This window comes from Micromonospora lupini str. Lupac 08, from assembly GCF_000297395.2.
In the GTDB taxonomy this organism is placed as follows: Bacteria; Actinomycetota; Actinomycetes; order Mycobacteriales; family Micromonosporaceae; genus Micromonospora; species Micromonospora lupini.
On sequence record NZ_HF570108.1, the window covers coordinates 3,814,575 to 3,925,575 of the forward strand.

Annotated in this window: 101 protein-coding genes, 4 pseudogenes and 1 riboswitch; of the genes and pseudogenes, 39 read left to right on the forward strand and 66 right to left on the reverse strand. The window is 72.9% G+C overall.

All coding sequences use genetic code 11. The annotated features are described in order from the left end of the window. The coding region (locus tag MILUP08_RS35975) for a hypothetical protein (RefSeq protein WP_039906260.1) at nt 1-187 on the reverse strand (187 nt) is incomplete at its 3' end. A 16-nt stretch (nt 188-203) separates the two neighbouring features. Continuing rightward, entirely contained in the window at nt 204-1,109 is a 906-nt protein-coding gene (locus tag MILUP08_RS37430) for an RNA polymerase sigma factor (protein ID WP_420329260.1), read from the reverse strand. Between the two features lie 472 nt (nt 1,110-1,581). Here MILUP08_RS37430 and MILUP08_RS18675 point away from each other — a divergent pair, with 472 nt between their 5' ends. After that, nucleotides 1,582-2,964: a serine/threonine-protein kinase gene (locus MILUP08_RS18675; RefSeq protein ID WP_007460439.1), complete on the forward strand. Its 1,383-nt coding sequence runs from the start codon at nt 1,582-1,584 to the stop codon at nt 2,962-2,964. Between the two features lie 104 nt (nt 2,965-3,068). Then, complete coding sequence (locus MILUP08_RS18680; protein ID WP_007460441.1) at nt 3,069-4,331, forward strand: nucleotide sugar dehydrogenase; 1,263 nt, start codon at nt 3,069-3,071, stop codon at nt 4,329-4,331. A gap of 91 nt (nt 4,332-4,422) precedes the next feature. On the opposite strand, the gene MILUP08_RS18685 is transcribed toward MILUP08_RS18680, so the two are convergent. The 4 genes from MILUP08_RS18685 to MILUP08_RS18700 all read right to left on the reverse strand — a co-directional run bounded on the left by MILUP08_RS18685 (nt 4,423) and on the right by MILUP08_RS18700 (nt 9,669). Beyond that, on the reverse strand, nt 4,423-6,909 hold the full coding sequence (locus MILUP08_RS18685) for an ABC transporter permease (protein ID WP_007460443.1): 2,487 nt from the start codon (nt 6,907-6,909) through the stop codon (nt 4,423-4,425). Between the two features lie 147 nt (nt 6,910-7,056). Further along, nucleotides 7,057-7,722, reverse strand: a complete 666-nt coding sequence (locus MILUP08_RS18690) for a response regulator (RefSeq protein WP_007460444.1) — start codon at nt 7,720-7,722, stop codon at nt 7,057-7,059. Continuing rightward, the gene (locus MILUP08_RS18695) at nt 7,719-8,924 is read right to left on the reverse strand and encodes a sensor histidine kinase (RefSeq protein WP_007460446.1); all 1,206 of its coding nucleotides are present in this window, start codon (nt 8,922-8,924) and stop codon (nt 7,719-7,721) included. Before MILUP08_RS18695 ends, MILUP08_RS18690 begins: the two co-directional genes overlap by 4 nt. A gap of 43 nt (nt 8,925-8,967) precedes the next feature. After that, nucleotides 8,968-9,669 (reverse strand): DUF305 domain-containing protein, encoded by a 702-nt coding sequence (locus MILUP08_RS18700; RefSeq protein ID WP_007460449.1) that lies wholly within the window; start codon nt 9,667-9,669, stop codon nt 8,968-8,970. A 139-nt stretch (nt 9,670-9,808) separates the two neighbouring features. On the opposite strand from MILUP08_RS18700, the gene MILUP08_RS18705 reads away from it, so the two are divergent. Beyond that, a complete protein-coding gene (locus tag MILUP08_RS18705) occupies nt 9,809-11,263 on the forward strand; it encodes an LVIVD repeat-containing protein (protein WP_007460451.1) in 1,455 nt (484 codons plus the stop codon). A 171-nt stretch (nt 11,264-11,434) separates the two neighbouring features. Then, nucleotides 11,435-12,661 (forward strand): ArsB/NhaD family transporter, encoded by a 1,227-nt coding sequence (locus MILUP08_RS18710; protein ID WP_007460453.1) that lies wholly within the window; start codon nt 11,435-11,437, stop codon nt 12,659-12,661. 6 nt (nt 12,662-12,667) lie between these two features. On the opposite strand, the gene MILUP08_RS18715 is transcribed toward MILUP08_RS18710, so the two are convergent. After that, nucleotides 12,668-13,144 (reverse strand): DUF1203 domain-containing protein, encoded by a 477-nt coding sequence (locus MILUP08_RS18715; protein ID WP_007460455.1) that lies wholly within the window; start codon nt 13,142-13,144, stop codon nt 12,668-12,670. Between the two features lie 149 nt (nt 13,145-13,293). Here MILUP08_RS18715 and MILUP08_RS35395 point away from each other — a divergent pair, with 149 nt between their 5' ends. Genes MILUP08_RS35395 through MILUP08_RS18730 form a run of 4 tightly spaced genes read left to right on the forward strand, consistent with a single transcriptional unit; the run spans nt 13,294 to nt 16,123 of the window. Beyond that, nucleotides 13,294-13,449 (forward strand): lasso RiPP family leader peptide-containing protein, encoded by a 156-nt coding sequence (locus MILUP08_RS35395; protein ID WP_007460456.1) that lies wholly within the window; start codon nt 13,294-13,296, stop codon nt 13,447-13,449. A 28-nt stretch (nt 13,450-13,477) separates the two neighbouring features. After that, a complete protein-coding gene (locus MILUP08_RS18720) occupies nt 13,478-14,092 on the forward strand; it encodes an ABC transporter ATP-binding protein (RefSeq protein ID WP_007460458.1) in 615 nt (204 codons plus the stop codon). After that, nucleotides 14,089-14,958, forward strand: coding sequence for an ABC transporter permease (locus tag MILUP08_RS18725; protein WP_007460460.1), 870 nt, complete (start codon nt 14,089-14,091; stop codon nt 14,956-14,958). The genes MILUP08_RS18720 and MILUP08_RS18725 overlap by 4 nt, the downstream gene beginning before the upstream one ends. A 1-nt stretch (nt 14,959) precedes the next feature. Next, nucleotides 14,960-16,123 carry an asparagine synthase-related protein gene (locus MILUP08_RS18730; protein WP_039906265.1) on the forward strand — a complete coding sequence of 388 codons (1,164 nt, stop codon included), beginning with the start codon at nt 14,960-14,962 and terminating at the stop codon, nt 16,121-16,123. Between the two features lie 39 nt (nt 16,124-16,162). Here the strand turns inward: MILUP08_RS18730 and MILUP08_RS18735 are convergent, their stop codons facing one another. The 9 genes from MILUP08_RS18735 to MILUP08_RS18775 all read right to left on the reverse strand — a co-directional run bounded on the left by MILUP08_RS18735 (nt 16,163) and on the right by MILUP08_RS18775 (nt 27,325). Beyond that, nucleotides 16,163-17,089 carry a nucleotidyltransferase family protein gene (locus tag MILUP08_RS18735; protein WP_007460463.1) on the reverse strand — a complete coding sequence of 309 codons (927 nt, stop codon included), beginning with the start codon at nt 17,087-17,089 and terminating at the stop codon, nt 16,163-16,165. Continuing rightward, on the reverse strand, nt 17,086-17,946 hold the full coding sequence (locus MILUP08_RS18740; RefSeq protein ID WP_144056961.1) for a hypothetical protein: 861 nt from the start codon (nt 17,944-17,946) through the stop codon (nt 17,086-17,088). The genes MILUP08_RS18735 and MILUP08_RS18740 overlap by 4 nt, the downstream gene beginning before the upstream one ends. Before the next feature lie 83 nt (nt 17,947-18,029). After that, nucleotides 18,030-20,726 carry a fibronectin type III domain-containing protein gene (locus tag MILUP08_RS18745; protein ID WP_007460467.1) on the reverse strand — a complete coding sequence of 899 codons (2,697 nt, stop codon included), beginning with the start codon at nt 20,724-20,726 and terminating at the stop codon, nt 18,030-18,032. 306 nt (nt 20,727-21,032) lie between these two features. Next, a complete protein-coding gene (locus tag MILUP08_RS18750) occupies nt 21,033-21,863 on the reverse strand; it encodes a MerR family transcriptional regulator (protein ID WP_007460468.1) in 831 nt (276 codons plus the stop codon). A gap of 58 nt (nt 21,864-21,921) precedes the next feature. Then, nucleotides 21,922-23,511: an asparagine synthetase B family protein gene (locus MILUP08_RS18755; RefSeq protein WP_007460470.1), complete on the reverse strand. Its 1,590-nt coding sequence runs from the start codon at nt 23,509-23,511 to the stop codon at nt 21,922-21,924. A gap of 4 nt (nt 23,512-23,515) precedes the next feature. Next, nucleotides 23,516-24,484 carry a DUF5715 family protein gene (locus tag MILUP08_RS18760; protein ID WP_007460472.1) on the reverse strand — a complete coding sequence of 323 codons (969 nt, stop codon included), beginning with the start codon at nt 24,482-24,484 and terminating at the stop codon, nt 23,516-23,518. A gap of 139 nt (nt 24,485-24,623) precedes the next feature. Continuing rightward, entirely contained in the window at nt 24,624-25,421 is a 798-nt protein-coding gene (locus tag MILUP08_RS18765) for an isocitrate lyase/PEP mutase family protein (protein ID WP_007460474.1), read from the reverse strand. Further along, nucleotides 25,418-26,443 carry a cytochrome P450 gene (locus MILUP08_RS18770; RefSeq protein ID WP_237747123.1) on the reverse strand — a complete coding sequence of 342 codons (1,026 nt, stop codon included), beginning with the start codon at nt 26,441-26,443 and terminating at the stop codon, nt 25,418-25,420. The genes MILUP08_RS18765 and MILUP08_RS18770 overlap by 4 nt, the downstream gene beginning before the upstream one ends. Before the next feature lie 144 nt (nt 26,444-26,587). Continuing rightward, nucleotides 26,588-27,325, reverse strand: a complete 738-nt coding sequence (locus MILUP08_RS18775) for an ArsR/SmtB family transcription factor (protein ID WP_007460478.1) — start codon at nt 27,323-27,325, stop codon at nt 26,588-26,590. Nucleotides 27,326-27,427: 102 nt separating this feature from the next. On the opposite strand from MILUP08_RS18775, the gene MILUP08_RS18780 reads away from it, so the two are divergent. Then, on the forward strand, nt 27,428-29,650 hold the full coding sequence (locus MILUP08_RS18780; RefSeq protein WP_007460480.1) for a glycoside hydrolase family 43 protein: 2,223 nt from the start codon (nt 27,428-27,430) through the stop codon (nt 29,648-29,650). A gap of 404 nt (nt 29,651-30,054) precedes the next feature. Here the strand turns inward: MILUP08_RS18780 and MILUP08_RS18785 are convergent, their stop codons facing one another. Both MILUP08_RS18785 and MILUP08_RS18790 read right to left on the reverse strand, forming a co-directional pair. Then, nucleotides 30,055-30,780, reverse strand: coding sequence for a hypothetical protein (locus tag MILUP08_RS18785; RefSeq protein WP_144056962.1), 726 nt, complete (start codon nt 30,778-30,780; stop codon nt 30,055-30,057). Between the two features lie 2 nt (nt 30,781-30,782). Continuing rightward, complete coding sequence (locus MILUP08_RS18790) at nt 30,783-31,184, reverse strand: hypothetical protein (RefSeq protein ID WP_051065750.1); 402 nt, start codon at nt 31,182-31,184, stop codon at nt 30,783-30,785. 182 nt (nt 31,185-31,366) lie between these two features. Here MILUP08_RS18790 and MILUP08_RS18795 point away from each other — a divergent pair, with 182 nt between their 5' ends. Then, nucleotides 31,367-32,032, forward strand: coding sequence for a glycine-rich domain-containing protein (locus MILUP08_RS18795; protein WP_007460489.1), 666 nt, complete (start codon nt 31,367-31,369; stop codon nt 32,030-32,032). 31 nt (nt 32,033-32,063) lie between these two features. Here the strand turns inward: MILUP08_RS18795 and MILUP08_RS18800 are convergent, their stop codons facing one another. Genes MILUP08_RS18800 through MILUP08_RS18810 form a run of 3 tightly spaced genes read right to left on the reverse strand, consistent with a single transcriptional unit; the run spans nt 32,064 to nt 34,273 of the window. Continuing rightward, nucleotides 32,064-32,501: a VOC family protein gene (locus MILUP08_RS18800; RefSeq protein ID WP_039908313.1), complete on the reverse strand. Its 438-nt coding sequence runs from the start codon at nt 32,499-32,501 to the stop codon at nt 32,064-32,066. Nucleotides 32,502-32,525: 24 nt separating this feature from the next. Beyond that, entirely contained in the window at nt 32,526-33,047 is a 522-nt protein-coding gene (locus MILUP08_RS18805) for a 2'-5' RNA ligase family protein (protein ID WP_007460492.1), read from the reverse strand. Between the two features lie 23 nt (nt 33,048-33,070). Then, complete coding sequence (locus tag MILUP08_RS18810) at nt 33,071-34,273, reverse strand: low temperature requirement protein A (protein ID WP_007460494.1); 1,203 nt, start codon at nt 34,271-34,273, stop codon at nt 33,071-33,073. 333 nt (nt 34,274-34,606) lie between these two features. Between MILUP08_RS18810 and MILUP08_RS18815 the strand changes: the two genes are divergently transcribed. Further along, nucleotides 34,607-35,191 carry a DinB family protein gene (locus MILUP08_RS18815; RefSeq protein WP_007460496.1) on the forward strand — a complete coding sequence of 195 codons (585 nt, stop codon included), beginning with the start codon at nt 34,607-34,609 and terminating at the stop codon, nt 35,189-35,191. 118 nt (nt 35,192-35,309) lie between these two features. On the opposite strand, the gene MILUP08_RS18820 is transcribed toward MILUP08_RS18815, so the two are convergent. Next, nucleotides 35,310-36,230, reverse strand: coding sequence for an RNA polymerase subunit sigma-70 (locus MILUP08_RS18820; protein WP_007460498.1), 921 nt, complete (start codon nt 36,228-36,230; stop codon nt 35,310-35,312). Between the two features lie 137 nt (nt 36,231-36,367). On the opposite strand from MILUP08_RS18820, the gene MILUP08_RS18825 reads away from it, so the two are divergent. Further along, nucleotides 36,368-37,084, forward strand: a complete 717-nt coding sequence (locus MILUP08_RS18825) for a DUF899 family protein (protein ID WP_007460500.1) — start codon at nt 36,368-36,370, stop codon at nt 37,082-37,084. On the opposite strand, the gene MILUP08_RS36785 is transcribed toward MILUP08_RS18825, so the two are convergent. Beyond that, nucleotides 37,062-37,199, reverse strand: a complete 138-nt coding sequence (locus MILUP08_RS36785; RefSeq protein ID WP_192580493.1) for a hypothetical protein — start codon at nt 37,197-37,199, stop codon at nt 37,062-37,064. The genes MILUP08_RS18825 and MILUP08_RS36785 overlap by 23 nt on opposite strands. On the opposite strand from MILUP08_RS36785, the gene MILUP08_RS18830 reads away from it, so the two are divergent. Further along, entirely contained in the window at nt 37,198-37,605 is a 408-nt protein-coding gene (locus MILUP08_RS18830; protein WP_144056964.1) for a hypothetical protein, read from the forward strand. The two genes, MILUP08_RS36785 and MILUP08_RS18830, sit on opposite strands and share 2 nt — an antisense overlap. Nucleotides 37,606-37,740: 135 nt before the next feature. Here the strand turns inward: MILUP08_RS18830 and MILUP08_RS18835 are convergent, their stop codons facing one another. Further along, nucleotides 37,741-37,947: a DUF397 domain-containing protein gene (locus tag MILUP08_RS18835; protein ID WP_007460505.1), complete on the reverse strand. Its 207-nt coding sequence runs from the start codon at nt 37,945-37,947 to the stop codon at nt 37,741-37,743. Beyond that, nucleotides 37,938-38,705, reverse strand: coding sequence for a DUF5753 domain-containing protein (locus MILUP08_RS18840; protein ID WP_007460506.1), 768 nt, complete (start codon nt 38,703-38,705; stop codon nt 37,938-37,940). Before MILUP08_RS18840 ends, MILUP08_RS18835 begins: the two co-directional genes overlap by 10 nt. Before the next feature lie 306 nt (nt 38,706-39,011). Between MILUP08_RS18840 and MILUP08_RS18845 the strand changes: the two genes are divergently transcribed. Continuing rightward, nucleotides 39,012-39,248, forward strand: a complete 237-nt coding sequence (locus tag MILUP08_RS18845) for a hypothetical protein (RefSeq protein WP_007460508.1) — start codon at nt 39,012-39,014, stop codon at nt 39,246-39,248. Nucleotides 39,249-39,310: 62 nt separating this feature from the next. Here MILUP08_RS18845 and MILUP08_RS18850 read toward each other — a convergent pair whose 3' ends face one another. Next, nucleotides 39,311-39,916 carry a response regulator transcription factor gene (locus tag MILUP08_RS18850; RefSeq protein WP_007460510.1) on the reverse strand — a complete coding sequence of 202 codons (606 nt, stop codon included), beginning with the start codon at nt 39,914-39,916 and terminating at the stop codon, nt 39,311-39,313. After that, entirely contained in the window at nt 39,913-41,067 is a 1,155-nt protein-coding gene (locus MILUP08_RS18855) for a histidine kinase (protein ID WP_007460512.1), read from the reverse strand. The genes MILUP08_RS18850 and MILUP08_RS18855 overlap by 4 nt, the downstream gene beginning before the upstream one ends. A gap of 132 nt (nt 41,068-41,199) precedes the next feature. Here MILUP08_RS18855 and MILUP08_RS18860 point away from each other — a divergent pair, with 132 nt between their 5' ends. Both MILUP08_RS18860 and MILUP08_RS18865 read left to right on the forward strand, forming a co-directional pair. After that, a complete protein-coding gene (locus MILUP08_RS18860; RefSeq protein ID WP_007460516.1) occupies nt 41,200-42,099 on the forward strand; it encodes a hypothetical protein in 900 nt (299 codons plus the stop codon). An 88-nt stretch (nt 42,100-42,187) separates the two neighbouring features. After that, on the forward strand, nt 42,188-43,933 hold the full coding sequence (locus tag MILUP08_RS18865) for a DEAD/DEAH box helicase (RefSeq protein ID WP_007460517.1): 1,746 nt from the start codon (nt 42,188-42,190) through the stop codon (nt 43,931-43,933). 48 nt (nt 43,934-43,981) lie between these two features. Here MILUP08_RS18865 and MILUP08_RS18870 read toward each other — a convergent pair whose 3' ends face one another. From MILUP08_RS18870 to MILUP08_RS18890, 5 genes are all read right to left on the reverse strand, one after another. Beyond that, entirely contained in the window at nt 43,982-44,386 is a 405-nt protein-coding gene (locus tag MILUP08_RS18870; protein ID WP_007460520.1) for a DoxX family protein, read from the reverse strand. A gap of 134 nt (nt 44,387-44,520) precedes the next feature. Beyond that, nucleotides 44,521-46,851, reverse strand: coding sequence for an endopeptidase La (gene lon / locus MILUP08_RS18875; protein WP_007460521.1), 2,331 nt, complete (start codon nt 46,849-46,851; stop codon nt 44,521-44,523). A 38-nt stretch (nt 46,852-46,889) separates the two neighbouring features. Then, a complete protein-coding gene (locus MILUP08_RS18880) occupies nt 46,890-47,147 on the reverse strand; it encodes a hypothetical protein (protein WP_007460523.1) in 258 nt (85 codons plus the stop codon). After that, on the reverse strand, nt 47,144-47,977 hold the full coding sequence (locus tag MILUP08_RS18885) for a manganese catalase (protein WP_007460525.1): 834 nt from the start codon (nt 47,975-47,977) through the stop codon (nt 47,144-47,146). The genes MILUP08_RS18880 and MILUP08_RS18885 overlap by 4 nt, the downstream gene beginning before the upstream one ends. Before the next feature lie 84 nt (nt 47,978-48,061). After that, nucleotides 48,062-48,796 (reverse strand): sensor histidine kinase, encoded by a 735-nt coding sequence (locus tag MILUP08_RS18890; protein WP_007460527.1) that lies wholly within the window; start codon nt 48,794-48,796, stop codon nt 48,062-48,064. 98 nt (nt 48,797-48,894) lie between these two features. On the opposite strand from MILUP08_RS18890, the gene MILUP08_RS18895 reads away from it, so the two are divergent. Both MILUP08_RS18895 and MILUP08_RS18900 read left to right on the forward strand, forming a co-directional pair. After that, nucleotides 48,895-49,503 (forward strand): response regulator, encoded by a 609-nt coding sequence (locus tag MILUP08_RS18895; protein ID WP_237747125.1) that lies wholly within the window; start codon nt 48,895-48,897, stop codon nt 49,501-49,503. A gap of 156 nt (nt 49,504-49,659) precedes the next feature. Further along, nucleotides 49,660-50,007, forward strand: coding sequence for a histone-like nucleoid-structuring protein Lsr2 (locus tag MILUP08_RS18900; RefSeq protein ID WP_007460530.1), 348 nt, complete (start codon nt 49,660-49,662; stop codon nt 50,005-50,007). A 109-nt stretch (nt 50,008-50,116) separates the two neighbouring features. Here the strand turns inward: MILUP08_RS18900 and MILUP08_RS18905 are convergent, their stop codons facing one another. Together MILUP08_RS18905 and MILUP08_RS18910 are read right to left on the reverse strand one after the other, a co-directional pair. After that, nucleotides 50,117-51,418: a hypothetical protein gene (locus MILUP08_RS18905; protein ID WP_007460532.1), complete on the reverse strand. Its 1,302-nt coding sequence runs from the start codon at nt 51,416-51,418 to the stop codon at nt 50,117-50,119. Nucleotides 51,419-51,707: 289 nt separating this feature from the next. Continuing rightward, entirely contained in the window at nt 51,708-52,586 is an 879-nt protein-coding gene (locus MILUP08_RS18910; protein WP_007460534.1) for a PDDEXK family nuclease, read from the reverse strand. Nucleotides 52,587-52,738: 152 nt separating this feature from the next. Between MILUP08_RS18910 and MILUP08_RS34705 the strand changes: the two are divergent. After that, nucleotides 52,739-53,589: pseudogene (locus MILUP08_RS34705) on the forward strand (IS5 family transposase). Nucleotides 53,590-53,606: 17 nt separating this feature from the next. Here the strand turns inward: MILUP08_RS34705 and MILUP08_RS33880 are convergent. Both MILUP08_RS33880 and MILUP08_RS18930 read right to left on the reverse strand, forming a co-directional pair. After that, nucleotides 53,607-55,223 (reverse strand): Ig-like domain-containing protein, encoded by a 1,617-nt coding sequence (locus MILUP08_RS33880; protein ID WP_007460539.1) that lies wholly within the window; start codon nt 55,221-55,223, stop codon nt 53,607-53,609. A 103-nt stretch (nt 55,224-55,326) separates the two neighbouring features. Continuing rightward, nucleotides 55,327-56,193 carry a phytanoyl-CoA dioxygenase family protein gene (locus tag MILUP08_RS18930; RefSeq protein WP_007460541.1) on the reverse strand — a complete coding sequence of 289 codons (867 nt, stop codon included), beginning with the start codon at nt 56,191-56,193 and terminating at the stop codon, nt 55,327-55,329. A gap of 185 nt (nt 56,194-56,378) precedes the next feature. On the opposite strand from MILUP08_RS18930, the gene MILUP08_RS33885 reads away from it, so the two are divergent. The 4 genes from MILUP08_RS33885 (at nt 56,379) to MILUP08_RS18950 (ending at nt 59,320) form a co-directional block, all read left to right on the forward strand. After that, complete coding sequence (locus tag MILUP08_RS33885) at nt 56,379-57,467, forward strand: Asp23/Gls24 family envelope stress response protein (protein WP_007460543.1); 1,089 nt, start codon at nt 56,379-56,381, stop codon at nt 57,465-57,467. Next, nucleotides 57,464-58,024, forward strand: coding sequence for an Asp23/Gls24 family envelope stress response protein (locus MILUP08_RS18940; RefSeq protein WP_007460544.1), 561 nt, complete (start codon nt 57,464-57,466; stop codon nt 58,022-58,024). The genes MILUP08_RS33885 and MILUP08_RS18940 overlap by 4 nt, the downstream gene beginning before the upstream one ends. A 152-nt stretch (nt 58,025-58,176) precedes the next feature. Further along, nucleotides 58,177-58,734 carry a DoxX family membrane protein gene (locus MILUP08_RS18945; RefSeq protein WP_039906272.1) on the forward strand — a complete coding sequence of 186 codons (558 nt, stop codon included), beginning with the start codon at nt 58,177-58,179 and terminating at the stop codon, nt 58,732-58,734. A gap of 193 nt (nt 58,735-58,927) precedes the next feature. Further along, the gene (locus MILUP08_RS18950) at nt 58,928-59,320 is read left to right on the forward strand and encodes an FKBP-type peptidyl-prolyl cis-trans isomerase (protein ID WP_007460549.1); all 393 of its coding nucleotides are present in this window, start codon (nt 58,928-58,930) and stop codon (nt 59,318-59,320) included. Between the two features lie 139 nt (nt 59,321-59,459). Here MILUP08_RS18950 and MILUP08_RS18955 read toward each other — a convergent pair whose 3' ends face one another. Then, nucleotides 59,460-59,882 carry an STAS domain-containing protein gene (locus MILUP08_RS18955; protein WP_007460551.1) on the reverse strand — a complete coding sequence of 141 codons (423 nt, stop codon included), beginning with the start codon at nt 59,880-59,882 and terminating at the stop codon, nt 59,460-59,462. Nucleotides 59,883-60,082: 200 nt separating this feature from the next. On the opposite strand from MILUP08_RS18955, the gene MILUP08_RS18960 reads away from it, so the two are divergent. After that, nucleotides 60,083-61,099, forward strand: a complete 1,017-nt coding sequence (locus MILUP08_RS18960; protein ID WP_007460553.1) for an SMP-30/gluconolactonase/LRE family protein — start codon at nt 60,083-60,085, stop codon at nt 61,097-61,099. 134 nt (nt 61,100-61,233) lie between these two features. Here MILUP08_RS18960 and MILUP08_RS18965 read toward each other — a convergent pair whose 3' ends face one another. After that, nucleotides 61,234-62,502, reverse strand: coding sequence for a L,D-transpeptidase (locus tag MILUP08_RS18965; protein ID WP_007460555.1), 1,269 nt, complete (start codon nt 62,500-62,502; stop codon nt 61,234-61,236). Nucleotides 62,503-63,371: 869 nt separating this feature from the next. On the opposite strand from MILUP08_RS18965, the gene MILUP08_RS18970 reads away from it, so the two are divergent. After that, the gene (locus MILUP08_RS18970; RefSeq protein WP_007460557.1) at nt 63,372-64,346 is read left to right on the forward strand and encodes a sugar phosphate isomerase/epimerase family protein; all 975 of its coding nucleotides are present in this window, start codon (nt 63,372-63,374) and stop codon (nt 64,344-64,346) included. Between the two features lie 22 nt (nt 64,347-64,368). Next, on the forward strand, nt 64,369-66,471 hold the full coding sequence (locus tag MILUP08_RS18975) for a PQQ-dependent sugar dehydrogenase (RefSeq protein ID WP_007460559.1): 2,103 nt from the start codon (nt 64,369-64,371) through the stop codon (nt 66,469-66,471). 189 nt (nt 66,472-66,660) lie between these two features. Here the strand turns inward: MILUP08_RS18975 and MILUP08_RS18980 are convergent, their stop codons facing one another. The 4 genes from MILUP08_RS18980 to pdhA all read right to left on the reverse strand — a co-directional run bounded on the left by MILUP08_RS18980 (nt 66,661) and on the right by pdhA (nt 72,129). Then, a complete protein-coding gene (locus tag MILUP08_RS18980; RefSeq protein ID WP_039908337.1) occupies nt 66,661-68,340 on the reverse strand; it encodes a right-handed parallel beta-helix repeat-containing protein in 1,680 nt (559 codons plus the stop codon). 134 nt (nt 68,341-68,474) lie between these two features. Beyond that, the gene (locus MILUP08_RS18985) at nt 68,475-69,977 is read right to left on the reverse strand and encodes a dihydrolipoamide acetyltransferase family protein (protein WP_420329273.1); all 1,503 of its coding nucleotides are present in this window, start codon (nt 69,975-69,977) and stop codon (nt 68,475-68,477) included. Continuing rightward, complete coding sequence (locus MILUP08_RS18990; RefSeq protein WP_193376632.1) at nt 69,962-70,966, reverse strand: alpha-ketoacid dehydrogenase subunit beta; 1,005 nt, start codon at nt 70,964-70,966, stop codon at nt 69,962-69,964. Before MILUP08_RS18990 ends, MILUP08_RS18985 begins: the two co-directional genes overlap by 16 nt. Beyond that, complete coding sequence (gene pdhA, locus MILUP08_RS18995; RefSeq protein WP_007460567.1) at nt 70,963-72,129, reverse strand: pyruvate dehydrogenase (acetyl-transferring) E1 component subunit alpha; 1,167 nt, start codon at nt 72,127-72,129, stop codon at nt 70,963-70,965. The genes MILUP08_RS18990 and pdhA overlap by 4 nt, the downstream gene beginning before the upstream one ends. Before the next feature lie 169 nt (nt 72,130-72,298). Here pdhA and MILUP08_RS19000 point away from each other — a divergent pair, with 169 nt between their 5' ends. After that, nucleotides 72,299-72,742 (forward strand): Lrp/AsnC family transcriptional regulator, encoded by a 444-nt coding sequence (locus MILUP08_RS19000; RefSeq protein WP_377556906.1) that lies wholly within the window; start codon nt 72,299-72,301, stop codon nt 72,740-72,742. A gap of 75 nt (nt 72,743-72,817) precedes the next feature. After that, nucleotides 72,818-74,977 carry an acyltransferase family protein gene (locus MILUP08_RS19005; protein WP_007460571.1) on the forward strand — a complete coding sequence of 720 codons (2,160 nt, stop codon included), beginning with the start codon at nt 72,818-72,820 and terminating at the stop codon, nt 74,975-74,977. A 22-nt stretch (nt 74,978-74,999) separates the two neighbouring features. Here MILUP08_RS19005 and MILUP08_RS19010 read toward each other — a convergent pair whose 3' ends face one another. From MILUP08_RS19010 to MILUP08_RS19025, 4 genes are read right to left on the reverse strand one after another with little or no spacing between them, the layout of a single operon-like run. Next, the gene (locus MILUP08_RS19010) at nt 75,000-75,971 is read right to left on the reverse strand and encodes a DNA polymerase domain-containing protein (protein ID WP_007460573.1); all 972 of its coding nucleotides are present in this window, start codon (nt 75,969-75,971) and stop codon (nt 75,000-75,002) included. A 37-nt stretch (nt 75,972-76,008) separates the two neighbouring features. Next, on the reverse strand, nt 76,009-77,313 hold the full coding sequence (locus MILUP08_RS19015; protein WP_007460576.1) for an acyltransferase family protein: 1,305 nt from the start codon (nt 77,311-77,313) through the stop codon (nt 76,009-76,011). A gap of 22 nt (nt 77,314-77,335) precedes the next feature. After that, a complete protein-coding gene (locus MILUP08_RS19020) occupies nt 77,336-78,310 on the reverse strand; it encodes an NAD-dependent epimerase/dehydratase family protein (RefSeq protein WP_063827263.1) in 975 nt (324 codons plus the stop codon). A gap of 29 nt (nt 78,311-78,339) precedes the next feature. Continuing rightward, on the reverse strand, nt 78,340-79,230 hold the full coding sequence (locus MILUP08_RS19025; RefSeq protein WP_007460580.1) for a glycosyltransferase family 2 protein: 891 nt from the start codon (nt 79,228-79,230) through the stop codon (nt 78,340-78,342). 207 nt (nt 79,231-79,437) lie between these two features. Here MILUP08_RS19025 and MILUP08_RS19030 point away from each other — a divergent pair, with 207 nt between their 5' ends. The 4 genes from MILUP08_RS19030 (at nt 79,438) to MILUP08_RS19045 (ending at nt 83,245) form a co-directional block, all read left to right on the forward strand. Continuing rightward, nucleotides 79,438-80,997 carry a glycosyltransferase family 39 protein gene (locus MILUP08_RS19030; RefSeq protein WP_007460582.1) on the forward strand — a complete coding sequence of 520 codons (1,560 nt, stop codon included), beginning with the start codon at nt 79,438-79,440 and terminating at the stop codon, nt 80,995-80,997. 71 nt (nt 80,998-81,068) lie between these two features. Next, entirely contained in the window at nt 81,069-81,800 is a 732-nt protein-coding gene (locus MILUP08_RS19035; RefSeq protein ID WP_007460584.1) for a histidine phosphatase family protein, read from the forward strand. Further along, nucleotides 81,784-82,653, forward strand: coding sequence for an NAD(P)H-hydrate dehydratase (locus MILUP08_RS19040; RefSeq protein WP_007460586.1), 870 nt, complete (start codon nt 81,784-81,786; stop codon nt 82,651-82,653). The genes MILUP08_RS19035 and MILUP08_RS19040 overlap by 17 nt, the downstream gene beginning before the upstream one ends. A gap of 91 nt (nt 82,654-82,744) precedes the next feature. Beyond that, on the forward strand, nt 82,745-83,245 hold the full coding sequence (locus MILUP08_RS19045) for a hemerythrin domain-containing protein (RefSeq protein WP_007460588.1): 501 nt from the start codon (nt 82,745-82,747) through the stop codon (nt 83,243-83,245). A 61-nt stretch (nt 83,246-83,306) separates the two neighbouring features. On the opposite strand, the gene MILUP08_RS19050 is transcribed toward MILUP08_RS19045, so the two are convergent. After that, nucleotides 83,307-84,113, reverse strand: a complete 807-nt coding sequence (locus MILUP08_RS19050; RefSeq protein ID WP_007460590.1) for an SDR family NAD(P)-dependent oxidoreductase — start codon at nt 84,111-84,113, stop codon at nt 83,307-83,309. Between the two features lie 149 nt (nt 84,114-84,262). Next, nucleotides 84,263-84,352: riboswitch (ZMP/ZTP riboswitch) on the forward strand. 19 nt (nt 84,353-84,371) lie between these two features. On the opposite strand from MILUP08_RS19050, the gene MILUP08_RS19055 reads away from it, so the two are divergent. Continuing rightward, complete coding sequence (locus MILUP08_RS19055; RefSeq protein WP_007460592.1) at nt 84,372-85,808, forward strand: glycine hydroxymethyltransferase; 1,437 nt, start codon at nt 84,372-84,374, stop codon at nt 85,806-85,808. A 131-nt stretch (nt 85,809-85,939) separates the two neighbouring features. Here MILUP08_RS19055 and MILUP08_RS19060 read toward each other — a convergent pair whose 3' ends face one another. From MILUP08_RS19060 to MILUP08_RS19080, 6 genes and pseudogenes are all read right to left on the reverse strand, one after another. Then, nucleotides 85,940-86,200 carry a hypothetical protein gene (locus MILUP08_RS19060; protein ID WP_007460594.1) on the reverse strand — a complete coding sequence of 87 codons (261 nt, stop codon included), beginning with the start codon at nt 86,198-86,200 and terminating at the stop codon, nt 85,940-85,942. After that, nucleotides 86,200-87,528 (reverse strand): aminotransferase-like domain-containing protein, encoded by a 1,329-nt coding sequence (locus MILUP08_RS19065; RefSeq protein ID WP_007460596.1) that lies wholly within the window; start codon nt 87,526-87,528, stop codon nt 86,200-86,202. Before MILUP08_RS19065 ends, MILUP08_RS19060 begins: the two co-directional genes overlap by 1 nt. 3 nt (nt 87,529-87,531) lie before the next feature. Then, nucleotides 87,532-88,647 (reverse strand): alpha-hydroxy acid oxidase, encoded by a 1,116-nt coding sequence (locus MILUP08_RS19070; RefSeq protein ID WP_007460598.1) that lies wholly within the window; start codon nt 88,645-88,647, stop codon nt 87,532-87,534. A gap of 235 nt (nt 88,648-88,882) precedes the next feature. Further along, nucleotides 88,883-89,803, reverse strand: a pseudogene (locus MILUP08_RS34710) (alpha/beta hydrolase); the annotation flags it as partial. A 9-nt stretch (nt 89,804-89,812) separates the two neighbouring features. Then, nucleotides 89,813-91,023: pseudogene (locus MILUP08_RS19075) on the reverse strand (cytochrome P450). Between the two features lie 67 nt (nt 91,024-91,090). Then, nucleotides 91,091-92,395, reverse strand: coding sequence for an SGNH/GDSL hydrolase family protein (locus MILUP08_RS19080; protein WP_007460604.1), 1,305 nt, complete (start codon nt 92,393-92,395; stop codon nt 91,091-91,093). Between the two features lie 262 nt (nt 92,396-92,657). Between MILUP08_RS19080 and MILUP08_RS19085 the strand changes: the two genes are divergently transcribed. The 3 genes from MILUP08_RS19085 to MILUP08_RS19095 all read left to right on the forward strand — a co-directional run bounded on the left by MILUP08_RS19085 (nt 92,658) and on the right by MILUP08_RS19095 (nt 96,669). Continuing rightward, nucleotides 92,658-94,217, forward strand: a complete 1,560-nt coding sequence (locus tag MILUP08_RS19085) for an AMP-binding protein (protein WP_007460606.1) — start codon at nt 92,658-92,660, stop codon at nt 94,215-94,217. Then, on the forward strand, nt 94,214-95,437 hold the full coding sequence (locus MILUP08_RS19090; protein ID WP_007460608.1) for an MFS transporter: 1,224 nt from the start codon (nt 94,214-94,216) through the stop codon (nt 95,435-95,437). Before MILUP08_RS19085 ends, MILUP08_RS19090 begins: the two co-directional genes overlap by 4 nt. Nucleotides 95,438-95,745: 308 nt before the next feature. Beyond that, entirely contained in the window at nt 95,746-96,669 is a 924-nt protein-coding gene (locus MILUP08_RS19095) for an aminoglycoside phosphotransferase family protein (RefSeq protein ID WP_051065752.1), read from the forward strand. A gap of 143 nt (nt 96,670-96,812) precedes the next feature. Here the strand turns inward: MILUP08_RS19095 and MILUP08_RS19100 are convergent, their stop codons facing one another. Next, nucleotides 96,813-97,382: a hypothetical protein gene (locus tag MILUP08_RS19100; RefSeq protein ID WP_007460610.1), complete on the reverse strand. Its 570-nt coding sequence runs from the start codon at nt 97,380-97,382 to the stop codon at nt 96,813-96,815. 224 nt (nt 97,383-97,606) lie between these two features. Between MILUP08_RS19100 and MILUP08_RS19105 the strand changes: the two genes are divergently transcribed. Further along, nucleotides 97,607-98,548: a hypothetical protein gene (locus tag MILUP08_RS19105; protein WP_007460611.1), complete on the forward strand. Its 942-nt coding sequence runs from the start codon at nt 97,607-97,609 to the stop codon at nt 98,546-98,548. A gap of 43 nt (nt 98,549-98,591) precedes the next feature. After that, entirely contained in the window at nt 98,592-99,281 is a 690-nt protein-coding gene (locus MILUP08_RS19110; RefSeq protein WP_007460612.1) for an SGNH/GDSL hydrolase family protein, read from the forward strand. Between the two features lie 74 nt (nt 99,282-99,355). On the opposite strand, the gene MILUP08_RS19115 is transcribed toward MILUP08_RS19110, so the two are convergent. The 12 genes and pseudogenes from MILUP08_RS19115 to MILUP08_RS19165 all read right to left on the reverse strand — a co-directional run bounded on the left by MILUP08_RS19115 (nt 99,356) and on the right by MILUP08_RS19165 (nt 110,593). Then, the gene (locus MILUP08_RS19115) at nt 99,356-100,714 is read right to left on the reverse strand and encodes a hypothetical protein (protein ID WP_007460613.1); all 1,359 of its coding nucleotides are present in this window, start codon (nt 100,712-100,714) and stop codon (nt 99,356-99,358) included. Then, entirely contained in the window at nt 100,711-101,679 is a 969-nt protein-coding gene (locus MILUP08_RS19120) for an alpha-ketoacid dehydrogenase subunit beta (RefSeq protein ID WP_007460614.1), read from the reverse strand. The genes MILUP08_RS19115 and MILUP08_RS19120 overlap by 4 nt, the downstream gene beginning before the upstream one ends. Nucleotides 101,680-101,707: 28 nt before the next feature. Then, nucleotides 101,708-102,679 carry a thiamine pyrophosphate-dependent dehydrogenase E1 component subunit alpha gene (locus tag MILUP08_RS19125; RefSeq protein WP_007460615.1) on the reverse strand — a complete coding sequence of 324 codons (972 nt, stop codon included), beginning with the start codon at nt 102,677-102,679 and terminating at the stop codon, nt 101,708-101,710. Next, nucleotides 102,676-103,467 carry a DUF3050 domain-containing protein gene (locus tag MILUP08_RS19130; RefSeq protein WP_007460616.1) on the reverse strand — a complete coding sequence of 264 codons (792 nt, stop codon included), beginning with the start codon at nt 103,465-103,467 and terminating at the stop codon, nt 102,676-102,678. The genes MILUP08_RS19125 and MILUP08_RS19130 overlap by 4 nt, the downstream gene beginning before the upstream one ends. Before the next feature lies 1 nt (nt 103,468). Continuing rightward, the gene (locus MILUP08_RS19135; RefSeq protein ID WP_039908349.1) at nt 103,469-104,377 is read right to left on the reverse strand and encodes a phytanoyl-CoA dioxygenase family protein; all 909 of its coding nucleotides are present in this window, start codon (nt 104,375-104,377) and stop codon (nt 103,469-103,471) included. Continuing rightward, nucleotides 104,374-105,466 (reverse strand): annotated as a pseudogene (hppD, locus tag MILUP08_RS34715) (4-hydroxyphenylpyruvate dioxygenase). Before hppD ends, MILUP08_RS19135 begins: the two are co-directional and overlap by 4 nt. A gap of 73 nt (nt 105,467-105,539) precedes the next feature. Continuing rightward, nucleotides 105,540-106,778, reverse strand: a complete 1,239-nt coding sequence (locus MILUP08_RS19140; RefSeq protein WP_007460618.1) for a beta-ketoacyl-[acyl-carrier-protein] synthase family protein — start codon at nt 106,776-106,778, stop codon at nt 105,540-105,542. A gap of 22 nt (nt 106,779-106,800) precedes the next feature. Beyond that, nucleotides 106,801-108,417: a class I adenylate-forming enzyme family protein gene (locus MILUP08_RS19145; protein WP_007460619.1), complete on the reverse strand. Its 1,617-nt coding sequence runs from the start codon at nt 108,415-108,417 to the stop codon at nt 106,801-106,803. Next, nucleotides 108,414-108,908, reverse strand: coding sequence for a beta-ketoacyl synthase chain length factor (locus tag MILUP08_RS19150; RefSeq protein WP_007460621.1), 495 nt, complete (start codon nt 108,906-108,908; stop codon nt 108,414-108,416). The genes MILUP08_RS19145 and MILUP08_RS19150 overlap by 4 nt, the downstream gene beginning before the upstream one ends. 68 nt (nt 108,909-108,976) lie before the next feature. Beyond that, entirely contained in the window at nt 108,977-110,089 is a 1,113-nt protein-coding gene (locus tag MILUP08_RS19155; RefSeq protein WP_007460623.1) for a beta-ketoacyl-[acyl-carrier-protein] synthase family protein, read from the reverse strand. Then, on the reverse strand, nt 110,082-110,327 hold the full coding sequence (locus tag MILUP08_RS19160) for a hypothetical protein (RefSeq protein ID WP_007460625.1): 246 nt from the start codon (nt 110,325-110,327) through the stop codon (nt 110,082-110,084). The genes MILUP08_RS19155 and MILUP08_RS19160 overlap by 8 nt, the downstream gene beginning before the upstream one ends. Further along, nucleotides 110,327-110,593 carry an acyl carrier protein gene (locus MILUP08_RS19165; RefSeq protein ID WP_007460627.1) on the reverse strand — a complete coding sequence of 89 codons (267 nt, stop codon included), beginning with the start codon at nt 110,591-110,593 and terminating at the stop codon, nt 110,327-110,329. Before MILUP08_RS19165 ends, MILUP08_RS19160 begins: the two co-directional genes overlap by 1 nt. 15 nt (nt 110,594-110,608) lie before the next feature. On the opposite strand from MILUP08_RS19165, the gene MILUP08_RS35980 reads away from it, so the two are divergent. Continuing rightward, a partial coding sequence (locus MILUP08_RS35980; RefSeq protein WP_420329261.1) for a 4'-phosphopantetheinyl transferase family protein occupies nt 110,609-111,001 on the forward strand: 393 nt, incomplete at its 3' end.

The following is a 111,001-nucleotide window of genomic DNA, read 5'->3' on the forward strand; positions in this document are numbered from 1 at the left end:
CCGTGTCGAGGTCGAGGGTCACCTCGGGGTCGACGGCCGTGCCGGGGTCGAGAGACGCGCCAGGGCTGGGAGACGTGTCCGGGCGGAGAGACGCCTCGGGGTGGACGGCCGCGTCGACGCGGGTGGCGTCGAGCAGCCGTTCGGTCTCGGCTCGGCCGGCGTGCCGGTCCGGCCGGTACGGGTTCATGCGGAATCCCCTCACGTCAGCCGTCCGCCTGCTCGGCGTGCGACGTCCGCCGGGATCGGCCGGTCCGCCCGCGAGGTGGTGGGACCACCTCGGCACTTACCGACGGTGCGACGCCGTCGGCGCCGAGAGCCGGCGCCGCGGTCGCGTCCTGCGCGTTCGGCGCGGACACCGCGCCCTGCACGCCGGGCGCAGGCGCAGGCCGCGTGGTCGACGCATTCGGCGCAGACAGCGAGCCCTGCGCGCCGGCAGCAGGCGCAGGCCGCGTGGTCGGCGCGGACAGCGAGCCCGGCACGCCGGGCACCCGGGTCGTCACCGTGTCGTCGGGTGGTGGTGCGGTCACCGCCTGCCGGTCCAGCAGGGTGGCCAGCCGCCGCAGGCCACGGTGGGCGGCCGTCCGGACCGCTCCGGCCCGACGCCCCAACACCCGACCGGCCGACTCCGCGTCCAACCCGATCACGGCGCGCAACAGCACCGCCTCGGCCTCGCGCGGCGGCAGCGTGGCGATGAGCGCCAGGGCCGCCTCGGTGCTGATCGTCTCGCCGGCCCGCTCCGCGGTGTCGCCGTCGCCGGCCAGTTCGGTGAGCGCCTGCACCGGGACCGGCAGCGACGGTCGTCGACGCAGCCGGCGCAGATGGTCCATGGCCCGGTTACGGGCGATGGTGACCGTCCAGGCGCGGAACTCACCGCCGGTGAAGTGGGGCAGGTCACGGGAGATCTGCAACCAGGTCTCCGACGCCACGTCCTCGGCGTCCGCGCCGACCAGGGCGGTCAGGTAGCGCAGCAGACCCGGCTGCAGGCTGCGGTACAGGAAGCGGAAGGCGTCCTCGTCGCCGGCCTGCGCGGCGGTGACCGCCTCGGACAGCTCGGCGGTCATCCGCGGCTCACGGGCCGCCCCGGGTGGCGGCCCGGTACGACGCGCCACGCCGGCCTCGTCCGCGCGCGAACCGTCGCCCCTCCCGGCTCCCGCACTCGCACCGCCTCCACCGAATCCGCTTCGCCCCCGCGTCCGGGCCGGCCGGGGCGTCCGCGCCGGCGCGATGGCTCGCGACGCGCGGTCCGCCGGGCGGCCCCGAGCCGGGCTAACGGTAGGAGGGGACCATCGGAGCGACAAGTCGGGATCGCGTCACGGAAGAGTGACAATTATCAAGCCGTCCGACCGGCGTGGCGCCGTAACAGCTGTCGACCAGCGGACGCTCCCCTGGCCGGGACGCGGCCCGGGGCGGTTATCCGAAAAGCGTACGCCGGGATGTGTCGGGTTTTGTCACGCGCCGTCGTCGATCCGTCACACAAAGGGCCGCGTCCACAGAGGTCAGCCCGGACGGACGACCGGGTGCGACCACCCGGCGGATCAACCGCGACGCGCCGATGCCGGGCGCTCTGGGTACGGTAATGCTGTGTTGTCATCGGAGGTCGTGCTCAGCGGGCGGTACCGCCTGGACGAACGTGTCGCCACCGGCGGCATGGGTGACGTCTGGCGTGCCTCGGACCTGGTCCTCGGCCGACAGGTCGCGGTCAAGGTCCTGCTGCCGGCGCTGGTCTCCGATCCGGACTTCATCGCCCGTTTCCGGGCCGAGGCACGGATCATGGCAGCTCTGCGGCACCCCGGCATCGTGCAGGTGTACGACTCCGGCGAGGACGACCTGCCCGACGGCGGTCGGGCGGACTACCTGGTCATGGAGTTCGTCGAGGGCGAGCCGCTGTCCAAGCGGATCGAGGCGGCCGGCCGGCTCGACGTGGCCGAGACGATGTCGATCGTGGCCCAGGCGGCGCACGCCCTGAGCGCGGCGCACCGCGGCGGCATCGTGCACCGCGACGTCAAGCCGAGCAACCTGCTGGTCCAGGAGGACGGCACTGTCGTCCTGGTCGACTTCGGCGTCGCCCGTTCCACGAACGTGACAAGCATCACCAGCACCAACGCGGTCCCCGGCACCGCTCTCTACATGGCGCCGGAGCAGGCCGCCGGTCGTCCGGTCAGCGGCGCCACCGACATCTACGCGCTCGGCGCGGTCGCGTACTGCTGCCTCACCGGCGGTCCGCCGTTCACCGGGGACAACCCCCTCCAGGTCGCCGTCCGACACCTGGACGACGAGCCGCCGGAGCTGCCGCACGAGATCCCGGAGGCGGTCCGCGCCCTGGTGTCGCGGGCCCTCGCGAAGGATCCGCTGGACCGCTTCACCAGCGGCTCGGCGATGGCCGAGGCCGCCCGCACCGCGGTCACCGGCGGCGAGCCGCCGACGGCGATGGCGATGGCGGCGTCGGTCCCGCTGCGCGAGGCCGGACCGGGGACCCGCACCGACGTGCCGGCCGGCGCGGCGGTGGCGAACACGACGGACGGCGGGCGTCAGCGACGCCGCGGGCCACTTGTCGGCGCGGCGGCCGCGATGCTTGTCGCCCTGATCGGCCTGGCGGCGGCACTGGGCGCGGCGCGCAACACCGGCGACGACGAGCCGGCCGTCAACCTGCCGACGACCTCCGCGACGCAGGGGCCGACCGAGCAGGCGGAGCTGCCGGCGGCGAACGAGCAGGTCACCGACGACCCGCAGCGCCCGAACCGGCCGACCGCTCCGGGCCCCACCGCGTCGGCGTCGGCCACCGCCACGCCGAGCGTGCAGCCCTCCCAGTCGTCCAGCCCGCCGTCGGCGTCGCCGAGCGCCACCACCGCGCCGCCGCCCAGCGACCCGCCGAAGTCCGACCCGCCGAAGACCGACCCGCCCCCGAGCGATCCGCCCCCCACGACAGCGCCGCCGACGGTCCCCGAGGACCCGGTGGGCGGCTGACCCGTCGGCCCCACCAGCACCGATATCCCCAAAACGGACTTACGCCGCCGAAGACCCCTCTAGGCTCTCAGCAGGTCATTTCACCATCTGCCGCAGGAGCCCGGGTGAGCGCTGAGAAGCTGGTCGTGATCGGTCAGGGGTACGTCGGACTGCCGCTGGCCATGCGTGCCGTCGAGGCGGGCCTGGACGTCGTCGGCCTGGACGTCGACGCCGACCGGGTGAAGCGGCTCGCGTCCGGTGAGTCCTTCGTGGAGGACATCCCCACCGACCGGCTGGGCCGCGCGCTGGGCAGCGGTCGCTACCGCCCCAGCACGGAGTACACCGACGCCGAGGGTTTCGACATCTGCGTCATCACCGTGCCCACCCCGCTGCGCGACGGCACTCCGGACCTGAGCTTCGTCGAGCAGGCAGGCGTCGGCATCGGACCGTACGTGCGGCCGGACTGCACGGTCATCCTGGAGTCGACCACCTATCCGGGCACCACCGAGGAGCTGCTCCGACCGCTGCTGGAGTCGGCGAGCGGGCTGACCAGCCCCGGCGACTTCCACCTCGGCTACAGCCCGGAGCGGATCGACCCGGGCAACCCGACCTGGCGACTGGAGAACACCCCGAAGGTGGTGTCCGGTGTCGACTCGGTGTCACTGGCCCGGGTGCAGGGGTTCTACCAGCGCCTCGTGGAGCGCACCGTCGCGGTGGACTCCACGAGGGTCGCCGAGCTGACCAAGCTGATCGAGAACACGTTCCGCCAGGTCAACATCGCGCTGATCAACGAGCTGACGATGCTCTCGCACCACCTGGACATCGACGTCTGGCAGGCGATCGACGCCGCCGAGACCAAGCCGTTCGGGTTCCTGCCGTTCCGGCCCGGCCCCGGCGTCGGCGGGCACTGCCTGCCGATCGACCCGTGCTACCTGTCCTGGCAGGTCAAACGACGGCTCGGCCGGCAGTTCCGGTTCATCGAGCTGGCCAACGACATCAACCACGAGATGCCCGAGCACGTGGCGCAGCGGATCATGGCGGGCCTGAACCGGGCCGGCCGGGCCGTGAGCGGCGCCCGACTGCTGCTGCTCGGGCTCGCGTACAAGAAGAACACCGGCGACATGCGGGACTCCCCCGCCGTCGACGTGGCCCGCCGTCTGCAGGCCCTCGGCGCCGAGGTCCACGCGGTCGAGCCGTACGCGGAGGCCCACCAGATTCCCGCCGGGGTCACCGTCGTCGGGCTCACCGAGCGGGAGGTCCGCGCCGCGGACGCGGTGGTGGTGGTCACCGACCACGACAGCTTCGACTACGACCTGGTGGTCCGGCACGCCCGCTACGTGTTCGACACCCGCAACCGGTGCGTCGGGGAGATGGTGGAGACCCTCTAGACCCGGCACCGCTGGCCGGTCCCGCCGCCGGGGTAGACGGCGGGACCGGCCGGCGATGTCCGTCCGGAGGCCGGCGGCCCGGGACGGGCGGTCACTGGTCGGCGAGCGCCTCGACGACGGGCCGCGACAGGGCCCGGCGGGCCGGCAGCACCGAGGCGACCAGGGCGGCCAGCACGGCCACGCCGAGGATCAGCCCGAGCTGGCCGAGCGGCAGCACCACGTGGAAGTCCCCACCGAGGCGGGCCAGCAGGGCCATCGCGGCGGCGCTGACGCCGGTGCCCAACCCGATGCCGAGCACCGCGCCGACGAGCGCCATCAGGATCGCCTCCACGGCGAGCATGGCCCGCATCCGTGCCCGGGTCAGACCGACCGCCCGCAGCACCGCGTTCTCCCTCGTGCGCTCGACCACCGACAGGCTCAGCGTGTTCGCCACGCCGACCAGGGCGATCACGACGGCCAGACCGAGCAGCGCGGTGACGAAGGCCAGCAGCATGTCGACGGTGCCGGTGAGCATCTTCTTGTACGCGCCCTGATCCATCAGGTTCACCGTCGGATAGCGGGCCAGCACGGCCTCGATCGCGGCACGGGCCTGGTCGGCGCTGACGCCGCCGGCGGGGTCGATCTCGGCCAGGAAGCCCCGCTCACGGGGAAAGAGCGCGGCGAAGTCCGCGTCGTCCAGGTCGATGACGTGCCCCTCGGGCGCCGAGCTGCCGACCATCGCCCGCGCGTCGTCGGCGACGACAGCCGCCACCCGGAACTGCCGCCCCGCGATGGTGACCGGGGCGCCGACCTGCCAGCCGCGCGCCCGCGCCAGTTCCCGGTGCACCAGGACCTGCCCCGGCCCGAGCCGCCCGACGTCGCCGGCCAGCACCCCGGTCAGCGTCCGACCGACAAGCGCCGGGTGGGCGGCCCGGACCTCGATGTCGCCGGTGACGATGCTGCGCTGCTCGTGCACCACACCCAGCTCGGGCCGCGCGGCCAGTTCCCCGGCGAGCGCCGCGGGCAGGTTCTGACCGATGCCGCTGACCACGAAGTCGGTCCCGATCTCGGCGTCCACACTGCGTTCGATGCCGTCCTTGGTGCTGCGCGCGCCGACCACGAACGCCGACACCAGTCCGATCCCGATCACCAGAGCGGTAGCCGTGGCGGCGATCCGGCGCGGATTGCGGACCGCGTTGGCGACCGCCAGGCCCACCGTCATTCCGAACAGCCGGCGGGCCGGCCACCCGATCACCCGGAGCAGCGCCGGAACGAGCACCGGCCCGAACAGCACGATCCCGAAGAACGCCAGCACGCCGCCGACGGCCACGAGCAGCACCTGACCGGCGCTGGCCGCGCCGGCGAGGGCCGCGACGCCGGTGCCGAGCACCACCGCGCCGAAGATCAGGCGCAGCCGCCCGGCGCCCCGACTGGGCTGCACCGCCGCGTCGGTGAGCGCCGCCACCGGGGCGACCCGGGTCCCCCGCCAGGCCGGCAGCAGGGCGGACGCCACGGTGAGCGCGGTACCGACAAGCAGGCTGGTCAGCACGGTCGAGCCGGCGACGGTCAGCCCACCGGCGAACGGCACGTCAAGCCGGGACATCAGCAGCCGCATGCCGCCGGCGAGGGCCACCCCGAGCAGCACCCCCAGCACGGAGGCGACGAACCCGACAAGCGCGGACTCCAGCAGGGCGGCCCGGAAGACCTGCCCCCGGGTGGCGCCCACCAGGCGCAGCAGCGCGGTCCGTCGGGTGCGCTGCGCCAGCACGATCGCGAAGGTGTTGGCGATCACGAAGCCGGCGACCACCACCGCGACCCCGACGAAGATGAGCAGCAGCATCATGAACTGGTTCAGGTCGCGGACCGCGTCGTCGACGGCCTCGTCGAGGATCTGCTGACGGCCCTTCACGGTGGCGCCGGCGCCACCGACGGCCGCGTCCAGCCGGTCGGCCAGCACCGTCGCGGAGGTGCCCGGCCGGGCCGCCACCATGATGCGGCCGTACCCGCGCATGCCGGTGACCGCGAGGGCGTCCGGTCCGACCAGGCCGATGAACGGCCCGCCGATGTCGCGGACGGTGCCGGCCACGTCGACGGTGCCGACCAGGGTGTACGGGCGGGCCGCGCCGCCGGTGCCGCCGATCTGGACCGGGGCGCCGAGGGTGAAGCCCTCCTTGTCCACAGTGGGCGCGTCGAGCACGACCTCGCCCGCGCGGTCGGGCAGGTGGCCGGACACCACGTCGTACGAGCGCAAAGCCGTTTCGGTGGGGATGGCGGCGAGCACCGCGTAGCCGAGCACCGGCCGGCCGTCGGCGCCGAGAAGTCCGCCGGTGGCGGTCAGCTCCCCGGCCGCGGCGGCCACGCCGTCGACGGCGCGGACCCGGTCGACCAGGCTCGCCGGCAGCGCCTTGTCGCCGCCGGGGTAGACGCCGAGGTCGGTGTGCCTGTCGAAGGTGCCGGCCCGGTCGTACGCGCCGGCGCGCATCCCGTCGACGAAGATCAGGGTGCCGGCGATGAACGCGACGCCGAGCACGACGGCCAGCGCGGAGAGCAGCATGCGCAGCGCCTCGGCGCGCAGCGAGCGCAGGGTCAATCGGATCATGTGCGGGCTCCCGGTGCAGGCGCGGATCGGACCCCTCCGACGCTATGGCCGGTCCACCGGGATTGATCTCCACCTGCGCGCTCGACACATGTACGACCCAGGTAGCGCCAGCTCCGTCGGCCGTACGACCCGGGTCGTACGGGCGGGTCACCGGCCGGGTGTGACCAGGCCGCTCTCGTACGCCAGCACGACCGCCTGGACCCGGTCGCGCAGGTGCAGCTTCGCCAGGATCCGCCCGACGTGGGTCTTCACCGTGGCCTCGGCCACGTGCACCTTGGCGGCGATCTCGGCGTTGGACAGGCCCTGCGCGACGAGCAGCAGCACCTCCCGCTCCCGCTCGGTGAGCTGGGCCAGCCGGGGGTCGGCGGTCGGGCCGGCGCCGAGTTGACCGGCGAAGCGGTCCAGCAGTCGTCGCGTGATCGACGGGGCGACCACCGAGTCGCCGGCCGCCACCACCCGGATCGCGTCCAGCAGCTCCTCCGGCGGCACGTTCTTGAGCAGGAAGCCGCTGGCCCCGGCCTGGAGCGCGGCGAACGCGTCCGCCTCGGTGTCGAAGGTGGTCAGCACCAGCACCCGGGGCGGGCCGGCGGGCCGGTCGGCGCAGAGCCGGCGGGTCGCCTCCACCCCGTCCATCGTCGGCATCCGGATGTCCATCACCACCACGTCGGCCTCGGTGCGGGCCAGCACCCGCAGGGCGTCCGCGCCGTCGATGGCCTCCCCGACCACCTCCAGGTCGGGCTGCGAGCTCAGCACCATCCGGAAACCGGCGCGCACCAGCGCCTGGTCGTCCACGATCACCACCCGGACCGTCATGCCGCGATCACCTCCGTTGCGGGTTCCGACGGTAGCGGTAGCCGGACCTCGACCTGCCAACCCCCGGTCGGCTGAGCGCCGGCGGTGAGGCTGCCGTCGTACACCGCCACCCGCTCGCGCATGCCGAGCAGACCGTGACCGCCGGGCGGCGCCGGGCTGACCGCCGGGCGGCCCCGGCCGTCGTCGACGACCCGGACCACGACGGCGTCGGCGGTGTGGGTCAGGGTGACGTCGACGGCGGCCCCGACGCCCGCGTGTTTGAGCGCGTTGGTGAGCGCCTCCTGCACGACGCGGTAGACGGTCAGTTCCAGCCCGGGTGGCAGGGTCGGCGGCGCACCGGTGGCGGCGTCGTGGATGCGCAGCCCGGCGTCGCGGAAGCGGGCCAGCAGGTCGGGCAGCTCGGCCAGGGCCAGCCGGCGGTGCTCCGGGTCGGCGGCCACCACGGACCCGGCGGAGGGGCCGGCGTCACGCAGGACGCCTACCAGTCGGCGCATCTCCTCCAGGGCCGCGCGGCCGGTCTCGGCGACCACCTTCACGGCCGTGCGGGCCTGCTCGGGGTCGCGGTCGAACATGAACCGCGCCCCGTCCGCCTGGACGATCATCACCGCCATGCTGTGCGCCACCACGTCGTGCAGCTCCCGGGCGATGCGGGTGCGCTCCTCGGCGACGGCGGCCCGGGACTCGGCCTCCCGCTCGCGCTCCAGGGTGGTGGCGCGTTCCTCGAGGCTGAGCACGTAGAGGCGGCGGGTCCGGACGTTCAGCGCGACGAGCCAGACCGCGCCGGTGACAAGCGCGTACCACAGAGCGGTCGCCCACCAGGCGCCGACGCCCGGGGTCTGTACGGCGGCGAGCAGCACGCCCACGGCGGCGACCGCGCCGGCGAGCACACCGTCGCGCAGGCGTTTCCCGTACTTGACGACGCTGTAGAGCGCGATGAGGACCGCGACGTCGTAGGGGAGCGGGCCCCACCGGGCGATCACCTGGACCAGGGCGAGCGCCGCGACGACGACCGTCACCGCGCTCGGGTGGGTGCGGCGGAACAGCAGCGCCACCGCCATTCCTGCGCCGACACCTGTGGAAGCCCAGCCACCCGGCTGGTTCACCGCCGCGGTGAGGCTGAAGAGCACGACCACGCCGGCGACGGCCACGTCGAAGGCGACGCCGCGCAGGGGGCGGCCGAACAGCGTGCGTCTCACGGTCACCCAGCGTACGTGTCGTGGCTGGTGGCGGCCGGCAGCCGGTCGGTCAGGGCGGGGTCAGCTCGCGCAGGCGGGCGATCTCGATGGCCTGTTCGGTGGCGAGTGAGGTGGCCAGCTCGTTGAGGGTCTGATCGACGCCCACCGACAGCAGGTCGGTGGCCATGGTGACGGCGCCCTGGTGGTGGTCGGTCATCATCGCGATGAAGAGCCTGTCGAACTCGACGCCCCGGGCGGCGGCCAGCCGCTTCATCGCCTCGGGTGACTGCATCCCCCGCATTCCGGCGTGGTCGTGGCCGGGCGCCGTCTCGGGCAGCCCCCGGGTGGCGAGCCAGCCGCGCAGGACCTTGATCTCCGGGCCCTGGCCGGCGCGGATCCGGTCGGCGTAGGCGCGCAGCCGAGGATCGGCCGCGCGCTCCGGGGCGAGGGCGCTCATCTCGAGCGCCTGCTGGTGGTGCGGGATCATCATCTGGACGTAGACGGTGTCCAGGCCGTTGTGCCGGGGCGGACTGTCGTCGCGCAGTTCCTGGGCGGACCGGGCGACCGCCGGCTCGCCGGGGCGGCCCGGCACGAGCACCGGCGGGGGCGGCGGGCCGCTGGGGCTGGCCGCCGTCGGGCTGGGCGACGCCGAGCGGGCCGAGGCCGCCGGGCGGCCGGGGTCACCGGCGGCGCGGACAGCCAGCACCACCAGGACCGAAACGATGGCCGTCGCTATGACGACGGCCAGTGACCGACCACGTCGGACAGTCATGCCGCACCCCCTCAGGTCGAGGTCGCAGCGATCCTATCCATTGACGAGTCGACCTAGATGTGACCCGGGTCACATCGATGATCTCTGTGGGTCGGTAAGGTACCGACCATCGCCATCCCCCTTTCGAAGGGCGCCGCCGATGATCAAATTGGCCACCTCACGACTCCGACAAATCCGCATCGTCAGCCTGGCCGCAACAGGCCTCCTGCTGACCAGCGTCGCCGTCGCGACACCGAGCAGCGCCCAGGAGGCCGCGCCAGCGGCGGCACCACAGGCCGCCGCCAGCGACATCCCCGGCGTGGACGAGATCCGCAGCAGCCCCAACCTGCGGCAGATCGCCAACCTCCCCAAGCAGGCGCCGTTCGACACGACAGCCGCGCTCAACAGCGACATGGCGTTCCAGGGCAAGTACGCCTTCGCCGGCAACTACAACGGGTTCGTCGTCTACGACATCTCCCGGCCCAGCGCGCCCAAGATCACCGCGCAGGTGTCCTGCCCGGGCTCGCAGAACGACATCTCGGTCTACGGCAACCTGCTGTTCGTCTCCACCGACTCGTCGCGCAGTGACGACTCGTGCGCGAGCGTCGCCCAGCCCGCCTCCGTGAAGGAGTCGTGGGAGGGCATCAAGGTCTTCGACATCAGCGACAAGGCCAACCCGCGCTACATCAAGTCCGTGGAGACCGCCTGCGGGTCGCACACCCACACCCTGGTGCCGGGCAAGGACCGCAAGAACGTCTACCTGTACGTCTCGTCGTACAGCCCGCGGGCCGAGTTCCCCGACTGCCAGCCGCCGCACGACTCCATCTCCATCGTCAAGGTGCCGGTGAAGAAGCCGACCGAGGCGGCAGTCATCTCGACGCCGAACCTCTTCCCGGACGGTGGTTTCCCGGGCAGCGAGACCGGCTCGGCGACCACCGGCTGCCACGACATCACCGCGTACCCGTCGAAGGACATCGCCGCCGGCGCCTGCATGGGTGACGGCGTCCTGCTCGACATCAAGAACCGCGAAGCGCCCCGGGTGATCACCCAGGTCCGCGACACGGTCAACTTCGCCTTCTGGCACTCGGCCACCTTCAACAACGCCGGCACCAAGGTCGTCTTCACCGACGAGCTGGGCGGCGGCGGGGCGGCCACCTGCAACGAGACCGTCGGCCCCAACCGGGGCGCGGACGCCATCTACGACATCACCGGTCGCGGTGACGCCCGGACGCTGGCGTTCCGCAGCTACTACAAGATCCCCCGCACGAACGCCGAGACCGAGAACTGCGTGGCGCACAACGGCTCGCTGGTCCCGGTGCTCGGACGGGACATCATGGTGCAGGCGTGGTACCAGGGCGGCATCTCCGTCTGGGACTTCACCGACTCGCGCCACCCCAAGGAGATCGCGTACTGGGAGCGGGGCCCGCTCTCCGCCTCCGAGCCCATCACCGGTGGCGCGTGGTCGACGTACTACTACAACGGCAACATCTACTCCAACGACATCCAGAAGGGCCTGGACGTCCTGGAGCTGAACGACTGGCGGACCTGGACGGCCAATCTGACCCGGTTCAACGAGCTGAACGTGCAGACCCAGCCCGGTTACCTGAGCTGGTAGCACCGACCGACCGCACGACCCGGGCCCGGCCTCTCGTCGAGGGGCCGGGCCCGGCCATGTCGGCCGCGCGGACCAGGCCCGGCGCCCCGATCGGGGGCGCCACGGTGGGGCCGGTCACCTGAGCGGGGGTTGGCGATCGGCCGGCCGGCCCCTGTGCCAACGTGGTCAGATGTGAAGTCTGCTGCCGGCGCGCCGCCGGCCCCGCCCGAGCCGACCGCGCCCTGGCGTCCCCACCCGCTCGACGTGGTGGCGGTCGTCCTCGCGGTGGCCGGCGCGGCCTGCGCGCTGAGCGGGCTGCTGCCCCGCGCCGAGACCACTGCCACCCTGCACCGCATCCTGCCGCTGCTGCTCTTCCTCGGCACCGTGATCGTGCTGGCCGAGCTGACCGCCGTGGCGGGCGTGTTCGACGTGCTGGCCAGCCGGCTCGCCATCGCCTCCCGGGGCCGCTGGGCGGCGCTGTTCCTGCTCTGCGGTGGCCTCGCCACGGTGACCACCCTCGTGCTCAACCTCGACACCACCGCCGTGCTGCTCACCCCGGTGCTGCTCGCGCTGGCCCGTGGCCTGCGCGTCCCGGCCGGGCCGCTCGCGGTCACCACGGTCTGGCTGGCCAACACCGCCAGCCTGCTGCTGCCGGTGTCCAACCTGACGAACCTGCTGGCCGCCGACCGGGTCGGGCTCACGCCACTGGCGTACGCCGAACGGATGGCGTTGCCGCAGCTCGCCGCCGTGACGGTGACCATGGTGCTGCTCTGGTACGGCTGGTGGCGACGGGAACGGCCGGCCGGCGGACGCTTCGTCCCGCCGGCCCCGCACGTGCCGGCAGACCCGGTGCTGCACCGCATCGCGCTCGCCGGCTGCCTGCTCTTCGTCGCCGGCATCCTCGCCGGGGTGGAGATCGGGCTCGCCTCCAGCGTCGCGCTCGCGCTGGTGCTGCTCGGCTTCGTGGTCCGCTCCCCCACGACGCTGCGGGCTCAGCTGGTGCCCGTACGGCTGCTGCTCTTCGTCGTCGGTCTGTTCCTGGTGGTGCAGACCCTCGGCCGGCACGGGCTGGACGACCTGGTCGCCGATCTGGTCGGCGCCGACGGCGGGGCGGCCGGCGCGCTGCGTGCCGGCGGCACCGGAGCGCTGCTGGCCAACGCGGTGAACAACCTGCCGGCGTACCTGGCCGGCGAGGCGGTGCTGCCCAGCGCCGACCACACGCGCCTGCTGGCCCTGCTGATCGGCACGAACGTCGGCCCGCTGGCCGCGCCGTGGGCGTCGCTGGCCACCCTGCTGTGGTTCGAACGGTGCCGGGCGGCCGGGGTGGCGGTGCCGGTGCGACGGTTCGTGCTGACCAGCACCCTGCTCGCCGTCGTCGGCACGCTCGCCGCGGTCGGCGCGCTGCTGCTGGTCAGCTGAGGGCCGTCAGCCGGCGGCCCGCTCCACCACGAACATGAAGCAGCCGTAGACCACGTTGCGGCTGTGCAACTGGTGCACCCGCGGGTCGGCGAACAGCTCCGCGATCACCGCCTCCGGGTCCGTGCCGTCGTGCAGCCGGCCACCGCAGATCCGTCCGTCCCGGTCGTACGCCCGCAGCACCTGGGGACGTCCCCGCCAGACCGGCGGGTGGCCGCCGCCGTGCTCCGGGCCGGGGCAGGCGGCGGCGTGCGCGAAGACCGGCCCGATCTCCCGGTACGCGGCGGCGGCGATCGGTGGGGCGTAGCCGAACAGCAGCAGCGCCTCCCCCGCCTCGGCGTCGCGCAGGCAACAGCGCAACGGCTCCCCGCCGCCGGCCAGGCACGCTTCGACGGGATGACCGGCGGCGTCACGGCCGGTGCGACGGACGAGGTCGAGCGCCGCGGCCGGCACTGCGTGGACGCGGAAGGTGGCGGTGGTCGTCATGCGTCAAGCCTGGCTCGGTGGCGGCGACGATGCTGGCGGCGATCGGACCTCGCGCTGGTGCGTGTTTTCGGCCCTGTCGTCGTGTTGTCGCCATACTGCGCCAGATGACCGTTTATCCTGGTCAGGACCCATACGAGTAGGGAGAACCCATGACAGCGCACCGCGAGCTGGAGACCACCGAGACGACCGTGCCGGACTACCGGCCGCCGACGATCCGGCGCCTCGGCACCCTCGCCGAGCTGACCAAGGGCGGCACGGTGGGCCCGGACGACGGCCTGGGCGGCGGAGGCGACGGCTCGCTCTGACCGGTCCTCGGCAGTGGGAACACCGCCGATGCTGACCGTCCGCCGGGCCCAGCGTCGGTTCGGCCGTCGGGTGATCTTCACGGACCTCGACCTCGACGTGGCCGCGGGCGCGCGCGTCTTTCTGGGCGGCAGCAACGGATCCGGCAAGACCACACTGCTGCGGTGCCTGTCCGGCACGCTGGCCCTCAGCACCGGACAGGCCACCGTCGGCGGCCACCCCGTCGGGTCGCTGCCCGCGAGACGTCTGACCGGTGTGTGCCTCGCCCCGGAGCAGGGCCTGTACGAGAAACTGTCGGCGCGGGAGAACGTGGCTCTCGTCGCCCGCCTCCGACTGCCCCGGCGGGCCGTCGCCCCGGCCGTCGCCGGCCTCGAGGAGGAACTCGACCTGACCGGTTACGCCACCGTCCCGGTGGAGCGCTGTTCGGCGGGAATGCGGGCCCGGGTGAGCATCGCGCGGGCCCTCGTGGGCGGGCCCGCCCTGCTGCTGCTCGACGAGCCCAGCCGGTCGCTCGACGACCCCTCCCGGCTGCTGCTGTGGCAGGCGCTGGACCGGCGACCCGAGCTGACCTGCGTGATCGCCTCGCACCACGCCGACGACCGGCGCCGGTGCCAGTCCGCCCTGACACTCGCGGCGGCGGCATGACCCCGACCGCCGCCACCGCCACCCGCGCCGCCGGCCGCCGGGAGGGCGGAGCCGGCCGGAGGGGTGGGGCCAACGCGGTAGGCATGGTCCTCGCGCTGGTCCGTCGCGACCTCGGCGACCCGCGTCAGTTCCGGCTGCCGCTGCTGCTGGACGTCGCCTTCGGCGTCGTGAACCTGGTCGTCTTCCTGTTCATCTCCCGGGTGCTGACGCCGGCCACCGGCACCGACCTGACCCGTTCGCCAAGCTACTTCGACTTCGTGGCGGTCGGCATCACGTTCCTGCTCGTCCTGCAGGCGGCCAGCACCCAACTGACCGGCCGGGTCATCCGGGAGCAGCGCAGTGGAACCCTGGAGCTGCTGGCGGCGCAACCCGTTCCGGTTTCCGCGCTGGCCATCGGGACCGCGGGCTACCCGTTCCTGTTCGTGCTGCTGCGCTCCGGCGTCTACCTGACGATCCTCGCCACGGTGCTCGGCCTGCGCACCGAACACGCCGACTGGTGGGGTGTGACGGTGGTGCTTGTCGCCGGCAGCGCGGCCATGATGGGTGTCGGTATCGGGCTGGCGGCGTTCACCATCGCCGTCGGGCACGGCGACGGCGCCGCCCGGCTCGTCGTCGTCGGGCTGTCCTTCGTGTCCGGCACGTACTTTCCGGTGTCCGAGCTTCCCGGCCCGCTGCCGGAGTTGACCGCGGTGCTGCCCAGCCGGATCGCCCTGGACGGCCTGCGCGCGGCCCTCACCGGTGGTCACTGGGCCTGGTCGGCGGGCGCACTGCTGGCGGCCACCGCCCTGCTGCTGCCGGTGGCGAGCTGGGCCTTCGGGCGGGCGCTGCGGATCGCCGCCCGCCGGGGCACCCTGAAACGCGACTGAGGTGACAGTGCTCCGACCGACCTCGTTCGACATCTCCACCGGAACGGTGCTGGGTGTCGCCCCGCCACGTCGGCCCACGCCGACCGGCTCGCCGGACCCGCTCGACGCGCTCGACGCCGCCGTGCTGCCCGGCCTGACCCGACCGCCCTGCCTGGTCAGCTTCTCCGGCGGCTTGGACTCGTCGCTGGTCCTGGCGGTCGCCGTCCGGGCCGCCCGCCGGGAGGGCCTGCCCGACCCGGTCCCGGTCACCTGGCGGTTCGCCGGAGCGCCCCGCGCCGACGAGTCCGACTGGCAGGAACGGGTGATCCGGGCGCTGGGTGTCGACGGCTCCTGGCAGATCCTGCGGGCCGACGACGAGCTGGATCTGGTGGGGCCGGTCGCCCGCCGGCTGCTACATCGCTACGGGGTGGTCCATCCGGTCAACCTGCACCTGCACCTGCCCCTCGCCGAGCTGGCCGGCGGCGGCTCGCTGCTCACCGGTGGTGGCGGGGACCAGATCCTGGCCGGGTGGCGTCGCCCGCCGGCGACCTCGCTGCGCGCCCGACTGTGGTGGTTACGCCACGACCTGCGGACACGGCGGGGGCCGGTGGAGCAGTTCGGGTGGCTGCGCCCGGCGGTGGCCCGGGACGTGCAGCGGGCGCACCGGGCCGAGGAGCGCGCCGAACCGCGCCTGCTCCGACACCGGATCGCCTGGCACGCGCGCCGTCGAGACCTGCTGCTGACCTGCTCGGCGCTGTCCAGGATGGCCGGCGATCACCAGGCCGCGGCGATCCAGCCGCTGCTCGACGAGGGGTTTCTGGCCGCTCTGGCGCACTGTGGCGGCGATCGGCGGGCGGTGGGGCGGGACGCGCTGCTCGCGGAGATCGTCGGGGACGCCCTGCCGGCCGAGGTCATCGCGCCGCGCCGCAAGGCACGCTTCCGTGAGGTGTTCCTCCGGGAGCCGACGCGCGAGTTCGTGCGTTCGTGGGACGGCACCGGCGCCGACACCGACCTGGTGGACCCGGAACGGCTGCGGGACCTGTGGTCGCGCTGGCCGATCCCCGGCGGCACGGCAAGTCTGGTGCAACAGCTCTGGCTGGCCGCGTACCCCGCCGAGCGGGCGGGCGAGGTCGGGCCCGCGGGCCCGCCCACGGGGTCCGACACCGGCGTGGAGGTGCGGCACTGACGCAGGAGGCCGACACCGGGCGGGATCAGCCGGGCACGGTCAGCCGCGGTTGCGGCGTCGGGCCTCGCGCACCTCTCCCAGCGTGGCCGGGAGCCGACCGGCGTTGCGGGCCAGTCGGCTGAGGTGCGCCAACAGGAGCCCGGCCCGGCCGCGCCGGGCCAGCGGACTGGCGTGACGCATCGACGCCGACGTCGGAAACAGTCGCGGCCCGAGGTGCCGCAACCGGCCGCGCACCGTGGGTAGCTCGGCGAGCTGGGCCAGCGCCACCGCACCGGGAGATGCCCGATGGGCCCGCAGCCACCGCGCCGCCGAGCGGTGTCCGGGCAGGGCCAGCGTGGCGGCCAGAGCGGCGCCGGCCGGGGTCAGCCGCAGGCCGAGCGCGAACGACGCGACCGCCCCGGTCCGCTCGGCGAGGTCGGCCGCCGTCCGCCAGGTCTCGGCGGGAAAGACCTCCACGGCCCGCGACAGGTCGGCACGCGGCCGGTCGGACAACCCCGGCGCGGCGGCATGCAGCGCCACCAGCAGGGCCGCGCCCGCCTCGTCGGGTACGGCGAGCGTGCCGCCGGCCAGCGCGATGCGCTCCGCCGAGGCGGACAGCAGCGCCCAGAGCGCGTCGGGGTCGCCCACCCCGTGGAAGCCGCGATGCAGGTCGACGGTGAGGGGCAGTGGGCCGGGCAGCAGCCACGGCCGCTCGTACCAGTGCGAGCGGTGGTCCGGGCGGCCCTCGGGGAGGGCGCTGCGGCAGCCGAGGTCGGCAAGCGCCGCCTGCGCCCGGTCGAACGACGCCGGGGCGACCAGCAGGTCGACGTCGGTGTAGACGCGGTGCCGCTCCTGGCCCAGCCGGCGGGCCAGCCCCGCGCCCTTGAGCAGGACGGTGTCGACGCCGCGCTCGGCCAGTGCCGCGCTGAGGGTCACGGCGGCCGTGTCGAGGCTCAGGCAGCGCACCGCCTGCGGCAGGGCGGTCACCGGGCCGACCCCACGGCCCGGCTGGCGGCGATCGCCTCGGCGACCAACCGGTGGGTGTCGTCGAGGGCGGCCCAGTCGCGTGGCCGGGTCAGGTCCCATCCCGGCAGCGCCGCGATCGACAACAGCGCCACCGGATCGGACGGCAGCTCGCCGAACGACCGCAGGCCGGCGAGCCGGGCCAGCAGGACGGTCTGCGGCAGGCGGGTCAGGGTGACCACCGCGCCCCAGCGCAGGAACAGCCAGCCACCGAGCGGGACGCGAGGCGCGATCGGGGGCAGCCCGACCCGCAGTCGGTCGCCGGCGCGTACCCTCCGGCTGGGCAGCGTCACCCCCGGCACGGGTTGCCGCAGGTCGACGCAGCGCGGGCCGGCGAACGCGTCGACGCCGTCGGTCACCAGAATGTCATCGGTCAGCACGGGCACATCCCGTGCGGCCAGGGCCGCGAGGAGGCTGCTCTTGCCTGCGGTACGCGGGCCGAGCACCGCCCAGGCACGACCGGCCAGGACGAACGCGCCACTGTGGAACGTCTCCCGTCCGGCCCACCGGTTGACTGTGGTCGCCACCGGCGCGAGGTAGGGGTGGGCCAAGACGTCCGGGGTGAGTGGCGGGCCGTAGAAGGTCGCGGTGCCGTGCTCGCGGTCGACGGCGAGGGTACGCCCGTCGGCGAGGATCCTCGTGCCCCGCCGGTCGTCCAGCGGCACCGGTGGTGGCGGGGGTGTGTCGCACTGGCGGATCCGCACCGCGGGCCAGCCGGGGGCGGCGTCGTCGGCCGGCGGGAGGTCGGCGACCTCGTCCAATCCGTGCACCCGCAGCCCGTAGGCCGCTCGGCCGGAGGTGGGCATGGTTCCCCCGTTCATGGGCTGATCAACGACCATCGGCACGGACACGGTGCGGGTGGCGCTCGTGGTGACGCGCCACCCGCACCCTCATCCGGCGAGCGTCAGCGCAGCGTGCCGCTGACGACGCTCAACTTTCTGGACTCGGCCAGCCGTCGGGCGTCGAGGGCCTTCTGCTTGGCAGTGGCCTTGCTGCCCTTGGCGGCCTTGGCGGCGGTCGGCATCGCGGAGCCACCGAGCGCGTCGACGTCGTACCCGATCCAGAACGGTCCGAGCGTGTCCACGGCGAACGTCAGCGCGATGTGCACCGAGCTACCGGGGGCCAGACCACCCAGGTCGAGCGGGACGGTAAGCGTGGTGGCCAACCCGCCGCCGGGTGGGCTGGTCGCCGGAAGGTCCATCGACAGGTTGCGCACCAGCAGGGTCCGACCGTCGCTTACCGTGATGGAGCTGGTGGGTGTGGTCGGGTTGATCAGCCGCATGTTCGCGTGCACCACCGGCGACGAGCCGCCGGGCAGCGGTGCCCCGTTGACCTGGCTGAGGCTGGTGATCCGGATCCGCGCCTGGGTGATCGGGGCGCCGGAGCGGTTGACGAGGGTCCGCCGGATGACCAGGTTGCCCGGGGTGCGGACGCGGTTCGGCGCGGCCGACTGGGCAACGTTCGGGTCGAGCAGCGTCGACTGCATGGCGCTGTTCTGCTGGTAGGTGCCGAGGCTGTTCTGCGGCGACGGCGTTCCCAGGGCCGACGGCACGCCGTTGATCGGCCCCTGCACGGTCGCCACCAGGCGGAAGTCCGTGGCGTTGTCCGACGTGTCCTGTGGCTGGCCGCCCACCTTGAGCCGGTTCCAGGCGAAGTGCACGAACGGCGGGCTGCCGAAGGCCGGCAGCGGGGTGCCCTCGTAGAAGCCGGCAGTGGAGCCGGCGGAATCGACGACCGTGTGGGCGGTGTCCGGGGCGACCACCCGCAGGCCGCCCTGGCCCAGACTGGGCACGACGTAGTCGGGTTCGATGTTTGTCAGCGAGTAGTCGGTCGCCACCGCCAGGAATCCACGGCGCGGCGGCAGCGGACGCTCGGTGCCGGGGATCAGCAGGGAGAGCCCGCCTGGCGCCTCGATACGGAACCCGGCGATGGGCAGATTCAGTTCGGTGGTGTTCACCAGCGATACGTACTGGTCGGTGAGGCCGGAGATGCCGGACTGGGCGAACTGCTCGATCAACAGTTGCCCCGACACGGCGGAGACCTCGATGGTGACGGTGTTCGACACGGCCTCGGCGCTCGGGTTGGTGCCGTCGTACTGGACGCGGAACCGGTTGAGCCCGAAGGCGGGCATCTGCAGGTCGAACGACGCGGCGTTGAGCACCACCGGGAAGCTGCCCAGGGGCGTCTCCACGCCGTTGGGCAGTTCGTCGATGAGCGAGACGGATCCTTCGGCGACACCCGGGCCGACGGCGACCTCGAAGTGCACGGCGGTGCCGAAGGTGACGGCGTTGGCGGACGCGGTGAGCGTGACCACGCTGGCCGGCTGTATGACGAGTCGGATCCCCTTGGTGGTGGTGAATCCGTTCGCGTCCGTCACCCGGATGGTGCCCAGGAACGCGCCGGCGGCGGTGGGCCGGCCGGAGATCAGACCGGTGCCGGGCGCGAGGGTCAGGCCGGGGGGCAGGACCCCGCCGGCGAGGGACCAGACGAAGGGCGCCGTGCCGCCGATGACGGTGAGCTGTTCGGCGTACGCGCCACCGACCTCACCCAGGGGTGGCGCCGGGAAATCGAGCACCGGCGCCAGGTTGACGGTCAGCACGATCAACCGGGTGCCGGACCGGTTGGCGGTGTCGACCACCCGGATGACCACCGGGTAGACGCCCGCCGTGGTGGGCACACCGGAGATGCCGTTGGACGTCGGGTTCAGGATCAGCCCCGGCGGCAGCGTCCCGGACGCCACCGACCAGACGAAGGGCGGCACGCCGTGGGTGACGTTGAGCTGCGCGTTGTACGCGATGCCGACGGTGGCGGAGGTCGGCGCGTCGAACAGCAGCGTCGGGGAGACGTTCGCGGTGACCTCTTGGGACTGGGCGGATTCCGGGCCGGTGCCCTCGTCGGTACGGGCGGCCACCGTGAAGCGGTAGGTGACCGTCGGGGTGAGCCCGGTGACGGTCTGCGTGCTGGCCGGGCCGAAGGTCTGGCTGGCCTGGCGGACGCCGGCCACCCACGGGGTGACCTCGTAGCCGGTGATCGGTGACCCGCCGTCCGGGCCGGGGGTCCAGCTCAGCCGGGCCGACGCGGTGTCGGCGGTGACAGCGATGATTGTCGGCGCACCCGGCAGCGCCATGATCCTGGCTGCCCTGGAGGGCTTGCTGGCCGGGCCGGTGCCGACGGCGTTCTTCGCGGCGACGGTGAAGGTGTAGGTGCCCTTGGCGGTGAGGCCCTCGATCTTCTGGGTGGTCTTCGACGCGTCGAAGGTCACCGTTTTCGTCTTCATACCGTTGCGGTACGCGGTGACCAGGTAGCCGGTGAGGGCGGCGCCGCGGTCGGCGGGCGCCTTCCACTTCACCGTGGCGGTGCCGGCCCGCCAGGACGCGCTGGGCGTCGCCGGAGCGGCCGGCGGCTGCTCCGGGGCGGCTGCCACGGCGATCCGCTCCAGGGCGGCGGCCGGCGCGGCGACCGGCACGGACGCGGGTGTGGGGGTACGACTCGGGGCGCGCGCGGAGGCCGCCGTGGGTGCGACGAGCAGGCTGACGAGCAGCGCCAGGACGGCGGCGCAGGCGGTGACGACCCGTGGACGGGCGCGGAGCAGTGGGGACATCGATGTTCTCCCTCTCCGGGGGACGAGGACCGCAACGGATGGAGGAAGAAGGCGGGCGACCGGGTCTGTCTGTCCACGGTGGCCGCTCGCCTGGTGCCCCCGGCCGCAGGGCGACTGGTAGAAACACGATCCGCCGCTCGCGAAACGACTTTCGCGTATCGGGCGACGCACCTAGTGCGGTTCTACCAGTTTTCGCAGCTCAGAGGCCATATGCGCAGCGGGAAACCGTCCCCCTTGACGCCCAGGCTGTCCGGAACCCGACTGCCGTCGCGTCCTCATGACGAGGACGCGACGGCAGCGCGACGGTCAGGCGCGATCGACGGTGAGCTGGAGCTCGGTGACGCCCTGCTCCGGGGCGTCCGGGCAGTACTCCAGGTACACCTCGCGGGCGAACCCGTCGGTGCGGTAGCCGTTCTCCTCGATCCACCGGGCGAGCACCTCGATGCTCTGCTCGACGTCGTCCATCGCGCCATGGTGGACGATCGTCGCGGCAGTGCCGACCGCGGGCAGCTCCCGTACCGCCAGGTCGGGGACTGCCGAGACGCCGGCGCCGACGGTCACCCCGGCATGCACGACCACCGCGTCGCCGTCGCCGTCGGCGGCCGGTTCGTACCAGGCGATGGCCGGGCCCGTCGGCGTGATCCCGGCCTCGGTCAACCGGCGGAACAGCTCCGGGTAGAGCGGCTGGATCACCGGACCGATGTCCTGGCTCGCATAGCTGGGCGCGACGGCGGTCAGCTCCGCGACGCGCACCGGCGCGATCTCCTTGAGTACGACGTCCTGGGTGGTCATCAGACCCTCCGATTCGATCATCCGGAGCCTCGCCTCGACGGCCGCCAGCCGGGCGGTGTCGGCGGCCAGTTGCGCCGTCAACTGGCTACGGCGCAACCGCAGCATGCCCCGCAACTCGGCCACGTCGACGGCGTCGTCCAGGATCGCCCGCACCTGTTCCAGGGTGAGACCCAGGTCCTTGAGGGCGATCACCCGGTTGAGCCGACGCAGCTGGTCCGCCCGGTAGAAGCGGTAGCCGGTGTGCACGTCGACGCTTGCCGGGCGGAGCAGGCCGATGCTGTCGTAGTGACGCAGCATCCGCACCGACACGCGGCCCAGTCGGGCGAAGTCTCCGATGGTGAACATGGTCCCCTCACGCTCGTCCCTGACACGGTGTCAGAGTCAAGCGTCGGGTGGAGAGGGTTCAGCGGCGGGGCGGGCGGGGCCCGACCAGCCGGCGGACCATCGGCGCGGCGTTCCACTTCGCCGCCCCGACCAGGTCGCGGGCGTGTTCCAGGACTGTGTAGTCGGGCCGGTTCATCCCGTCGGCGATGGCCCGGTCCAGGTCGTTGCCGCAGCGGCTGAGGACTGTGTCGAAGTCACGGCGGACCGGTTCCAGCAGGTCGTAGCCGAACGACCTGTGCATCCGGGCGAAGAGCGGCTTGTAGAGCCGGACCCGTTCGTGCAGCCCGGTGGAGTACGACATGGGGTTCTTCGGCCGGCGCAGGACGTAGTCGGGCAGCACGTCCGCGAACGCCCGTCGCACGATCCACTTCTCCTGGCCGTCGCGCACCTTCAGATCCAGGGGCAGACGCATCGCCAACTCCACCACGCTGAGGTCGAGGAAGGGCACCCGCGCCTCCACCCCGTGGGCCATGGCGGTCCGGTCGACCCGCTGCAACTCCGTACGGCACAGGTTGCGGATGCGGTGCAGGAACAGCCGACGCGACGCGATCGGGTCGACCTGGCGGTACATGGGGTACCCGCCGAACAGCTCGTCGGAGCCGTCGCCGGTGAGCACCACCTTGACGCCCAGGTCGCGCAGTCGCCGGAAGATCGGCACCGAGACGACGGCGTTGATGATGTCGCCGTACTCGGTCAGCTCGGAGATCCGGATGGCCTCGCGCACGTCGGCCAGCCGGATGTCGCGGGGGCGCAGCTCGACCACCACGTGCGGCACGTCGAGGTCGGCGGCGAGCCGCCGGGCGTACGCCACGTCGGGGCTGTCCGGCACGCCGACGGTCACGGCCACGCAGTCCGGGTGGATGTCACGCATCTGCCGCAGCGTCAACGAGCTGTCCAGCCCACCGGAGAGCACCACCCCGACGGTCAGGTCGGTCTCCACCCGCATCCGGATGGCGTCGGTCAGGGCGGCCCGGACGAGCAGTGTGGCCTCGTCCGGGTCGTCGATGACCGGCAGACCCGCGCCGATGGTGAGCAGGTCGACGTAGGGACGCAGCCGCACGGGCCCGTCCGGCTCGGCCCAGCCGTGGTGTCCGGGTGGCACCTCGGCGACCGGGGCGTGGTGCCCGACCAGCGCCTTCACCTCGGAAGCGAGGTACAGGCAGCCGGGTCGCCGGGACCAGTACAGCGGTTTCACCCCGAGCGGGTCGCGGGCCAGGTACGCCCGGCCGGTGGCGCGTTCGACGATCGCGAAGGCGTACTCGCCGCGCAGCCGCGTCACCGCCGACTCGCCCCACTGTTGGAACGCGGCCAGCAGCACCTCGGTGTCGCTGTCGGTGCGGAACACCAGCCCGAGTCGGGTGAGCTGCGCGCGCAGCTCCCGGTGGTTGAAGATCTCGCCGTTGAAGCAGAGCAGCCAGCGCTCGTCGGTCGAGGTCCAGGGCTGCACCGCACGGTCCCGGTCGACGACGCGCAGCCGGCGGGTTCCGGCGAGCAGCCCGTTCTCGGAGCGGGTCTCGGTGACCTCGCCGCGCGGGGCGAGGACGGCGAGCATCCGCCGGAAGGTCGCCGGGTCCGCCTCGGGGCCGAGGCTCAACGCGATGCCGCACACGGGCTCAGACCCCCATCTCGGCCTCGTACGCCCGGCGCAGACGTCGCCGGGCGGTGGGCGCGAGACACAGGTGCCAGGCCTGCCCCTCGTCGATGACGTTCAGCTCGCCGGCGTCCTGGCGGGCCAGCAGCAGCTCCGCGAGGGTGTCTCGTGCGCCGAACCGCTCGAACCAGGCCAGCTCGACGTCGGCCGAGTAGCCGAGGCAGTGCCCGCTGGGCAGCATCGCGGCGTAGCCCAGGCGACGCAGGCGGTACTGGTGCTCGGTGCTGCGTACGAGGCTGGTCACCCACAGCGGCGGGGTGGCCGGTGGCGCGGCGGCGGCGAACTCCCGGCCCAGCTCGTTGAGCAGGGCCACCACCTCCCGGCGGGCCCGACGGAACAGCAGCCCGGCGGTGTGCGGGCTCGCGTCGGGGCGCAGTCGCCGGCGCAGTCCGCGCGCGGCGCGGCCCAGGACGGTGGCGGGTTGCTCCTGGTACCGGAAGCGCAGCAGGTCCCGGCGGCGCAGCCACTCCAGGTCGACGAGGTCGGCGCTGCCGTTGACCTGGTCGTCGGTGACGAAGATCGGGGCGTCCTGCCACCACAGCACGTCGATGCGGGAGAGGAGGTAGATCCGGACCAGCGCGGTGAGGTCCCGTGCCGAGGTGCGCTCGTTCGGCTGGTAACGGGCCATCTCCAGCAGCAACGTCTCGCGGGCGCCCAGCAGACCCTGCGGGGTGGCGTCGAGCACGGCGGCCAGGGCCGGTTCGCGCAGCCGCTCGTCGATGAGCACCTGGCGGGCCCGGGTGCTGGTGGCGTCGGCCAGGGCGCCCACCTCGACCAGCAGGTCGGCCACGGCAGCCCGGTAGGCGGCGAGGTCGGGCGCGGCGGTGGGCGGCCGGCGGGCGGCAGAGCTGGGCGGGCGGCGGCGGGCGGGGGCGGTGGGCGACGCGGGCGGTCCGGGCTGCTGGCCCGGACTACGGCTGGGCACTCGCATGACGGGGTCCCTTCTCCGGTCACGGCGCTGGGTAGATCGCCCTGAACACACCGTAATCATCGGGACCGGGCACAGACCGAACAATCCTCCGATCTCCCCCCGAACGGACGCGACCGCCGCCGCGCGCCGACGGGGACCGTCAGTCGCCGTCCGTCGCCACCAGGCCCTGCACCTCGGCGTACGACGGCAGTCCCGCCGCCACGGCGACTCCGCCGGTTCGGACGGCGTCGGCGGCCTCGACCGCGGCGCCCAGGGCGGCTCGGAACAGCAGGGAGCCGGTGCTGACCCGCGCCACCCCGGCCCGGCCCAGCTCGGCCAGACCCGGCCCGCCCGGTTGGTACAGCGCGTTGACCGGCGCGTCGAGTCGTTCGGTGAGCACGCGCAGCGTCGCCGGGTCGACGGTTCCCGGCGCGAAGATGCCGTCCGCGCCGGCCGCCCGGTAGGCGCGAGCACGGGCGAGGGCCTCCGGCAGCGGGTCGGCCACCCCGAGCCACCACGTGTCGGTACGCGCGTTGACGAACAGGTCCGGCACCGCCGCCTTCACCGCCGCGATCGTGTCGGCGACGCTCTCGGGTTCGGCGAGAGTGCCGTCCGGGCGCCCGTCCTCCAGGTTGATGCCGACCACGCCGAGGCCGGCCAGCTCCGTCACGTACCCGGCGACCTCCGCCGGGTCGTCGCTGAACCCGGCCTCCACGTCGACGCTGAGCAGCACCGGCAGTCGAGCCAGCCGCCGGGCCAGCGCCAGGGTCTCCCCCGCGGTGGCCGCCGCGCCGTCGGGAAGGCCGGCGGTCGCGGCGACGCCGAGGCTTGTGGTGCCGATCGCCGGGTGGCCACGCGCGGCGAGCGCCGCCGCCGAGGCGTGGTCCCAGGCGTTGGGCAGCAGCAGGGGACGGCCGCTGCGGTGCAGGGCGTGGAACGCGGCACGGCGGTCGATCATCGGACGCTCACCTCCAGGCGGGTCGGCACACGCAGGGTCGGGTGCGGCTCGTGGCGCAGCGGGGTCGGGGTGCGCCGGCAGCGTTCCCGTAGGACGTCGAGCACTCCGCCGGCCAGGGCGAGGGCGTGCCGGTCGCCGGGGCAGCCGCGCTCCCCCGCCCCGAAGGTGAGCAGATCGGCGTCCGGGCGGCCGGGTCGGAAAGCCTCCGGTTCGGCGAACGCCCGCGGGTCGCGGTTGGCCGCGTCGAAGCGCACCAGCACCGGGCTGCCCGCCGGCAGGTCCCGTCCGCCCAGTCGTACCGCGTCGACGGTGACCCGTCGGGTGGCCCGGACCGGCGGGTCGAGGCGCAGCACCTCGGCCAGCAGGTCGGCGGTCCGCGCCGCGACCGGGACGGCCGGAGGGAGCACGTGATGGGCGGCGGCGCCGATCAGGCCGGCGGTCGCGTCGCACGCCTGGACCAGCAGACCGATCAGGTTCGCCCGTACCTCCGGGGGGCCTTCCGGCGCGAGCGCCAGCAGCGCCGCCACCGCCCGGTCCGCCCGTGCAACAAGAGCAGGATCAACCCCCGGGTGGTACGCCGCGGCGACGACGGCGACCGCCGTCCCGGCGGCGACCGGTTCGGAGAAGCCCAGCCGCCGGGCCAGCACCCGCAACGGCACCGGGCGGGCCAGTTCGGTCATCACGTCCAGGCGGTCACCGGCCCGGTCCAGGATCGTCGCCGTCAGCCGGGCCGCCTCGCGGCGCAGCTCGTCCGGGTCCAGCGCGGCCAGCGCGCCGACCCCGATCGCGCGGCGTTCGGCGTGCCGCTCAGGCGGGCTGAACCGGCTGACCGAGGCGCGCAACCAGGCGAGCGTGTCGGGCGGGCCGGTCTCGACGGCCGGCACCTGGAACGCCGGATCGGTGAGCGCGGTCCGCACGTCGGCGTGGCGTGTCACCCACCAGACGCCGTCGGCGTCGAGCGCGGGCGGGCCGCACGCCGGTGTTTCCGGGGCGGGCGCGATGACGGGCCGGGTGTCGGTCACCGCCCGACCGTAGGACCCGAACCGTTCGGCGCTCACCGAACGATCCGCGTGTGAAGAAGGGAGGGGTTTCGGTCGTCGGCATGGGTGTCGTGCCCTGGAGAAGGTGCACGATCGCGCAGCAGGGGCAGCCCTGGTGCCGACCGGTCAGGCGCGGCGGCCGGTGGGCGACGCGGGCGGGGCGAGACTGTGTTCCGGAACGGACAGGGCGGCGGCGAGGGCGGGCCGTCCGGTGGCGGTGAGCCGGATCGCCCGGCCGCCGCCCCGAGTGGTCCACCCCAGGTCGGTGAAGCGACGGCAGAGGGCCGCCCCGAGCGCACCGGCGAGGTGCGGGCGGCGTTCGGTCCAGTCCAGGCAGTCGCGCACCAGCGGGCGTCGGGTGGCGCGTAGCTCGTCGACCGGCACGCCCAGTCCGTCCAGCCAGGCCCAGCCGTCGGCGGTAAGCGTCAGTCCACTGGCCCGGTCCAGCCGACCGTCGGCCAGCAGCGCGTCGTACATCAGCACGCCCAGCCGCCCGGCGAGGTGGTCGTAGCAGGTCCGCGCGTACGCCAGGGCGGCGGTGGCGTTCGCGGCGCGCAGCGACCCGGTCGGTGGGGGCGCGCTCGGCGCGTGCCCGGCCAGGTCCTCGATCAGCTGGGCCACCGACGGCCCGGCCAGGCGCAGGTAGCGGTGCCGGCCCTGCCGTTCCTCGACGAGCAGCCCACCCCGGACGAGGCGGTTGAGGTGGTCAGTGGCTGTCGACGGGGCGACCCCGGCCCGCCGGGCCAGCTCACCCGCCGTCCAGGCCCGGCCGTCGAGCAGCGCCACGCAGATGCCGGCCCGGGTGCCGTCCGCCAGCAGGGCGGCCAGCTCGGCCATTGCCCGGCCGTCGGTGCCTGTGCTCATCGGCCCAGTCTAGGGAGGTGGCGTCGGCAGACTCTTTACAACGTTGTATCCAACGTTGTAAGAACGGAGGGCACACCGCCCACTCCCCCGAGGCAGGTCCACATGCGACATCTCCGCCGCGGCGGCGCGCTCGCCGCCGTGCTCGGTCTGCTCCTGGCCGTGCCCCCGTCCACGTCGGCGGCCGGATCCAGCGGCCCGTCCCGCTACCGCAACCCGGTCTCCGCCCACGTCGGCGACACCTTCGCCGACCCGGTCGTCGTCCGCGGCGACGACGGCTTCTGGTACGCCTACGGCACCACCGACCCGCTGCGCGAGGGCGAGGGCGTGTTCCACCGGGTGCCCACTGCCCGCTCGGCCGACCTGGTCGACTGGACGTACGTCGGCGACGCGTTCGGCCCCGACCAGCGCCCGCCCTACGCGGCGCCCGGCGCGGCGTACTGGGCGCCCGACGTGCGCCGCCTAGGCGACCGCTGGGTCATGTACGTGACGGTCACCGACACCACCGTCTCCGCCGAGGGCAGCGACTATGCCATCGGCGCGGCCACCGCCCCCACCCCCAGCGGGCCGTGGACCTTCGCCGAGCAGCCGGTCGTCGCCCCGCGCCCCGGCGGCGGTGGCGGCTGGCTGTGGACCATCGACCCGAGCCAGTTCACCGACGTCGACGGCCGCAGTTACCTCTACTACGGCAGCTACTACGGCGGCATCTCGGTCACCGAACTCAGTCCGGACGGCCTGCGCGCGGTCGGCACGCCCGCGCCCGTGGCCATCGACAACAAGTTCGAGGGCAGCTACGTGCTGCGCCACGACGGCTGGTACTACCTGTTCGCCTCCACGGCGAACTGCTGCGCCGGCCCGGCCACCGGCTACTCCGTCCAGGTCGGGCGCGCGCGCAGCCCTCGCGGCCCGTTCACCGACCGCGACGGCGTCGCCCTGACCGCGTCCCGGGCCGGCGGCACACCGGTGCTCACCCAGAACGGCAACCGCTGGATCGGCACCGGGCACAACGGGTTCCTCACCGACCTGTCCGGTCAGGACTGGATCGTCTACCACGCCATCGACCGCGCCGACCCGTACCTCGACGAGCCCTTCGGCATCAACGAGCGGCCGATGCTGCTCGACCGGCTGGACTGGATCGACGGCTGGCCGACGGTGAACGCCGGCGCCGGCCCGTCCGAGGGCGCCCGACCCGCACCGGTCACGACCGGTCGCGTGGACGAACGCTTCGACAGCGCGAGCCTCGCCGGCTGGCAACGCGCCGGCCGGTGGCAGGTCGCCGACGGCCGGCTCGACGGCAGCGGCGCGCTCACCAGCCGTACCACTGTGGGTCCGGACGTGCGCGCGGAGGCCGACCTGCGGCTCACCGGCGCGACAAGCGCCGGGGTCACCCTCGACGACCGGGTCGAGGTCCGGGTGGACGCGGCCGCCGGCCGGCTGGTCGCCCGCGACGGCCGCCGCCAGACCAGCACGCCGCTGCCCGCCGGACTCGACCTGGGCAACCGACACAACCTGGCCATCGAGGTACGCGGACAGCAGCTCACCGCCGAGCTGAGCCCCGCCCGCCTCGGTGACCAGCTCGCCGTGGTGTCGCTGCGGCTGGACCGCCCGGTCGTCGGTCGCCCCGGGTTGACGGCCGGCGGCGGCACGGCCGAGTTCGACAACGTCAGCGTGGCGCGGCTGTACCAGCCGGCCAAGCGGGTCGTGCCCGAGCCCCGGGTCGGTGCGCCGCTGCCGGCGTACTCCGACGAGTTCGGCGACGGGCTCGACGACCGCTGGCAGTGGGTACGCGCGGATCCGGCGGCAACCGTCGCCGACGGGGCGCTGCGCTGGCCCGTGCAGGCCGCCGACCTGACCGGCGCCGGCAACACGGCAGGCGTGCTGCTGCGCGACGCCCCGAGCGGCGACTACGTCGCCGAGACGACTGTGACGCTGGACCTGGGCGAGGAGACCGTCCGCAACTACCAGCAGGCCGGCCTGGTCGCCTACGTCGACGACGACCGGTTCGCCCGCCTGACCCAGGTGGCGATCTGGAACACCCGGCAGGTCGAGTACGGCTACGAGCTGCCCTTCGCCGGCCAGCCGGTGTACGGCGGCAGCATCGTCGGCACCCCGGCCACCACCACCTGGCTCCGGTTGGCGCACCACGTCGACCGGGCCACCGGGGAGCACGAGTTCCGGGCCGGGTCCAGCCGCGACGGACGTACCTGGACGTGGGGTGCGGTGTGGACGTTCCCGGCCGACACCACTCCCCGGATCGGGCTCGTCGCGCACGGCGGCGCCGAACCGGCGGTCACCGCGGAGTTCGACTACCTGCGCTTCTACCGCTGACTGGTTCCGGACGGCCCGGGGTACGACCTGCGGGCCGTCCGGACAGCGAGCCGGCGGGGCTCAACGGTTGTCGCGTTCCGCGGCTGCATGCCACCAGCCCGGTGGGCTCGGACCACCGACCGTCGCGGTCGGCTGGTCGGGGTGCAGGCCGAGCCGACGGAGAGCAGCACCCTGGATACGAATGTCGACCCAGCCGTGCCAATGGCCATCAGACCCGACCCCGCAGGAAAGACCCCACCTGATCGCGATCGGCTCAAACGGCATCCAGTCGATGCCCCGATCACGCAGTCAGGCGCGCACGGCGGCCATCGGCTGCGGACAACCACGGGCGTTCTCGTAGGCCACTACGGTGACCCATTCGACCTGCGACGCATCCATGAAGAGCACTGTAACGCGGGGACGACTCACCGACGTCGTCGTCGCCACCCCACCGTGCGACGGATGGCCGCACGGCAGGCATTGATCAGCTCGACGTCGAACTCCACGGCATGCCGTGCCCGGTACTCGGCCGGCAACGGTATCTTCCTGCTCTCCGGCACGACCCGCTCCACCCAGCCGTCGCGCAGCACATGCGGAGTGAGCACCCGGTCGGCACAGTTCAGTTGGGCGAGGAGCGTCGGCAACTCGATCCGGCTGTGGTGTCCGCCGGTCAGCGCCGCGAAGATCGTCTCGTACGGGCCGCCCTCGAATCCGATGATCGAGGAGACACTCAGGGTGCGTCGGCTTGGACGAGGTGTGCCAGCACCGGACGGAGTATCAGCGGCGGCGTCATGCAGGACGTTGAATGGTAGTTCGGCGAACCATCCCTGGGCCGACCACAGGATGATCCCCCTCGTCGGCGGGCTCACATGGACCCGCGATGCGCCGCCGTCGATCCCGATCCAATCCGGCCACCGGCGGCAGAAGTAGTCGCTGACGCCGCTCGCCCACCGCCGACCCAGCCCCGACTCCTGTAGACACTTCAGGTGGCACTGGCCGTAGCGGCCGTCGGCGAAGGATCGATCCGTATCGAGGAAGTACGGTGCGAGATAGAAATCCTGCCCCACCAGGCCGAGCGTCAGCCGGCGGCAGAAGCAGCAGGGTGCCGGAACAGCCCCGTCACGCACCTCAACACGGTCGTGGTCTGGCACGGTCACTGCTGGCCAAAGAGCAGCTGTTCGAGCTCTTCGAGCTGTTGCCGAGTCAGCCGAGGAGGACGCCAACCCAGAGCCTCCGCGTGGCGGAGGAACTCCTGCGGAAGGCCCACCCGATACCTCTCCACGTAGTACGGCAGGTCACTCGGCCACGACCACTCACCGTCGGTGAGTATGGAGAGTGGTGCGATCTCAGGCCGCGTCGCGTCCAGTTCGTCGTGCGCGTAGCCGGCCGACGCCGCCAGCACGGAACCGCCGGTGAGATAGCCGACGACCGGGCCCACCAGATCTGCGGTCAGCTTGCCGCTGGCCTCGCGTAGGCCCATCTCCGTTGGTTGCCCGTGCGGCAGGTCATTGAAATAGCCGACGTCCCGCACCTGGCTCACCTCCGCTTCGAACAACGCCGATGAGCCTAAACGAGCATGGCCCACCGTTCGATCCCTCCGCCGGACCGCGTGGTCGAGGAGACCCATCTCCTCATCCGGGGCGGCCTTGGCCTCCTGCCCTACCCTGAAGGGGCCGCGACGCCACTTCGGCAGGTCGGGGCCCTAGCGCTCGCACCTCGGGCGGATGGACGTGCCGCATGAACTGGACGACGTTCCGCAGCGACCGCACCCCTCGCCGACTCCGCGCCGTGTCCGACCTCCGGTTTCCCGCCGGCGGCCGTGAGCATCTGCGGAATCGGTATCCCCATCTCGGCGAGGACGATCTCGTGGTCGTCGAGACCGCGACCCGGCAGTGGTTCCGGCTCACCGCCCGCCAGAGCGGCGCGAAGCTGGCGATGCCGTCGGTGGTCGTGGGTGAGCTGTGGCGGGAACTGACCCTGCACACGCAGGACTACGCCGCCTTCTGCGACGCCGCGTTCGGGCGTCTCCTGCCCCACCTGGCCGGGTCCGCGACGGGCGGCGCCCCGCTGCTCGCCACGCTGAGCCAGGGCCGCCGGGACGAGGATTGCGGCCCCACCGGCCTTCCCCTGCTGTTCCGGGTGGACCAGCAGCTCAGCATCCCGGACGGCAACCGCTACCTCGCCGACTGCGGAGGCCGTGGCGAATGCTTCCCGGTCGCCAACCGGGTCTGCCTGCAACACCTCGGGGGGCCGGGTAAACGACCCAAGCCGCGCGGCATCCGCGGCGACCTGCCCTTCAACGACGGCCGGCACGGGTACGCCGGTGGCGCGGGCGAGAGCGGCGGCGGAGGCGGTGGCGAGTTCAGTGTCGGGGGTGGCGACGGCGGTGGAGGCGGCAACTGACTGCGCACGACCAACTGTGTGACACGACGCCCTAAAGGACGTCGAACTCGTTGCCCTCCGGGTCGACCATCGTCACGTGGTCGGGCGTCCCATCGAGTTCGTCCACCCGGAGCACGGCCCCGCCCGCCGCCACCAACGTGTCCACCTTCGCCTGGACCCGCGGCCAGCGCACCTCGAACGGCTCGTGCCGGCCGCCGCCGGCGTGGATGTCAAAGTGCATGCGGTTCTTGACCACCTTCGGCTCCGGCACCTTCAGGAACGACACGCCGGGCCGGACGCCGCCCGGGTCCTCGATGAAGGCGCCGTCGTCCCATTCGTCCTCGGGAACCTTGAAATGGGTCTGCCACGCCTCCCAGGTGGTGAACCCCTCCGGTGGTGCGGCCGGGACGTATCCCAGCGCGAGGCACCAGAACGCGGCCAGCTCGCGCGGGCGCGCGCAGTCGACGGTCAGCGACCACTGCTCGGACATCGCCACACCGTAGACCGCCACACGTCACACCGACGGCCGGGGCAACGGGGTCACCGTCCGGTCAGTGCCGTCGTAGCTGCGGGCCGCGTCGAAGGAGCCCGTCGGGCGCTGCCCACCGGTCACGGCACGGGCCAGCCGCAGGTCCGCGTCGCGGAACCGCAGCGCCAGGCTGAGGTGCGGAACCCACGCTCCCGGGGCGTGCCAGGGGCGCTGCCCGTCGGCCTCGGCGAGGGCGTCCCAGACCGCGGCGTGCAGCGCGGTCAGCGCCGGTGTGGGTCGTACGAGCCAGACCAGCGGGGCGCTGCCGTCGAGGACGACGACCCGGTCGAGCGTGACAGGCACCGGCAGCGCGGCGTCGAACAACTCGGCCAGGCGGTGTTCCACGCCGACCGGGAACTCGTCGACGGCGGCGAGGGTCAGATGCGGCCGGTTGGTCGGATGGATGTTGCGGGCGAGGCTGGGCAACCTGGCGGCCGCCAACCGACTCCAGACCGTCCGGATCGCGGCGTCCAACCCGGGTGAGCAGACCAGTTCCACCGTACGCACCCCGCCACGCTAGCGGGAACGCGTCACCGGCTCTGGCGGTACGGGTGAGCGGCCCCGCCGCCGGCCGCGGGGTTGACCCCGCCCGCGAGCCGCGCCCGGATCGTCAGGTCGAACGCGGCGACCGTGGTGATTGTCGCCGCGCCCAGCAGACCCACCGCCAGTGGCGGGAGTCGTGCCGCGACCGGGCTCAGGATCAGGCAGCCCACCACCGACGTGAGGCAGTACTTCGTCAACTGGCCGAACACCCACGCCTCGAAGACCAGTCGCCCGACCAGGAAGAGCAGCGGCCCGACCAGGACCGCGACCACGTTACCGGCCGACGTCCTCCCGCCGGGCGCCTTCAGCATCAACTCCCCGCCGATGCCGGTGAGCAGGATGCCCCCCACCATCAGCAGGTGAGTGTAGCCGGCCCGCAGGTTGACCCGGTACGGGTCGACGGCAACGTTGATCTTCACGGCGAGACTGCTCGTCGTCCGATAGAAGTAGGTCCACCAGAGGAAGACGACAGTCCAGAAGGTGATCAGGAAGGCAGCGGTGTCCTCCAGATCACGCGACGACTGCCGGTAGAAGTTGCCGGTCGCCAGGATCGTCTCGCCGAGAGCCAGGATGATGAACTGGCGGTACCGCTCGGCCAGATGTTCGCCCGAGAGGCGCCACTCCAAAGCCGTGGCCCGGCCGAGCCCTGGAACCCGCCAGCGCAATGCCGGCGCCGCGTAGTCGATCGCCAGCGCGCAGATCCACAGCAGGGCCCGCGCAGTGCCGTGGGACGCGGCCCCCGCGAACCACAGCGTCCCGGACAGCAGATACCAGATCACGCCCCGGACCGGCCGACGCCAGGCAGGCGTGCCCCGCAGATAAAAGGCCATGACCAGGGTACGGCCCAGGTGGATCCCGAGGTACGCGCCCGCGAAGACGAAGGCCTGATTGCCGAACGCGTCCGGCACGTTGATCGACATCAGCAGACTGCCGAGCATCACGCAGATGATCAGAACCTGCACGGCGGGACGTTCACAGTCGAGGCTGTCGGTGGCCAGGTTGGTGTTGTACCAGATCCACCAGAAGGCGAGCAGGAAGATCACTGCGTGCGCGGCGGCGACCCAGCTCGGCTCCTCGGCCAGGGTCGACGACAGGCGGCCGAGGGTGAAGATGAAGACGAGGTCGAAGAACAGTTCGACGGCGCTTGCCCGCACCGGGTTGACCGGACCCGCGGCGACCTTCCTGGGCATCAACCCATCATTGCATCCAATTCGGACATGAGGGCGCGACTGGTCTTATCGACCGGCGCACGATCCCGCCCCTGGCGCCGACCGACGGAGATCAGTTTCCGGGAGGAGGCGGGACGCTCGGTTCAGCGCCGCTCGTCGAGGCGGTTGCGCAGGGACCTGCCCGCTCCCCGCGCTCGGCGGGGCAGCCAGATCGCAGGTGCAGGCTTGCTTGCCCCGCCGCCGGTCTCCGCCAAACCGGTCGGGAGCAGATCGCCGCTGCTGCCCGGTGCACACGACCCGAGGCCGGGCTGACGGGCTTGAGGCCGTCATGGGCACGTGGCAGGCTCACGATCCGTGATCGACGACTTTGCGAAGACGTACCTGCACAGCGATCTGCGGGACATGCGCGAGGCGATCCTCTGGAAACTCGAAGGGCTCACCGAGTACGACATCCGCCGCCCCCTGACCTCGACCGGCACCAACCTTCTCGGCCTGGTCAAACACCTGTCGACTTGGGAGGCCCGCTACTTCGGAGACGTCTTCGGGCGACCGTTTCCTGAACCACTGGCCCGCTGGGACGACACCGACGCGAATGACCACGACATGTGGGCCACCGCGCACGAGACACGCGAGGAGATCATCGGCCACTACCGTCGCGTATGGGCGCACTCGGACGCGACGATCGACGCCCTTCCCCTCGACGCGACAGGCCACGTGCCCTGGTGGCCACGCCCGCAGGTCACGTTGTTCGCCATCATGGTGCACATCCTCACCGAGACGAGCCGGCATGCCGGACACGCCGACATCCTGCGCGAACAGCTCGACGGCTCGACAGGGACAGCGGTCTGGGATCCGAACGCTCAGCGCGACCCGGCCATCCGGGAAGCCCGTCGCGCAGAGATCGAACGGGCCGCCCGGGCAGCCGCCGGCCGTACCTGAGTTGAAGCGTGGTCGGAGACACCCTGCACTGGTCCACCTGGCGACGAACATCCCAAGCCCGAGCCCGGCGATCCCACTACCAGCGCAGCCTCGGCCACTTAGCTTGAGACTTACTCGTCTAGGGCTCGAGCGTGGCGGGCATGCTGAAGGCGGCGACGTGACGGGCACCGATGAAGGCGTTGCTCTCTACGATCTTCCCGTTCTCGATCCGGAGTACGTCGACGACCAGCGCCTCATAGTGCGGGCTGCCGGGCCGGCGGAGATAGTTGATCAGTGCCGGGCGCCCGTTGGCCGAGGTGGGGAAGGTACGCCAGTCCAGCGGTCGGCCGAGGAACTCCGCGGCCGCGTCGATCCCGACGACCGGCGGCTCGGGCGGCATCGTGATCCGTACGTCCTCGGCGAGCAGTGCCCGGAACGTCTCCGGGTCCTTCGCGTTGGCGTAGCGGCGCAGGATCTCTTCGTCCTCGCTGGTGAGCTGCGGTCGGCGCCAGTCCTGTGGGTCCGACGGAGCGCGCCGCCGGAGGGTGTGGCGGGCCCGCTGGAGGAGGCTGTTGACGGCCGCTACGGCGGTGTCGAGCGCGCCGGCGATCTCCTGCGGCGTCCAGCCGTAGACGTCGCGCAGCACGAAGGCCGCCCGCTGCCGCGGCGGCAGGTACATGAGCGCTGCGATCAGGGCCAGCTCGACGGTCTCCCGGGCGGCGAGAGCGGTCTGCGGATCGTCGGTCAACAGGGCGTCTGGATAGGGACCGAGCTCGGTGGACCACTCCAGCGGGTCACCATACGGAACCGTCCGGTGACCGGCCGCCTTGCGGCTGTCGAGGAAGACGTTCGTGGCGATCCGGTAGAACCAGGTGCGCGCCGACGCCCGACCCTCGAAGCGGTCGCGAGCCCGCCAGGCACGCAGGAAGGCCTCCTGCACCAGGTCGTCCGCGTCGGTGACGTTCCCTGCGAGGCGGTAGCAGTGCACGTGTAGCTCGCGCCGGTGCTCGTCGAAGGCGCGCTGCAGCCAGACCGCCTGCTCGTCAGGCGAGTCGGACATGTGATCTCCCCGGGGCTGATTGGTCCTCACCACCGTACTGACGACCGCGGACCCCATCCGTCATCGGTCACCGATGACGATCGCCGACTCGGTCGTCTGTACCTGTGACCGATCCCCACCCGACGAAGGAGACAGCCATGACGGCAACCCCCGCGTCCAGCGCAGCCACGCCCCCGGTCGTCGACCGGGAGACCTGGCTGCGCGAGCGCGACGAACTGCTGGCGCGGGAGAAGGCCCATACCCGCGAAGGAGACGCGATCGCAGCCGCTCGTCGTCAGCTGCCGATGACCTTGATGCCGACGGTGACGGTCCAGGGCCCCGACGGGGACACCCCGCTGGTGGAGGTTTTCGAGGGCCGCCGGATGCTCATCGCCTACTTCCACATGTGGCACGACGGCAAGCCGCACGAGCTTCAGTGTGAGGGGTGCACCTTCTGCACCTGTCACATGCAGACGCTGGACTACCTGCATGCCCGGGACGTCACCTACGCCGTGTTCTCTCAGGGCCCCTACGAGGAAAGCGCCCCGTTCGCGGAGTTCATGGGTTACCCGTTCCCCTGGTATTCGGCGAAAGAGTCCGACCCGGCTCTGGCCGACGGTCGTGACTTCGGGTTCATCGCGTGCTACCTGCGCGACGGCGACCAGGTCTACGAGACCTACTGGACCACCGGGCGTGGCGTGGAGGCGTTGACGACCAGCTACCACGCCTTGGACCTCACCGTGTACGGCCGGCAAGAGAACTGGGAAAACTCACCCCAGGGTTGGCCGCGGGTCAGTGGTCACCCGTGGCGGCTCAACGGCCGCCCCACCGCCCAATGGTCACGCCCCGGCGTTACGCCGGCGGTGACGTCCTGACGCTCGAGATGATCATGCTCGGGTCGGCCGCGGTGTCGGCCTGCTGCTGCGTCGTGCCGCGGGCGGGCGCGTCCCGCAGGGCCCGGATGCTCGCGGGTGCGATGGTGGCTGTCATGGTCGCGGTGACCCTCGACGCCGCACCGGTTGTGCAGTACGCGGGCGCACTGCTGCTCCTCGCCTTCGCGGTGGCACTCGTCACCAGCGGTCCGACCGAGCGCGGCCCGGAGGTGGAGTGGCACCGTACGGCCGGGGCCGTGCTCATGGCGCTCGCCGTGCTGATGCATCAACACGGCGGGTCGATGGCTATCCACCACATGGCCGCCGGGCCCCGGATGGACCACGGCACCGTCACCGGCCATGACGTGGCGCTCGTGTTGCTACGCGCCGCCACGGCGGCTTACCTCTGCTGGATGGCGGCCGCACTCGTCCGGCTGCGCAATCGACCGATCACGGATCTGCTCCGTTGGGAGCACCTGGCCATGGGGGCAAGCCTCGCGGCCATGATCTTCTTCATGAGCTAGCCGAGTCGATGTGCTGTGGAGCGGTATACCTCAGAGGTATGAATATGACTTTGAGGTATACCGCTCATGGCCACATCCGCCCCCACCGACGTGACCGACGGTCACCGCCGGCCGCCGGCTTCGAGCCAGCCAGGGTCAGGAATTACTCGTCTGGTGCTGGGCTCGCGCGAAGCCGACGAAGTCTCGCCACGCCTGCGGCGCGAAGGTAAGCGTCCCGCCGTCACGGTCCTTCGTGTCCCGAACCAGGACGACCCCGGGAACGTTGTCGGCGACCTCCACGCACGCCCCGCCGTTGTTGCCGCTCTTCATGCTCTTACGCCACTGCGCGCCGGTCAGGTCCATGATGATGCCGCTTCCCTGAGCAGGTCTAGGGACTGTCCACGGGAGAGAGCCTCCCCGCGGATGCGTTCCCATCGTCGGTCCAGGGTAGCAATTTCCGACTGCTGCTCGGTTATCTGCGCCTGTGCCTGCCCGTCAACGTGGGCAACACGACCGCCGCCCTCCAATTCGGCGATGATGAACGGCCCACCCAGGCCCGGATACATGCCAACGGTTGCCGGCACGACGTAGACCTGCACCGACGGGAGTTGCGCACATCTAGCGAGATGCTCGCACTGCTCGCGCATGAGAGACCGGTCGCCGTAGGCCGACCGCCGCAGCACCGACTCGTCCAGAACGGCGATCAATAGCGGTGGCTGGTCGCGGTGGAGGACCGACTGCCGCACCATACGTCCCTGGACGAGATGGTCAAGGTCGTTGGAGGACAGCAACTCACCGGCCAGTGTGGCCCGCGCGTACGCCTCGGTCTGCAACAGGCCGGGCACCCAGGCCAGTTCGTACCACCGCAGCGCGACCGCCTCGCGTTCAATGTCAGCCCATGGCCGGAACCACACCGGCTCGCGGCGCTTCAGGACGTCCGGCCACAGGTCGACCACCTCTCGTCCGAGGATCGCGGCGACCTGGGCACGATGTCGAGTCTGCGGAATCCGTCCCGGGTTTGCCCACCGCGCGGCCGTCTTCGGATCGACCCCGGTCTGAGCCGCGAGGGAGTCGGCGGTCTCACCACACTGGGTCATGGCCTCCACAACGGCGTGATTCATCCTCTGTCCTCCCCGGATATCCCGAACGTCCAAACGCCATAGTGCAACGGAGTGTAGTTGCTTCGCAACGGTCGGCAGGGTGGTCGTAGACGGCGCGGCCGGCAGGGACCCGAGACCCGGCGGACGCGTTCGTGCCGGGGCCGCCTCGTGGGCGAGCACTCAGGGGCGGCCCCTCCCGACGAGCGACAGGGAGACAGCCGTGCCGGAATGTCCCGCGGCGAGCGCCCTTCCGACCAGGGCCGCTGACGTCCTGTGCCGGAACAGCACGGACGAGCGCACAGTTCGTCCGCCGAACGGAGGTGCCGCGTGAGGGGTCGACGCCTCCCCCATCTGGCGACCCGTCCCACCTGGCGTTGCCAGTCGTGCGGGATCGCGTGGCCCTGCTCGGCGGCGAAGCTGAGCCTCCTCGGCCAGTACCGCGAGAACCGGCCGGCCCTGGTGGCCTACCTGATGACCCTGCGGGACGAGGCCGCCGAGCAGCACCACGGCACCACGGCGGCCGACCTCGACGACCGGTTCGTCGCCTGGGCGCGACCCCGGTAGCCGGTCGGGTCGGGACGCCAGGTGGTGCGTGGGTTGAAGCAGAGCAAAGGACAGCCGAAGGGTCAGAGCCAGCCGCTGTCGCGGGCGGTACGCACCGCCTCGGCGCGGTCCGTCGCGCCGAGCTTCTGCACGGCAGCGGACAGGTGGTTGCGGACGGTGCCGGTGGACAGGTGCACCCGGCGGGCGATCACCGCGACCGGTGCGCCGAACTCGGCCAGCCGCAGCGTCTCCAGTTCCCGAGGGGTCAGCGGGCACGGCGGCAGGGTCAGCGCGTCGGCGGCCAGCGACGGGTCCACGTACCGGCCGCCGACGTGCACCCGTCGGATCACGTCGGCGAGCGCGCTTCCCGGCGCTCCCTTGGGGAGGAAACCTCGCGCACCGGCCGTCAGCGCCTGCCGCAGGTGACCCGGCCGGCCGTGCCCGGTGAGGACCACCACCGCGCAGTCGGGTCGGACGCGGGCCAGCTCGGCGGCCACCGCGATGCCGTCCAGGCCGGGCATCTCCAGGTCCACCACGGCCACGTCCGGGCGGTGCGCGAGCGCCGCGGTGACAGCCGTCGGCCCGTCCGCGGCCTGGGCCACGACGTCGATGTCCGGTTCCAGGTCGAGCAGCGCGGCGACCGCGACCCGGATCAGCTCCTCGTCGTCGGCGAGCAGGACGCGGATCACGACGGCCACGGAACGGTGATGTCGAGGGTGAACACCGAGTCCTCGCGGTGCACCCGCAACTCTCCCCCGACCGCGGCGATCCGGTCGGCGATGCCGCGCAGGCCGTGGCTGTGCTCGTCCGGACCCCGGCCGTCGACGCCGTCGTTGGCGACAGTCATTCTGGCCACACTGTCCTCCCGGTCGATGTGGATGCGACACCACTGGGCCTGGCTGTGCCGCAGCACGTTGGTGCCCGCCTCGCGCAGCACCGCCGCCAGCTCGGTGGCGGCGGACTGTGGCAGGTCGACAGGTGGCGGCTGCACCGTGCAGCGCACCCCGCAGGAACGCAGCACCCCAGCGACGGCGGCCAACTGCTCACCGAGGTCCACCGCGCGGTACCCGTGGACGGTCTCGCGGACCTCGGCCAGCGCGGAGGCGGCGAGTCGCTGCGCCTCGGCGGCTTCCCGGCCGGCCCGCTCCGGGTCGACCGGCGCCAGTCGGGCGGCGAGTTCGGCTTTCAACGCGATCACGGTGAGGTGGTGCCCCAGCACGTCGTGCACGTCACGGGCGAAGCGCAGCCGCTCCTCGGCGGCGGCCAGTCGGGCCTGGGCGGCCTGGCCCTGCCGGGCCTCCACGAGCAGACCCCAGAACCAGACCTGGAACCAGTTGACCGCCGCCACGCCCACCCCGATCCCGCCCGTCACGGCCAGGTTCCGCCCCACGGAGCCGCCGGTCCACCACGCCACGGCCGCCGACACGAGCAGGGCGCCGGCGGTGACCGCCAGCGCGCCCGGGAGGCGGACCAGCAGCGGCGCCATCCCCACCAGGGCGGCCCCGATCCAGGCCCAGGTGGGCCAGACACCGACCGCCACCGGGGCGACCAGGGGCACGGTCAGCGCGGCCACGACGATCAGACCGAGTTGGGCGCGGCGTCGCCACCGCTGCGCGAGCCACGGCGTGACCGCCGCGTACAGCACGGCCGTCTGCGCGACGGCGAACGCGAGGATGCCGACCGCGCCGAGCGCGACGCGGCTGCGGTCCGGCTCCCGGGTCAGGCCGATCGCCGGCAGCAGCACACTCGCCCACACGCCGGTGGCCAGCGACAGCAGCGTCGCCTGCCGGGCCCGGTGCAGCCGGCGGTCCGCCCGGGGTGTCACCGCCTCGCTCGCCACGCGTCGATCCTAGGGCCGGCCCGCGCACGGGCCACCCGTGCGAGTTGTCACGGTCGGACCGTGCGCCCCGCACGGTTTTCCCGTGACGGACGCGCCTGCCCCCCGCGCCGGAACGCCGGCAGGGTCAACGGCATGGAGAAGACACCGATGTACGCGGACAGCCCTACCCCCGTACGGCAGCCCGGATCGCTGCCCACCGCCCAGCCGGCGCCCTCCGACGCGGCGCCCTCCCACGGCACCCGGCGGCGGCTGCTGTGGCATCTCGGCGAGATGGCGCTGGCGATGGTCGCCGGGATGGTGCTGCTCGGGCCGCTCTGGGAGATGGCCGGCACGGCCCTGGGCGTTGCCGGCGCACTGGCCCGGCCGGAGGTGGCCGCCCTGGTGATGGCCACGGACATGACAGTCGGGATGACGGTGTGGATGCGCTACCGGGCGCACCACTGGAGCGGGGTCGGTGAGATGGCCGCCGCGATGTACGTCCCGTTCCTGCTGCTGCTCGTACCGTTCTGGGCCGGTCTGCTGGACGGCGACGCCGTGCTGCTCGGCGGCCATCTGCTGATGGTGCCGGCCATGGTGCTGGTGGCGCTGCGCCACCGGCACGAACCGCCGGCGGTGATACACCGGCACCCGGCGGTGGTGGCGCTCGCCCGCCGCTGGCCGGCCGGACTCGCGCTGCTGCTGACCCTGGACATGTGGGTCGACCCGATGGTGCTCAGCCCGTGGACGATGCTGGTGCTGCCCGGCGGGTACCTGCTGATCGGCGTGGCCCGGCGGACGCTGCGGGGGCCGGGCGTGCTCGCCACCCAGCTCGTCGGCCTGGTCGCCTGGGTGACCGTGACGCTTGTCGCGGTCGCGGCCGGCGGGCGGACGGCCGCGTGGCTGGTGGCGTTCGGGTGGCTGGCGCACTCCGGGTGGGACCTGGTCAACCACCGCACCGGCCGAGTGGTGCCGCGCGGGTACGCCGAGTTCTGCGGAGTGCTCGACGCCGTTCTCGGCGCGATCATGATCCTGGCGATCCTGACCACCACCTGACCCGCCGAGCTGCCCGCCGACCGCCGCCCGGGGCGCTCTTGTGCCGGTCGGCGCAGCGGGCCCGACGGGGTAATGAAAGGCTTGGCACATGAGTTCCGCACCTGCACAGCACGACGCACCGACTGACGCACCGCTCGACGCCGTCCCCGCCGACGCCGAAGAGGTGTACGCCTTCACCGAGCTCGGGCTGCGTCCCGAGCTGCTGGGCGCGCTGTCCGCCCTCGGCTACGAGGAGCCGACCCCGATCCAGCGGGAGGCCATCCCGCCGCTGCTCGACGGTCGGGATCTGCTGGGTCAGGCCGCCACCGGCACCGGCAAGACGGCGGCGTTCGCGCTGCCGCTGCTGAACCGGATGTCGGCGCACCGCGACGGCGGGGACCCGGTGGCGCTGGTGCTGGTGCCGACGCGGGAGCTGGCGGTGCAGGTGTCCGAGGCGTTCCACCGCTACGGCAAGGACCTGGGCGCGCGGGTGCTGCCGATCTACGGTGGGCAGCCGATCGGGCGGCAGTTGCGGGCACTGGACAGCGGGGTCGACGTGGTGGTGGCCACCCCCGGGCGGGCCCTCGACCACATCGCCCGGGGCACCCTGCGCCTCGGCGGCCTGGCCACGGTGGTGCTCGACGAGGCCGACGAGATGCTCGACATGGGCTTCGCCGAGGACATCGAGGCGATCCTGGAGCACGCTCCCGCCGAGCGTCAGACGGTGCTCTTCTCGGCCACCATGCCGTCGCGGATCGACGGGATGGCCCGCCAGCACCTGCGCGAGCCGGTCCGGATCGAGATCGGCCGGGAGCAGACGGTCGCGGGCGAGGCGCCCCGGGTGCGGCAGAGCGCGTACATCGTGACGCGCGCGCACAAACCGGCGGCGCTGGGCCGGGTCCTCGACGTGGAGTCGCCCACGGCGGCGATCGTGTTCTGCCGCAGCCGCGAGGAGGTGGACCGGCTGACCGAGACGATGAACGGCCGGGGCTACCGCTCCGAGGCGCTGCACGGCGGCATGAGCCAGGAGCAGCGCGACCGGGTGATGGGTCGGCTGCGGGCGGGCACCGCCGACCTGCTGGTGGCCACCGACGTGGCGGCCCGTGGGCTCGACGTCGAGCAGCTCACCCACGTGGTCAACTACGACGTGCCGTCGGCGCCGGAGTCGTACGTGCACCGCATCGGCCGGGTGGGTCGGGCCGGCCGGGAGGGCGTGGCGATCACCCTCGCCGAGCCGCGCGAGCACCGGATGCTCAAGACCATCGAGCGGGTGACCGGCCAGCGGATCACCATCGACAAGATCCCCACCGTGGCCGACATGCGCACCCGCCGGCTGGAGCTGACCCAGGGGGCGCTGCGGGAGAGCCTGCTGGAGGACGACCTCGACCCGTTCCGGGTGATCGTGGAGACGCTCACCGACGAGTTCGACCTGATGGAGGTGGCGCTCGCCGCGGTGAAGCTGGCCCACGAGGTGACGTCCCCGGGCTCGGACGACGAGGAGGAGATCCCGCAGGCGCCGGTGCGCGGCCCGCGCGAGGGTCGGCCGGAGGCCGGTGGCCGGGGCGGCGACCGGCGCGGTGGCGGCCGGCCCCGCTCGGGTGGCGGCAACACCGTCCAGGTCTTCGTCGGTCTGGGCCGGCGCGCGGGGGTCCGCCCGCAGGACCTGGTCGGCGCCATCACCGGCGAGACGGGGATCCGCGGCCGGGACATCGGCTCGATCGAGATCGCCGACCGCTTCTCCCTGGTGGAGGTGCCGCAGGGGGTGGCCGACGAGGTGATCTCCGGGCTGCGCTCCAGCACCATCAAGGGCCGCAAGGCCACGGTTCGTCGCGACCGCGGCGGCGAGGGGCGCTGAGCGCGCCGCCGGCGACCGCCGGGGTACGACGGTCGCCGGCGCATCAGCTCAGAAGGAGTACGGCCCGAAGCGGCCCCAGGCGACCACCGCGGCGAGAACGAGCAGCACCGCGCAGGTGATCGCGCCCTGGATCTCCGTGCGACGCTCGGCCGCCGTGTCGCGCTTCTTCCGGTCGCGCAGGTGCACCAGGATGGCGCCGATCATGACGATGACCAACCCGACGGCGGCCAGCGGCGTGAGCACTGTGGCGATGCCGGTGAACGCGGGCAGCACGAGCCCGACGGCGGCCAGCACCTCGACCGCGCCGAGGGCCTTGACCTGGGTCGGCGGGACCGGGTCGACCCAGGCCATCCGGTCGCGCAGCTTCTCCTTGGGCTGGGTCAGCTTGGCCAGGCCGGCGCCGACGAAGACGACGGCGAGCAGGATCTGGATGATCCAGAGCACCAGGTTCACGGGGGTTACCTCCGGGGGGCGCCGCCTCGCGGCGGAGAGGTGGTTGAGGGGTTCCCGCGGACTGTAGCCCCCCATGCGCCAACATCAATGACCCCCGCCGTCCGAAGACGGCGGGGGTCATCGGGCTCGGAACGTCAGACCGTGAACAGCGCCGGACCGTCCAGCGCCTGGACGTCGGCCGGGCGCAGCGCCAGGGCGAGCACGTCGGCCACGTCGGCCAGGGTGTGCACGGTCAGCGCCTCGCGCACCTCGGTCGGCAGGTCGTCCAGGTCCGGCTCGTTACGCGCCGGGATGATGACCTCGGTGAGGCCGGCCCGGTGCGCGGCGAGCAGCTTCTGCTTCACCCCGCCGATCGGCAGCACCCGACCGGAGAGCGTCACCTCGCCGGTCATCCCGAACTCGGGGCGGACCGGTCGGCCGGTTACCAGGGACGCCAGGGCCGTCACCATGGTGATGCCGGCGCTCGGGCCGTCCTTGGGCACCGCGCCCGCCGGGACGTGCAGGTGGATCCGGCGTCCCGCCAGGGCGTTCGGGTCGATGCCGAGCCGACGCCCGTTGGAGCGCAGGTACGACAGCGCGATGTGCGCCGACTCCTTCATGACGTCACCGAGCTGACCGGTCAGGGTCAGCCCCGGCTCGCCCTCCATGCTCGTCGCCTCGATGAAGAGCACGTCCCCGCCGGCGCCGGTGACGGCGAGGCCGGTGGCCACGCCGGGCACCGCGGTGCGCTCGGCCGACTCCGGGGTGAACTTCGGCCGCCCCAGGTAGCCGGTGAGGTTGTCGGTGTCGACGCGTACCGGCGACGGGTCGGTCGCCAGCGTCACGGCCACCTTGCGCAGGATCTTGGCCAGACCCCGTTCGAGCTGCCGGACACCGGCCTCCCGGGTGTACTCCCCCGCGATCAGCGCCAACGCCTCGTCGGCGATCTCCACCTCGTCGGCGGTCAGACCGGCCCGCTCCCGCTGCCGGGGCAGCAGGTGGTCGCGGGCGATGGCGACCTTCTCGTCCTCGGTGTAGCCGTCCAGGGTGACCAGCTCCATCCGGTCCAGCAGCGGGCCGGGGATGGACTCCACCACGTTGGCGGTGGCCAGGAACAGCACGTCGGACAGGTCCAGGTCGACCTCCAGGTAGTGATCCCGGAAGGTGTGGTTCTGGGCCGGGTCGAGCACCTCCAGCAGGGCGGCGGCCGGGTCACCGGCGTAGCCGGCGGCCAGCTTGTCCACCTCGTCGAGGAGCACGACCGGGTTCATCGAGCCGGCCTCGCGCAGCGCGCGGACGATCCGACCGGGCAGCGCGCCCACGTAGGTGCGCCGGTGCCCGCGGATCTCCGCCTCGTCGCGGACGCCGCCGAGCGACACCCGGACGAAGTTGCGCCCGAGCGCCCGAGCCACGGACTCGCCGAGGCTGGTCTTGCCCACCCCGGGAGGGCCGGCGAGGGCGAGCACCGCGCCGGAGCCGCGACCGCCGACCACGCCGAGGTTGCGCTCGGCCCGGCGGTTGCGCACCGCGAGGTACTCCAGGATGCGGTCCTTCACGTCGGCCAGGCCGGCGTGGTCGGCGTCGAGCACCGCCCGGGCCGCGGCCAGGTCGGTGTTGTCCTGGGTACGCGTACCCCAGGGCATTTCCAGGACGGTGTCGAGCCAGGTACGGATCCAGCCCGCCTCCGGGGAGGCGTCACTGGCCCGCTCCAGCTTGCCGACCTCGCGCATCGCCGCCTCGCGGACCTTGTCCGGCAGGTCGGCGCTCTCCACCCGGGAGCGGTAGTCGGCCGAGCCGTCCGGCTCGTCCTCGCCCAGCTCCTTGCGGATCGCGGCGAGCTGCTGGCGCAGCAGGAACTCCCGCTGCGACTTCTCCAGGCCCTCGCGGACGTCGCTGTTGATCTGCTCGGTGACCTCCTGCTCGGCCAGGTACGCCTTCACCCAGCCGACCAGCAGCTCCAGCCGGGCGGTGACGTCCGGCGCGGCGAGCAGCTCGGTCTTCTGCTCCAGGGTCAACCAGGGCGCGTAGCCGGCCGAGTCGGCCAGCTCGGACAGGTCGGTCATCCGCTCCACCGCGTCGATGACCTGCCAGGCGCCCCGCTGCTGGAGCACGGAGGTCACCAGGGCGCGGTACTCGCGGGCGAGTTCCCGCGCCTTGCCGGCGGGGGCGGGTTCGTCGAGTTCGGTCGCCTCGACCCAGAGGGCCGCGCCGGGGCCGGGCACGCCGGAGCCGATCCGGGCCCGGGACAGGCCACGGACCACGGCGGCGGGCTCACCGTCGGGCAGCCGGCCGACCTTCTCGATGGTGGCGACCACGCCGACCGGGCCGTACTCGCCGTCGATGCGCGGCACGGCCAGCAGCTTGCGGTCGCCGGTCGTCCGGGCCGCGTCGATGGCGGCCTGGGTGGTCGGGTCGAGGGTCACCGGGATGACCATGCCGGGCAGCAGCACGGCGTCGGTCAGGGGAAGTACCGGAAGAGTTGCCATCGAACACCTGCTATCGCGTTGGGTTGAGCGTGTCTCACTCAAGTAACAAAGCGTTCCCCTTGTTCCGAGGTGTGACCCAGACCACTGCTCGACGCTGGCCGGCGGAGCGGCAGCAGCAGGTCCCGGACCGCCCGGCCCCCGCCGGCCAGCGCCACGGCGACGGGAATGGCCAGGCTGGTCAACGCCAGGGCGAGCACCACCCGGGCGGGCAGCCCGACGCCGACGGCGAGCGCGGTGAGCGCCGTGCAGACCACCAGCTTCACCCGGGTGCCCGACAGGCTCCCGACCGTGTTCACGACGCCGCCGGGTTGGTGCCGTACAGCCGCGGGTCACCCGGCGGCAGCACCGGCTCGGGGGCGTTCGCGCGCGGGTTGTCGTCGTAGCGGAACTCCCCCTTGCCGTCGGGCGCGGGCCCGGACGCCCAGCGCCCCTGCGCGGCGTCCGTGCCGGAGGAGAAGCCCAGGTAGGTGTAGCCGAACTCGTCGGTGAACTCCCCGGAGTCCGGGAAGGCGTCCGGCACCGGCATGTCCTCCAGGCCGTCCTCCCGGAGCTGCTCGATGGCGGCCAGCCACATGTTCTGGTGCATGGTGTCGCGGGCCAGCAGGAAGCGCAGCATCTGCTTGACGCCGGGGTCGTCGGTCATGTTGAACAGCCGGGAGACCTGCAGGCGGCCCTGCGCCTCGGCGGTGACGTTGAGCTGGAAGTCGGCCAGCAGGTTGCCGCTGGCGGTGATGAACGCGCCGTTCCAGGGCACCCCGTTGCTGTCGGCGGGCAACGCCCCGGCGCCGCTGTGAATGAAGTGCGCCGGGTTCGACCCGGCGTAGACAGCCCCACCCCCGGGGTTGTCCGCGATGGCCTCCGACAGCGACAGCGGGGCGTTGTCCAGCAGGCGGGTGATCATCGTGACGATCATCTCGACGTGGCCGACCTCCTCGGTGCCGACGTCGAGCAGCAGGTCCTTGTACTTGCCGGGCAGTCGGCAGTTCCACCCCTGGAACAGGTACTGGTTGGCGACTGTCATCTCGCCCCACTTGCCGCCCAGGACCTCCTGCAGGCGGCGGGCGAACGCGGCGTCCGGAGCGTCCGGCTTGGCTTCGAACTGCAGGTCCTTGACGTGGCTGAACATTCGACCTCCTCGGTGCCGGAATGCTGGCACCGGGGCCATTCCCATCCCGCTGACCCGGCCGGGCCAACCCGTGTCCCGGTGGGGTCAGCGCAGCGGGCGGACCACCGGCAGCAGCACCTCCAGCGCCACGCCCCGGGGCCGCAGCCGGTGCGCGCGCAGCACTCCCCCGTCGACGGCCACCAGGTGTCGCACGATCCACAGCCCCAGCCCGGACATCCCGACCACCGGCGCCGGACGGCGCAGCGCCACCAGCAGCGCCTCGTCCACCCGGCCCTCGTCGGTGACCACGATGCTCAGGCCGGGCCCGCGCAGCGCCGCGTAGATGCCGACGTGTCCCCCGGCCGGCCCGTGGCGCAACGCGTTCTCCACGAGGTTCACCACCACCTGCCGGGTCCGGCCCGCCGGCACCGGCCAGGAACCCGCCCGCCGGGTGGCGCGGGCCCGTCGCCGACCCGCCGGCACCAGCGCGGCGACCTCCCGCAGGATCCCGGCCAGCGGCACGGTGGCCTCCTCCGGTGAGGCCGTCGGCGCCAGCACGCCGACGCCGGCGGTCGCGTCGCGCAGCAGGCCCTGCAAATGGGCGGCCTGGTCGCGGGCCAGTTCGACGATCGCCCGTCGGTCCGCGCCGGTAAGCGTCCGGCGCTCATCGGCCAGCGCCCGGGTCAACGAGGTCAGGGCGCTGACCGGGGTACGGAACTCGTGGCACAACACCCGCAGCAGCAGGTCCGCGTCGACATCCGCCGGCGGCTCGGCCCCCGCTCCCGGCCCGGTCCGACGCAACCCTCGCAACAACCCCTGCCAGCCCTGGCGTGCCCGCATGCATCCGACTCCCCCCGTTCGGTGCGTACCCGCATGATCGGTACCCGCTGGGGAACGGCGCAGACATGCCGGACGCCCCCACCCTCAGACTCGCTGTCGTGGACGACCACCCCCTGTTCGTCCGCGGCCTCGAGCTGCTGCTTCCGGTGAGCACCGACGGACGGGCCGAGGTGGTCGGCTCGACGGGCGACGCCGCCGCGGCAGCGACCCTGGTCAGCCGCTGCCACCCCGACCTGGCGCTTGTCGACCTGCACATGCCACCGCCCGGCGGCATCCGGGCGGTGGCCGCCATCCGGCGGACCACGCCACGCGTGCGGGTGGTCGCCATGTCCGGCTCCACCGACCCGGCGCCGGCGCTTGAGGCGTTGCGGGCCGGCGCCGAGGGGTTCCTGCCGAAGACCAGCGAACCGGAGGAGCTGCTGCCCCCGTTGCTGGCCATCCTCGACGGCTGGGCGGTGCTGCCGGCGGAACTGCTGCGCGCCCTGCTGGGCCCCTCCCGCACCGCGTCGGTCGACCTGGACGCCGAGGAACGCCGCCTCCTGCGGGCGATCGCCGCCGGTCGCAGCACCGTCGACGTCGCCGAGGAACTGCACGTCTCGGAACGGACGGTGAAACGGATGACCGCCGCGCTGCTGCGCAAGCTGCGGGTTTCCAACCGCGCGGAGGCGGCGGCCATCGCCGGACACGCCGGCCTGCTTACCGATTGACGCGCCCCCGCCGCCTGCGATTCCGCGGCGGTTCCCGGTTTTGTACGCCACTCAATCGCGACGCGCCGAAATGAATGGGACGCATATTGTTGCGGATTCCCCCGTTGATAGGTCAGACTTTGGACACATCCCGCCACCTACAGGGAGTAATCGGCAATGGCGAGAAAAGTAATCACGGTGCTGACCGACGACCTCGACGGCGGGAAGGCCGACCGGACGGTCGAGTTCAGTCTCGACGGCGTGGCCTACACGATCGACGTCTCGGACGAGAATGCCGGCGTCCTGCGTAAGGCGCTGGACCCGTACATCAATGCGGGTCGGCGGATCGGTCGGGGCCCGGCGGAGAACACGCGGACAGTTCGGCGGCCGGGGCGACCCAGCGGCGCCGGAATGGACCGCGAGCAGAACCGGGCGATCCGGGAATGGGCCGTCAAGAACGGCTACAAGATTTCCGAGCGGGGCCGGATCCCGGTCGAGGTCGTCGAGGCGTACAAGAGCCGCTGACACACGGCACACAGCGACGGGGTCTCGCCGTTTCCGGCGGGACCCCGTCGCTGTGTGCGCGGCCGGCCACCCGGGGCTGTACGCCCTGACTGGCCGGCCGACTCTCGAATCAGTTCACGTTGATGCGGATCGAGTCGAAGGCAGGGGTCTGGTTCGCCCGCTCCATCATCGGCAGGCGGTGCGAGCCGTCACCGGCCCAGACCGAGCACTGCGCCGTACCCGACTCCGGCAGGCCCGGGATCTGGATGGTCACGTCGTCCGGCTGGGCGCCACCGCGACCGTCCTCGGTGGCGACGAAGAACGCCGGCACCTCCTGCGGCTCCGGCGGCGCGGTCAGGCTGTCCAGCATCCGGCAGGCGGTGTGGAAGTGACCCCGGACCAGGCCCTGGGCGTTGAGCAGCGAGCTCTCCACGTAGTACCCGCCCTGACCGGCCGCGAGGAAGCGGTCACGGACCAGATTGCGGGTGCTGACCCGCAGGGTGAAGGGCTGGTTGCGGCCGACCTGCTGCGGGAACTGGGTGATCAGCAGCGACGGGTTGTTGGCGGCGGCGCCAACCTCACCGAACTCGGTGCTCACGCACCGGTTGCCCTTCTGGAAACCGTCGTGCGCCTCCAACTTGCTCTCGTCGCAGTCGTTCGCCAGCACGCCGAGTCCCGCGCCGGGAGCGGTGCCACCATTGTTTCCGCCGTTGTTGCCACCACCGTTGTTTCCGCCACCGGTGTTCCCACCGTTGTTGTTGCCACCGCCGGTGTTCCCACCGTTGTTGTTCCCACCACCGGTGTTGCCGCCACCGTTGTTGCTACCGGTGGGCTGCACCTGGCACTCGGCGAGCTGCGCCAAACCCTGCGGGCGCGGACCGACCCGGTCGATAGCCGTCGTGATCCGGTCCAGGACCGCCTTACGCTTGCCGGCCAGCGGCTGCAGGATCGCATTGCGGATGAACGCCGCGCCCTTGTTGCCCTCGGCGGCCAGCCGGCGATCGGCCTCGGCGATCTGGGTCTGCAACTGGGCGAGATTACGGTCGACCTCGGCTCGCGCCCGATCCGGCACCTGCGGCAGCTTTGCCGCCACATCGGGACAGGCGACTGCCGAGCCGGTGCCCACCGTGCCGTCCTTGCCGTCCTCGCACTCCGCCACCGACTCCTGACCGTCACCCCAGTGGTTGCGCACCCATCGGCCGTTCTGCCAGGTGCGGCTGGTCGAGGCGCCGCTCGGCGCGGTCGAACCCGGGCTCGGCTCCACGCACTGGCCGGCGACCGGTCGAGGCTTGTTCGTCCGCCGGTCCTGGGCCGACGAGATCTGGGTGACGGCGACTACTCCGCCGAAGACCACGAGCGTGCCGACAACGGCCAGCAGACGCTTGCTCCGCGCGATGCCGGGTGACCGGCGCGCCCGAGTGGACCTGCGCATCGAATTGCTCTCCTTCTCGATCCGGTAGTGGATTCCTGCCCTCGGCGGACCGACGGATAGATGGCACGCCACGGTGGCGACCACCGCGACCTACCCGGTAACGTGTCGATGGCCGACGATGCCCTTTCCGCACCGTCTCCCGCGTCCGGTCGACGCGGTCGGGGAGATCCTCTTCGTTCGCGCAGGAGTACGGGACGGCGACGGGGAAGGTTCAAACGGCCCACAGAAAATTGCTCCGCACCCGAGCGGATCGGGTGCGGAGCGGGGTTTCAGCAGGGAAAGTGGCCGGTCAGTCCGCGCAGAGGTGGTCGAACGCGAAGCCACCCACCAGCTCGTCGCGGCGTCGGCTCAGCGCCACGATCTCCGCGGTGAGGTCCGCGCGCGCCAGCAGGTCCGGGCCGTCCGGCCCCACCGCGCGCAACCGTTCGCCGACCGCGACGGTCGCCAGGTCCTCGGCCAGCCGGGCCACGTCGACGCCGCAGGAGAAGCGCTGCGCGGTCACCGAGACCCGCTCGATCAGGCACGCGTCCGGGCGCACCTGGACCCAGCTCCAGCCCTGCGCCGGACCCTCGGCCCAGTGCACGTGCAATCCGCGCACGATCGGGTCGGCCAGCCGCCCGGCCACGTACGCCTCGACCGCCGCCGCGCGGGTCAACGCCCCCAGGTCGTTCACCGGGCCGGTCCGGCCGTCGGGAAGTCGCCCGAGGATGTCGCGGAAGCCCACCGGAGCGGACTCGTCCTCGCTGCCGGTGACGGCGGCGCCCGCCGCGTACGCGCGCGCGTCGACCACGTACTCCACGAGGCGTCGGCCGTGCTCGGCGGCCCGCAGCGTCGGTGACCCGATGCGCAGCACGGGCAGCCCGACGGCCGCGCTCACGGCGTCGGTGAGCCGCTCCGCGCGCTGCTCGGCCGACCCGGCCGGCGGGACCGGGCCGATCGCCACGGCGACGACCGGCCGTCCGGTGTCGGCGGCGCAGACCACGAGGTCGAACGCCGCCCGGCTGGCCGAACCCCACTGACTGCCCGTGACGCCGGGCGGACGCCCCTGCACCAGCTCGCTGAGCCGACGCGTCCCGTACACCAGGTGGCCGGCGCGGTCGAACAACGCGTCGCGTCCACCATCGGCGGGCATCGCCCGCAGCCAGCCGCGATCCACGCTGCTCGTCATCTGTCTGATCCATCCGCCGGTCGGTCGAACCGCGCCGAGTCTAGGCGGTCGATCACCGGTCCTGGTGGAGCGGCCCGGCCGGCTGCGGAGCGCCCGCGCCCGCTGCCCTAGGCAGTGTCTTCAAAGGATCTTGGTATCGGATGATGTAGCGCGTGGGTCGTCGCTACGAGTTGTCTGACGTCGAGTGGGAAGCCCTGTCGAGGTATCTGCCGTCGGCGGTGACGGGTGGTCGGCCGCGGGTCGATGACCGGCGGGTGCTCAACGGGATCGTGTGGAAGGTCCGGGCCGGGGCAGCGTGGCGGGACGTGCCCGCCCGTTACGGGTCCTGGCAGTCGATCTACACCCGTTTCCGCAGGTGGGCCCTGGACGGGACGTTCGAGCGGATGCTGGCCGGAGTGCAGGCCGACGCGGACGCGGCCGGTGACATCGACTGGCTGGTGTCGGTCGACTCGACCATCGTGCGAGCCCACCAGCACGCTGCAGGCGCTAAAGGGGGCGCCGAGAAACGGACGAACCACAAGATCACGCCCTCGGCCGATCTCGAGGTGGACTGACCACCAAGATTCACCTCGCCTGCGACGGCCTGGGTCGGCCCCTGGCCTTCGTGCTCTCCGGCGGCAACGTCAACGACTGCACCCGCTTCACCCAGGTCCTCACCCGCATCCGTGTCGAGCGTTCAGGCCCCGGCCGGCCCCGCGTCCGCCCGGAGCACGTCATCGCCGACAAGGGCTACAGCTCCAAGGCCATCCGCGCCGGCCTACGCCGACGAGGCATCCCACACACGATCCCCGAACGCGCTGATCAGCAGGCCAACCGCCGCCGGCGAGGCAGCCGCGGCGGCCGGCCACCAGCGTTCGACAAGCAGCTCTACAAGCGGCGCAACGTCGTCGAACGGTGCTTCAACCGGCTCAAGCAGTGCCGCAGCTTGGCCACCCGATACGACAAGACAGCAACGTCATACCGGGCCACCGTCACCATCGCCGCGCTACTCCAATGGTTATGAACCTTTGAAGACACGGCCTAGCGGCAGGCCGCCGTGACGACGACGGGGGCCTGCGGCAGGGTCGGCGGGTGGCAGTTCCCGGGCGCTGCCGGCCGCCAGCCCGCCGCGACGTTGTGGACCATGTCCTCCGGGACGTACTCGGCCCACCGGGACAGGTCGTTGCCGCCGTTCAGGCCACTGGCGAGCAGCACACCGGCGGAACCTCTTCGGAGCGCGGCCAGCATTTGCTGCATGCCGACCGCCGGATAGCCGAGCGCGGAACACGCCACATCACCGTCACGCCAGCACTCCCAGGCGAGGGCCGGGTCGGCGATCGCCCGATCCGGGTACGGTGCCGAGAACAGGTCGAACATCACCGTCTCGCCGTAGTAGAGGGTCAGACCGACGCTCTGCCAGAAGTCGAGGGCGTACTCGAGGTCGGGTGCCGGCTTGGCGCAGACGGCACGTTCGTCCCGGCAGGTCGCCCCCGGCCCGGTGTAGCGGCCGTGGCTCCAGCCGAGAGCGAGGATGGGCGTGATGCCGGCGACCGTCAAGCGTTGCGTGTACGCGACGATCTCCTGCCGGTACCGCTCGCCGCCGAAGCGGGGGTCCACGTACGACAGGCCGAGCCAGCAGGCCTCGTTGAGCGGGACGTACACCGCCTGGACGCCGCGTGCGGCGAGCCTGGCCACGGCGGCGTCGTCGACCGGGCCGTCCCAGATGCCGCGCCCCCGCACGCAGCGGGCCTCCGCACCGGTGCGCACGAGCGGCGTCAAGGGTCGGGGGGCCGCCGCGTTGATGACCGGGGAGATGCCCCAGAGCTGGTCGCGCACCACGCTGACGTAGGGCGCCTGCCGCTCCTCGCCCGGTGTCAGCACGCGAACGAGTGGGGCCGTGCTGGTGTTCTGCATCGAGCCCTGATCGTCGTACGCGTAGGCGTCCAGGTTGTAGGAACCGGCCGGCAGGTCACGCCACTGGGCGGTGTATGGCGCGGTCGTGTCGGTACCGAGCGAGGTGCGGTCCACCCCGGTGCCCCAGCCGAAGAATTCGACGCGGGTGATCCGCCGGCCGGGCGCGGGCGTGGCGACGGCTTCCGCGTTGATGGTGGCCGGGGCGAAGAAGTGGTCACCGTCTTCCGGCCTGATGATCGCGACGGACGGCCGGTTCGGGTCGGGAACGGGACTGGGTGACCCGGTCGGCCGCGGGCTCGGCGAGACCGGCGGCGGGGTCGACGGAGGCGGGCGCGGAGGCAGCACGGTCGTGCAGGTGACGCCGTTGAGCGTGAAGTTCTGCGGCAGGCCGGTCCGGACCCCGCGCGTCATGACGAAGGGAAAGAACTGCTGCTCGTCGGCCGGCAACGTGACACCGGGCAGGTTGCGGATCGTGACCTCACCGCCGTGCTGTTCCCAGCGCACACCGTCGACGTTCTTGATCTGCTCGGTCGGGTAGCGCAGCGGGAAGGTCAACGTCCACTCCGTGAGTGGCTGGCCGACGCTCAGCACCCTGAGGTCGCCGCGCAGCATCGACGGGTACTGGAAGCCGACCTGGAGCTGCGCCGCACACCCGCTGGCGGCGGACGCCGGGACGACCACGGCGAGAGCACCCGAGGCGACCGCGAGCGCGGCGACGGCCAGGAAGACGACACGATTCTTCACCAACGACCCCCGTCATCGACGCTTATCGTTGGATACTCGCCCCGGTCGACGCCGGAAGTCAAGGCCGGGGACCCAGCCCTCGGCAGGGATCGCCCGTGGGTGCCTACTCCGCCGCGCCCATCACCAGGCCCTCGATGGTGTGCTTCTGCCGGATCGGTTCCAGCCGGTCCACCACCGGGCAGGGCAGATGCTCCCGGACCGCCGGGGGCAGCCGCTCCCAGTACGCCCGGGTGACGGCCATGTCGTGGTGGGCGGCGTTGCCCGCGCCGGGCGCGTCGACGCCGAGCACCAGGACCGGGCGGGCCGAGTCCGAGACGTTCGGGGTGCCGCGGTGGACGGTCAACGCCGACCGGGCCGAGATGTCACCCCGCTGCGGGTACTTGCGCACCGCCCGCTGCTGGTAGCGGGGATAGCGCTCCCGGGGCGGGAACATCCCGTGGTCGAAGTCGGCCCCGTCGTCCCACTGGGTGCCCGGGGCGATCTCGAACGGCCCCATCTCCTCCACCGTGTCGACGGTGGTCAGGTTGAACGCCAGCGAGGTGAGCCGCCGCTGCCGCCGGGTCTGCGCGGGCATCGGGAAGTCCCGGTGCCAGGGCTGCATCGCCGCCCCGGGAAACGGGGTGTCGAAGCCCAACTCGACGATCTCGTACTCGTCGCCGAGGACCGCCCGGCAGACCGACACCACCCACGGATGGGTGACCAGCTCGACGAAACCGGTCAACTGCTCCGGATGGATCTCCACGTACCACCGCTGCGGACCGCGTCCGACCGCGCCGTCGGGGCGCGAGCGCGCCTCCTCGAACGCGGCGGCCACGTCCCTGCCGATCTGGTCCACCCAGGCCGGTTCGAAGGCGCCCCGACAGGCCGTGATGCCGTCGCGGTAGAGGTCGCCGAGCGCCTCGACCGGGACGTCGTCGTCGGCCGCGGGCCCGGTGGCGGGTGCCGCTGACTGAGCCGGGGATACGCGCATCGGGGGCCTCCTCGGGCGGACGACGCATGTCTTACAACGTTGTAGAAGCGTGCCAAGGGTCCCGGAGTGACGCCAGCGCTCGGTGGGCATCTGTGACCTGGATCACGTCCGATGCGTGTTCCAGGGCACCCGGTGGGGTGTATCCAGCGAGGTCGCCCGCAACGGACCGGCTGGGAGGTCAGAGCATGTCGCGTCAGCAGTTCGGCACCCACGCCGCGAGCGGGCCGGCGCCTCGCCGACCCCGGGCGGAGAGCCCGCGCCGGCCACGCCAGCCGCGCCCCGCCGGTGACCCGGCCATCCGCCGCCGTCCGAGCGCCGACCGAGCGGGACGACACCACCGCCTTCCCCTCCGACCCACGGCCATCCGTCCCACAGCGACCGCCGACCCGACCGGCGGCCGCGGGTCGCGGCGCGCTGCGGATCGGTCGACAGGCGACACCGGCGCGGCGGCGGAGGTCGGGCGGATCGCGGCCGACGCGGCCGGTCGCGTGCCGGGCGTCTCCGACGTCCGTCCGGCCACCGTCCGCGTGGGCGACCGGTCCGTGGGCCTCGACCTGCACCTCGTCATCGAGTACGGCCACAGCGTGCCCGCCGTCGCCGACGCGGTCCGCCGGACGGTCGCCGAACAGGTGCTCGCCGGCACCGGCCGCGCGGTGGCCACGGTGACGATCACGGTGCGGGACCTGGCAGTGCCCGGCGCCGACGACGACACCCCGTCCCGCCCACCGGTCGTCCGCCCCGAGCTGAGCACGGCGACGGCCAACCGCGCAGCCACCGCGCTGCTGGCCGTCGTCCTGCTCGCCGCCGGCGTCCTGCTGGCCGTGCAGGCGCTGCTGGTCACGATGGGGCGGCCGACACCGCTGCTCATCCGCCCCGGCTGGTACGACGCGCTGACCACCACCCGGTGGCACGATCCGGCCGTACGGGGAACGGCCGGTGCGGCCGTACTGCTGGGTCTGCTCATCCTGGTCGCCCAACTGCGCCGGTGGACGCCGGTCCGACTGCGCGTGGACGCGCACGACGGCTGGCACCTGCGCCGGCGGTGCGTGGAGCGCCGGCTGACCGACGCGGCGGACACCGTTCCCGGCGTACGCGCAACCCGGGTGCGGGTCCGACGCCACGGCGACCGGTGGCGACCCCGGTTGCGCGCCACCGGCGACCCGGCGGCCCGTGCCGAGGTCGAGTTCGCCGTACGGCAGGAGCTGCGTCAGCTCGCCTCGCCACGCGCCGAGCGCGTCGAGATCCGACTGCTGCCCCGCAGGCGGCCGGCATGACCGATGCCGCGCACCGCCTGCTGTGGACGGTTGTCGCGCTGCTGCTGGTGGCCGTCGGGGTGACGGCGTTGGCGGCCGGCTCCGGCGCGCTGCCGGGCGGCCACCCCGACGGCGTCCTGCTCGGCGGCGGCCTGGTGGACACGTGGCGACTCGCGACGCCCTGGAGCACCCTGGCCGCGGCGGTCGCCGGGCTGCTGACCGCCGTCGCCGGTCAGCGTCTGCTGCACCGGGCGCTGCGCCGACCCGACCGGGCCCTGCGGGGCACGCTGAGCCGACCCGGACGGCACCCCGGTCGCACCCGACTGGCCACCGAGGTCCTCGTACGCGCGCTGGAACGGGACCTGCTCCGCGTACCCGGGGTACACCGGGCCCGGGTGGTGCTCACCGGCACGCCACCGCGCCCCGACGTGTGGATCCGGGTGGACCTGACCGGAGACGCCCGCCCCGCCGGCGTCCGCGAGCACGTCCACGACGCGGTCCGCCGGTTCGCCACGACGGCCGGCTGCCAACCGGCGCACCTCGACGTGACGGCCCGGATCGGGCCGGCCCGACCCTGACCCGGCGGTCCGGCCGCGTCTGGTCAACGGCGAACGCCGTCGGGGGTCCAAGGTCCCGGGCCGGTGCGGTCCGTCGGCCCTGCCGCCGACACGGGCCGAGAGCGTCCACTGGAGGTGCCACCGGGAAGCGCGGTGCGAGGCAGAGAAGGGACGTGGACACCATGACCGCGACGTTCGAGCGGACCACCGCCGAGACCACCGCTCCGGCGACCGGCGCCACCCGAGAGAAGGCCAGCCGGTACGTGCTGGCCGGCATCCGGATGGCGCTCGGCTGGATCTTCCTCTGGGCCTTCCTCGACAAGCTGTTCGGCCTCGGCCACGAGACCGCGTCGAAGAACGCCTGGATCAACGGGGGCAGCCCCACCAAGGGCTTCCTCACCTTCGGGGTCGCCGGCCCGTTCACGGACGTCTACACCGGCATCGCCGGCGCCGCCTGGGCCGACTGGCTGTTCATGGCCGGCCTCGCGGGGATCGGCATCGCGCTCCTGCTCGGCGTCGGCATGCGGGTCGCGGCCGTGGCCGGTGGCCTGCTGCTGGTCCTCATGTGGACCGCCGTCCTGCCTCCGGAGAACAACCTCTTCATGGACGACCACCTGATCTACGCCGCGGTGCTCGCGGTCCTGGCGCTGGTCGACGCCGGCGACACCGGGGGCCTCGGGAACGTCTGGGCGAAGCTGCCGATCGTCCGGCAGGCGCCCTGGCTGCGGTGACCACCACCGCACCGTCGCACGGCGGGCGTCACCACCGGTGACGCCCGCCGCGACGCGTGCCGTCGATCCCCCGCGGCGGTGGGCCGGTGGTCGTGTCGGGGCAGGTGGCGGGTCCGCCGCACATCGGTGACGCGCTATCCGGCAGGATCGACGGTGACCGGACACATCACCCAACACGGCAGGAGATCCCCGCATGAACCAGGCAGCAGGCGCCCGATCCGGCAAGCCCGAGGTGGGTCCGATCGAGGGTGCGCCGCCGGCCGACCTCGTGACCGAGGACATCACCGTGGGCGACGGCCCGCAGGCCGAGCCGGGTCAGTTGGTAAGCGTGCACTACGTCGGCGTGTCGCACTCCACCGGCGGCGAGTTCGACTCGTCCTGGAACCGGGGCGAGGCGTTCGAGTTCCCGCTCGGCGGCGGTCAGGTCATCGCCGGCTGGGACCAGGGCGTGGTGGGGATGCGCGTCGGCGGCCGTCGCCGCCTCACCATCCCGCCGCACCTGGGGTACGGCGACCGCGGCGCCGGCGGCGTCATCAAGCCGGGCGAGACCCTGGTCTTCGTCGTCGACCTTCTCGGCGTGCGCTGATCGATCGTGACGGGGGCCGTTCGGCGCGTGCCGGGCGGCCCCCGAGCGCGCGCTGTCAGCGTCAGACGGCCACTCGGCGTGCCTGGTGTCGCGTCAGACGGCCACTCGGCGCGTCAGGCCACCTTGCACGCGTTCAGCGTCAGGCGGCCAGCACCAGGCCGTCGGGCGCGGCCGGCGGGCGACGGGCGGCCCCGATCAGGTCGGCTGGAACCGGACGACGGGCGGCCTCGACGACCCGGGCGGGCTCCAGGATCGGCATCACCCGGTGCAGGCCGGTGGCGCGCAGCACCCGGGCCACCACCGGGGTGGGATCGACAAGCACCAGCTCGCCGCCCCGGGCCCGGATGCGCAGGTGCGCGGCGAGCAACGTACGCACCCCGGCTGCGGAGAGCAGGCGCAGCCCGGACAGCTCCAACTGCACGACCGGCCGGGCCGGCGCGGACCACAGGGCGGACCGGAACGCGGCGACGGTGGCGATGTCGACCTCGCCGGCCACCCGCACCTGGACCACCTTGTCACCCACGCTGACCTGCACGTCGATCCGGTCGCTGCGCTCTCCCATGACGTGAAATCTAGCCCCCACCACCGACAGTTTCGCCCCTCCGCGGAGTGATTCCGGGTACGCCCAGGGTCATCCCCCGAGGTGCCCCTCATCCCCCTAGGGGTGGAGGCCAGGAGCCTCGCGGCCGACCGAACGGCCAGGTGGCGCGCCGCGTACACGCGCTTCGGGCGTACCAGGCATCGGCGGTGGAGAATGACCCGATGGTGATCCCCCGGCCCCGGCCGCCACGGTTGATCCGGCCCGTCCGCGAGACGGCCACCGTTCCGCCTCCGCTCAGCGGCCCGTGGGCGGCCACGGACCGCCGGCTCGACCGGGTCGACCTCCTGCCCCTCCCCGAGGGGGCCGTCGGGCCGGAGGACGTGCTGGTCGACCCGAGCGGCCGGGTCATCAGCGGCGACGAGGACGGCAACCTCTGGTGGTGGCCGGTCGACGCGCCGGCCGGCACCCGACCCCGGCTGCTGGCCGAGACCGGCGGCCGGCCACTCGGCATCGAGGCGGACCCGTCCGGGGAGGCGCTCATCGTCTGCGACGCGTACCGCGGGTTGCTGCGGGTCACGCCGGACGGGACGGTCCACGAGCTGACCGGGACGGCGCCGCCTGTGCACCTGGCCAACAACGCGACGGTGGCCCGCGACGGCACCGTCTACTTCACCGACTCGTCGGACCGGTTCCCGGTCTCGCACTGGAAGCGGGACCTGCTGGAACACCGCCCCCACGGCCGCGTGCTCGCCCACCACCCGGGCAGCGGACGCACCGAGGTGGTGGCCGACGGGCTGTACTTCCCCAACGGGATCGCGCTGACCCCCGACGAGTCGGCGCTGATGCTTGTCGAGACCACCACCCACCGGCTGCTCCGCGTGGAGTTGCGCGGCGGGGTGCGGGTGCTCGCCGACCTGCCCGCGTACCCGGACAATCTCTCCGCGGTGGGCGACGGAACGTACTGGATCGCCCTGCCCAGCCCTCGGGTGCCCATCGCCGAACGGCTGCTGCCGCACCCCCGGCTGCGCCAGCTCGCCGCGCTGCTGCCCGACGCGATGCAGCCGCAACCGCGCCGCTACGGGTTGGTCGCGCTTGTCGACGGCGAGGGCACGGTCCGTCGTACGCTGCACGGCCCGGCCGGCAACTACTGGATGATCACCGGGGTACGACAGCACGGCGACCAGCTCTGGTTGGGCAGCCTCATCGGGTCCGGCGTGGCCCGCGTACCCCTGGCATGAACGCCTGGCCTCCGCCCGGCGCGTGCCGGGCGGTGGCCGACCCCGACGCGGCCGTGGGTACGTCGACGGCGAACGGGACCGACCCACCGCGATGGTGGGTCGGCCCCGTGTTTCGGTGTCCCGGTGTCCCGGTGTCAGCGACCGCTGACCGAGGGCGCCGGAGCGGGTGAGCCGCCGGCCACCGCGCCCGGGTGCGCCGGGGCCACCGGCGCGGGCTTGAGCCCGGACGGCACCGGCAGGGCGCTGCCCTTGACGAACTCGTCCCAGCCCACGTTCCACGCCGTCCAGCCGTTGCCGGGCTGCAGGTCGACCTCGGTGCCCTTGACGGTGACCAGGTCGCCGACCTGGGTCACCCCCATCAGCCAGTCCGCGGCCGTGGCGGAGACGTTCGCGCAGCCGTGCGAGGTGTTGGTGTAGCCCTGCTCGCCCTCCGACCAGGGGGCCGAGTGGATGAACTCACCACCCCACGTGAGCCGCTGGGCGTCGTCGACGTCGACCACGTAGCCGCCGTTCGGCTCACCCCGGGTGTCGAAGGTGGTCCGCTCGTGCTTCTCCATGATCACCATCTTGCCGCTGGAACTGGGCGTGCTCGGCTTGCCCAGGCTCACCGGGATGCGGCGAACCTGCTTGCCGTCGCGCAGCACCGTCATCTGCTTCGTGGCGTTGTCGATCTCCAGCGAGACCTGTTTTCCGATCTTCGAGGTCGCGGTCCGCTCGGCGTCCCCGACCAGGTTCTTGCCGATCGGCAAGCCCTCCAGCCCCGCACGGACACTGATCGTCGTCCCCGGCCGCCAGAAATCGGGCGCCCGGTAATAGACCTGACTTCCGTCGTCCAGCCACGACCAGGCACCCGGCTGCGGCGGATTCGTCTTCACGAACAACCGGCGCTGCACATCCGCCCTGGCCTCTTTCGGAATTGCCGGGTCGAACGCCACGGTTACCGGCATCGCGGTGCCGTACGTCCGGTTGCCCACAAAATAGAGGGTGCTGGTGATCTGTGGCTTCGTGGACTTGGCCATCGTGGTGAACGTGGTGGTCCGCGTCGTGGTCGCACCCGAGTCACCCGTCGCGGTCACCTCCGCCGTGTACGTACGCCGAGGTTGCAGCGGAGCGCTCGGCACCCAACCCGAGCCGTCCTCCCGCGGTTCCGCCTTGACCTGCGCGCCCTTGTCGTCGGTGAGTCGGACGGCGGTGACCCGTCCGCCCTTGACCACCGCGCCGACCTCGGCGCTGACCGGAACGTCGCGGGCCTTGTCCCCCGGTGTCACGGCCAACTCCGGCGCCGCGACGTGCCCCTTGGCCGGCCCGGCCGCCGAGTCCCGGTCGGCGGTGCACCCGGCCAGCACGAGCGGTGCGGCTGCGACAGTTACCGCCAACAGCGTCAATCGCCGCCTAGACGTCATGTTCAGTCCCCCCGTTTTCGGCTTCCCTCTGCCACATTCTGTCGGCCCCGACAGGAGTATCCAGGGCATTCGGAAATAATCGGTGGCGCATTTATCGGCGCATTTTCCGACCCTGTGCCGCTTGACGAGAAAAGCCCACAAGCGCCACCTCTCGGCACGGTCCGCACTCCGGCACGTCACCCGACCCGCAACGTCCGGTCCCACCCCGACCCCGCCACGCCCGCACCTATCGCCGCCGTTGCACGACTCGCGCGCCCCGCGCCCCCGCGCCCCGCGCCCCCGCGCCCCGCGCCGCCGCGCCCCGCGCAGCAACATCTCCGCAACATCGGGGATGTTGCTGCCTCCGGTGCGCGGGAAGCAGCGACATCCCCGATGTTGTGGCGGTCTCCGCGAGGGACGTCGCCCTCGGCCGGCCGCCGAGTAGGGCGTCGATGCCCGCGGCCCTCAAGGTCACGCTCGGGTGCGTCTGGGCGGGCGCGGGGCGCGGGCGCGCCGGATGCGTCTGGGCGGATGCGCGGGCGCGGACGCGCGGGGTGCGCAGGACGGGGTGGGGGCGGATGCCGCACCTGCTGGGAGGACTTTTGTCATTTGGAGCGAAACTTCTGCTCATCGAGACGGAGCTTTGCCTTTGTCCGGAGGCAAGGGTAAGGTCGGGTTTCAGATAGAAGGTTGCCCATTCGTCGATCAGCCTGCCTGCCTCCCTTGCCGGGTCGGGCCGCGGTCCCCCCTCTGGGGCGCCGACCGCGTCCACGCGTCGTCCTCACCGTCCAGCCGGAGCGTTGCCTCCGGCCGGTTCGGCGCGCCCCGGCAAAGGCCGGCCGGTCGACAGTTGCCGACGGCGCACCAGCCGTCAGGAAGGGACCACCACCATGGATCACCAGATCAACCGCTCGGAGCCGACAGTGACCTCCGAGCCGGTCAGTCGACGCGGGCTCCTCCGTGCCGCGACCGTCTCCGCCGCCGCCGTCGGCGCCGCCGGGCTCCTGGCCGGCCCGGCCAATGCCGCGCCCGCCGCTGACGCCGCCGCCCGGGGTCAGTCCCACGGCCGGCGTCGGGTGCCGGTGGACCGGATCAGCATCCAGCTCTACACGCTGCGCGACCAGCTCGCCGCGGACCTGCCGGGCACCCTGACCGCCCTGCGGCGCATCGGCTACCGGCGGGTGGAGCACGCCGGCTTCGTGGGGCGTACGGCCGCGGAGTTCCGGGCCGCGCTTGACGCGGCCGGGCTGCGCGCCACCTCCGGGCACACCGGCATCCCGCAGCCGTTCGACGCCGCGACCTGGGAACGTGCCCTCGAGGACGCCAACACGGTGGGCAGCAAGAAGATCGTCCACCCGTACTTCGGTCGGGACGCGGAGGGGCGTCCGTACCGGGACCCCGCCGTCTACCGTGCCCTGGCCCGGGACCTCAACCAGGCGGGGCGGCTGGCCGAGCGTGCCGGGCTCGATTTCGGCTACCACAACCACCAGTTGGAGTTCGTGCCGCTGACCGACGGCTCGACCGGCTTCGAGATCCTCACCGGGCAGACCGATCCCCGGCTGGTCCACTTCGAACTCGACCTGTACTGGACCTGGCGGGGGGCACACGACCCGGTCGACGTGATCCGGGCCAACCGCGGCCGGATCCGCCAGGTGCACGTCAAGGACCTGGACGTCGAGGGTGGCTTCGCGGATCTGGGCGACGGCGTCATCGACTTCGGCCGGATCTTCGACCACGAGCGTGAGGCGGGCATCGAGGAGTACATCGTGGAGCGCGACGACGCGGGCACCTCGCCGCGCGTCCCCGCCGACGCCCTGGAGACCGCCCGGGTCGGCTTCGACTACCTCGCCGCACTGCGGTACTGACCACCTCGGGGGACTGCCTGATATGAACAGGACCGCTTTCGCGTCCGCTCTGCTCCTGGTGTCGGCCGGCCTGGTCGCGCCGACGACGGCGGCGACCGCCGCACCGGCGGCCGCGCCGCCGGACAGCAGCTTCCAGAAGGTGACGCTCAACGACTTCCCCGGCGAGCCGATGAGCCTCGCCGTCCTGCCCGACCTGCGGGTGCTGCACACCTCCCGCACCGGCGAGGTCCGCATCCACGACCCGCGCACCGGGCTGAACACCCTCGCCGCCGACATCGACGTGTACGAGCACGACGAGGAGGGCTTGCAGGGGGTCGCCATCGACCCGAACTTCGCCCAGAACAAGTGGGTGTACCTCTACTACTCGCCGCCGCTGGACACGCCCGTGGACGACCCGGCGACCCCCGACGTCAACGAGGGGGACGCGCCGGCGACCGGCACCGCGGCCGACTGGCAGCGGTTCAAGGGCGCGCTGCGGCTGTCCCGGTTCAAGCTGGACGGGATGAAGCTCAACCTCGCCAGCGAGCAGCAGATCATCGACGTGCCGACCGACCGGGGCATCTGCTGCCACGTCGGCGGCCAGATCGACTTCGACAGCAAGGGCAACCTGTACCTGTCGACAGGTGACGACACCAACCCGTTCGCCTCCGACGGCTACGTGCCGATCGACGAGCGGGCCGACCGGAACCCGGCGTACGACGCACAGCGCACCGCGGCCAACACCAACGACCTGCGCGGCAAGCTGCTGCGGATCAAGGTGAAGGCCGGCGGTGGCTACACGGTGCCGGCCGGCAACCTGTTCAAGCCGGGCACGGCACAGACCCGTCCGGAGATCTACGCGATGGGGCTGCGCAACGCGTTCCGGTTCGCCGTCGACAGGCGTACCGACAACGTGTACCTGGGCGACTACTCCCCCGACGCCTCCACCGCGAACCCGGAGCGCGGGCCGGCCGGGCACGGCCGGTGGATGGTTGTCGACAAGCCGGCGAACTACGGCTGGCCGTACTGCGTGACGCCGACGATCGCCTACCGCGACTACGACTTCGCCACCGGCGAGTCCGGCGCCAAGTTCAACTGCAAGCGCCCGGTCAACGACTCACCGCACAACACCGGCAAGCGCGTGCTGCCGCCGGTCGAGCAGCCCCAGGTGTGGTATTCGGCGGCCGCCTCGGCCGAGTTCCCGCAGCTGGGCACCGGCGGCATCGCGCCGATGGGCGGCCCGGCGTACGACTACGACGGGGCCAGCACGTCGCGTACCCGGTGGCCGGCGTACTACGACGGGGTGCCGCTGTTCTACGAGTGGACCCGGGACTACATCAAGGAGTTCCGCCTCGACTCCGACGGCGACGTGCAGGACATCCGACCGGTGGCGCCGTCGTTGGTGGTCGACAACCCGATGGACATGGAGTTCGGTCCGGACGGCGCGCTCTACGTACTGGAGTACGGGGACGGCTACTTCGCCGAGAACCCGGACGCCCAGCTGTCCCGGATCGACTTCGTCCGGGGCAACCGGACGCCGATCCCCAAGGTCAGCGGCACGCCGACGGTCGGGCAGGCCCCGCTTACCGTCGCGTTCTCCAGCGCCGGCACCACCGACCCGGACGGTGACAAGCTGAGCTACGCGTGGGACTTCGACGCGGACGGCTCGGTGGACAGCACCGACCCGAACCCGAGCTGGACGTTCGAGGAGAACGGCTCGTACACGCCGACGCTGAAGGTGACCGACCGCACCGGGCGGTCCGCCTCGGCGACCCTGCCGCTGCTGGTCGGGCCGACCGCGCCGGTCATCGAGTTCGTCGCCCCGGTGGCCGGGCAGCCCTTCCAGTTCGGGCAGACGGTCGCGTACGAGGTGAAGGTCACCGACGACCTGCCGGTGGACTGCTCCCGGGTGACTGTCACCTACGTGCTCGGGCACGACGAGCACGGGCACCCGCTCTCCACGGCGACCGGGTGCTCCGGGACGATCCCCACCTTCGTGGACGGTGGGCACAGCGGCGCGGACAACCTGACCGCGGTCTTCGTCGCCGAGTACACCGACGCGCCGACGGAGCCCGGTGTGCCGCCGCAGTCCGCCTCGGCGACGGTCGTGCTGGATCCCACCCCGGTGGCCGGCCTGGCCGGCTGACCCACGCACGACGAGCGGCGGCGACCGGAGAGCATCCGGCCGCCGCCGCTTCGCGTTCCGTCCCGGCCGGCTCCGAGCCCCCGCCGCTGACCGCCACCCCCGGCCGGTCAGCTCCGAGCCGCCGCCGCTGACCGCCGGCCTCGGCCGGTCAGCTCCGAGCCGCCGCCGCTGACCGCCGGCCTCGGCCGGTCAGCTCCAGTCGCTGTCGACGTGGTTGTCGCGCCAGCGGCCGCCCACCGGCGGGGTGTCCAGGCGCATCCCGTCGTCGGCGTTGCCGGCGAGGTCGTTGTCCTCGACCCGGCAGTCCACGCAGCTACCCCGCTCGGTGATCCACAGCCCGTGGGTCTGGGTGCTGTCCTCGTGGTTGTCCCAGACCCGGTTGCCGCGGATGGTGGCGGAGTCGAACGCCGCGTCGATGGTGATGCCGGCCCGCCGCTCGGGTGCCGCGGACAGCTCGTACCCGCAGCCCGGGGGCGGCACGTCCCCGCTCCACGCGCTGATGCCGTCGGGGCGTACCGGTGCCAGGACGAGTTCGTCGCCGGTGTTCGAGGCGACCATGGCCACGGCCCGTCCCACCCGCAGAACCTTGCCCCGGTGCCCGTCGTGCGGCCAGTTCGCGGACCGGTCCACCATGGACCGTTCGGCGTAGCGGACGGTCTCGCCGCCACCGCTGGCGGCCTGTGCGTACTGTCGCCCGTTGTTGCGGATCCGGTTGTTGAGCAGCACCGCGTCGGTCATCTGGTGGTCGATCCGGACGGCGTCCAGCCCGTTGCCCCAGAACTCGTTGCTCTCCACCACCACGTCCCGTACCGGGCCCTGGTAACCCCGCCCGAGGTCGTGCCCGTGGTAGCCGTGCTGCCCGTTCCCGCTGATCCGGTTGCCCCGGATGGTGTAGGGGCCCGGGCTGTTGCCGACGCTCACCCCGTCGCGGATGTTGCCGTCGATGACGCAGTCGGTGAGCAGCCCACCCCGTCCGGCGATCGCCGCGGTGCCCTGCGCGGAGATGTCGAAGCCGGCCTCCAGGTTGCCGGTCATCGTGCAGGCCGAGACGATGAGACCGTCGGCGCCCCAGTCGGAGATGCCGAACCGGTTGCCCTGGCTGTGACACCCGATGATGCGGTAGCCGCGGGGCGGGGGCCAGTAGTCCTTCTGCAGCTCCAGGAAGATGCCGTTGGTGCCGTTGGCGAGCGTGGTGCAGTTGGCGATGGTCAACCGCTCCACCGTGCCCCAGCCGCCGATGCCCACGCCGATGCCGGCGCCGCCGATCTGCTCGCCGTTGTCGAGGCGACCACAGCCGACCACCACCACCCCGTCGATGAGCGAGTCCTGCAGGAAGTCGCAGCCCAGCCCGGTGGCCGCCGTGTGGTGGATGTAGAGGTTGCGGAACACGCCGCGCACGACGTACTGCAGGCCCAGACCCTTGGCGAGGTAGTTGTACTCGGCCATCGCCACCCCGGAGCCGTCGATCTGGAAGTCGGCGAAGGTGCAGTCGGCGATGTGCCGGTCCCGGTCGGCGCCGTGCTGCACGGTGGTCCAGAAGGCCAGCGGTGTCGGGTCGGCGCGGTTGCCCTCGTTGCTGAGCATGAACCGGGTCGCCGCGGGGCCGGCGCCGACAAGTGAGACCCCACTGCGCCACACCGTGCCGGCGTCGCGGATCGAGTAGATGCCCGGCGGGCAGTAGATGACGCGGGCCCGGCCGTCCGAGGCGTACCCGGCGCCGAGGCGGTCCACCAGGGCGGCCAGCGCCGGCTGGTCGTTCGTCGCGCCGTCACCGGTCAGCCCGTACTCCAGCGCGTCGCAGTAGAGGGGGGCACCGGCGGCGGCGGGCCGCCGTACGCGTACCGCGTTCAACAGCAGCTCGTTCGCCACGGCCACGGGCGGGCTCCCTTCGACGCGTCAGGTGCGCTCCGGCGGGGCCGACTTCCCGATGACGCGGCCGGGAAACCCCGGGACGCACGCCGGCCCCGGCGCCGCGTGGGCGGTGCCGGGGCCGGGGGTACGCGTCAGACGGCGGCGATCAGCAGCGCCGGGCGCTCCACGCAGTCGGCGACGTGGCGCAGGAAGCCACCGGCCACCCCACCGTCGCAGACCCGGTGGTCGAACGTGAGGCTCAACTGGGTCACCTTGCGCACGGCCAACTGCCCGTCGACCACCCACGGCTTGTCCACGATCCGTCCCACCCCGAGCAGGGCCGCCTCCGGGTGGTTGATGATCGGGGTGGAGCCGTCCACGCCGAACACGCCGTAGTTGTTGAGCGTGAAGGTGCCGCCGGTGAGCCGGGCCGGCGCGAGCGTCCCGGCCCGTGCGGCGGCGGTGGTCGCCGTCAGCTCGGCGGCCAGCTCGGCCGTGGTGAGCCGCTGGGCGTCGCGCAGCACCGGCACCAGCAGGCCCCGGTCGGTCTGCGCGGCGATGCCCAGGTGCACCCCGGCGGACTGGACGATCCGCTGGCCCTCGGTGTCGACGCGGGAGTTGAGCTGCGGGAACCGGCGCAGGCCGCTGAGGCAGATCCGGGCCAGCAGGGCCAGGATGCTCACCGGCGCGTCGGGCGTCGCCGCGTTGATCGCCGCCCGGGTCTCCAGCAGCCCGGTGGCGTCGACGTCGACCCAGATGGTCACCTCGGGGATCTCCCGCCGGCTACGGGAGAGCTTGTCGGCGATCACCTTGCGCACGCCGGTGAGCGGGACGATCACGTCGCCGTCGCCCTCCGGGGTCGACGCGACCTGCGGGTCCGGCACGGCGGCGAGCCGGGCGACGGGTACGGCCAGGGCCGCCTCGACGTCGGCGCGGCGGATCACCCCGCCGGGTCCGCTGCCCCGGACCGTGCCCAGGTCGACGCCGCGCTCGCGGGCCAGCCGGCGCACGATCGGCGAGATGACAAGTGCCGCCGGCCCCGCGGCTGCCGCCGCGCTCCGGGCCGGGCCGTCGACCGCGACCGGGCCACCGGCCACGGTCAGCGCATCGACCGCACGCGGGGCGGGAGCCGTGGTCGGACCGGCCGGGGTCGGGGCATCGACCGCACGCGGGCCGGGGGCCGCGGTGGGACCGGTGTCGCCGGCCAGGCCGGTGTCGCCGCCATCGGCCGGACCGGCGTCGGGTGGTTCCGGGGCCACCGCGAGGCGCGGTCGACGCCGGCGGCGGGTCGCGCCGCCGTGCCCGGTGCCGTACCCGATCAGCACGTTGCCGGAGCCGGCCCGCTCCTCCTCGCGGTAGGTGGCGTGCCCGGCGGGCTCGTCGCCGCCGTCAAGCGGCGCGATGGTGATCAGCGGCTGGCCGACCGGGCGGACCTCACCCGCCTCGCCGTGCAGGGTCACGACCCGGCCGGCGTACGGGCAGGGCACGTCGACGACGGCCTTGGCGGTCTCCACCTCGACCACGCTCTGGTCGACGGTGACGATGTCACCCACGGCGACCCGCCACTCGACGATCTCGGCCTCGCTCAGCCCCTCGCCCAGGTCGGGCAGGAGGAAGACCTGCGTCCGCTCGACGGTGGTCATGCCGCCGCCCAACGCGCGTCCGGCTGGTCGTCCCACTGGAGACGGGCCACCGCGTCGAGCACCCGGTCCACACCGGGCAGGTGGGTGTGCTCCAGCATCGGCGCCGGGTAGGGGATGTCCAGCCCGGCGACCCGCAGCACCGGGGCGTGCAACGCGTGGAAGCAGCGCTCCTGCACCCGGGCCGCGATCTCCGCGCCGACACCCGCGAAGCCCGGCGCCTCCTGGATCACCACGCACCGGCCGGTGCGCCGGACCGAGGCGGTGATGGTGGCGTCGTCGAACGGCACGATGGTGCGCACGTCGACCACCTCCAGGTCCCAGCCCTCCTCGCGGGCGGCCTCGGCGGCCTCCAGCGCGACAGGCACCGCCGGCCCGTACGCCACCAGGGTGGCGTCCCGGCCGGCACGACGCACGACGGCCCGGCCGAACGGCTCGGTACGCGCTGGCAGCTCGGCGTCGGCGCTGCCGAAGTAGAGCTTCTTGGGCTCCATGAAGACCACCGGGTCGGGGTCGTCGATCGCCTCGCGCAGCAGCGAGTACGCGTCCTCGACGGTCGCCGGGGTGACGACCTTCAGGCCGGGGGTGTGCGCGTAGTACGCCTCGGACGAGTCGCAGTGGTGCTCCACCCCGCCGATGCCGCCGGCGTACGGCACCCGGATGACGATGGGCACACTGAGCTTGCCCCGGGTGCGGTTGCGCAGCTTCGCCACGTGCGAGGCGATCTGCTCGAACGCCGGGTACGCGAACGCGTCGAACTGCATCTCGACCACCGGCCGCAGCCCGGACATGGCCAGGCCGACGGCGAAACCGACGATGCCGGCCTCGGCGAGCGGGGTGTCGAAGCAGCGCTTCTCGCCGAAGCGGGCCTGCAACCCGTCGGTGATCCGGAAGACGCCGCCGAGCGCGCCGACGTCCTCGCCGAAGACGACCACCCGGTCGTCGGCCGCGAGGGCGTCGGCGAGCGCGGTGTTGAGCGCCTTCGCCATGGTGGTGGCCATCAGGCGTCGCCCTCCTCGTCGTGCGCGGCGGCCAGCTCGGCGCGAACCAGTTCGCGCTGCTCGACGAGCTGCGGGGTGGGCTCGGCGTAGACGTGGTCGAAGAGGCTCAGCGGGTCGACGGTGGGCTGGGTGTTCATCCGGGCGCGCAGGTCCGCCGCGTACGCCTCGGCCTGGTCGGCGACCTCGGCGACCGCCGCGTCGTCGAGCACGCCACGGGCGCGCAGGTACGTCTCCAGCCGAGCGAGGGGGTCGCGGTCGCGCCAGGCGTCGACCTCGGCGCCGTCGCGGTAGCGACTGGCGTCGTCGGCGTTGGTGTGCGGCTCCATCCGGTAGGTGTGCGCCTCCACCAGGAAGGGGCCCTTGCCGGCGCGGGCGTGCGCGACCGCGCGGGTCAGCACGGCGAGCACCGCGACCGGGTCGTTGCCGTCGACCTGCTCGCTGGGCACTCCGTAGCCGACGCCCTTGTACGCCAGCGACGGCGCGGCGGTCTGCCGGGACAGCGGGACGCTGATGGCGTACCTGTTGTTCTGCACGAAGTAGACGACAGGCGCTTTGAACACGGCGGCGAAGTTGATGCCCTCGTGGAAGTCGCCCTCGCTAGTCGCGCCGTCGCCGATGAAGGCCAGCGCCACCGTGTCGCGTCCCTGGTACGCCTCACCGTGCGCGAGACCGGCGGCGTGCACGCACTGGGTGGCGAGCGGGGTGCACTGCGGGGCGGTGTGCACCGCGGTGGGGTCGTAGCCGCAGTGCCAGTCGCCGCGCAGCAGGGTGAGCACCTCGACCGGGTCGATGCCCCGGGCAACCAGCGCCATCGATTCGCGGTAGGTGGGGAACATCCAGTCGGTGTCGCGGACGGCGAGCACGGCGGCCACCTGGCACGCCTCCTGGCCGCGCGACGACGGGTAGACGGCCAACCGGCCCTGCTTGGTCAGCGCGGTCGCCTGGGTGTCGAACCGGCGGCCGAGCACCATCCGGCGGTACAGCTCACGCAGCGCCTCGACGGGCGGCTCCGGGTAGTCGGTGCGGGCCGGCAGCGGCGTACCTGTCGGATCGAGCAGGCGGACCGGTTCGGCGTCCGGCAGCAGCGGGCGCGCCGGGTCGGGCGGGGTGACCGTCCGACGGGCGCGCGGGGATGCCCTGCGGACCGCCTGGGGTGTGGTCGTCACGGCGGGACCTCCTGGGACGAGTGGTGAGCCTATGCTTCCGCCTGACGGATGATTGACTCAAGATCCACGAAGAAGGCGGGACGTCTGGCATGGGGGAGGCACGTCGGTGAGCCAGGAGACCGGAGACGGAGCGAGCCGGGCAACCGGATCGGGACGATCGGCGCGAGGAATGGACGAGGTCGATCGGCGGATCCTCGACGAGCTGGTCCGCGACGGGCGGACGTCGGTGCGTACCCTCGCCGAACGGATCCACATCTCGCGCACCAACGCGTACGCCCGGGTGGAGCGCCTGCTGCGCGACGGCGTGATCACGGGCTTCCGGGCGCAGGTGGCGCCCGAGGCCGCCGGATTGGGCACGTCGGCGTACATGGCGTTGACGATCGAGCAGAACACCTGGCGGGAGGTGTCGGCCGAGCTGGCCCAGGTGCGCTACGTCGAGCACGTCGCGCTCCTCAGCGGCGAGCACGACGTGCTGGCCCTGGTCCGGGCGCCGGACAACGCCGCCCTGCGCGACGTGGTGCTCGACCGGGTGCAGCGCATCGCCGGGGTCCTGTCGACGCGGTCGTGGCTGGTCTTCGAGGAGTTCGACGGGACGCAGAGCCCGTGGCAGTAGCGCTATAACACGAACCAGATGACAAATAGCCTGATTGAACGGTTTAGGGAATAAATCCCCCGTACGCTCCGCGACGTGGCTATCGCAAACGAGTTGTGGACACAGGCCAGGGTCGTCGCAGCCCCGCCGCCACCGCCCGCCCCGGCGTCGAGGCCGGTCAGCCCGCGCTCCTTCCGCGGGGACATCGAAGGCCTGCGGGCCGTGGCCGTGCTGCTGGTGCTCCTCGGCCACGCCGGAGTCCCCCACCTGCCCGCCGGCTTCGTCGGCGTGGACGTGTTCTTCGTGATCTCCGGCTTCCTCATCACCGGCCTGCTGCTCGAAGAGCTCGACCAGCGGGGACGGCTCTCGCTCGCCGCCTTCTACGCCCGACGGGCGAAGCGCCTGCTCCCCGCCGCCGCGACGGTGCTCGTCGCCACCCTGGTGCTGACGTACTTCTTCCTGCCTCGCGGCCGCTGGTCCACCACGGCCTGGGACGTCGTCGCCAGCGCCTGCTACGCCATGAACTGGCGCATGGCCGGACAGTCCGTCGACTACGTCGCCGCCAACAGCGCCCCGAGCATCGCCCAGCACTTCTGGTCCCTCGCCGTCGAGGAGCAGTTCTACCTCGTCTGGCCCCTGCTGCTGCTCGCCCTCGGCTGGTTCGCCCGCCGTCGGGGGCGCGGCCACCGTGGCCTCTACCTGCTCGGGCTGGCGCTGATCGCGATCCCGTCGTTCGCCTGGGCGCTGTACGTCTCGCCTACCGACCCGTCGGCGTACTACGTCACCACCACCCGGATGTGGGAGTTGGCCCTCGGTGGCGCCGTCGCCGTCACGGCGGCCCGGTCGAGCCGGTCTCCACGCCTGGTGGCCGTACCCCTGGCCTGGGCCGGGCTGCTCGCCGTCGGCGCGTCGGCGGTGCTGATCGGCTCGACTGCCGGCTTCCCCGGGTACGCCGCGCTCGGCCCCACCCTCGGCACCGCCGCCGTCATCGCGTTCGGACCGGCGGCCGGCCGCGCCGGGCCCGCCCTTCTGCTGGGCAGGCAACCACTGCGCTACGTCGGCGGGATCTCCTACTCGCTCTACCTGTGGCACTGGCCGGTGCTGATCGCCGCACAGGCGCAGTTCGGCGACCTCGGCGTCGGCGCCGCGCTCGCTGTCGTCGCCGTCTCGGCGATCCCCGCCGCGTTGACGTACCACCTGGTCGAGAATCCGGTACGCCGCTCACCAACCCTCACCGACCAGCCGGCCGTCGCCCTGCGCGTCGGCGCGGTGTGCACCGGCGCCGCCGCGCTGGCCGGCCTGGCGTTCCAACTGGCCATCCCCTCGGCGGACAGCCCGACCCCCGCCTCGTCGGTCATCATGGGCCAGGTGCCCGGCGCCAGCACGCAGGCCGCGCCACCGTCGGCGCCCGGCGCCGCGGCTCTCGGCTCCTCGCCGCGCACCAGCCGGGCCGGACTGCCCGTCGATCGGGTCGACTCGATCACTCCCAACCCGGTGACGGCTGCTCGGGACGCGCCGTCGTTGCTGGCGACGAAGAGCTGCCACGTGTCGCTGGAGTCCTCGACCCCGGAGGTCTGCGTCTACGGCAAGAAGGACGCGGCGACAACGATCGCGCTCGTCGGTGACTCCCACGCCGACCAGTGGGTTCCCGCCATGCGCGGAGTGGCGGAGACCAACGGCTGGCGGATCGCCACCTACACCAAGTCCGGCTGCCCGTTCCTCACGGCGGAGATCACCCAGAACGACAGGCCCTACACCTCCTGCACCGAGTGGAACCGGAAGGTACGCGAGGGCCTGCTCGGGGGAAGCCGGCCCGATCTCCTGATCGTCACCAACGCCGAGTACCCGGTCCGCGGCGAGCCGGGACGGTCCGCGATGGCCCGCGAGATGCGCAAGACGTGGAGCGGCATGGTCGCGGAGAAGATTCCGGTGGTCGTGCTGCGCGACACGCCCCTGCACCTGAAGGACGTCGCCGAGTGCGTGTCCAAGAACCCGAATCGGCTGACGAAGTGCGCCAACCCCCGGGAGGAGGTCCTCGGCCGCGGCGGCGGTCCGGCCCAGGAGGAGGCGGCCGACGGGCTCGCCGGCGTCCGCCTGGTCGACCTGAACGACTGGATCTGCCCCGCGGACCGCTGCGCCCCCGTCATCGGAGGCGTCCTCGTCTGGCGCGACGCGCACCACCTGACCGCCACCTACTCGGCGACTCTCGCGGGGCCGCTGGGCACAGCGCTCAAGCCGGTGGTCGCCGGGCTGTGACAGCTCCGGACGGGCGCACGGCTCACCGTTCGGGTGGGGCCTCCAGGCCCTCTCGGTCGGCCAGCTCCAGCAGGGGCTCCAGCGAGTGCCGGTCACTGTCGAGGCCGGCGTGCGGGTCGCCGCGCTCGGCGAACCGGGCCGGCACGGTGAGCACGTCGAAGTCCTCCGGACGGGCGTCGTCCAGCTCAGCCCAGTCCAGCGGCGCCGACACCAACGCCCGGGGCGTCGGCCGGATCGAGTACGCCGAGGCCATCGTGTGGTCGCGTGACATCTGGTTGTAGTCGACGAAGACCGGACGGTCCCGCTGCTCCCGCCACCAGGTGGTGGTGACCAGCTCCGGCAGCCGGCGCTGCATCTCCCGGCCCAGCGCGAGCACGGCCCGGCGGCACTCGCCGAAACTCCACCTCGGCTCGATCGACAGGTAGACGTGCAGGCCCCGCCCACCGGTGGTCTTCGGATAGCCGGTCATGCCCAGCTCGGCGAGGAACGCCCGCACCTCCCGGGCCACCGGCACCACCTGCTCGAAGCCGACGCCGGGCATCGGGTCGAGGTCGATGCGCAGCTGGTCGGGGCGCTCCACGTCGCCGGCGGACACCGGCCACGGGTGGAAGCGCAGGGTGCCCAGGTTGGCCGCCCAGATCACCACGGCCAGCTCGCTCGGCGCGACCTCGTCGGCGGTACGGCCGCTGGGGAACGTGATGTGCGCGGTCCGCACCCACTCGGGCGCGCCCGCCGGCAGCCGTTTCTGGTAGAACGCGTCACCGCGGTTGGTCTGCCGGGTAGCGATCGTCGCACCCTCGAAGACGCCGCGCGGCCAGCGTTCCAGCATGGTCGGCCGGTCGCGCAGCGCCCGCAGGATGCCGTCGCCGACCGCCAGGAAGTAGCGGACCACGTCCAGCTTGGTCAGCCCGCGCTCCGGGAAGTACGGCTTGTCGGGGCTGGAGACGCGGACCAGCCGCTCCCCCACCTGGATCTCCTCCGCCGCCGTCGCCACGCCCCCGAGGGTACGACGTGGGGGCCGGCTCGGAGGGCTACCGCCCGTGGACCAGCGTGGCGGGCTGCTGTGGCAACTCCTCCGTCGGGCCGCCGACCGCGACCGGCTGCGTCCCGGGCGGCTCCTCGGCCACCGCGGTCTGCTGCTCGACAGGCACCGTCCGCGCCGTCCGGCGGGCCACGAAGCCCGGCGTCCAGTCCTTCAACCGCAGGGCCGGCCGCTCGACGAGCTTCCACGACACGAACGCGGCGGCGAAGGCGACCGCGACCGACATCGCCGCGAACGGCACGTACCCCCAGCGGCTCCAGCCCAGGCTCGCCATCACCTGCTGGAAGACGAACCCGTAGATGTAGATGCCGTACGAGTAGTCGTTCTTGCGGCCCACCCAGTGCAGCTCGCGCGGCATCCGCACCGACAGCCACACCAGCAGGTACGCGAACGCCGGCAGCCCGATGGCGAAGAAGCCGCCGAACAGCAGCGACAGCCCCAGCGCAACGGCCGAGCCGATGCCGAGCGCGTCGTTGATCGGCACCCGCTCCCGGTAGAGATCGAGGGTCGCGCCGAACGCGAACAGGAAGCCCAGGTAGACGATGTAGTGGAAGCTCATCACACCCACCAGGGGCGAGTCGAAGGACCAGCTCGCCGTGGACGCGGGCCCGCTGAACTGCCCGGAGCTCACCCAGTCCTGCAGGATGCTCAGGTAGAGAGCGACGGTCAGGAACAGCACGAACCGGCGGGCGTTGCGCAGCACCGCGGTCACCGCCAGCACACCGACCACGACGTAGCAGAACATCTCGTACTTGAGCGACCACAGGGCGCCGTTGAAGACGCTGGAGCCGCTCTTCTCACCCCACGGGGTGGTCGGCTTGAGCAGGTCGTGAATGCCGTACTGCCGGACACCGGTCCACCAGTTGGCCTGCAGGTAGGCCAGGGGGCCGCCCCGGTCCCAGGGATTGTCGAAGAACCCGGCGGTGCTGCCGTGCTCGCGCAACGCCACAAGCGGGGCCACCACCAACGCGGTGATCAGCAGGCAGACCCAGAGCCCGGGGAAGATGCGCAGGGCCCGGTGCCAGGCGTAGCGGATGATGCCGGTCCGCCGGGCGCTGCGGGTGATGAGCAGGCCGGAGAGCACGAAGAAGCCGTACACGGCCATGGTGCCGACGTTTGTCTGCCGACCGGTGAGGTGGTAGCCGAGGTCGTTGGCCCCGAAGCCGAGCGGCTTGGAGTGCGACAGGACGACGCCCACGGCGAGGCAGAGCCGGATCAGCCCGATGCCGTTGCTGCGGCCGGAGAGCAGATCGGCGAGCGTGCCACGGGAGCGGACGAGGGCGGGGGTAGTCATGCGGTCAGGAACCTCTCGACCATCAGGCGGGCACCTCGGCGCCGGCGTGCTCCCACAACTGCTTCATCTCGGTGTGCAGATCCTCGCTCGGCGACCAGCCGAGCACCTCGGCGGCCAGCCCGACGTCCAGGCGCTGCCAGCTCGTCTCGGCCGGGCCGGTGGGGTCGGCCTCGACCAGGTCGGTCGGCACCTCACTCACGTCGATGAGGAGGTGGACCATATCACGCGCGCTGGTGGCCTCCCCCCGCCCGATGTTGATCACGTGGCCGGCCGCCGCGGGGCGGGTCGCGGCCAGCAGCACGGCGGCGACGACGTCGCTGAGGCCGACGAAGTCACGCCGCGAGCCCAGCGGTGCCAGCTCCAGCCGGGCCCGCTCACCGGCGCGCTGGGCGGCGCGCAGCCGACCCGCGACCACCCCGAGCAGGCTGTGCCCGGGCTGGCCGGCGCCGATGACGTTGCCGACCCGCAGCGTGACGCCCTCGATCAGGCCCTGCCGGTGGGCCTCGGCGACCGCCGTGGTGCAGCGCAGCTTGAACTCCCCGTACGGCATGACCGGCGCGGGCGGCAGAGCCTCGGGCATCGAGGTGTCGACCGGAACCAGCCCGTACTCGTGCACGCTGCCCAGCTGGATCACCCGGACCCGCCCGGGCAACCGGCCGGCGGCCTCGATCAGCCGCTCGACGAGGGTGACGTTGACCGCGAGCATCTGCGCGTCGGTGAGCCCCCACATGCCGCCCGCGGCGTTGATCACCACGTCCGGGTCGAGGTCGCGCAGCACGGCGGTGATCTCGTCGACGTCGGCGGCGGCCAGGTCCAGCGCGCGGACCGCGACGCCCGGCCCGACGTCGCGCGCGGTGCGGGCCACGGCGATGACTGTGTGCCCCTGGTCGACAAGCGCGCGGCAGATGGGGCGGCCGAGGAAACCGGTGCCACCGAGCACGGCGACCCTCCGCCGCTGTCCGGCGTCCTCCGCCGAGTGCCGTGGTTCGACGATCATGGCGTTGGCGTCTCCCTGGCTGCGGTCGGTCATCGGCCCGGCCCGAACGCGTGCCGCGACAGGCTCTTCACGCCCGTCATCCGGCCGGCGAGGACCGCCGTCGGCAGCAGCGTGATGGCGTGCAGCCGAGACGACAGGTAGCGGCGGGCCGCCCGCGCCGCCCGGGGCCAGCCCTGCTCGTCCATCCGCCGGGCGACGTCGACGAAGTACGCCCGCGCCTCGGTGAACCGGGAGCCGGTGATCGCGTCGGCGGCGGACTTGCTGACCGCGTGCCGCCGGTACTGGAAGCACAGGGTGGTGTCGACGGCCATCTGCTCGCCCCGCTGGATCAGGTCGATCACCAGGGCCAGGTCCTGGATGACCTGGAACTCGTCGCGGAAGTCCACGGCCTTGAGCGCGTCCGTCCGCCAGCAGATCGACGGGAAGTAGAACCAGCAGCCGCGCAGCAGGCTGGCCGCCAGGTCCTCGCCGCCCATCAGCTCCCGGGACTCGACCCGCGGGGCGTAGAGCCGCCGCTTGACCTCGTCGGCCAGGGTGCTGACCACCGTGCCGGTGGCGTCGATGATCTCGACCCCCGGCTGGACCATGCCGACGCCCGGGTACTGCTCGATCACCGATCGCACGGTCGCGACGTAGTTGGGGTGCATGATGTCGTCCGTGCCCATCATCACCAGGTACTCGTGCTCGGCGAGGCCGACGCACTTGCGGTAGTTGCCGGTGACCCCGAGGTTGCGCTCGTTGCGCTGGTAGCGCACCCGCTCGTCGGTGATCTGCGCGAACCACTCCGGCACGCCCGGCTCGGTGCCGTCGTCGACAACGGTCAGGCGCCAACCCGGGTCACTCTGCGCCATCACGCTGCGTACTGCCGCCTGCATGAGGGGCACACTCCCGTAGTACGGCAGCATGATGTCGACAATCATGGGTTCCGCGGGCCTCACTGTGTGTGGTGATGGTGCTCGAAGGGCGCGGCCACATTATCAGGCATCGCGTCCGTTTCCCGCATCGGCGAGCCGGCCCGACGGCCGTCGCGCCGCCACCGCCAGTGACCGGACGACGGGTCCGACGGCGACCCCGGCGAGGGCTATCATCGTCGCGCCCGCACCGCACGCCCCCCCGATCGGACGCCGATGCCAGACCGCGCCGTCACCACGGACGCGCCCCCCGCGCCTACCGACGCGGGGCCGCCCCCGCCCGCCACCGGGCCGGCCCGACGGCGACTCCCCCTCGTCCGCCGACTCGTGCTCAGCGTCTGGTTCTGGCCCACGGCGTTCGCCGCGCTCGCGGTCGGCTGGCGCCTCGGCGGCCCGGAGATGTGGCACGACGAGCTGGTGACCGTCGACGTGGCGACCCGCTCCACCGGGCAGATCCTGGGCATGCTGGCGAACGTCGACGCCGTGCACGGGACGTACTACCTCTTCATGCACGGCTGGACGACCCTGTTCGGCACCGGCCCGGCCGTCGTACGGCTGCCGTCGGCGCTGGCCATGGTCCTGGCCACCGCGTGCGTGGCACTGGTCGGGCGACGGGTCTTCGACCAGACGGCGGGGATCGCCGCCGGGTTCGTCTTCGCCCTCGTGCCCACCGTCACCCGCTTCGGGCAGGAGACCCGGTCGTACGCCTTCGTCGTCCTCGCGGCGGCGGCGGCCACCCTGTTCCTGCTGCGCGCGTTGCAGCGGCCGGGGTGGCTGCGTTGGGCCGCGTACGTGCTCGCCGTGGCCGGCATCGGCCTGGTGAACGTGGTGGCGCTCACGCTGCTGCTCGGGCACGGCGTGGCCGTGTTGATCCACTGCTGGCGGGAGCGCCGCTGGTGGTCGGTGGCCTGGTTCGCGCTCGCCGCCGCCGCCGGGGTGGGGATCGCCGCGCCGGTGATCCTGCGCGGCATGAAGCAGGCGGGCCGGCAGATCAGCTGGATCCCGGACAGCGCGCCCTGGACGGTCTGGGAGCAGGCTTTCGGCTCGGTGCTGCTCGCCGCCGCGATCACCGCGCTGGCCGTGGTGGGTGTGCTGACCCACGTGCGCCGCGACGCGGCCGCCCGGACCGCCGCGGCGGCCGTGATCGCCGCCCTCCCGCTGCCGGTGATCCTGCTGGCCTCCACCGGCGACATCAACTACTTCTTCTCCAAGTACCTGCTGTTCCTCCTGCCGGCGTGGGCGGTGCTCGCCGGCGCGGGCGTCGCCGCGGTGCGCCGCGCACCGCTGGTCGCGGTGGGACTGGTGGCGCTCGCCGCCCTGAGCGTGCCCGGTCAGCTCGCGCTGCGCGGGGAGTACTCGCACGGGTGGTACACGTATCCGCAGGCGCGGGCGTTCAAGCCGCTGTCCTACTCCGAGGCGGCGCGGGTCATCGAGGCCGGTTACCAGCCCGGCGACGGCCTCGTCGCGGGCGGCCCCTGGTGGTGGATGCACGAGCCCGGGGTGCGCTACTACCTTCCGGCGGACGTGTCGCCGCGCAACGTCTTCCAACAGCAGTCGGCGGCCCGGCGCAACGAGCTGTTCGGCGCGGACTGCGCCACTCCGGCCCGCTGCCTGCGCGACGAGCCCCGGCTGTGGGTGCTGCTGCCGACGGTCACCGACGCGCCGCTGACCGGCCTGCCGAAGAAGCAGTCCGCAGTACTCGCCCAGCGCTACGACGTGGTCCGCGTCACGCACGTGACCGGGCTGACCGTGGCCCTGCTGCAACGGCGCGGCTGAGACGCCGCACCGGCCGTACGGCGTGCCGTCGGGCGCGGTTACCGGACACGACGCCCGGGTAGGGGGTCGGCATGGCGGAACTGTCGACGCTCTGGATCATCCGGCACGGGGAGAGCACCGCGAACGTGGCGGCCACCCGTGCCGAGGCGACCGGCTCGGAGGTGATCGGGCTCAGCCACCGCGACGCCGACGTGCCGCTCTCCCCCACCGGCGAGGAGCAGGCCCGGGCGACCGGCCGGTGGCTCGCCGGGCTGCCCGAGGACCGACGCCCGGACGTGGCGGTCGTCTCGCCGTACCTGCGGGCGGTGTCCACGGCCGAGCTGGCGCTGCACGGCACCGGTGTGCCGGTGAGCCGGGACGAGCGGCTGCGCGACCGGGAGCTGGGCATCCTCGACGGCCTCACCGGCCACGGGGTGCGCAACCGGTTTCCGGACGAGGCCGAGCGCCGCGACCGGCTGGGCAAGTTCTACTACCGGCCGCCCGGCGGTGAGGCCTGGACCGACGTGGCGCTGCGACTGCGGACGCTGCTCGGCGACCTGCGCCGCGACCACGAGGGCCGGCGGGTGCTGCTCTTCGGCCACGACGCGCTGGTCTTCCTGCTTCGCTATCTGGTGGAGGGACTGACCGAGCCGGAGCTGATGGCGCTGACCCGCGAGCATGTGATCGCCAACTGCTCCATCACCGACTGGTCCGCCGACGACCAGGGCCGGCTGACGCTTGGCGGATTCAACGAGATCGGCCACCTGCACCGGCAGGGCGCCGAGCCGACCAGGGAGGACGAGATCCATGCCGAACCGGTCTGAGGTGCAGGTGATCACGCCGGGGCTGCTGCGGGACTGGGCGCTGCCGGTGCCGGTCGGCGGCAAGGAGAGCCGGGGCACCGTGCTCGTGATCGGCGGGTCCCGCTTCACCCCCGGGGCGGTCCTGCTCGCCGGGGTGGCCGCGCTGCGCGCCGGCGCCGGGGTGCTCCAGCTCGCCGCCGCCGAGTCCACCGCCGCCACGCTGAGCATCCAGGTGCCCGAGGCGCTTGTGGTCGGGCTGCCGGAGACCGCCGACGGCGCGGTCGCCGCCGACCAGGACGGCCAACTCGGCGAGCTGGTCGCCGCCGCCGACGTGGTCGCCCTCGGCCCCGGCCTGAAGGGCATCGACGAGACCACTCGGCTGCTGGACCTCGTCCTGGAGGCGGCGGAGCCGCGCACCCCGCTGGTCCTCGACGCGTACGCCCTGGGCGCGCTCAGCCACGAGCCGAAGCTGTTGGTCGGCTCGGGCCGCCCGGTGGTGCTCACCCCCAACGTCACCGAGGCCGGGCACCTGCTCGGCCGCGATCCGGGCGACGATCTGGGCTCCGAGGCCGCCGAGCTGGCCGAACGGTACGAGGCCGTCGTCTCCCTCTACGGGCACGTGGCCGCCCCGGACGGGCGTGGCTGGCGGGAGGAGAGCGGGGACGCCGGTCTCGGCACGTCCGGCAGCGGGGACGTGCTCGCCGGCCTGCTGACCGGGCTGCTCTCCCGGGGCGCCGAGCCGGCGCAGGCCGCCTGCTGGGGGGCGTTCGCGCACGCCGTGAGCGGCCAGCGGCTGATCCCCCGCTACGGCCGGATCGGTTTCCTGGCCCGGGAACTGCTCGACGAGATCCCGCGCACCCTGGCGACCGTCTGAGCGGGCGACTTCGGCCTTATTCTCCCGTTTCCCCAGCTCATCCTCGGGGTACCGAACCGACACCAGACGAGCTACCAAGGGGGTCACGCCGGTGTCGACCGATGCCATCGTCCTGCTCAAAGAGGACCACAAGGAGATGCGCCGCCTGTTCAAGGCCTTCCAGGACGCCGAAGAGGGGCCCGCGAGCAAGCGGCAGAAGCTGGTGGACCAGATCCTGGAGGCCCTCACGGTCCACACCTACCTGGAGAACGAGGTGATGTACCCGGAGGTCCGCCGACTCCTGCCCGACCTGGAGGACGACATCCTCGAGTCGTACGAGGAGCACCACGTCGCCGACGTGCTCTGCCTCGAACTGGCCGCGATGAACGCCGACGACGAGCGCTTCAACGCCAAGACGACAGTGCTGATCGAGAACGTCACCCACCACGTCGAGGAGGAAGAGGAGGAGTGGTTCCCCAAGGTCCGCGAGGCGTTGGGCCGCAAGCAGCTCCAGGAGATCGGCGAGAAGATGATCGCGTTGCGCGCGGACGCGCCGCGTACCCCCACGCAGCCGAAGGCGATCAAGAAGGCACGTGAGGCGGTGACGGCCTGAGCCCAGCACCGTCCGACGAGGGGCCCGGCGCGCTGCCGGGCCCCTCGTCGCGTACCGCGAATCAGTCGCCCGATCCCGGCTCGGCCATCCGACGGTGCTGCTCGGCCTTGAGCTTGTCCGGGATGATCTTCCCGGCGGCCGTCTGCACCTTGTTCACAAGCGAACCGGCGGTGACGGTCTGGTCGCCCTTCATCAGCGCGGCGAAACCCTGCGCGGCGACCTCGGCCGGGGCGTCCTTCTTTCCGGCACCCACCCGGGTGTCCTGCATCTCGGCCCGCTCGAAGAACGCGGTGTCGGTCGGCCCCGGCATCAGCGCGGTCACCGTGACGCCGGTGTCCTTCAGCTCGTTGCGCAGCGCCTCCGCGAAGGACTGCACGAACGACTTCGACGCGTTGTAGACCGCCTGGAACGGTCCCGGCATGGTGGAGGCGATCGACGAGGTGAACAACACCCGGCCCGCGCCCCGCTCGACCATGCCGGGCAGCAGTCGCTTGGCCAGGTGCACAGTCGACCGCACGTTGAGATCGACGATCTCCAGCTCGTCACGCAGGTTGGTGCCGCCGACGAACGCGCCGCCGGCTCCCCGACCGGCGTTGAGCGCCAGCGCGTCCAGGGGACGTCCGGTCCTGGCGACCGCGCTCACCAGCTCCTCCACGCCCTGCTCGGTGGACAGGTCGACGCGGACCGGCTGGATCTGGGCGCCGCCGTCGCGGCGCAGCTTGTCGGCGGCCGCGGCGATGCCGTCGTCCTCGGCGGCGACGACCAGGTCGAACCCGTGCTCGGCGAACTGCACGGCCAGCTCGTACCCGATTCCGCTGGACGCCCCGGTGACCAGGGCGAGCGGCCGGCCGGTGGTCGGTGTGGTCATGGTTGTCGACTCCTCTCGTACGGGCGGCGGCCGCATCCGCGTGGGTGCGGCAGACCTCTGTCGAATGCCCTCACACGGGCGGTCCAACCACCTCGGCGGGTCACGTCGGTAGGTCGGCCGGGTCCGCGCCGGCCGGCCCCGGTAGGATCGGCGCGGGCCGTTACTGGCGCGTGGGGATGGAGAACCATCGGGGAGCGGCCCCGTCACACGGACGTTTGCCGAGCGCCTGGGCCTTCCCGCACGTCTGTTGGAGGTCGCATGTCGCACAACGCCGAGTCCACCGCATTCCGGAGCGCCCTCGAGGTGATCCGGGCCGTCGAGCCGCGGGTGGCCGACGCCATCGGCGCCGAGCTGACCGACCAGCGGGAGTCGCTCAAGCTCATCGCGAGCGAGAACTACGCCTCCCCGGCGACCCTGCTGGCCATGGGCAACTGGTTCAGCGACAAGTACGCCGAGGGCACCGTGGGGCGTCGCTTCTACGCCGGCTGCCAGAACGTCGACACCGTCGAGGCGCTCGCCGCCGAGCACGCCCGTGAGCTGTTCGGCGCGGCCCACGCGTACGTGCAGCCGCACTCGGGCATCGACGCCAACCTGGTCGCGTTCTGGGCGGTGCTCGCCGACCGGGTGGAGTCCCCCGCCCTGAAGAAGGCCCAGGTCCGCCAGGTCAACGACCTCACCGAGGCCGACTGGTTCGCGCTGCGCCGCGAGCTGGGCAACCAGCGGATGCTCGGCATGTCGCTGGACGCCGGCGGTCACCTCACCCACGGTTTCCGGCCGAACATCTCCGGCAAGATGTTCGACCAGCGCAGCTACGGCACCGACCCGGTCACCGGCCTGATCGACTACGACCGGGTCGCCGAGGCGGCGCGCGAGTTCAAGCCGCTGATCCTGGTCGGCGGCTACTCGGCGTACCCGCGGAAGGTGAACTTCCGGATCCTGCGGGAGATCGCCGACTCGGTCGGCGCGACCTTCATGGTCGACATGGCGCACTTCGCGGGCCTGGTGGCCGGCAAGGTCTTCACCGGCGACTTCGACCCGGTACCGCACGCGCACATCGTCACCACCACCACCCACAAGTCGCTGCGCGGCCCGCGCGGCGGCATGGTGCTCTGCCAGCCGGAGCTCGCCGACCAGGTCGACCGGGGCTGCCCGATGGTGCTCGGTGGTCCGCTGCCGCACGTGATGGCCGCCAAGGCCGTCGCCCTCGCGGAGGCCCGCCGGCCCGACTTCGCCGACTACGCCCAGCGGATCGTGGACAACTCGCAGGCCCTCGCCGAGGGGCTGCTGCGCCGGGGCGCGACGCTAGTCACCGGCGGCACCGACAATCACCTGGTGCTGATCGACGTGTCCGGCTACGGGCTCACCGGCCGGCAGGCCGAGCAGGCCCTGCTGGACTCGGGCATCGTGACCAACCGCAACTCGGTCCCGCAGGACCCGAACGGCGCCTGGTACACGTCCGGCATCCGGATCGGCACCCCGGCGCTTACCACCCGCGGGCTGGGCACCGCCGAGATGGACCAGACCGCCGAGCTGATCCACACCGTGCTGACCCAGACCACGGCCGGCGCCAACGCCGACGGCACCCCGTCCAAGGCGAAGTACACGCTCGACGCCGACCTGGCCGACAAGATCGCCCAGCAGGCGACGGACCTGCTGGCTCCCCACCCGCTCTACCCGGGCATCGACCTGGCCTGACGGCCGGGCCTGCCGCACCGGCCGGGCGGTCGGTGGCACTCACTCCAACGAGCGGTATACCGCAGAGTCATAACTACTGACTCGTGCGGTATACCGCTCACCGGTGTGACCGCCCCGGCGGGCGGCGGGGGTCAGTTCAGGGGACGCTTGAGGTGGTAGCGGTGGACCTCCGTGCTGCCCTGGACGTTGTTCACGTCCTCGGCGGCCGAGACCAGCTCCCAGCCCTCCCGCCCCGCGCGATTGAGGTGCGCGATGGCCGTGTCGCCGTAGGCGGTGATGTCCTTGCGCGACCCGTCCGGGCCGTACCAGACGAACGAGACGGTGAAATTGCGGCCCTGTCCCTGATAGCGGCGGACGAGCAAGGCGTACTCCCAGGCAACCATGCGGCCCATTATGACCGTCCACCCAGGAGCTGGTCGGTGATGAGGGCGGCGAGCCGGTCCAACCCCTGATCGATCTGCTCGGGCGTCACCGCGCTCACCGACAACCGCAGCGCGCACACCGGCGCCGTGTCGTCGTAGAAGTGCGCCATCGGCGTCCAGAGCACCCCGTAGTCCCGCGCCGAGCGGTCCAGCAACGCGTCGTCGACCGCGAACGGCACTGTCACCACCACGAAGAACCCACCGGCCGGCACCGTCCACCGCACCACCGCCGGCCGGCCCGGCCGGTCCGGGAAACGCCGGGCCAGCCCGGCGACGAGATGACGCAGATTGCGGGCGTACGCGGCCCGCTCCCGGGTGTTCGCGGGCACCAGGCTGCACCCGTGCTCCAGCAGCCGCCCGCCGATCACCGCCTGCGCGATAGGTGAGGTGTTCACCGTGACCATGCTCTTGATCATGGCGAGCTGGTCGGCGAGCGGGCCGACCCGGCCGTCCGGCCCGGCCACCCGCTGGTCGGCGACCACGTAACCGACCCGCGCCCCGGGCAGCACGGTCTTGGCGAACGAGCCGAGGTAGACCACCCGACGGTCGGTGTCCAGCGCCTTGAGAGTGGGCGGACGCGGCCCGTCCTCGACGGGAAACAGCCCGTACGGGTTGTCCTCCAACAGCAGCAGGTCCTCCTCGGCGGCCAGCGCCAACAGCCGCCGCCGGTCGGCGACGTCGATGCTGACCCCGGACGGGTTGGCGAAGTCCGGCAGCACGTAGCAGGCGCGCGGCCGACGCCCCTCTGCCCGGGCCCGCCGCGCCTGCGCCCGCAGGTCGTCCAGGTCCACCCCGGACGGTCCACCCGCGACCGGCCACACCGGCAGGTCCACCAGCCGGGCCGCCCCGGTCAGACCGACGTAGGTCGGGGCGACCGCCAGCAGCACGTCCGCCGGGCCGGCCCGCAACGCCCGCAGCACCAGGAACATCGCCTCCTGGCAGCCGACGGTCACGACGACGGCCTCCGGGTCGACGGTGATCCCCTCGTCGACCGCGAGGTTGCGGGCGACGAGGTGGTGCACGATGCCCTTGGTCCGGCCGTACTGCAGCAGCAGCCGACGCGCCTGCTCGGGCGTGTGACCCCGCTCGTCGACGAGATGCCGATGGAACGTGTCCAGGTGCCGGTGCACCGCCGCGACGTCGAAGAACTCCTCGTACGGGCGCCCGGCCGCGAGCGACACCGCCGCCGGATAGCGTTCGGACACCTCGTTGAGGAAGTTCATCGAGGTCAGCGCCGGGTCGCCCAGCGCGGGGTGCAGATCGGCGACGCTCAGGTCGACCGGCTCGGTCGCGGTCACCGCTCAGCCCACCGCGAGCGTACGCAGCTCGGCCGCCGCCGCCGGGTCGGCGCAGCCGGCCAGGGTGAGGGCGTCGCGCACCTCGGCGGCGAGCAACGCCAACGCGTCCCGCGCGCCACGCTGCCCGCCGACGGCCAGCGCCCAGAGCAACGGACGACCCACCAGGACGCCCGCCGCGCCCAACGCCAGCGCCCGCAGCACGTCGGTGCCCCCACGGATACCGCTGTCCAGCAGCACCTGAGCACCGTCGCCGACGGCGTCGACGACCTCCGGCAGCATGGTGACGCTCGCCGGCGCACCGTCCAACTGACGCCCGCCGTGGTTGGACACCACCACCGCGTCCGCCCCGATCCGCACCGCCTCGACCGCGTCGCGGGGATCCAGCACCCCCTTGACGACAAGCGGCAGGTCGACGTGCTCCCGCAGCCAGGCCAGGTCCGTCCAGCGCAGGGCCGACTCGAACGACGCCTCGGTGTGCGCGGCGATCCCGGACACACCGGGGGCGCCGGCGTGCGCCAACGCGTCCCGGCCGTGCGGCAGGTTCGCGGCGACCACGTCGGCCGGGAGGCGGAACGCGTTGCGCAGGTCGCGCGGGCGTCGACCGAGCACCGGAACGTCAACGGTGACCATCAGTGCCCGGCAGCCCGCCGCGACGACCCGGTCGAGCAGATCGCGGACCAGCGCCCGCTCCCGCAGCCAGTAGAGCTGGAACCAGACCTCGGCGCCGGCTGCCGTGATCTCCTCGATCGGCGTGCTGCTCAATGTGCTCGCCACATACGGCACGCCGGCCGCGCCGGCCGCCGCCGCGAGGCCCAGTTCCCCGTCCGGGTGCACGAGCCGCTGGTACGCCATCGGCGCCACCCCGACCGGCATCGCGTACGGGCGGCCGAGCAGCCGGGCGTCGAGGTCCACGGCGTGGCTGCCGCGCAGCACCCGGGGCAGCACGGCCACCCGGTCCAGCGCGGCCCGGTTGGCGGCCAGGGTCACCTCGGCCGCGCTGCCGCCGGCCACGTAGTCCCACACGTCCGGGGCCAGCACCGCCCGCGCCCGCTGTCCGTAGTCGGCGAGCGTCACCGCCGGCGTCCCGGTCGGCAGGTCGGCCAGCACCGGCTCAGCCACCGCGCACCCCCGCGACACCCGGGCCAGCGTCGGCCGACGCGATACCCGGGCCAGCGTCGGCCGGGCCAGCGTCGACCGGGCCAGCGTCGACCGGGCCAGCGTCGACCGGGCCAGCGTCGACCGGGCCAGCGTCGGCCAGGGCAGCGTCGGCCAGGGCAGCGTCGGCCAGGGCAGCGTCGGCCGGGCCGTTGTCGGCCGGGCCGGCGGCCGGTTCGTCCCGGCGCGGCGGGAGCCCGAAGCGTTCCCGCAGGAACGCCGCCGCGCGGTGCTGTGCTCTCCGGCCGTCGGTGAAGACGCCGGGCATGGCGAAGAACCCGTGGACCATCTGCGGATAGTGATCGAGGCGGGTGGGCACACCGGCCCCGCGCAGCCGCTGCGCGTAGCGCTGCCCCTCGGCGCACAGCGGGTCCAGCTCGGCGGTCACCACAAGCGCCGGAGGCAGGCCGGACAGGTCGTCGGCGAGCAGTGGCGACGCCAGCGGATCCCGGGAGTGCTCCGGGTCGGCCAGGTAGTGCGTGCGGTACCAGACCACCGACCGACGGTTGAACAGCGCCGGGTCGTCGCCGACCGGGCCGGACGGCTCACCGCTGACGTCGGTGTTCGGATAGACCAGGAGTTGCGCCACGAGCGCGGGCCCGTCCGAGCGGCAGAGCAGGCTCACCGCCGCCGCGAGGTTCCCGCCCGCGCTGTCCCCACCCACCGCCAGCCGGGTCGGGTCCACCCCGAACGAGTCGGCGTTCCCGGCGATCCACACGGTGGCGGCGTGGCAGTCGTGCACCGCCGCGGGGAACGGGTGCTCCGGGGCCAGGCGGTAGCCGACGGTCACCACCTGGCATCCCACCGCGTTGGCCAGTCGTCGGCAGATGCCGTCGGCGGTGTCGATGCTGCCGAGCGTCCACCCGCCGCCGAAGAAGTACAGCAGGGTGGGCAGCGGCCCCGACCCGGCCGGCCGGTACACCCGGATCGGCAGGTCACCGCCGGGCCCGGGGATGCGCTCGTCGCGTACCTCGGAGACCTGCTCGACCGCGCCGCCGCCGGCGCGGATCGCGGCCAGGTCCGCGGCGCGCGCCTCGGTGAGGGTCTGCGTGTACAGCGGCGGCGTGCCGGCCGCGGCGCGGGCCGCGCGATAGGCCGCCACCTCCGGGTGCAGGGCCATGCGGGTCTCCTATCCGCCGGTGCTGACCAGCAGCTTGTCGATGCCGCGCAGGAAGAGGCTGCCGCTGTACGTCGGGGTCTCGGTGACCGCGAGCCGGGGAACCGGGCGAACAGGCGGGGCAGGGCGAGACGGCCCTCCAGCCGGGACACCGCCGCGCCGAGGCAGAAGTGCAGGCCCACCCCGAAGGCCAGCGACGGCGGCCCGGGACGGGTGGGATCGAAGGCGTCCGGGTCGGGGAACCGCGCCGGGTCCCGGTTGGCGGCCCCGATGATGATGAGCACGTTGTCGTCCCGGGCGACCGGCACGCCGGCCAGCACGGTGTCCTCCGGCGCGGCCCGGGCGAGGAAGTGCACCGGGCTCTGCAGGCGCAGCACCTCGTCGACGCAACCCCGGGCGAGGTCGTCGTCGGTGGGCAGCGCGGTGACCGCCCCCGGGTGGTCCAGCAGCAGGGGCAGGCCGTTGCTGAACATGTAGACGGTGGTGACGAAGCTGGCGTTGAACAGGACGATCAGGTTGCTGATCAGCTCCTCCTCGGTCAGCTCCACCTCGCCCGAGCCGACGGCCTCCACCAGACCGCTGATCAGGTCCTCGCCGGGCGTGCGGCGGCGGTGGGCCAGCAACTCCCGGTAGAACGCCCGCAGCTCCTGCGCCGCGGTGTTCGCGGCGGCCAGCCGCTGCGGGGTCTTCCCGGCCACGTCCAGGAACTCGTCGATGCGCTCCACCCGGTCCCGGTACCAGGGCAGCTCCCCCGCCGGGATGCCGATGAACTCCGCCATCACCAGGGCGGGAATGGGGTACGCGAAGTCGGCCACGAAGTCGACGACACCGTCACCGGCGTCGGCCATCCGGTCCAGCAACTCGTCGACGACCCGCAGGATCACCGGCTCCAACGCGCCGAGGCGGCGCGGGGTGAAGGTGCGGGAGAAGACGTGCCGCATCCGGGTGTGGTCGGGCGGGTTGATGAACATCATCGAGGTCTGGAAGGTCCGCAGGATCTCGTGGTCCTCCCAGCCCGGCGGGGGCTGTTTGGTCCACTGCGGATCACGCAGCAGCCCGTCGATCAGGTCGTAGCCGACCGCCACCGCGGACACCGTACGGTGCTCGGCGCGCGGCGGCACGGCGCTGACCGGCCCGAGCCGGTGCAGTTCGGCGTACCACGGGTACGGATTCTGGCGGCCCTCTTCGCTGTACAGGCCGGTGAGCAGGTCCTGCACCGTCACGACGTTCTCCTCCCCAGGATGTCGGCGCCCAGGGGCGGCGGGATCGTCCGCCGCCCCCGGGCCGGTGTCACAGGCCGAGCAACCGCAACGGCACGGCGTCGGCCAACGCCTGGTTGCCGGCGTCGTTCGGGTGGATGTGATCCCCCGAGTCGTACGCAGGCAGCAACTGGCTGGGCCGGGCCGGGTCCCGCAGCACCCGGTCGAAGTCGAGCAGCCCGTCGAACTCCCGGCTGCCGCGCAGGTACGCGTTCACGGCCTGCCGGGTGGCCTCCTTCTCCGGCGTCCACACACCGGGAGCGCCGTGCCCCTCGTACGGGGTCAGTGTGGCCACCAGGCTGGTCAGCCCACGCTGCTGGAGCTGCTGGTTGATCTGCCGCAGGGTGGCGATGATCGCCTCCGGCGGATCGTTGGACATCCAGATGTCGTTGATGCCCAGGTGCGTGACGACCGTACGGACCCCGGTCTGCGGAAAGACGTCCTCGTTGAGGCGGGCCGCGGCGTTGGGGCCGAGCTGAAAGTAGCCGGGGTAGTCGCCGGCGCCCGGCTCGGTGCCCTCGTGGTTGAGGCGGTTGCCGGCCAGGCTCAGGTTGAGCACGCCGGGGGTGCGTTTGTCCGGGCGGTCGGCGAGCAGACGGTCGGAGAGCAGGTCGGGCCAGCGCCGGTTGGCGTTCACCGTGCTGCCGTTGCCGTCGCCGATGGAGTCGCTGAGCACCACAAGCGCGCCGGGGCTGGCCTTGCGCTGCACGTCCACCCCGGACAGGAAGAACCAGCAGCAGGCGGGTCGGATGGTGAACCCGGCGCCGTCGGCGGCCCCGGTCAGGTCCCCGGCGCCGATGAAGTTGGTCTGCTGGGACTGCCCGTGGAAGGTGGTCGGCCCGGTCGGCGTCGGGAAGTGCAGGGTGACCACCAGGTCGCTGTCGTCCGCGACGGTGAAGGTCAGCGGGTCGCTGAGCAGCTCGGCGCCCCGGTTCATGATGGCCGAGGCGGCCCCGGTGAACGTCAGCGGGCGCAGCGAGGCCGGGTCGATGTCGGAGACGTCGTCGACGGTCGCCGCGTTCGGCCGGGCCACTGTGGCACGCCCCACCCGGACGGCCTGCTCACCGTAGAGGTTGCTCAGCCGTACGCGCACCGCCGGGCCACCCACCGAGACGTGCACGACCATCCGGACGCTCTGGTCGTTCAGGCCGGTGTTGGTCAACCCGACCGAGTTGCCCCGGGTCACCGCGGCGGCCCAGCTGCCCGCCCACTCGCCCCGGTCCGGCCGGGCGGCGACGGTCGACGATCCGCCGGCGCTGGCGACGACGGCGGGTGTGGCCGTGACCAGCAGCGCCGCGGCCGCGGCGACGACATGCCATCTCTTCGGGGTCGACATTGAACCTCCATCGTGTCGGCAGCCCAGGGCCGTCCGCTGACGGCTCCCGCCTGGACGATGGTCCAGAAACCTAGCCGCCGCCGATGACGGGCGTCAATCAACCTGATCGACGCGATCAAATGTCCACCGGGCCTGCCGGATCGCCCTTCGGCCCGGTCCCGCCGCGCCCTCGCCGGCCTAGGCTCGCAGGCGGCGGCGGTGCGGTCGTCTCGTCACCGGGAAGCGGCCCGGGGCCGCCGCTTTCTCGGATGGGGGCTGCCGAATGACTGACGGACCCGGGCACACGACGACATACGTGGACAGGGCACTGGATCTCTTCGCCGACTTCGGCGACCGGGAGGCGCTGGTCGGCGGTGACCGCCGCATCACGTACACCGAGGCCGCCGCGCTGGTGCGCACGATGGCCGCGGCCCTGACCCGGCACGGCGTACGGCCCGGCGCGGCGGTGCTGGTGACCGTGGCGAACGCCGTGGAGGGGCCGCTGCTCCAGCTCGCCCTGCACCTGCTCGGCTGCCGGACGATGTGGGTCGCCCCGGTCACCGCCCGCCGGGAGGTCGACGAGTTCATCCGGCTGGCCCGCCCCGACGCCCTGGTCTACGACGCCCGTGACCCGGCCAGCCTGGGGCCGGAGCTGGCCGTCGCGCTGCCCGGCGTGCCGGTGTGCTGCCTGGGCGCCGGCGGCGCGGGCCCGGACGTCACCGCCGACACCGAGACGACGGACCTGCCGACATCCGTGCCGGCGCCGGAGTCGTTCCTGCAGACCAGCGGCACCACCGGCGCTCCCAAGCTGGTGCACCACACCGAGAGCTTCTACGCCCAGATCCTCACCCTCGCGGCCGACTTCCGGGCCGCCGGGTTCCCGCTGCTGCGGCACCTGTCGCACTCGCCGATGTGGTTGGCAAGCGGCCAGATCACCACCCTGTTCAACCTGTTCACCGGCGGGGTGCTGTTCCTGCGCGACGACTGGGACCCGGTGGCGTTCGTGGCCACCGTGCAGCGGGAGCGGATCAACTCCACCTTCGTCACCCCGCCGATGCTCTACGAGCTGCTGGACCACCCGGCGCTGGTGGGCGCCGACTTCTCGGCCATGTTCATGTTCAACGTGGGCGCCGGGCCCGCCGCGCCCGCCCGGCTGCGCCAGGCCATCGCGCGGTTCGGCCCGGTGCTGCGCATCGTGTACGGCCTCAGCGAGGCCGTGGTCATCACCGCGCTGCCCGGGCTGACCGACGATCCGGAGCACCCGCAGCGGCTGCGCTCCTGCGGGCGACCCTACGGCGACGTCCGCATCGAGATCCGCGACGACGACGGCACGGTGCTGCCGACCGGCCGCGACGGCGAGGTGTGGGTGCAGACCCGGCTCAGCTTCGCCGGCTACCACGGTCAGCCCGAGTTGACCGCGCAGACCCTCGTCGACGGCTGGGTGCGTACCCGCGACATCGGCCACCTCGACGACGACGGTTTCCTCTACCTGGTCGACCGGGCGCACGACATGATCGTGACGCACCGACGGAACTGGGCGATCTTCTGCCGGCCCATCGAGGACGTGCTGGCCGGGCACCCGCAGGTGCGCGCCGCCGCCGTGATCGGCGTGCCGGACGAGACGGTCGGCGAGGTGCCGTACGCGTACGTGGTGACCGCGCCCGGGGCGACGGTCACCGCGGCGGAGCTGATCGACCTGGTGACGGCCGAACTCAACGAGATGTGGGCGCCGGCCGCTGTGGAGTTCGTCGACCGGTTGCCGGTGAACCGGTCGGTGAAGGTGGACAAGCGGGCGCTGCGCGAGCGGTACGCCGCCGGCCGGTCGGCGGCGGTCGGGGCGTGACGCCCCGCCGGCAACTGGTCGTCCTGGTCAGCGCGGACCTGGTCTCGAACCTGGGCACCCGCATCTCGGTGGTGACCATCCCCTGGCTGGTGCTGGTCACCACGGGCAGTCCGACCAAGATGGGTCTGGTCGCGTTCGCCGAGACGCTGCCGTACCTGCTGTCCAGCGCCCTGGGCACACCCTGGGCGGACCGGATCGGCCTGCGTCGCACGTCCATCCTGTGCGACGCGGGCAGCGCGGTGGCCATGGTGGTCGTCGCGTTGACCCCGTGGCTGGGCTTCGCGCCCCTGGTGGCGCTGGTCGCGGTCGCCGGCGCGCTGCGCGGCATCGGGGACCGGGTCAAGCACGTCATGTTCCGGCCCGTCGCCGAGGCCGCCGGGGTGCCGCTGATCCGCCTGACCTCGGCGTACGACGGGCTGAGCCGGGTGGTCACGTTGTTCGGCGCCGCCGTGGGGGGTCTGTTGATCGCCGCGTTCGGGGTGAGCCAGGCGATCCTCATCGACGCAGCCAGCTTCGCGATCTGCGCGCTGCTCATCGGTCTGCTGGTCCGACCACCGGCCGCCCCGGCGCAGCCCACCGCACCGGTCGGCTACCTGCGCGCGTTGCGTGACGGGTTCAGCTACCTCGGTCGGGACCGGCCCCTGCTGGGCATGCTGGTGGTCGTCTCGGCGCTGAACATGGTCGCCAACGCCAGCGTGGCCGTCTACATCCCGTTCTGGGTGGCCCGGGAACTGCACGGCCCGCGCGGGCTCGGCCTCGTGCTGGCGGCGTTCTCGGCGGGCGCGCTGCTGGGCAACGTGCTGTTCACCGCGCTCGGCCCCCGGCTGCCCGGCCGGCTGACGTTCCTGCTCGGAGCGACGGTCGCCGGAACGCCCCGACTGGTCGCCCTGGCGATCAGCGACGAGTTGCCGGTCGTGCTCGTGGTGACGTTCCTGTCCGGGATCGGCATCGCGGCGGTCAACCCGCTGCTCGGGGTGGCGCTCTACGAACGAGTGCCGCCGGACCTGCAGACCCGGGTGCTCGGCATCGCCGGCTCGCTGGCCTTCGTCGGCCTGCCGGTCGGCGCACTGCTCGGCGGCTGGTCGGTGGACGCGCTCGGGCTCACCCCGGCGCTGCTGGCCATGGCCGTGGCGTGCCTGCTCGTCACCGCGTTCCCACTGGTGGCCAGGGCGTCCAACCCAAAGACGCCGACGCGGCCCACACCTGCCGCCACCGCCTGACGTCCCACTGCCCAGCGGGTCGCGACCACCTCCTGCGCCTCCTTTGCTCTGCTTCAACCCACGCACCACTTTCGGGCCGTAAGTGGTGCGCCGGTTGAAGCAGAGCAAAGGAGGCAGGTGAGGTGCGGCCCGGCCCGCCCCCGCGCCTCCCGCACGCCCGCGCCTCCCGCACGCCCGCGCCTGCCGCACGCCCGCGCCTCCCGCAGCCCCGCGCCTCCCGCATGCCTGTCGCGAGCATTGGTCCGACCGGTCCCGCCGTCGGCGCAAATCGCTTGCGGGCGGCCGGCGGAGCCCGCAGGCTCGGGCGGATGAGCGCACAGCCCGCACCCGACGCGCCGCACACCTATGACACGACGGCCCGGCGGATCGACGCGGACCTGGTCCGCCGACTGGTCGCCGAGCAGTTTCACCGGTGGGCCGAGCTGCCGGTACGCCCGGTCGAGGTCGGCGGCTGGGACAACCGCACCTTCCACCTGGGCGAGGACATGACCGTGCGGCTGCCCAGCGGCGAGGGGTACGCGTCGCAGGTCGCCAAGGAACAGCGCTGGCTGCCGTGGCTCAGCGCGCGGCTGCCACTGGAGATCCCCACCCCGCTGGCCCACGGGCGACCCGGCGCGGGCTACCCGTACCCGTGGTCGGTCTACGGCTGGATCGACGGCCGGACCGCGCGTCCCGAACGAATCGACGACCCGACCCGGTTCGCCAGCGACCTCGCCGCCTTCCTGCGTGCCCTGCGCGCCGTCGACCCCACCGACGGCCCGGCGGCCGGCCCGCACAGCGCCTGGCGCGGTGGCCCACTGTCCACGTACGACCCGGAGACCCGGGCGGCGATCGGGGCGCACCGCGACCGGCTGCCCGTCGACGTGGTCACCGACATCTGGCAGGCCGCCCTCGACGCCACCTGGTCCGGGCCGCCGGTCTGGTTCCACGGCGACGTCGCGGACGGCAACCTGCTGGTCCGCGACGGCCGGCTCGCCGCCGTCATCGACTTCGGCTGCTGCGGTGTCGGCGACCCCGCCTGCGACACCGTGATCGCCTGGACCCTGCTGCGCGGCGCCGCCCGGGCGACGTTCCGCGACGCGCTCGACGTCGACGCGGCCACCTGGGCGCGCGGGCGCGGGTGGGCGCTGTGGAAGGCGCTCATCACGCTGGACGCCCCGGCGCCGGCCACGGCGGCCTGGGCCCGGCAGGTGCTCGACGAACTGCTCGCCGAGCACGCCGTGTCGCGCTGATCCGGGCTTATCGGGGTCCGGTCAGGCAGCCGAGCACGCCGTGTCGCGCTGATCTCCGTTCCGCCGAGGTCTGGTCGGGCGTCGGCCGCCGGGGCCGAACAGTCAGCGACCGGTTGGGGCGTCCACCGTCGCCCCGTCGGAGGTCAGCGTGAGGCCGCCGGCGTGGCGTGTTCGGTCTTGCAGCTCGGGCAGCGCAGCTTCGCCCCGGCGGCAGCGGGCACGCGCAGGCGCTGCCCGCAGCCGCAGGTGAACATCCGGGCCGAGCGCAGGTACTCGGCGCGGTCGCGGCGTGGCCAGCTGCCGTGGCAGCGGGCGCACCATTTCGGCGGGTAGCTGTGATACCAGGCCAGCCCGAAGGCTCCGGAGACCAGCAGCGCGCCGGGGACCAGCAGGCCCAGTGGCGCGAGCAGGGCGGGCCACAGGCCGCCGACGCCGTCGGACACCACCGCGCCGACAACGGTGAACACGACCACCGGCACGCCGAGCACTGTGAACCCGAAGCCCCACGCGAAGGCCAGCAGCGACAGCAGGAACACCACCCACATGCCACCGGGCGCCCACCGGCGGACGCCGTACCCGCCGCAGCGTGGACAGTTCGGCGAGGCGCGGTGGGGTACGGCCCGCAGCGCCTTCGGCGCGAGCCATTCGGTCAGTTTGCCGAGGATCGCCTCGACCAGCTTGCTCGCCAGGGCCTGGAGAAAGGAGCTGAGCACCGACACCTCCCTCGGACGAACGTGCCAGCCCCGGGAGGGCTGACCTACCGTCATCGTGGCCGGCCCGCGCCATTGCACCGCACCACCGCGCCGCGCCCACCGCCTCGACGACGTCAATCCGACAGGGACCGGGGACACCTTCGTTCGTCGTCCGTTCGCCTGTTGGCCGCGCGGGCGTCGGCCGGGGCGGCTAGCGTCGGCCCGTCCCCAGGAGGCCGCCGCGCATGACGTCGTCGTCACCCACCCACCGCCGCACCGCGGAGGTCACCGCCGTACACCGGATCGGCGACAGCGCGCCGCACAGCGCGTTCACCGACCTCGTCCGGTACGCCGGGACGTGGTTCTGCGCCTTCCGGGAGGCACGGACCCACCTCTCCGACGACGGGGTGCTGCGGGTGCTGACCTCGACGGACGGTCGGGCGTGGACCTCCGCGGCCGTTCTCCGGCAGGACGGCGTCGACCTGCGCGACCCACGGTTCGTCGCGCGGCCCGACGGGCGTCTGCAACTGTTCGCGGCGGCGGCGACCGGGGAGACCCGCAAGACGTTCGACACGGTGACCTGGCTCTCCGGGGACGGGCACACCTGGGGCGACCCGATTCCGGTGGGCGAACCGGGCGTCTGGGTGTGGCGGGCCGCCTGGCACGACGACGCGATGTACGGCGTCGGCTACGCCACCCGTGGGCCGCGGTTCGCCCGGCTCTACCGCAGCATCGACGGCGTCGACCTGCGGCCGTGGGTGCCGACGTTGTTCGAGGGCGGCTACCCCAACGAGTCGGGACTGGCGTTCGACCCGGACGGTACGGCCCACTGCCTGCTGCGCCGCGACGGCGACAGCGCCAGCGCACAGCTCGGTCGCGCCCGACCGCCGTACCGGGAGTGGACCTGGACCGACCTCGGGGTGCGGGTGGGCGGGCCGGCACTGCTCCGGCTGCCCGACGGGCGGATGCTTGCCGGCGTGCGGCTGCTCGACGGCGACGTCCGCACCGCGATCTGCGCCGTCGACCCGGAGCGCGGCACGCTTACCGAACTGGTCGCGCTGCCCTCCGGCGGCGACACCAGTTACCCGGGCCTGGTCTGGCACGACGACCTGCTGTGGGTCAGCTACTACTCCTCCCACGAGGAACGCACCTGCGTCTACCTGGCCGAGGTCGGCCTGGCCGACTGACCGGGTCTGGCCGCGCGACGCGGCGGTCGGTTAGCGTGCCGGCATGCCATCGACGCTCGACGAATCGACCGACCCGTACTGCCTTCGTCCCGGAGAGACCGCCGAGCTGCTGCGCGGGCACCCGTGGCGGCGGTTCGTGGCGATCGGCGACAGTGTCGTGGAGGGCATGTGCGAGCCGACCCCGGGCTACCCGGACGTGCAGTGGGTCGACCGGGTCGCCGCCGAGCTGACCGCCGCCCGCCCCGGGCTGGCGTACCGGAATCTGGGTCGGCGCGGGCTGCGCGCGCACCAGGTGCGGGCCGAGCAGCTCGCCCCGGCGCTGGCCTTCGCGCCGGACCTTGCGCTCGTCGTCTGCGGCGGCAACGACGCCTTCCACCCGAAGTACGACGCGGACGCGGTGGACGCCGAGCTGGCCGCGATGATCGGCGCGCTGCTCGACGCGGGCGCGGACGTGCTCACGGTGGGCATGTTCGACGTGTCGCACAGCCCGGCGGTGCCCGACGCGCTGCGGCCCGGCCTGGCCGAACGAATGCGGCGCCTGTCCACACGCACAGCCAGCCTGGCCCAACGCCACCACACCATCCACGTGCACCTGACGGACCACCCGCTGACGGCCGACCCCACCCTCTACAGCACGGACGGCCGCCACGGCAGCGCCCGCAGCGACGCCATCGCGACAGCGGAAACCCTCCGCGCCCTCTCCCGCCGCCTCCGCCCCGCCCCACCCCGTTGATCATGGGGTTGGCGGGGCCAGGAGTGGCTCCCAACCCCGCCAACCTCATGATCAACCAAAGAAGCCCCGGGGGGTCAGTCGGTTAGGAGGATTCCGGTCAGGAGGACTCCGTGGGCCAGGTTGAGGATGCCGTCGCCGCCGGGGTAGCCGACCCTCGCCAGGCCGCCGGAGGCCGTTCGGCCGAACAGGTACGGGGCCAGGGAGTACGGGACGTCGGCCGTCACCGTCTCGCCGGTCTCGATCTGCACGAAGTCCATCGGAACCCGGTCGGCGGGCAGGTACTGCTGAAGGATCGCGCCGCCCCGGTCGACGGCCGCGCGCAGGCCCTCGGCCCAGTCCGACGGGCTCAGGTCGGGGCCGATCAGCACACCGTGCCCCGCCGATCCGTCCGCCGGTTTCGCCACCAGCTCGGCCTGCTCGGCGAGCGCCCGGTCGAGCACCGCGACTGTCAACGGCACCGTGTACGGCACGTGCCGGCGGATCAGGGTCTGGTCGTCGGCGGGCAGGGCGTCCACGTCCTCCCACAGCCAGGCGAAGGTGGTCTTGTTGCCCAGCAGCCAGGCCGCCGCCGACACGAACATCGGCAGCGTGCCGGCGGCCAGCGCGCCGGCCACCGCGTCCAGGCCGGCGGTCGGGGTGACCCGGTTGGGCACGAAGAGCCGGAAGAGCGCGTCGACAGGCGCGCCGTCGACCACGAGCCGGCGCTCGGCGTCCAGGGTGGCCGTGGACAGGGGCGCGATGACCAGGTCGATGCCGAAGTCGCGGGCCCGCACGGCGAGGGGGTCGAGGATCCGGATGAACGTCTCCGGGTCGTCCAGCCCCGGGTAGTCGGCGTCGAAGTCCATCAGCAGCGCCAGCCGCGCGCCGTCGGGCAACCCCAGCTCCTCGCGGATCGCCACGAAGCGCTGGTCCAGCAGCGACGGCGCGGCGCGTACCGGCAGCTCGTCGAGGATGCCGTGCTCGGCGTAGAGCTGCGCGAACCGCTGGATGACGGTGTCGGCGTCGAACCCTCCCCCGAGGCTGCTGTCGATGTTGTACTCGACGAACTTCGGCACGCCCTCCGTGAAGATCACATCCGGCCGGTACGCGGCCAGCAGCGCCTCGGTCAGCGGCTCCGACTCGTCCAGCAGCCGGGTCTCCCCCGCCGGGACGCCGAGCAGCCGGCGTAGCTCACCTGCGGTGTCCACCCGCCGCCGGCAGGCGTCCAGGACGAGTTGGGCCAGCCGGTCGCAGACCTCGTTCAGCTCCCGCCAGGCGTCGGCGGTCAGGACCGGGGGGCGGGCCAGCCGCCACTGCTTGTTGTAGGTGGCCCGGCCGTGGAAGACGCGTTCCCAGGCGGCCGCGCCGCTGGCCACCATGGCCCGGCGGGCCGGCTCCGGCAGGTCGGTCCAGGCCCCGTCGGCAGACGGCCACGAGTAGTTCGGGTCGATCATGATGAGTCCTTCATGGTCAGATGGATGGCGGTGGCGAGCTGCTCCCGGGAGGGCTGCACGGCGCGGTCCAGAGCGGGGGCGAACGGCAGCACGGCCCCGTCCGGGCGGGTGACCCGGCGCGGTGGGGCGAGCAGCCGGATCCGCTCCACCACCGAGGCGATGATCTCGGCGGCGATGCCGCAGGAGCGGTTGCCGTCGTCGAGCACCACGAGCCGCCCGGTGCGGGCCACCGACTCGGTCAACCCGTCGATGTCGAAGGGGTACAGGGTGCGCGGGTCGAACACCTCCACCGACACCTGGCCGGCCAGCTCCTCGGCCACGGCCAGCGCGTCGTGCACGAGATGCCCGATCGCGACCACCGTGACGTCGTCGCCGAAGCGGTGGACGCGGCCCCGGCCCAGCGGCACCGGCTCCAGGTCGGCCACGTCGTCGCGCACGTCCATCGCGCCGGCCGGTGCGAACACCACCACCGGGTCGTCGTGCCGGATCGCGGTGACCAGCAGCCCGTACGCGTCGGCCGGGGTGGCCGGCACGACGGTGACCACTCCCACGTGGGCGAAGAGGCTGTACGGGTGGTCGGAGTGCTGCCCGGCCCAGCCGGTGCGCGACCCCGAGCCGGGCACCAGGTAGGTGACCGGAACACTGCACTGCCCGCCGGTCATCAGCGGGAACTTGTGCGCGTGGTTGACGATCTGCTCGAAGACCAGGAACAGCAACGACGGGATCTGGAACTCGATCACCGGCCGCAGTCCGGCCAGCGCCGCTCCGGTGGCGAAGCTGGTGAACGCCTGCTCGGACAGCGGGGTGTCGCGGACCCGCTCGGTCCCGAACCGCTTCGCCAGGCCGGTGGTCACCAGCGACGCCCCGACCTGGACGTCCTCGCCGAGCAGGAACACCGTCTCGTCGCGGGCCAGCTCGTCGGCGAGGGCCCGGGTCAACGCCCGGCGGTACGACAGTCGGGGCACCTCAGCCACCTCCGGTGCGCAGGGACATTCAGCCACCTCCGGCGCGGGCGGTCAGGCCGCTGGCGTACAGGTAGGTCAACGCGTCGGCCGGGTCGGGTTCCGGGCTGTCCAGCGCGAAGCGCACCGCCGCGTCGAGAGTCGCCTCGACCTCGGCGTCCACAGCGGCACGCTCCGCGTCGGGAAGGCGTTCACCCTGGATGCGCACCGGGTCCCGGGCCCGACCCCGGCTCACCTCGTCGGGCGGGCGGTAGTCGAGGCGTACCGCGTGTTCGAAGGTGTGGTGGGCGTCGAAGCGGTAGGTCCGGGCCTCGATCAGTTCGGGACCGCCGCCGGCGCGCATCCGGCCGACGGCGGCGACCGACGCGTCGCGTACCGCCTCGGGGTCCTGGCCGTCGACCTCGACGGCCCGGATGCCGAAGGCGGCGGCGCGGCCGGCGATGCTGCCGGCCACCGCGCCGGCGACCGGCATGGTGGTGGCGTAGCCGTTGTTCTCGCAGACGAACAGCACCGGCACCCGCCACAGCGCGGCCAGGTTGAACGCCTCCAGCAGCATCCCCTCGTTGACCGCACCGTCGCCGAAGAAGCTCACGCCGACGGTGTCGTGACCCTGCCGTCGCCGGGCCCACACCGCGCCGGTGATGATCGCTCCGGAGGCGCCGACGATGGCGTTCGCGCCGAGCACGCCGATGCTGAAATCGGCGGCGTGCATCGAGCCGCCCCGCCCGGCGTTGAGACCGGTCAGCCGGCCGCACAGCTCGGCGAGCATCCGCGCCGGGTCGGCCCCACGGGCCAGCACGTGCCCGTGCCCCCGGTGGGTGCCGGCGAGCACGTCGTCGACGCCCAGGGCGGCGCAGACGCCGGCGGCGATCCCCTCCTGACCGAGGTACGGGTGGATGCCGCCGACGATCTGCCCGCCGTGGACCAGCTCCACCGCACGTTGTTCGAACCGGCGGATCAGCCGGACCGTGCGGTAGAGCCGGACCGGGTCGGCGTCGGTCACGCCGGCCCCTTGACCGCGGCGAGGATGTCGTCCCAGAGCCGGGCGCGGGCGGCGAGGGCGGTGTTGACCGTGTCGGCGCACTCCTGCCACTTGGCGTCGTCGTCGCCGCACAGGTCGGCGAGCATCTGCATGGCCATCGGGGTGTGCTGCTCGCCGTCGACCTCGATGTGCCGTTCCAGGTAGTCGACGAAGGTGTGCAGCCGGTTGCTGCGCTCGTTGACCGCGACGACCTGCGTGAACATGTCCGGGATGAGGTCCTCCCGGCCGAACGCGAAGGCCGCCGCCTGGCAGTGCACCGGGGTGGACTCGATGATGTGCCAGGTGGTCGCGGCGAACGTCGCGGACGCGGCCGGCGCCCCCGCCTCGGCGAGCGCGTCGGTCACCGGCCGGCCGGCGCGCAGCCTGTCGACGAGGGCGTTCACTGCTGTGGTGTCCGCGCCGGCCTCGGCCATGCCGCGCACGTACAGCTCGAAGTGGCTGATGTAACCCTCGCCCAGCTCGTCGCTCTCCTCCACCATGACGATGTCGTTGATGAGGCGGCGGCTGCCGGTCGGGCCGGTCGGGATCCACGGGACTGTCACGCAGGTCAACTGCCGCTGCAACGACTTCAGCAGGGACATGAAGTCCCAGACCGCGAAGACGTGGTGCTCCATGAAGGTCACCAGCGCCTCGTGGGTGTCGAGGTTGGCGTAGAGCGGGTGCTTCACCACGGCGTCGCGTCGCTCGGTCACCGCCCGTTCCAGCCGTTCGATGCCCGGGTGCGTCCTACCCCAGTCGTAGCGTGACATGTCAGCCTCCCTGCGGGGCGCGGTGGCGCCAGATGACGGGGCAGTAGTCCGGGTCCGCGTAGTCCGGCCGCCCGTCGTGGGTGCGGCGGACCAGCACGTCGTGGTTGTACGCGGCGAGCGAGCCGTCGGAGAGCGGATACTCCCGCCAGGCGTTGTCGCCGTCCTGCAGGTGCAGCGAGACCGCCTGTCGGGGGCGACCGCTGACGTTGGGGCCGCTGCCGTGGTAGGTGCGGCAGTGGTGGAAGCTCACGTGTCCCTTGGGGATCACCATCGGGACCTTGCGGATCTCGGCCCCGTTGTACGCCGCGTTCTCGGCCAGCATCTCCTCCAACTGGTTGCGGTCCCGGTCGGCGAAGTGCCGCACCACCGTGTCGTCGGCGCCGATCTCCTTCCACCGGTGCGAGCCGTCGACCATCGTGATGGTGCCCATCTCCTCCCCGCAGTCGTGGAAGGGGATGAACGCGGTGAGCATCTTCTCCGACGACGAGGACGCCCAGTAGTGCTTGTCGAAGTGCCAGGGCACGATGTTGCTCGGCTCACCGGAGATCGGCGGCTTGTAGATCAGCGTCGACTGGAAGACCCGGATCTCGTCGGCCTCGGCGAGCCGGGCGGCGACCGCGCCGAGCAGCGGTTTGCGCAGGATCGCGCCGAGCCCGTCGTGCTCGTGGTGGACGTAGTCGTTGTGCCGCTGCACCGGCCCCTTCGACGGCTCCCAGTAGGCCAGCTTCGGTGGGCGCACCGGCAGCCGGCGGTCGCGTTCACCGTCGTAGTAGCGCTGCGCGGCGGCGGCGAGGGCGTCCACCTCGTCGTCGGTGAACACCTTTTTCGACAGGTACCAGCCGTGCTCGGCGTAGTGCCGCACGTCGTCGTCGGAGGGCAGCAGCGCCTGCTCCTCGGGGGTCAGGCTCACGCACCCACCCCCTGAGGCGCGGCCGCCGCGGCGGCAAGTTCCCGCTCCTTGGCCTCGTACAGCGCCTTGATGTTGCCGCTGCCGAAACCACTCGCCCCGCGCCGCTCGATCAGCTCCAGGAAGAGCGTGCGGCGCACGTGCATCGACTCGGCGAAGATCTGCAACAGCTGCCCGCCGTGGTCGGAGGTCGACAAGCACGCCCAGCTCACGCAGCCGCTCCAGCGGGGCGTCCACCCGGCCTACCCGCGCCTCCAGGGCGTCGTAGTAGCTGGCGGGGGTGCCGGCGAAGCGGACACCGCGCCGGCCCAGCGACTCCACGGCGGCGACGATGTCGTCGGTACGCAGCCCCAGGTGCTGCACTCCCCCACCGGCGTGCTGGTCGAGGAACGCGTCGATCTGCCCGGGCCGGCGGGCCCGGTCGGGTTCCAGCAGCACCACGGTGACCTGCCCGGACGGGCTCTGCACCACCTTGGAGTTCATGCCCTGCCCGTCGACCTCGATGTGCTCCTCGAAGATCTGCGCGAAGTCGAACAGCCCCTCGAAGTGCCGGACCGTCTCGTCCAGCTCGCCGGGCGGCACGCAGACCGCCAGGTGGTCGACCTCGGCGAGGACCGGCTTCCCCTCGTCGGCCGCGAACGGCGTCGGTGTGATCACGCCGGGCAGGAAGTCGGAGCGGCTCCCGGTGCGCTGCACCAGGCGGTGCCGCACGTCGGCGAAGCCCTCCACCTCGGCGGTCACCACCTCGGCGTCCGCGCCGGTGAGCGTGGTCGGTGGTGTCACGCCCGTCGCGCCCCGGCCCACCAGCTCGGCGTACGCCTGGGCGACGTCGCCGACCTCGACGGCGACGACCGCGATGCCGTCGCCGTGACGCTGCACGTACCGGGCGGCCGGGTGCTCGGCGCTCAGCCCGGAGGTGAGCAGCAGGCGGATGTCGCCGTGGCAGAGCAGCAGTGAGCGCTGCCCGGTCAGCCCGGTCTCCGGGCCACCCTGGCCGCAGATCTGGAAACCGACGGCGGTGCTGAAGTAGAAGGCCGCCTGCCGGGCGTCGCCTACGTAGAGTTCGATGTGGTCGATCCCACGGATGTCCATGTTCTCAGTGCCCTTCCCCATGCTTCCCCCCGTGTTGCCGTCCGGACGCCCCCCGTCCGGGATGCCGCGTCGCTCACCTCCTCGGCTCGGCGGCCCGCGCGAGCAGCAGGCTCACGTTCTGGCCGCCGAACCCGAACGAGTTGGTGAGCGCGTACTCCGGGTCGGCCTTGCGGGGCGCGCCACGGATGTGGTCCGCCGGGCAGGCCGGGTCCGGATCGTCGAGGTGGTACGTCGGTGGCAGCAGCCCCCGACCGAGCGCCAGCGCGGTCACCGCCGCCTCCAGCACCCCGGAGGCGCCGAGCAGGTGGCCGGTGAGCGCCTTGGTGGAGCTGACCGGCACACCGCCGTCGCCGAAGACGTCCGCGAGGGCGGTGGTCTCGGCGATGTCGCCGAGCTTCGTGCCGGTGCCGTGCGCGTTGACGTAGCCGACCGCCGCCGCGGGCACGCCCGAGCTGCGCAGCGCGCCGCGGATGCACGCGGCCGCGCCGGCGCCGTCGGGGCGCGGGGCTGTCGGGTGGTACGCGTCGGTGGTCGCGCCGTAGCCGGCCACCTCGGCGTACGCGGTGGCGCCGCGCGCGGCGGCGTGCTCGGCGCTCTCCAGCACCAGCAGCGCCGCCCCCTCGGAGAGCACGAACCCGGAGCGGGACGTGTCGAACGGCCGGCTCGCCCGGGACGGGTCGTCCCCGGCGCGGGCCAGCGCCCGCGCGTTGCCGAAGGTGTCGGCGAAGGTGGGGAACAGCGGCGCCTCGCTGGCCCCGCAGACCACCACGTCGGCCTCCCCCGCCCGGATCAACCGGACCGCGTCGGCGACCGCCTGCGCACCTGACGCGCAGGCCGTACCGACCGACGAGCTGTAGCCCCGGATGCCGTGCGCGATGGCGATCCGCGCCGCCGGCATGTTCGGCAGGATGCCGGTGAGCAGGTACGGGCTGACCGCCGCGCGGCCCCGGGCGGCGCGGGCGAGCACCTGGGTCTCCAGGGTGGCCATCCCGCCGACCCCGCCGACGATCACCCCGATCCGGCCTGGGTCGACGTCGCGGCCCACCTCGATGCCGGCGTCGGCGAGCGCGTCCGCGGCGGCGAGCAGCGCGAGCACCACGATCCGGTCCAGCACGCGGCTCTCCGGCCCGGACACGACGCTGCGCGGGTCGATGTCCGGCAGCAGGCCGGCGACGTCGAGCGACGCGCGCACCGGATGACCGTCGGGCGGCCGGGTCAACCCGGACCGGCCGGTGGTCAACGCGTCGAAGGTCTCCTCGACGCCGCGCCCGACCGGCGTGAACAGGCCCATCCCGGTGATCAGCGCGGTCACGACCGCACCCCGGATCCGCCGCTCACGACGACGCCTCGGTCAGGTAGCGCTCGCGCAGCGCCACCTTGCGGACCTTGCCGGTCACGGTGACCGGTATGTCGTCCGGGCGCACCGGCACCACCCGGCGCAGCGTGGCGCCGAGATCGGCGCCGAGCGCGGCGCGGACCCGTTCGGTGCGGTCCTCGGTCTCGTCGGCGCCGGCGGCCAACTCCAGCAGCACGTCGGTGACCACGCCGCCGGCCTCCGCGACGATCACGACCGTGCAGTCGGTGACGTCCGGGTAGGCGGCGAGGATCTGCTCCTCGGACAGGGCGGTGAAGAACCGCCGGCCGTCCCCGGCGTCGACCGAGTCGACAGCCCGGTCCAGGTGGTAGTAGCGGCCGTCGGCGTCGGCGCGGACCAGGTCACCGGTGAGGTACCAGCCGCGCTGGCGGAACCGGTGGGTGGTGACCGAGTCGTTCCAGTAGCCCCGGAACAGCGACGGCGAGTCGACGCCCAGGAAACCCACCTCGCCGACCGGCACCGGCTCGCCCTCGGCGTCGAGCACCGCCACCCGGGCGAACTCGTACGGCCGGCCGATGCAGCGGCCGTACCTGTCGGTGTCGGCGCGGTGGGTGATGTGGAACATGGAGTGCCCCATCTCGCTGGAGCCCAGCCCGTCGATGAAGACCGAGCCGGGCACCCGGGCCACCCCGTCACGGGTGACGGTGTCCCGCCAGCCGACCGCGACGAGCCGGCGGATGTGCGGCTCGTGCGAACAGTCGCCGGTGTTGAACCACAGCCGCACCGAGTCCAGGTCGTACCCGGACAGGTCGAAGCGGGCCAGCTCGGCCCAGGTGACCGAGAAACCGAACACCCCGTCGGGACGCCAGCGCTGGATGGCGTCGAGCACCCGCTCGCCGCCCTGCTCGGACAGGAGGAACATGTCCGCCCGGTTGCCCAGCGCCTGGTTGACCATCAGCACGGTGGCGGTGTGCGGTGCGGGCAACGCGTTGAGGATCCGGCGGGTGCCCTGCGCCTGCGGCATGGTGAGCAGGTGCCGGGTGGCCGCGAAGAGGCTGGCGTGCGAGTGCAGCACCGCCTTGGGCACCCCGGTCGTCCCGGAGGTGTGCGTGATGACGATCGGGTCGTCGCTGTGGTGCCGGTAGTGCGCCGGGGCCTGCGCCGGGTCGCCCGTGCCGGCCTGCGCGGGTGTGCCCAGCAGCGGTACGCCCAGGTCGTGCCCGGTCAGCAGCGCGGTGTGCGCGTCGTCGGCGAGCACACCGACGCCCCGCAGCCGGCGGATGTACTCGGCGGCGATCTCCGGACGGAGCTTGCCGTTCATCAGCGCCGGGATCGCCCCGAGCCGGGCCAGCGCCAGGAAGCTCAACACCATGTCGGCGGCGGCGGTGGCCCAGACGGCGACCGGATCGCGGGGGCGTACCCCGCGCTCGTGCAGCCAGGCGGCGCGTGCGGCGACCCGCTCGTCGAGCTGGCCCAGCGTGAGCGGCGCCTCGGCCGGGTGCCCGTCGACGGCGGTGTCGAAGGTCAGGCCGGGCCCGTCCGGGTCGGCCCCGTGCGTCAGCACCCGGGCCAGCATGTTGCCCGCGCCCAGCTCGGTGTCGGCGGCCAACGCGCCGCGCAGTCCCGGTGTCCTCATGGTCGTGCTCCTCCCCCCAGCAGCACCGCGACCGCCTCGGTGGACGTGTCGGGCGCCTGTTCGATCAGGACCAGCAACACCTCGTCGGCGTCGCCGTCGTCGCACAGCAGGGCCGCCTCCGCGGCGCCGTCGGCGTACGGGTCGCCGGTCGGGCTGAGGCAGACCACCGGGCCGCGCAGCCCCCAGCGGGCCGCGACGTGCCCGGCGACGCTGTTGGGCACGGACTGGTAGAAGAACAGCGGGCCGACCCGCCCGCCGGCCTCGACGGTGGCCCGGACGTGCACCGCGCTGGCCCGGTCGCCACTGGCGCTGACCAGCACGAACGCCGTCCGCGTCCCGGCCGGCACCAGCCCCGTCCCGTAGCGTCGGCGCAGACACCGTTCGGCAACGGCCACCACCACCGGAGCGAACACCGAGTGCACGAACCCCGGGACCGTCGGCACGTCCCCGTCGCCGGCCTCGGGCCAGCGGGCGCGCGCAAGCTCCCGCATCCCTTCCGCCCCTCCCACCTGCCGCGATCGTGTGGTTTGTGTCGTCGTTTCGCGGGAGGTCGGGGTGGTCACGGGGTGCCGACCAGGAGGGCGGTGTTCGCGCCACCGAAGGCGGCGTTGAGGGTCAGGGCGTGGGTCGCGGTCGTCCGGCGCGGACGGTCCGTGATGACGTCTAGGGGGCACGCCTCGTCCGGGAACTGCCAGCCGGCGTTGACGGGCAGTTCGCCCCGGCGCAGCGCCAGCGCGGTGACCACCAGTTCGAGCAGCCCGGACGCCTCCAACGCGTGCCCGTGCAGCGCCTTCGTGGAGCTGACCGGCACCTGAGCGGCGTACCCGTCGAGGGCCTGGCGCAGCGCCGCGGCCTCGGCGGCGTCGCTCTGCGCGGTGCCTGTGGCGTTGGCGTTGACGTAGCCGACGGCCGCCGGTGGCAGCCCGGCCCGGCGCAGCGCGGTGCGCACCGCGTGCGCCAACCCGGTGCCGGACGGGTCGGGCTGGCAGGGGTGGAACGCGTCGCCGGCCCGCCCCCAACCGACCACCGTGGCCACCGGCTCACCGCCACGTCGACGGGCCACCGCGCGGGACTCGAGCACCACCGCGGCCACACCGTCGCCGAGCAGCAACCCACGCCGGCCGGCGCTGAACGGGCGTACCGCCCCGTCGTCGGCGAGGGCCCTGCCGGCGTCGAAGAGCGCGAACTGGTCCGGCTCCACCAGGTAACCGGCGGCCACCACCGCCCGGTCCAGGTCGCCCCGGGCGATGAGGGAGGCGGCGTCGGCCACCGCCGTGCTCGCCGACACGCAGGCGCTGGTGTAGACGCGGGTCGGACCGGACAGTCCGGCGCGCAGCGCGAGCTGGCCGGCGAGCGCCGCCGGGGTTGGCCCCGCGCCCGACGCCGGGCCGCCGTGCACGGCGAGCAGCAACGCGCACCCCGCCCGCCGTACGTCGTCCAGGCCGGCCGCCGCGCATGCCGCGTCGATCGCGGCGGCCAGCTCGTCGGCGAGGGCGCCGACGTCGGGCAGGGTGGCGGCCACGGCGACCCGCCGGGCGGTGGTGTCGAAGCGGCGTACCGGGCCGAAGGCCGGCTCGCCGGCCAGGACGCCGGCGAGCTGCGCGTCGACGCCGCGCCCCAGGGCGCTTACCGCGTGCACACCGGTGAGCTGGACGACGGGCGGCTCAGCCATCTGCGGGAGCGGCCAGCGACGCCCGGAAGACCACCAGGGCGTCGTCGACGGTACGGATGCCGGCCAGGTCGTCGTCGGTGAGGTCGAGCCGACGTTCGTAGCGCTGCTCGATGAGGTGCACGAGCCAGGCGAGTTCCATCGAGCCGATCCGGTCCGGGACCTCGGCGGCGGGTTTCGCGGTGAGTTCGGCGAGCATGGTCAGCAGGTCAGCTCGCCCCAGGTCGGGCTGACCGGGCATCAGGCGTTGTCGCTCGTCGCCTCGGCGACGCGGTCGGCGACCATTGTGGTGAACTCGCCGACCGTCATCAGGGCCAGCTTCTCCGACTCGTCGTCGGCGAACGTCAGGCCGTAGCGGTCCTCGACGCGGACGGACAGGTCGGCGAGGGCCAGCGATTCCAGGTCGACGCCGGACGGGCCGAGCGTGGTGTCGTCGTCGAGCCCCTCGACGTCGTAGTTCATGTCGGCGAGCTGCTCGACGACGAAGGCACGGACCTCGGCTCTCATGGATACCCTCTCTGCGTGGACCAACTGACGGTGTCCGATCGGGACACCGCGTACGTGTGGGTCGGTCGGGACACCGGCGGTCGGCCGGGTCCCGCCGTGCGGTTGCTGCGGCGGGCGGGCGCGGCGCTGCTCGGGCGCGCCGAGGCGGAGGTGGTGCTGGCACACGGCCCCGCCGGCAACCCGGTCGTACGGATCGCCGGGCCGGCGAACGCCGGGCCCGTCGAGCTGCCGGTAAGCGTCAGCCGCGCCGGTCGGATCGTGGTGGTCGCCGCGCGTGCGGCCGGCCCGGTCGGCGTGGACGTGGAGGAGGTCCGTCCGCTGCCCGCGCTCGCGCTGGCCCGTCGCTGGTTCGCGCCGGCCGAGCTGGCCTGGCTTGCCGGTCGAGGAGAGGCCGGCCGGGCGGTGGAC

Bases quoted from the DNA above. Each gene is read 5' to 3' on its own strand.
- MILUP08_RS18955 (WP_007460551.1), bottom strand. From the start codon at position 59,882: ATGGGAGAGCGCAGCGACCGGATCGACGTGCAGGTCAGCGTGGGTGAC.
- MILUP08_RS18685 (WP_007460443.1), bottom strand. From the start codon at position 6,909: ATGATCCGATTGACCCTGCGCTCGCTGCGCGCCGAGGCGCTGCGCATG.
- MILUP08_RS18800 (WP_039908313.1), bottom strand. From the start codon at position 32,501: ATGTCCGAGCAGTGGTCGCTGACCGTCGACTGCGCGCGCCCGCGCGAG.
- MILUP08_RS19080 (WP_007460604.1), bottom strand. From the start codon at position 92,395: ATGTCGACCCCGAAGAGATGGCATGTCGTCGCCGCGGCCGCGGCGCTG.
- MILUP08_RS19040 (WP_007460586.1), top strand. From the start codon at position 81,784: ATGCCGAACCGGTCTGAGGTGCAGGTGATCACGCCGGGGCTGCTGCGG.
- MILUP08_RS19035 (WP_007460584.1), top strand. From the start codon at position 81,069: ATGGCGGAACTGTCGACGCTCTGGATCATCCGGCACGGGGAGAGCACC.
- MILUP08_RS18975 (WP_007460559.1), top strand. From the start codon at position 64,369: ATGAACAGGACCGCTTTCGCGTCCGCTCTGCTCCTGGTGTCGGCCGGC.
- lon (WP_007460521.1), bottom strand. From the start codon at position 46,851: ATGGCAACTCTTCCGGTACTTCCCCTGACCGACGCCGTGCTGCTGCCC.
- MILUP08_RS18900 (WP_007460530.1), top strand. From the start codon at position 49,660: ATGGCGAGAAAAGTAATCACGGTGCTGACCGACGACCTCGACGGCGGG.
- MILUP08_RS18810 (WP_007460494.1), bottom strand. From the start codon at position 34,273: ATGCCCAGGAAGGTCGCCGCGGGTCCGGTCAACCCGGTGCGGGCAAGC.
- MILUP08_RS19025 (WP_007460580.1), bottom strand. From the start codon at position 79,230: ATGATTGTCGACATCATGCTGCCGTACTACGGGAGTGTGCCCCTCATG.
- MILUP08_RS35395 (WP_007460456.1), top strand. From the start codon at position 13,294: ATGACAGCGCACCGCGAGCTGGAGACCACCGAGACGACCGTGCCGGAC.
- MILUP08_RS19000 (WP_377556906.1), top strand. From the start codon at position 72,299: ATGGACGAGGTCGATCGGCGGATCCTCGACGAGCTGGTCCGCGACGGG.
- MILUP08_RS33885 (WP_007460543.1), top strand. From the start codon at position 56,379: ATGTCGCGTCAGCAGTTCGGCACCCACGCCGCGAGCGGGCCGGCGCCT.
- MILUP08_RS18720 (WP_007460458.1), top strand. From the start codon at position 13,478: ATGCTGACCGTCCGCCGGGCCCAGCGTCGGTTCGGCCGTCGGGTGATC.
- MILUP08_RS18825 (WP_007460500.1), top strand. From the start codon at position 36,368: ATGACGGCAACCCCCGCGTCCAGCGCAGCCACGCCCCCGGTCGTCGAC.
- MILUP08_RS18835 (WP_007460505.1), bottom strand. From the start codon at position 37,947: ATGGACCTGACCGGCGCGCAGTGGCGTAAGAGCATGAAGAGCGGCAAC.
- MILUP08_RS18960 (WP_007460553.1), top strand. From the start codon at position 60,083: ATGGTGATCCCCCGGCCCCGGCCGCCACGGTTGATCCGGCCCGTCCGC.
- MILUP08_RS18860 (WP_007460516.1), top strand. From the start codon at position 41,200: ATGGAGAAGACACCGATGTACGCGGACAGCCCTACCCCCGTACGGCAG.
- MILUP08_RS18750 (WP_007460468.1), bottom strand. From the start codon at position 21,863: ATGTTCACCATCGGAGACTTCGCCCGACTGGGCCGCGTGTCGGTGCGG.
- MILUP08_RS19085 (WP_007460606.1), top strand. From the start codon at position 92,658: ATGACTGACGGACCCGGGCACACGACGACATACGTGGACAGGGCACTG.
- MILUP08_RS19055 (WP_007460592.1), top strand. From the start codon at position 84,372: ATGTCGCACAACGCCGAGTCCACCGCATTCCGGAGCGCCCTCGAGGTG.
- MILUP08_RS18775 (WP_007460478.1), bottom strand. From the start codon at position 27,325: ATGAGCACAGGCACCGACGGCCGGGCAATGGCCGAGCTGGCCGCCCTG.
- MILUP08_RS18700 (WP_007460449.1), bottom strand. From the start codon at position 9,669: ATGACTGTCCGACGTGGTCGGTCACTGGCCGTCGTCATAGCGACGGCC.
- MILUP08_RS18885 (WP_007460525.1), bottom strand. From the start codon at position 47,977: ATGTTCAGCCACGTCAAGGACCTGCAGTTCGAAGCCAAGCCGGACGCT.
- MILUP08_RS18905 (WP_007460532.1), bottom strand. From the start codon at position 51,418: ATGCGCAGGTCCACTCGGGCGCGCCGGTCACCCGGCATCGCGCGGAGC.
- MILUP08_RS19105 (WP_007460611.1), top strand. From the start codon at position 97,607: ATGACGTCGTCGTCACCCACCCACCGCCGCACCGCGGAGGTCACCGCC.
- MILUP08_RS18780 (WP_007460480.1), top strand. From the start codon at position 27,428: ATGCGACATCTCCGCCGCGGCGGCGCGCTCGCCGCCGTGCTCGGTCTG.
- MILUP08_RS19030 (WP_007460582.1), top strand. From the start codon at position 79,438: ATGCCAGACCGCGCCGTCACCACGGACGCGCCCCCCGCGCCTACCGAC.
- MILUP08_RS19155 (WP_007460623.1), bottom strand. From the start codon at position 110,089: ATGGCTGAGCCGCCCGTCGTCCAGCTCACCGGTGTGCACGCGGTAAGC.
- MILUP08_RS18745 (WP_007460467.1), bottom strand. From the start codon at position 20,726: ATGTCCCCACTGCTCCGCGCCCGTCCACGGGTCGTCACCGCCTGCGCC.
- MILUP08_RS19050 (WP_007460590.1), bottom strand. From the start codon at position 84,113: ATGACCACACCGACCACCGGCCGGCCGCTCGCCCTGGTCACCGGGGCG.
- MILUP08_RS19095 (WP_051065752.1), top strand. From the start codon at position 95,746: ATGAGCGCACAGCCCGCACCCGACGCGCCGCACACCTATGACACGACG.
- MILUP08_RS19020 (WP_063827263.1), bottom strand. From the start codon at position 78,310: ATGATCGTCGAACCACGGCACTCGGCGGAGGACGCCGGACAGCGGCGG.
- MILUP08_RS19015 (WP_007460576.1), bottom strand. From the start codon at position 77,313: ATGACTACCCCCGCCCTCGTCCGCTCCCGTGGCACGCTCGCCGATCTG.
- MILUP08_RS18970 (WP_007460557.1), top strand. From the start codon at position 63,372: ATGGATCACCAGATCAACCGCTCGGAGCCGACAGTGACCTCCGAGCCG.
- MILUP08_RS18950 (WP_007460549.1), top strand. From the start codon at position 58,928: ATGAACCAGGCAGCAGGCGCCCGATCCGGCAAGCCCGAGGTGGGTCCG.
- MILUP08_RS18725 (WP_007460460.1), top strand. From the start codon at position 14,089: ATGACCCCGACCGCCGCCACCGCCACCCGCGCCGCCGGCCGCCGGGAG.
- MILUP08_RS18820 (WP_007460498.1), bottom strand. From the start codon at position 36,230: ATGTCCGACTCGCCTGACGAGCAGGCGGTCTGGCTGCAGCGCGCCTTC.
- MILUP08_RS18890 (WP_007460527.1), bottom strand. From the start codon at position 48,796: ATGCGGGCACGCCAGGGCTGGCAGGGGTTGTTGCGAGGGTTGCGTCGG.
- MILUP08_RS19165 (WP_007460627.1), bottom strand. From the start codon at position 110,593: ATGAGAGCCGAGGTCCGTGCCTTCGTCGTCGAGCAGCTCGCCGACATG.
- MILUP08_RS19110 (WP_007460612.1), top strand. From the start codon at position 98,592: ATGCCATCGACGCTCGACGAATCGACCGACCCGTACTGCCTTCGTCCC.
- MILUP08_RS19060 (WP_007460594.1), bottom strand. From the start codon at position 86,200: ATGGGCCGCATGGTTGCCTGGGAGTACGCCTTGCTCGTCCGCCGCTAT.
- MILUP08_RS18940 (WP_007460544.1), top strand. From the start codon at position 57,464: ATGACCGATGCCGCGCACCGCCTGCTGTGGACGGTTGTCGCGCTGCTG.
- MILUP08_RS36785 (WP_192580493.1), bottom strand. From the start codon at position 37,199: ATGACAGCCACCATCGCACCCGCGAGCATCCGGGCCCTGCGGGACGCG.
- MILUP08_RS18930 (WP_007460541.1), bottom strand. From the start codon at position 56,193: ATGCGCGTATCCCCGGCTCAGTCAGCGGCACCCGCCACCGGGCCCGCG.
- MILUP08_RS19130 (WP_007460616.1), bottom strand. From the start codon at position 103,467: ATGTCACGCTACGACTGGGGTAGGACGCACCCGGGCATCGAACGGCTG.
- MILUP08_RS18740 (WP_144056961.1), bottom strand. From the start codon at position 17,946: ATGAACGGGGGAACCATGCCCACCTCCGGCCGAGCGGCCTACGGGCTG.
- MILUP08_RS18765 (WP_007460474.1), bottom strand. From the start codon at position 25,421: ATGATCGACCGCCGTGCCGCGTTCCACGCCCTGCACCGCAGCGGCCGT.
- MILUP08_RS19160 (WP_007460625.1), bottom strand. From the start codon at position 110,327: ATGCCCGGTCAGCCCGACCTGGGGCGAGCTGACCTGCTGACCATGCTC.
- MILUP08_RS19115 (WP_007460613.1), bottom strand. From the start codon at position 100,714: ATGATCGACCCGAACTACTCGTGGCCGTCTGCCGACGGGGCCTGGACC.
- MILUP08_RS18690 (WP_007460444.1), bottom strand. From the start codon at position 7,722: ATGACGGTCCGGGTGGTGATCGTGGACGACCAGGCGCTGGTGCGCGCC.
- MILUP08_RS18840 (WP_007460506.1), bottom strand. From the start codon at position 38,705: ATGAATCACGCCGTTGTGGAGGCCATGACCCAGTGTGGTGAGACCGCC.
- MILUP08_RS18760 (WP_007460472.1), bottom strand. From the start codon at position 24,484: ATGCGAGTGCCCAGCCGTAGTCCGGGCCAGCAGCCCGGACCGCCCGCG.
- MILUP08_RS18830 (WP_144056964.1), top strand. From the start codon at position 37,198: ATGGTCGCGGTGACCCTCGACGCCGCACCGGTTGTGCAGTACGCGGGC.
- MILUP08_RS18705 (WP_007460451.1), top strand. From the start codon at position 9,809: ATGATCAAATTGGCCACCTCACGACTCCGACAAATCCGCATCGTCAGC.
- MILUP08_RS18715 (WP_007460455.1), bottom strand. From the start codon at position 13,144: ATGACGACCACCGCCACCTTCCGCGTCCACGCAGTGCCGGCCGCGGCG.
- MILUP08_RS18965 (WP_007460555.1), bottom strand. From the start codon at position 62,502: ATGACGTCTAGGCGGCGATTGACGCTGTTGGCGGTAACTGTCGCAGCC.
- MILUP08_RS18795 (WP_007460489.1), top strand. From the start codon at position 31,367: ATGAACTGGACGACGTTCCGCAGCGACCGCACCCCTCGCCGACTCCGC.
- MILUP08_RS18910 (WP_007460534.1), bottom strand. From the start codon at position 52,586: ATGACGAGCAGCGTGGATCGCGGCTGGCTGCGGGCGATGCCCGCCGAT.
- MILUP08_RS19150 (WP_007460621.1), bottom strand. From the start codon at position 108,908: ATGCGGGAGCTTGCGCGCGCCCGCTGGCCCGAGGCCGGCGACGGGGAC.
- MILUP08_RS19145 (WP_007460619.1), bottom strand. From the start codon at position 108,417: ATGAGGACACCGGGACTGCGCGGCGCGTTGGCCGCCGACACCGAGCTG.
- MILUP08_RS18865 (WP_007460517.1), top strand. From the start codon at position 42,188: ATGAGTTCCGCACCTGCACAGCACGACGCACCGACTGACGCACCGCTC.